106 protein-coding genes and 2 pseudogenes (2 of these 108 only partly in view) are annotated in these 112814 nt (G+C 70.9%); 60 read left to right on the plus strand and 48 right to left on the minus strand.

Features of this window, described 5'->3' with window-relative positions; translation table 11 throughout:
* The 6 genes from BLV39_RS15355 to BLV39_RS15380 all read left to right on the plus strand — a co-directional run.
* Window positions 1-722, plus strand: the final stretch of a protein-coding gene (locus BLV39_RS15355) for an ABC transporter ATP-binding protein (RefSeq protein WP_308442679.1). Its footprint begins 781 nt before the window's first position; 722 of the gene's 1503 nt are visible here — the last part of the coding sequence; the start codon falls outside the window, past its left edge; its stop codon occupies window positions 720-722.
* Window positions 715-2007, plus strand: coding sequence for an ABC transporter permease (locus BLV39_RS15360; protein WP_090792105.1), 1293 nt, complete (start codon window positions 715-717; stop codon window positions 2005-2007). Before BLV39_RS15355 ends, BLV39_RS15360 begins: the two co-directional genes overlap by 8 nt.
* 4 nt (window positions 2008-2011) lie before the next feature.
* Window positions 2012-3292, plus strand: a complete 1281-nt coding sequence (locus BLV39_RS15365; RefSeq protein ID WP_090792109.1) for an ABC transporter permease — start codon at window positions 2012-2014, stop codon at window positions 3290-3292.
* 9 nt (window positions 3293-3301) lie between these two features.
* A complete protein-coding gene (locus tag BLV39_RS15370; RefSeq protein WP_090792112.1) occupies window positions 3302-3994 on the plus strand; it encodes a cytidine deaminase in 693 nt (230 codons plus the stop codon).
* Window positions 3991-5268: a thymidine phosphorylase gene (locus BLV39_RS15375; RefSeq protein ID WP_090792114.1), complete on the plus strand. Its 1278-nt coding sequence runs from the start codon at window positions 3991-3993 to the stop codon at window positions 5266-5268. Before BLV39_RS15370 ends, BLV39_RS15375 begins: the two co-directional genes overlap by 4 nt.
* Window positions 5269-5340: 72 nt before the next feature.
* Window positions 5341-6021 (plus strand): DUF4272 domain-containing protein, encoded by a 681-nt coding sequence (locus tag BLV39_RS15380; RefSeq protein WP_089247315.1) that lies wholly within the window; start codon window positions 5341-5343, stop codon window positions 6019-6021.
* Here the strand turns inward: BLV39_RS15380 and BLV39_RS15385 are convergent.
* Entirely contained in the window at window positions 6014-6823 is an 810-nt protein-coding gene (locus BLV39_RS15385; protein ID WP_090792117.1) for a putative RNA methyltransferase, read from the minus strand. The genes BLV39_RS15380 and BLV39_RS15385 overlap by 8 nt on opposite strands.
* Before the next feature lie 26 nt (window positions 6824-6849).
* On the opposite strand from BLV39_RS15385, the gene BLV39_RS15390 reads away from it, so the two are divergent.
* The 5 genes from BLV39_RS15390 to BLV39_RS15410 all read left to right on the plus strand — a co-directional run bounded on the left by BLV39_RS15390 (window position 6850) and on the right by BLV39_RS15410 (window position 13460).
* A complete protein-coding gene (locus BLV39_RS15390; protein ID WP_090792120.1) occupies window positions 6850-7923 on the plus strand; it encodes an adenosine deaminase in 1074 nt (357 codons plus the stop codon).
* A 375-nt stretch (window positions 7924-8298) separates the two neighbouring features.
* Window positions 8299-11997, plus strand: a complete 3699-nt coding sequence (locus BLV39_RS15395) for a sensor histidine kinase (protein ID WP_090792122.1) — start codon at window positions 8299-8301, stop codon at window positions 11995-11997.
* Window positions 11994-12398: a roadblock/LC7 domain-containing protein gene (locus BLV39_RS15400; RefSeq protein WP_089247307.1), complete on the plus strand. Its 405-nt coding sequence runs from the start codon at window positions 11994-11996 to the stop codon at window positions 12396-12398. The genes BLV39_RS15395 and BLV39_RS15400 overlap by 4 nt, the downstream gene beginning before the upstream one ends.
* A gap of 98 nt (window positions 12399-12496) precedes the next feature.
* Complete coding sequence (locus tag BLV39_RS15405; protein WP_089247557.1) at window positions 12497-12874, plus strand: DUF742 domain-containing protein; 378 nt, start codon at window positions 12497-12499, stop codon at window positions 12872-12874.
* Window positions 12855-13460, plus strand: coding sequence for a GTP-binding protein (locus BLV39_RS15410; protein WP_176984933.1), 606 nt, complete (start codon window positions 12855-12857; stop codon window positions 13458-13460). Before BLV39_RS15405 ends, BLV39_RS15410 begins: the two co-directional genes overlap by 20 nt.
* A gap of 82 nt (window positions 13461-13542) precedes the next feature.
* Here the strand turns inward: BLV39_RS15410 and BLV39_RS15415 are convergent, their stop codons facing one another.
* The 3 genes from BLV39_RS15415 to BLV39_RS15425 all read right to left on the minus strand — a co-directional run bounded on the left by BLV39_RS15415 (window position 13543) and on the right by BLV39_RS15425 (window position 18914).
* A complete protein-coding gene (locus BLV39_RS15415) occupies window positions 13543-14751 on the minus strand; it encodes an ABC transporter substrate-binding protein (RefSeq protein ID WP_090792128.1) in 1209 nt (402 codons plus the stop codon).
* Window positions 14752-14859: 108 nt separating this feature from the next.
* Entirely contained in the window at window positions 14860-17796 is a 2937-nt protein-coding gene (locus BLV39_RS44985) for a transposase (protein ID WP_143049772.1), read from the minus strand.
* A 62-nt stretch (window positions 17797-17858) separates the two neighbouring features.
* Complete coding sequence (locus BLV39_RS15425) at window positions 17859-18914, minus strand: DNA primase (protein WP_239083628.1); 1056 nt, start codon at window positions 18912-18914, stop codon at window positions 17859-17861.
* Window positions 18915-19058: 144 nt separating this feature from the next.
* Here BLV39_RS15425 and BLV39_RS15430 point away from each other — a divergent pair, with 144 nt between their 5' ends.
* Complete coding sequence (locus tag BLV39_RS15430; RefSeq protein WP_090792135.1) at window positions 19059-19385, plus strand: PadR family transcriptional regulator; 327 nt, start codon at window positions 19059-19061, stop codon at window positions 19383-19385.
* On the opposite strand, the gene BLV39_RS15435 is transcribed toward BLV39_RS15430, so the two are convergent.
* The 7 genes and pseudogenes from BLV39_RS15435 to BLV39_RS15465 all read right to left on the minus strand — a co-directional run.
* The gene (locus BLV39_RS15435) at window positions 19354-20037 is read right to left on the minus strand and encodes a permease prefix domain 1-containing protein (RefSeq protein WP_090792138.1); all 684 of its coding nucleotides are present in this window, start codon (window positions 20035-20037) and stop codon (window positions 19354-19356) included. The two genes, BLV39_RS15430 and BLV39_RS15435, sit on opposite strands and share 32 nt — an antisense overlap.
* A 50-nt stretch (window positions 20038-20087) precedes the next feature.
* Window positions 20088-21764 carry a thiol reductant ABC exporter subunit CydC gene (cydC, locus tag BLV39_RS15440; RefSeq protein WP_239083627.1) on the minus strand — a complete coding sequence of 559 codons (1677 nt, stop codon included), beginning with the start codon at window positions 21762-21764 and terminating at the stop codon, window positions 20088-20090.
* A gap of 1 nt (window position 21765) precedes the next feature.
* The gene (gene cydD / locus BLV39_RS15445; RefSeq protein WP_239083626.1) at window positions 21766-23442 is read right to left on the minus strand and encodes a thiol reductant ABC exporter subunit CydD; all 1677 of its coding nucleotides are present in this window, start codon (window positions 23440-23442) and stop codon (window positions 21766-21768) included.
* Window positions 23439-24437: a cytochrome d ubiquinol oxidase subunit II gene (locus BLV39_RS15450; RefSeq protein ID WP_090792146.1), complete on the minus strand. Its 999-nt coding sequence runs from the start codon at window positions 24435-24437 to the stop codon at window positions 23439-23441. Before BLV39_RS15450 ends, cydD begins: the two co-directional genes overlap by 4 nt.
* Window positions 24438-24445: 8 nt before the next feature.
* Entirely contained in the window at window positions 24446-25708 is a 1263-nt protein-coding gene (locus BLV39_RS15455; RefSeq protein WP_090792148.1) for a cytochrome ubiquinol oxidase subunit I, read from the minus strand.
* Window positions 25709-25839: 131 nt separating this feature from the next.
* The gene (locus tag BLV39_RS15460; protein ID WP_090792151.1) at window positions 25840-26745 is read right to left on the minus strand and encodes a M56 family metallopeptidase; all 906 of its coding nucleotides are present in this window, start codon (window positions 26743-26745) and stop codon (window positions 25840-25842) included.
* A gap of 21 nt (window positions 26746-26766) precedes the next feature.
* Window positions 26767-27102 (minus strand): annotated as a pseudogene (locus BLV39_RS15465) (BlaI/MecI/CopY family transcriptional regulator); the annotation flags it as partial.
* Between the two features lie 91 nt (window positions 27103-27193).
* On the opposite strand from BLV39_RS15465, the gene BLV39_RS15470 reads away from it, so the two are divergent.
* Complete coding sequence (locus BLV39_RS15470; protein ID WP_090792157.1) at window positions 27194-28894, plus strand: Hsp70 family protein; 1701 nt, start codon at window positions 27194-27196, stop codon at window positions 28892-28894.
* On the opposite strand, the gene BLV39_RS15475 is transcribed toward BLV39_RS15470, so the two are convergent.
* Together BLV39_RS15475 and BLV39_RS15480 are read right to left on the minus strand one after the other, a co-directional pair.
* Window positions 28867-29433 carry a hypothetical protein gene (locus BLV39_RS15475; protein WP_090792161.1) on the minus strand — a complete coding sequence of 189 codons (567 nt, stop codon included), beginning with the start codon at window positions 29431-29433 and terminating at the stop codon, window positions 28867-28869. The genes BLV39_RS15470 and BLV39_RS15475 overlap by 28 nt on opposite strands.
* A 33-nt stretch (window positions 29434-29466) precedes the next feature.
* A complete protein-coding gene (locus tag BLV39_RS15480; RefSeq protein WP_143049773.1) occupies window positions 29467-30219 on the minus strand; it encodes a Rossmann-fold NAD(P)-binding domain-containing protein in 753 nt (250 codons plus the stop codon).
* A gap of 47 nt (window positions 30220-30266) precedes the next feature.
* Between BLV39_RS15480 and BLV39_RS15485 the strand changes: the two genes are divergently transcribed.
* Window positions 30267-30644: a winged helix-turn-helix transcriptional regulator gene (locus BLV39_RS15485; RefSeq protein ID WP_090792166.1), complete on the plus strand. Its 378-nt coding sequence runs from the start codon at window positions 30267-30269 to the stop codon at window positions 30642-30644.
* A gap of 276 nt (window positions 30645-30920) precedes the next feature.
* Here BLV39_RS15485 and BLV39_RS15490 read toward each other — a convergent pair whose 3' ends face one another.
* Genes BLV39_RS15490 through deoC form a run of 3 tightly spaced genes read right to left on the minus strand, consistent with a single transcriptional unit; the run spans window position 30921 to window position 34118 of the window.
* A complete protein-coding gene (locus tag BLV39_RS15490; protein WP_090792168.1) occupies window positions 30921-31742 on the minus strand; it encodes an aldehyde dehydrogenase family protein in 822 nt (273 codons plus the stop codon).
* Window positions 31735-33165 (minus strand): aldehyde dehydrogenase family protein, encoded by a 1431-nt coding sequence (locus tag BLV39_RS15495; RefSeq protein WP_090792170.1) that lies wholly within the window; start codon window positions 33163-33165, stop codon window positions 31735-31737. The genes BLV39_RS15490 and BLV39_RS15495 overlap by 8 nt, the downstream gene beginning before the upstream one ends.
* 2 nt (window positions 33166-33167) lie before the next feature.
* The gene (gene deoC, locus BLV39_RS15500) at window positions 33168-34118 is read right to left on the minus strand and encodes a deoxyribose-phosphate aldolase (RefSeq protein WP_090792174.1); all 951 of its coding nucleotides are present in this window, start codon (window positions 34116-34118) and stop codon (window positions 33168-33170) included.
* Between the two features lie 106 nt (window positions 34119-34224).
* Here deoC and upp point away from each other — a divergent pair, with 106 nt between their 5' ends.
* From upp to BLV39_RS15515, 3 genes are all read left to right on the plus strand, one after another.
* Window positions 34225-34857, plus strand: a complete 633-nt coding sequence (upp, locus tag BLV39_RS15505; RefSeq protein WP_090792176.1) for a uracil phosphoribosyltransferase — start codon at window positions 34225-34227, stop codon at window positions 34855-34857.
* Between the two features lie 55 nt (window positions 34858-34912).
* Complete coding sequence (locus BLV39_RS15510; protein ID WP_090792178.1) at window positions 34913-35602, plus strand: GOLPH3/VPS74 family protein; 690 nt, start codon at window positions 34913-34915, stop codon at window positions 35600-35602.
* A gap of 85 nt (window positions 35603-35687) precedes the next feature.
* Window positions 35688-37496: a glycosyltransferase family protein gene (locus BLV39_RS15515; RefSeq protein WP_143049774.1), complete on the plus strand. Its 1809-nt coding sequence runs from the start codon at window positions 35688-35690 to the stop codon at window positions 37494-37496.
* Between the two features lie 4 nt (window positions 37497-37500).
* On the opposite strand, the gene BLV39_RS15520 is transcribed toward BLV39_RS15515, so the two are convergent.
* Both BLV39_RS15520 and BLV39_RS15525 read right to left on the minus strand, forming a co-directional pair.
* A complete protein-coding gene (locus tag BLV39_RS15520; protein WP_090792184.1) occupies window positions 37501-39147 on the minus strand; it encodes a phospho-sugar mutase in 1647 nt (548 codons plus the stop codon).
* Between the two features lie 43 nt (window positions 39148-39190).
* Entirely contained in the window at window positions 39191-41035 is a 1845-nt protein-coding gene (locus BLV39_RS15525; protein WP_275414258.1) for a serine/threonine-protein kinase, read from the minus strand.
* A gap of 180 nt (window positions 41036-41215) precedes the next feature.
* On the opposite strand from BLV39_RS15525, the gene BLV39_RS15530 reads away from it, so the two are divergent.
* Together BLV39_RS15530 and BLV39_RS15535 are read left to right on the plus strand one after the other, a co-directional pair.
* Entirely contained in the window at window positions 41216-42796 is a 1581-nt protein-coding gene (locus tag BLV39_RS15530; protein ID WP_090792191.1) for an acyl-CoA mutase large subunit family protein, read from the plus strand.
* Window positions 42797-43039: 243 nt separating this feature from the next.
* Window positions 43040-44479: an amidohydrolase gene (locus tag BLV39_RS15535; RefSeq protein WP_373315282.1), complete on the plus strand. Its 1440-nt coding sequence runs from the start codon at window positions 43040-43042 to the stop codon at window positions 44477-44479.
* Here the strand turns inward: BLV39_RS15535 and BLV39_RS15540 are convergent.
* The gene (locus BLV39_RS15540) at window positions 44476-45462 is read right to left on the minus strand and encodes a DUF4349 domain-containing protein (RefSeq protein ID WP_090792198.1); all 987 of its coding nucleotides are present in this window, start codon (window positions 45460-45462) and stop codon (window positions 44476-44478) included. The genes BLV39_RS15535 and BLV39_RS15540 overlap by 4 nt on opposite strands.
* 141 nt (window positions 45463-45603) lie before the next feature.
* Here BLV39_RS15540 and BLV39_RS15545 point away from each other — a divergent pair, with 141 nt between their 5' ends.
* From BLV39_RS15545 to BLV39_RS15560, 4 genes are read left to right on the plus strand one after another with little or no spacing between them, the layout of a single operon-like run.
* A complete protein-coding gene (locus BLV39_RS15545; RefSeq protein WP_090792201.1) occupies window positions 45604-46236 on the plus strand; it encodes an MBL fold metallo-hydrolase in 633 nt (210 codons plus the stop codon).
* Window positions 46229-47095, plus strand: a complete 867-nt coding sequence (locus tag BLV39_RS15550) for a hypothetical protein (RefSeq protein ID WP_090792204.1) — start codon at window positions 46229-46231, stop codon at window positions 47093-47095. The genes BLV39_RS15545 and BLV39_RS15550 overlap by 8 nt, the downstream gene beginning before the upstream one ends.
* Window positions 47092-47880, plus strand: coding sequence for an SCO6745 family protein (locus BLV39_RS15555; protein ID WP_239083625.1), 789 nt, complete (start codon window positions 47092-47094; stop codon window positions 47878-47880). The genes BLV39_RS15550 and BLV39_RS15555 overlap by 4 nt, the downstream gene beginning before the upstream one ends.
* A 41-nt stretch (window positions 47881-47921) precedes the next feature.
* Entirely contained in the window at window positions 47922-48878 is a 957-nt protein-coding gene (locus BLV39_RS15560) for a GNAT family N-acetyltransferase (RefSeq protein WP_239083624.1), read from the plus strand.
* A gap of 56 nt (window positions 48879-48934) precedes the next feature.
* On the opposite strand, the gene BLV39_RS15565 is transcribed toward BLV39_RS15560, so the two are convergent.
* The gene (locus BLV39_RS15565) at window positions 48935-49396 is read right to left on the minus strand and encodes a gamma-glutamylcyclotransferase family protein (RefSeq protein ID WP_089247245.1); all 462 of its coding nucleotides are present in this window, start codon (window positions 49394-49396) and stop codon (window positions 48935-48937) included.
* 45 nt (window positions 49397-49441) lie between these two features.
* Between BLV39_RS15565 and BLV39_RS15570 the strand changes: the two genes are divergently transcribed.
* Complete coding sequence (locus BLV39_RS15570; protein ID WP_090792206.1) at window positions 49442-50845, plus strand: NAD(P)H-quinone dehydrogenase; 1404 nt, start codon at window positions 49442-49444, stop codon at window positions 50843-50845.
* On the opposite strand, the gene BLV39_RS15575 is transcribed toward BLV39_RS15570, so the two are convergent.
* On the minus strand, window positions 50802-51518 hold the full coding sequence (locus BLV39_RS15575) for a DedA family protein (RefSeq protein ID WP_090792209.1): 717 nt from the start codon (window positions 51516-51518) through the stop codon (window positions 50802-50804). The genes BLV39_RS15570 and BLV39_RS15575 overlap by 44 nt on opposite strands.
* A gap of 270 nt (window positions 51519-51788) precedes the next feature.
* Between BLV39_RS15575 and BLV39_RS15580 the strand changes: the two genes are divergently transcribed.
* Genes BLV39_RS15580 through BLV39_RS15590 form a run of 3 tightly spaced genes read left to right on the plus strand, consistent with a single transcriptional unit; the run spans window position 51789 to window position 55137 of the window.
* Complete coding sequence (locus BLV39_RS15580; protein ID WP_090792212.1) at window positions 51789-53357, plus strand: circularly permuted type 2 ATP-grasp protein; 1569 nt, start codon at window positions 51789-51791, stop codon at window positions 53355-53357.
* Window positions 53351-54292, plus strand: coding sequence for an alpha-E domain-containing protein (locus BLV39_RS15585; RefSeq protein ID WP_090792215.1), 942 nt, complete (start codon window positions 53351-53353; stop codon window positions 54290-54292). Before BLV39_RS15580 ends, BLV39_RS15585 begins: the two co-directional genes overlap by 7 nt.
* On the plus strand, window positions 54289-55137 hold the full coding sequence (locus BLV39_RS15590) for a transglutaminase family protein (RefSeq protein WP_090792219.1): 849 nt from the start codon (window positions 54289-54291) through the stop codon (window positions 55135-55137). Before BLV39_RS15585 ends, BLV39_RS15590 begins: the two co-directional genes overlap by 4 nt.
* On the opposite strand, the gene BLV39_RS15595 is transcribed toward BLV39_RS15590, so the two are convergent.
* Window positions 55134-56063: a diacylglycerol/lipid kinase family protein gene (locus tag BLV39_RS15595; RefSeq protein ID WP_090792222.1), complete on the minus strand. Its 930-nt coding sequence runs from the start codon at window positions 56061-56063 to the stop codon at window positions 55134-55136. The two genes, BLV39_RS15590 and BLV39_RS15595, sit on opposite strands and share 4 nt — an antisense overlap.
* 208 nt (window positions 56064-56271) lie before the next feature.
* On the opposite strand from BLV39_RS15595, the gene thrS reads away from it, so the two are divergent.
* Window positions 56272-57480: a threonine--tRNA ligase gene (gene thrS / locus BLV39_RS15600; RefSeq protein WP_090792225.1), complete on the plus strand. Its 1209-nt coding sequence runs from the start codon at window positions 56272-56274 to the stop codon at window positions 57478-57480.
* A gap of 37 nt (window positions 57481-57517) precedes the next feature.
* On the opposite strand, the gene nhaA is transcribed toward thrS, so the two are convergent.
* Window positions 57518-58819: a Na+/H+ antiporter NhaA gene (gene nhaA, locus BLV39_RS15605; RefSeq protein WP_090792227.1), complete on the minus strand. Its 1302-nt coding sequence runs from the start codon at window positions 58817-58819 to the stop codon at window positions 57518-57520.
* A 148-nt stretch (window positions 58820-58967) separates the two neighbouring features.
* On the opposite strand from nhaA, the gene BLV39_RS15610 reads away from it, so the two are divergent.
* Window positions 58968-59414, plus strand: a complete 447-nt coding sequence (locus BLV39_RS15610; RefSeq protein ID WP_090792230.1) for a hypothetical protein — start codon at window positions 58968-58970, stop codon at window positions 59412-59414.
* Between the two features lie 150 nt (window positions 59415-59564).
* On the opposite strand, the gene BLV39_RS15615 is transcribed toward BLV39_RS15610, so the two are convergent.
* Window positions 59565-60011, minus strand: a complete 447-nt coding sequence (locus BLV39_RS15615; protein ID WP_090792233.1) for a DoxX family protein — start codon at window positions 60009-60011, stop codon at window positions 59565-59567.
* 69 nt (window positions 60012-60080) lie between these two features.
* Between BLV39_RS15615 and BLV39_RS15620 the strand changes: the two genes are divergently transcribed.
* Window positions 60081-60659: a TetR/AcrR family transcriptional regulator gene (locus BLV39_RS15620; protein WP_090792236.1), complete on the plus strand. Its 579-nt coding sequence runs from the start codon at window positions 60081-60083 to the stop codon at window positions 60657-60659.
* 18 nt (window positions 60660-60677) lie between these two features.
* Here BLV39_RS15620 and BLV39_RS15625 read toward each other — a convergent pair whose 3' ends face one another.
* Both BLV39_RS15625 and BLV39_RS15630 read right to left on the minus strand, forming a co-directional pair.
* Window positions 60678-62117 carry a GuaB1 family IMP dehydrogenase-related protein gene (locus BLV39_RS15625; protein WP_090792238.1) on the minus strand — a complete coding sequence of 480 codons (1440 nt, stop codon included), beginning with the start codon at window positions 62115-62117 and terminating at the stop codon, window positions 60678-60680.
* Window positions 62118-62149: 32 nt separating this feature from the next.
* Window positions 62150-63904, minus strand: coding sequence for an acetyl/propionyl/methylcrotonyl-CoA carboxylase subunit alpha (locus tag BLV39_RS15630; RefSeq protein ID WP_090792240.1), 1755 nt, complete (start codon window positions 63902-63904; stop codon window positions 62150-62152).
* 85 nt (window positions 63905-63989) lie between these two features.
* Between BLV39_RS15630 and BLV39_RS15635 the strand changes: the two genes are divergently transcribed.
* The 4 genes from BLV39_RS15635 (at window position 63990) to BLV39_RS15650 (ending at window position 67701) form a co-directional block, all read left to right on the plus strand.
* A complete protein-coding gene (locus tag BLV39_RS15635; RefSeq protein WP_090792243.1) occupies window positions 63990-64592 on the plus strand; it encodes a PadR family transcriptional regulator in 603 nt (200 codons plus the stop codon).
* Between the two features lie 62 nt (window positions 64593-64654).
* Window positions 64655-65614 carry an ATP-binding cassette domain-containing protein gene (locus tag BLV39_RS15640; RefSeq protein ID WP_090797355.1) on the plus strand — a complete coding sequence of 320 codons (960 nt, stop codon included), beginning with the start codon at window positions 64655-64657 and terminating at the stop codon, window positions 65612-65614.
* 5 nt (window positions 65615-65619) lie between these two features.
* Window positions 65620-66384: an ABC transporter permease gene (locus tag BLV39_RS15645; protein ID WP_090792245.1), complete on the plus strand. Its 765-nt coding sequence runs from the start codon at window positions 65620-65622 to the stop codon at window positions 66382-66384.
* Window positions 66385-66501: 117 nt separating this feature from the next.
* Window positions 66502-67701 (plus strand): MFS transporter, encoded by a 1200-nt coding sequence (locus BLV39_RS15650; protein ID WP_090792248.1) that lies wholly within the window; start codon window positions 66502-66504, stop codon window positions 67699-67701.
* On the opposite strand, the gene BLV39_RS15655 is transcribed toward BLV39_RS15650, so the two are convergent.
* The 4 genes from BLV39_RS15655 to BLV39_RS15670 form a co-directional block, all read right to left on the minus strand.
* On the minus strand, window positions 67645-68277 hold the full coding sequence (locus tag BLV39_RS15655) for a Maf family protein (protein ID WP_090792252.1): 633 nt from the start codon (window positions 68275-68277) through the stop codon (window positions 67645-67647). The two genes, BLV39_RS15650 and BLV39_RS15655, sit on opposite strands and share 57 nt — an antisense overlap.
* 6 nt (window positions 68278-68283) lie before the next feature.
* Window positions 68284-69336: a S8 family serine peptidase gene (locus BLV39_RS15660; protein ID WP_143049775.1), complete on the minus strand. Its 1053-nt coding sequence runs from the start codon at window positions 69334-69336 to the stop codon at window positions 68284-68286.
* Window positions 69337-70590: 1254 nt separating this feature from the next.
* On the minus strand, window positions 70591-71013 hold the full coding sequence (locus BLV39_RS15665; RefSeq protein ID WP_090792259.1) for a hypothetical protein: 423 nt from the start codon (window positions 71011-71013) through the stop codon (window positions 70591-70593).
* An 87-nt stretch (window positions 71014-71100) separates the two neighbouring features.
* Window positions 71101-71304 (minus strand): acyl-CoA carboxylase subunit epsilon, encoded by a 204-nt coding sequence (locus BLV39_RS15670; protein WP_090792265.1) that lies wholly within the window; start codon window positions 71302-71304, stop codon window positions 71101-71103.
* Window positions 71305-71387: 83 nt separating this feature from the next.
* Here BLV39_RS15670 and BLV39_RS15675 point away from each other — a divergent pair, with 83 nt between their 5' ends.
* The 5 genes from BLV39_RS15675 (at window position 71388) to BLV39_RS15695 (ending at window position 75896) form a co-directional block, all read left to right on the plus strand.
* Complete coding sequence (locus tag BLV39_RS15675) at window positions 71388-73436, plus strand: serine/threonine-protein kinase (RefSeq protein WP_090792268.1); 2049 nt, start codon at window positions 71388-71390, stop codon at window positions 73434-73436.
* A gap of 62 nt (window positions 73437-73498) precedes the next feature.
* A complete protein-coding gene (locus BLV39_RS15680) occupies window positions 73499-73708 on the plus strand; it encodes a hypothetical protein (RefSeq protein WP_090792272.1) in 210 nt (69 codons plus the stop codon).
* A 14-nt stretch (window positions 73709-73722) separates the two neighbouring features.
* Entirely contained in the window at window positions 73723-74463 is a 741-nt protein-coding gene (locus tag BLV39_RS15685) for a M50 family metallopeptidase (protein WP_090792275.1), read from the plus strand.
* Window positions 74464-74491: 28 nt separating this feature from the next.
* A complete protein-coding gene (locus BLV39_RS15690; protein WP_090797359.1) occupies window positions 74492-74995 on the plus strand; it encodes a SigE family RNA polymerase sigma factor in 504 nt (167 codons plus the stop codon).
* A complete protein-coding gene (locus tag BLV39_RS15695; protein ID WP_090792278.1) occupies window positions 74988-75896 on the plus strand; it encodes a hypothetical protein in 909 nt (302 codons plus the stop codon). Before BLV39_RS15690 ends, BLV39_RS15695 begins: the two co-directional genes overlap by 8 nt.
* 3 nt (window positions 75897-75899) lie before the next feature.
* On the opposite strand, the gene BLV39_RS15700 is transcribed toward BLV39_RS15695, so the two are convergent.
* Window positions 75900-76406 (minus strand): MarR family winged helix-turn-helix transcriptional regulator, encoded by a 507-nt coding sequence (locus BLV39_RS15700; RefSeq protein WP_090792281.1) that lies wholly within the window; start codon window positions 76404-76406, stop codon window positions 75900-75902.
* Between the two features lie 83 nt (window positions 76407-76489).
* Between BLV39_RS15700 and BLV39_RS15705 the strand changes: the two genes are divergently transcribed.
* The gene (locus BLV39_RS15705) at window positions 76490-78112 is read left to right on the plus strand and encodes an LLM class flavin-dependent oxidoreductase (protein ID WP_090792284.1); all 1623 of its coding nucleotides are present in this window, start codon (window positions 76490-76492) and stop codon (window positions 78110-78112) included.
* Window positions 78113-78175: 63 nt separating this feature from the next.
* On the opposite strand, the gene BLV39_RS15710 is transcribed toward BLV39_RS15705, so the two are convergent.
* Window positions 78176-79765, minus strand: a complete 1590-nt coding sequence (locus tag BLV39_RS15710; protein WP_090792287.1) for an acyl-CoA carboxylase subunit beta — start codon at window positions 79763-79765, stop codon at window positions 78176-78178.
* A 102-nt stretch (window positions 79766-79867) separates the two neighbouring features.
* Here BLV39_RS15710 and BLV39_RS15715 point away from each other — a divergent pair, with 102 nt between their 5' ends.
* From BLV39_RS15715 to BLV39_RS15725, 3 genes are all read left to right on the plus strand, one after another.
* Complete coding sequence (locus BLV39_RS15715) at window positions 79868-80488, plus strand: hypothetical protein (RefSeq protein WP_090792289.1); 621 nt, start codon at window positions 79868-79870, stop codon at window positions 80486-80488.
* Window positions 80489-80510: 22 nt separating this feature from the next.
* The gene (locus tag BLV39_RS15720; protein WP_090792293.1) at window positions 80511-81392 is read left to right on the plus strand and encodes a biotin--[acetyl-CoA-carboxylase] ligase; all 882 of its coding nucleotides are present in this window, start codon (window positions 80511-80513) and stop codon (window positions 81390-81392) included.
* An 80-nt stretch (window positions 81393-81472) separates the two neighbouring features.
* Window positions 81473-82033 (plus strand): PH domain-containing protein, encoded by a 561-nt coding sequence (locus BLV39_RS15725; RefSeq protein ID WP_090792298.1) that lies wholly within the window; start codon window positions 81473-81475, stop codon window positions 82031-82033.
* Here the strand turns inward: BLV39_RS15725 and BLV39_RS15730 are convergent.
* The 4 genes and pseudogenes from BLV39_RS15730 to BLV39_RS15745 all read right to left on the minus strand — a co-directional run bounded on the left by BLV39_RS15730 (window position 82030) and on the right by BLV39_RS15745 (window position 85305).
* A complete protein-coding gene (locus BLV39_RS15730) occupies window positions 82030-83211 on the minus strand; it encodes a GNAT family N-acetyltransferase (protein WP_090792301.1) in 1182 nt (393 codons plus the stop codon). The genes BLV39_RS15725 and BLV39_RS15730 overlap by 4 nt on opposite strands.
* Before the next feature lie 20 nt (window positions 83212-83231).
* Window positions 83232-83801 (minus strand): annotated as a pseudogene (locus BLV39_RS15735) (GtrA family protein); the annotation flags it as partial.
* Between the two features lie 70 nt (window positions 83802-83871).
* Window positions 83872-84423: a GtrA family protein gene (locus BLV39_RS15740; RefSeq protein ID WP_090792308.1), complete on the minus strand. Its 552-nt coding sequence runs from the start codon at window positions 84421-84423 to the stop codon at window positions 83872-83874.
* Between the two features lie 123 nt (window positions 84424-84546).
* The gene (locus tag BLV39_RS15745; RefSeq protein ID WP_090792311.1) at window positions 84547-85305 is read right to left on the minus strand and encodes an RNA polymerase sigma factor; all 759 of its coding nucleotides are present in this window, start codon (window positions 85303-85305) and stop codon (window positions 84547-84549) included.
* 403 nt (window positions 85306-85708) lie between these two features.
* On the opposite strand from BLV39_RS15745, the gene BLV39_RS15750 reads away from it, so the two are divergent.
* The 5 genes from BLV39_RS15750 to BLV39_RS15770 all read left to right on the plus strand — a co-directional run bounded on the left by BLV39_RS15750 (window position 85709) and on the right by BLV39_RS15770 (window position 90997).
* The gene (locus BLV39_RS15750) at window positions 85709-87538 is read left to right on the plus strand and encodes a phosphoenolpyruvate carboxykinase (GTP) (RefSeq protein WP_090792314.1); all 1830 of its coding nucleotides are present in this window, start codon (window positions 85709-85711) and stop codon (window positions 87536-87538) included.
* 53 nt (window positions 87539-87591) lie between these two features.
* Window positions 87592-88449, plus strand: a complete 858-nt coding sequence (locus tag BLV39_RS15755) for a hypothetical protein (RefSeq protein WP_239083622.1) — start codon at window positions 87592-87594, stop codon at window positions 88447-88449.
* Complete coding sequence (locus BLV39_RS15760) at window positions 88449-89603, plus strand: geranylgeranyl reductase family protein (RefSeq protein ID WP_090792317.1); 1155 nt, start codon at window positions 88449-88451, stop codon at window positions 89601-89603. The genes BLV39_RS15755 and BLV39_RS15760 overlap by 1 nt, the downstream gene beginning before the upstream one ends.
* 10 nt (window positions 89604-89613) lie before the next feature.
* Window positions 89614-90384, plus strand: a complete 771-nt coding sequence (locus tag BLV39_RS15765) for an isoprenyl transferase (protein WP_090792320.1) — start codon at window positions 89614-89616, stop codon at window positions 90382-90384.
* A gap of 142 nt (window positions 90385-90526) precedes the next feature.
* Window positions 90527-90997: an RAD23 family protein gene (locus tag BLV39_RS15770; RefSeq protein ID WP_090792323.1), complete on the plus strand. Its 471-nt coding sequence runs from the start codon at window positions 90527-90529 to the stop codon at window positions 90995-90997.
* Between the two features lie 62 nt (window positions 90998-91059).
* Here the strand turns inward: BLV39_RS15770 and otsB are convergent, their stop codons facing one another.
* From otsB to BLV39_RS15785, 3 genes are all read right to left on the minus strand, one after another.
* Window positions 91060-91881, minus strand: a complete 822-nt coding sequence (gene otsB, locus BLV39_RS15775; RefSeq protein ID WP_090792326.1) for a trehalose-phosphatase — start codon at window positions 91879-91881, stop codon at window positions 91060-91062.
* Between the two features lie 74 nt (window positions 91882-91955).
* Window positions 91956-92312, minus strand: a complete 357-nt coding sequence (locus BLV39_RS15780) for a hypothetical protein (RefSeq protein ID WP_090792330.1) — start codon at window positions 92310-92312, stop codon at window positions 91956-91958.
* Between the two features lie 181 nt (window positions 92313-92493).
* The gene (locus BLV39_RS15785; RefSeq protein ID WP_090792333.1) at window positions 92494-92934 is read right to left on the minus strand and encodes an XRE family transcriptional regulator; all 441 of its coding nucleotides are present in this window, start codon (window positions 92932-92934) and stop codon (window positions 92494-92496) included.
* Window positions 92935-93204: 270 nt separating this feature from the next.
* On the opposite strand from BLV39_RS15785, the gene BLV39_RS15790 reads away from it, so the two are divergent.
* From BLV39_RS15790 to phoH2, 3 genes are all read left to right on the plus strand, one after another.
* Complete coding sequence (locus tag BLV39_RS15790) at window positions 93205-93561, plus strand: hypothetical protein (protein WP_090792336.1); 357 nt, start codon at window positions 93205-93207, stop codon at window positions 93559-93561.
* A 16-nt stretch (window positions 93562-93577) separates the two neighbouring features.
* The gene (locus tag BLV39_RS15795) at window positions 93578-93910 is read left to right on the plus strand and encodes a hypothetical protein (RefSeq protein WP_090792340.1); all 333 of its coding nucleotides are present in this window, start codon (window positions 93578-93580) and stop codon (window positions 93908-93910) included.
* A 396-nt stretch (window positions 93911-94306) separates the two neighbouring features.
* Window positions 94307-95695: an RNA 5'-3' helicase PhoH2 gene (gene phoH2, locus BLV39_RS15800; RefSeq protein ID WP_176984934.1), complete on the plus strand. Its 1389-nt coding sequence runs from the start codon at window positions 94307-94309 to the stop codon at window positions 95693-95695.
* 44 nt (window positions 95696-95739) lie between these two features.
* On the opposite strand, the gene BLV39_RS15805 is transcribed toward phoH2, so the two are convergent.
* Window positions 95740-96330, minus strand: coding sequence for a dihydrofolate reductase family protein (locus BLV39_RS15805; RefSeq protein ID WP_090792348.1), 591 nt, complete (start codon window positions 96328-96330; stop codon window positions 95740-95742).
* A gap of 250 nt (window positions 96331-96580) precedes the next feature.
* On the opposite strand from BLV39_RS15805, the gene BLV39_RS15810 reads away from it, so the two are divergent.
* The 4 genes from BLV39_RS15810 (at window position 96581) to BLV39_RS15825 (ending at window position 99826) form a co-directional block, all read left to right on the plus strand.
* Complete coding sequence (locus tag BLV39_RS15810; RefSeq protein ID WP_090797362.1) at window positions 96581-97255, plus strand: aggregation-promoting factor C-terminal-like domain-containing protein; 675 nt, start codon at window positions 96581-96583, stop codon at window positions 97253-97255.
* 111 nt (window positions 97256-97366) lie between these two features.
* The gene (locus BLV39_RS15815; RefSeq protein WP_239083621.1) at window positions 97367-98137 is read left to right on the plus strand and encodes a S1 family peptidase; all 771 of its coding nucleotides are present in this window, start codon (window positions 97367-97369) and stop codon (window positions 98135-98137) included.
* Window positions 98138-98164: 27 nt separating this feature from the next.
* Window positions 98165-98767 carry a rhomboid family intramembrane serine protease gene (locus tag BLV39_RS15820; RefSeq protein ID WP_239083620.1) on the plus strand — a complete coding sequence of 201 codons (603 nt, stop codon included), beginning with the start codon at window positions 98165-98167 and terminating at the stop codon, window positions 98765-98767.
* A gap of 90 nt (window positions 98768-98857) precedes the next feature.
* Window positions 98858-99826: an NAD(P)/FAD-dependent oxidoreductase gene (locus BLV39_RS15825; RefSeq protein WP_090792354.1), complete on the plus strand. Its 969-nt coding sequence runs from the start codon at window positions 98858-98860 to the stop codon at window positions 99824-99826.
* A gap of 437 nt (window positions 99827-100263) precedes the next feature.
* Here the strand turns inward: BLV39_RS15825 and glpX are convergent, their stop codons facing one another.
* Window positions 100264-101286, minus strand: coding sequence for a class II fructose-bisphosphatase (gene glpX, locus BLV39_RS15830; protein ID WP_090792357.1), 1023 nt, complete (start codon window positions 101284-101286; stop codon window positions 100264-100266).
* Window positions 101287-101431: 145 nt separating this feature from the next.
* Between glpX and BLV39_RS15835 the strand changes: the two genes are divergently transcribed.
* Window positions 101432-101983, plus strand: coding sequence for a DUF4245 domain-containing protein (locus BLV39_RS15835; protein WP_090792360.1), 552 nt, complete (start codon window positions 101432-101434; stop codon window positions 101981-101983).
* An 80-nt stretch (window positions 101984-102063) separates the two neighbouring features.
* Window positions 102064-102822 carry a hypothetical protein gene (locus BLV39_RS15840; RefSeq protein ID WP_090792362.1) on the plus strand — a complete coding sequence of 253 codons (759 nt, stop codon included), beginning with the start codon at window positions 102064-102066 and terminating at the stop codon, window positions 102820-102822.
* A gap of 45 nt (window positions 102823-102867) precedes the next feature.
* Here the strand turns inward: BLV39_RS15840 and BLV39_RS15845 are convergent, their stop codons facing one another.
* Window positions 102868-103074, minus strand: coding sequence for an exodeoxyribonuclease VII small subunit (locus tag BLV39_RS15845; RefSeq protein WP_089247144.1), 207 nt, complete (start codon window positions 103072-103074; stop codon window positions 102868-102870).
* Window positions 103071-104318, minus strand: coding sequence for an exodeoxyribonuclease VII large subunit (gene xseA / locus BLV39_RS15850; protein WP_090792365.1), 1248 nt, complete (start codon window positions 104316-104318; stop codon window positions 103071-103073). Before xseA ends, BLV39_RS15845 begins: the two co-directional genes overlap by 4 nt.
* A gap of 102 nt (window positions 104319-104420) precedes the next feature.
* Between xseA and BLV39_RS15855 the strand changes: the two genes are divergently transcribed.
* Window positions 104421-105407, plus strand: coding sequence for a 4-hydroxy-3-methylbut-2-enyl diphosphate reductase (locus BLV39_RS15855; RefSeq protein WP_176985033.1), 987 nt, complete (start codon window positions 104421-104423; stop codon window positions 105405-105407).
* Here BLV39_RS15855 and BLV39_RS15860 read toward each other — a convergent pair.
* From BLV39_RS15860 to BLV39_RS15870, 3 genes are read right to left on the minus strand one after another with little or no spacing between them, the layout of a single operon-like run.
* Window positions 105396-105983, minus strand: a complete 588-nt coding sequence (locus BLV39_RS15860) for a hypothetical protein (protein ID WP_090792367.1) — start codon at window positions 105981-105983, stop codon at window positions 105396-105398. The two genes, BLV39_RS15855 and BLV39_RS15860, sit on opposite strands and share 12 nt — an antisense overlap.
* A gap of 29 nt (window positions 105984-106012) precedes the next feature.
* Entirely contained in the window at window positions 106013-106444 is a 432-nt protein-coding gene (locus BLV39_RS43005; protein ID WP_176984935.1) for a hypothetical protein, read from the minus strand.
* Between the two features lie 54 nt (window positions 106445-106498).
* On the minus strand, window positions 106499-107632 hold the full coding sequence (locus BLV39_RS15870) for a DNA recombination protein RmuC (protein ID WP_090792373.1): 1134 nt from the start codon (window positions 107630-107632) through the stop codon (window positions 106499-106501).
* Window positions 107633-107685: 53 nt separating this feature from the next.
* On the opposite strand from BLV39_RS15870, the gene BLV39_RS15875 reads away from it, so the two are divergent.
* Window positions 107686-108495 carry a hypothetical protein gene (locus BLV39_RS15875; protein ID WP_090792375.1) on the plus strand — a complete coding sequence of 270 codons (810 nt, stop codon included), beginning with the start codon at window positions 107686-107688 and terminating at the stop codon, window positions 108493-108495.
* A 77-nt stretch (window positions 108496-108572) separates the two neighbouring features.
* Complete coding sequence (locus BLV39_RS15880; RefSeq protein ID WP_090792378.1) at window positions 108573-109229, plus strand: hypothetical protein; 657 nt, start codon at window positions 108573-108575, stop codon at window positions 109227-109229.
* On the opposite strand, the gene valS is transcribed toward BLV39_RS15880, so the two are convergent.
* Together valS and BLV39_RS15890 are read right to left on the minus strand one after the other, a co-directional pair.
* On the minus strand, window positions 109226-111766 hold the full coding sequence (valS, locus tag BLV39_RS15885) for a valine--tRNA ligase (protein WP_090792380.1): 2541 nt from the start codon (window positions 111764-111766) through the stop codon (window positions 109226-109228). The two genes, BLV39_RS15880 and valS, sit on opposite strands and share 4 nt — an antisense overlap.
* Window positions 111729-112814, minus strand: the 3' portion of a protein-coding gene (locus BLV39_RS15890; protein ID WP_090792383.1) for a transglycosylase domain-containing protein. 1077 nt of this gene lie beyond the right edge of the window; 1086 of the gene's 2163 nt are visible here — the last part of the coding sequence; its start codon lies off the right edge, out of view; the stop codon is at window positions 111729-111731. The genes valS and BLV39_RS15890 overlap by 38 nt, the downstream gene beginning before the upstream one ends.

A 112814-nucleotide genomic window follows, 5' to 3' on the forward strand; every position in this document is an offset into this window, starting at 1 on the left:
TCGACCTGACCGTGCACGCCGGCGAGGTGCTCGGCATCGCGGGCGTTCAGGGCAACGGCCAGACCGAGCTGATCGAGGCGATCATGGGCCTGCGCCCGGTGGTCGCCGGCAGCACCACGCTCGAGGGCCGTCCGACGCTGGGACTCTCGACCCGCGACATCCTCCGGGCCGGTGTCGGCTACGTGCCCGAGGACCGCAGTGTCGACGGCCTGGTCAAGGACTTCACCGTCGCGGAGAACCTGGTCCTCGACATCTACAACACCGAGCCCTTCGGCACCCGCTGGGTGATCCGCCCGGACGCGATCGCCGAGTCCGCGCGGGCGCGGGTCGAGCAGTTCGACGTGCGCACCGACGCGTCCGGCCAAGCGGCCGTCGGCACGCTCTCCGGTGGCAACCAGCAGAAGGTGATCGTCGCCCGGGAGTTCTCCCGGCCGCTCAAGCTGTTCATCGCCTCCCAGCCGACCCGCGGCGTCGACGTCGGGTCGATCGAGTTCATCCACCGGCAGATCGTCCACGAGCGCACGGAAGGCACCGCGGTGCTGCTGGTCTCCAGCGAGCTCGACGAGGTGCTGGCGCTCGCCGACCGGATCGCCGTGATGTACCGGGGGCGGGTGATCGCCGTGGTGTCGCCGGACACCCCGCGCGAGGAGATCGGTCTGCTGATGGCGGGCGTCACGACGGAAGCCGCCGGCACCGCGAAGGACGGGCAATCCGATGACTGAGCAGACGACGGCGACCGCGGAGGACCTCGCCGCGGCCGGTGCCGACCAGCTCCCGCCGCCGAAGACGTTCGCCGGGCGCTACCTGCGCAACTTGTGGACCGCGAACACGTTCACCGTGACCGTGCTGGCCGTGCTGCTGGCGCTGGTCATCGGCGGCATCCTGATCGCGATCTCCGACGAGAACGTCCGGGCCACCACCTCCTACTTCTTCAGCCGGCCGGGCGACTTCTTCAGCCTGTCGTGGGACAAGGTCAGCGACGCGTACGCCCAGTTGTTCAAGGGCTCGATCGTCGACCCCACCGCGGTGCAGGCGGCGGCCAACGGCACCGGCAAGTGGGAGCGGGTGTTCTTCCCGATCTCGGAGACGCTGACCTACGCGGCGCCGCTGGCGCTGACCGGTCTCGCGTTCGCGCTGGCGTTCCGCGGCGGCCTGTTCAACATCGGTGTGCAGGGTCAGGCGATCATGGGCGCTGTCGGCGCCGCGCTCGCCGGCTTCCTGCTGCCGCTGCCGGTCGGCATCCACCTGGTCGTCGCGCTGATCGTCGGTGCCGCGTTCGGTGGCGCCTGGGGCTTCGTGCCCGGCATCCTCAAGGCCCGCACCGGCGCGCACGAGGTCATCACGACCATCATGCTCAACTACGTCGCGCTGTTCTTCCTGGGCTGGCTGATCGTCCAGAAGGGCGTCCAGGACCCGGAGCGCAGCGACGCGATCAGCAAGCCGGTCGACGACTCGGCCCAGCTCACCCACCTGCTCGGCTTCGTCGGCCCCAGCCTGCGGGTCAACCTCGGCATCGTGGTCGCGATCCTGGTGGTCGCCGCGGTCGCCTGGCTGCTGCGCCGCTCGACGTTCGGCTTCGAGCTGCGCGCGGTCGGCCTCAACCCCGAGGCGTCGCGCACCGCCGGCATCGGCGTCGGCTCGACGTACGCCCTGGTGATGACCGTGGCCGGCGCGCTGGCCGGGTTGGGTGGCGCGACCATCGTGATGGGCACCGCGGTCAGCCTGACCGGGGCCGTGATCGGCAGCGTCGGCTTCGACGGCCTGCTGGTCGGCCTGCTCGGCCGGGCCAAGCCGTGGGGCGTGTTCTTCGCGGCGCTGCTCTTCGGCGCGCTCCAGGCCGGCGGCAACCGCATGCAGTCGTTCTCCGGGATCTCGCTCGAGCTGGTCGGCGTGATCCAGGCGCTGATCGTGATCTTCGTAGCCGCGCCCGCGCTGGTGAAGACCGTGTTCCGGCTCAAGCCGGCCAAGGTCAGCGGGCTCGGCACCGGCATGTCCAAGGGATGGTGAGACCGTGACGGCCAGCACCGTCGAGGCGGCCCGGGCGGTCGCCGAACCGGCCCACTACTGGACCCGGCAACGCAAGATCGGCGTGGGCCTGTCGGCCGTCGGCCTGTTGGCCGCCGTGCTGTTCGGCGCGCTCGCGTCCGCGCGCACTGCCGAGTTCACGCTGGCCGAGACGATCAGCGGAAGCGCGGTCGGGATCAACGGCCGGGTCGGCGCGATCGTGTTCGGTGTGATCGCCGCGCTCGCCGGCGCCGCCATGCTCGTCGCCGCGCGCCGCTGGTTCAACTGGCTGCTCGGGCTCGGCATCGTCGCCACGCTGGTCTCGTTCCTCTGCTGGCAGCTCTCGCAGGCGCCGGAGAACCTCAACACGATCCCGCTCGGCAGCGTCGCACGAAGCTCCGTGACGCTGGCGTTGCCGCTGGTCCTCGGTGCGCTGGCCGGGGTGCTCTGCGAGCGCTCCGCGGTGATCAACGTGGCCATCGAGGGTCAGTTCCTGATGGGCGCGTTCGCCGCGGCGATGTTCGCGACGCTGGCCGGCAGCGTGTGGATCGGCATCCTGGCCGCCGGCGTCGGTGGCCTGATCATCGGTCTGCTGCTGGCCGTGCTCGCCATCCGCTTCCTGGTCGACCAGGTCGTGCTCGGTGTCGTGCTCAACGTGTTCGCGCTGGGCCTGACCGGCTTCCTCTACGAACAGCTCATGGCCAAGGACCAGACCCGGTTCAACCAGCCGACGTTCGTGCCGGAGTGGGACATCCCGGGGCTGTCCAAGATCCCCCTGCTCGGCCCGGCGCTGTTCAAGGGCAACATCTTCCTGTACGGCGCGATCGTGCTGGTGATCCTGATCCACGTCGGGCTCTTCTACACCCGGTGGGGCTTGCGCACCCGGGCCGTCGGCGAGCACCCGGCGGCGGCCGACACGCTCGGCGTGAAGGTCCTCGCCCTGCGCTACCGCAACGTGCTGATCGGCGGCATCGTGGCCGGGTTCGGCGGCGCGTACTTCACGCTGCTGTCCACCACGAACTTCAACAAGAACATGACGTCCGGACTCGGCTTCGTGGCGCTGGCCGCGCTGATCTTCGGCCGGTGGAGTCCGATCGGCTCGATGCTGGCGGCGCTGTTCTTCGGTTTCTGCAGTGCGCTGGCGGTCAGTCTCGGCTCGATCAACAGCCCGATCCCGAGCGCCTTCCTCAACATGCTGCCCTACATCGCCACGATCATCGCGGTCGCCGGTCTGGTCGGCCGGGTGCGCGCGCCCGCCGCGGACGGGACGCCGTACATCAAGGGTTAGGGTCTGCTCATGGAGATCGACTGGGTGGTGCTGCGAGCCGCCGCCGTCGAGGTGATGGGCAACGCGTACGCGCCGTACTCGGACTTTCCGGTCGGCGTCGCGGGTCTCGTCGACGACGGCCGGATCGTGGTCGGCTGCAACGTGGAGAACGCGTCCTACGGGGTGACCCTGTGCGCCGAGTGCGGCATGGTCTCGGCCCTGCACGCCTCCGGTGGGGGCCGGCTGGTCGCGGTCTCGTGCGTCGACGGCGCGGGCCAGCCCCTGATGCCCTGCGGCCGCTGTCGCCAGCTCCTCTTCGAGCACGGCGGTCCGGACTGCCTCGTCGAGGCCCTGCCCGAGCCCTTGCGGGTCGGCGACCTGCTGCCGCACGCGTTCGGCCCGGCCAACCTCGACCGTGGCCGCGGCGTGATCCCCGAGGTCCCTGAGCGGCTGGCCCGGTGGCGCGGCCGGGGCACCGTCTTCGTGCACACCGACAGCGCCGGCGGCACGCTGGTCTGGACCGGCTACTGGGAGCGGTCGGCCGGCGAGGGCGAGGAGAAGGGCATCCTCGAAGAAGCCCCGACCTGGTCCGCCGCCCGCGACGGCATCGCGTGGGCCCGCGCGCGTACGGCCCGCATCGTGGTCGTCGACGAGGCCGGCGACACCTGGTGGGCCGGCGAGGGCGAGCCGCCCTCCGAGATCGGGAAGCGGTGGGAGGCATGACCTTCGCCGCGGTCGACGTTATCCGGACCAAGCGCGACGGCGGGGTGCTCTCCGACGCCGCGATCGACTGGGTGGTCGACGCCTACACCAAGGGCGTGGTCGCCGACGAGCAGATGTCGGCGCTCGCGATGGCCATCCTGTTGCGCGGCATGACGCCTGCCGAGATCGCCCGGTGGACCGCCGCGATGATCGCCAGCGGCGAGCGGCTCGACCTCTCCGCGGTTGACCGCCCGACGGCGGACAAGCACAGCACCGGCGGTGTCGGCGACAAGATCACGCTGCCGCTCACCCCGTTGGTCGCCGCCTGCGGCGTCGCCGTGCCGCAGCTCTCCGGCCGCGGCCTCGGGCACACCGGCGGCACCCTCGACAAGCTGGAGTCGATCCCCGGCTGGCGGGCCAGCCTCGACAACGCCGAGTTCATCGCGCAGCTACGCGACGTCGGCGCGGTGATCTGCGCGGCCGGCGACGGCCTCGCACCCGCGGACCGCAAGCTGTACGCGCTGCGCGACGTCACCGGCACGGTCGAGGCCATCCCGCTGATCGCCAGCTCCATCATGAGCAAGAAGATCGCCGAGGGCACCGGCGCGCTGGTGCTCGACGTCAAGGTCGGCTCGGGCGCCTTCATGAAGTCCCTCGACGATGCGCGCGAACTGGCCCGCACGATGGTCGACCTGGGCACCGCCCACGGGGTGCGCACGGTCGCGCTGCTCACCGACATGTCCACCCCGCTCGGTCTCGCCGTAGGCAACGCCGTCGAGGTCACCGAATCGGTCGAGGTGCTGGCCGGCGGCGGTCCGTCCGACGTGGTCGAGCTGACCCTGGCGCTTGCCCGCGAGATGCTCGACGCGGCGGGCCGGCCGGACGCCGACCCGGCCGCGGCGCTCGCCGACGGCCGCGCGATGGACGCTTGGCGGTCGATGATCCGGGCGCAGGGCGGGGATCCCGACGCGGCCCTGCCGACCGCGCGCGAGACGCACACGGTCACCGCCGAGTCCGACGGTTTCGTCTCCTCGGTCGACGCGTACGCGATCGGCATCGCGGCCTGGCGGCTCGGTGCCGGACGGGCGCGCAAGGAAGACCCGGTCTCCGCCGCGGCGGGCGTGCTGCTGCACCGCCGCCCGGGCGATCCGGTGCGCGCCGGTGAGCCGCTCTACGAGCTGCGCGCCGACGATCCGAGCCGGTTCGAGGCGGCGCTCTCGGCCGCCGCCGGGGCGGTGTCGATCTCGGCTGAAGCGCCGGCGCCGGTGCCGCTGGTGATCGATCGTCTCGCCTGACATTCCGCTGGGCGCCCGGAACGGCTATCCTCGCTGGCCAGGGGGATCACCGACGCCAGAGGAACGAACGCCGTGTCCGTGTCTGCTCCCGACCCTCGACCCATCAGGGCCGCCAGCGTCGATGAGCTGCGCCGACTCCGGCTGCCGACGCCGCCGGCCGGCTTCCCGTTGGTGTGGGAACCCGGCGACGAGGTCGAGTTGCGGCACACCGGTGACATCGAGGCGCGCACCGCGATCCTGCACCTCGTGCTGGCTCGCTGCTTCGGCATGCCGCCCCAGGCGGCGATGAGCTGGCTGCTCACCTCACACCTGGTCGAGCTGGTCACGCCCCCGGAATGGCAGTTCGTGGTGGCCGAACGCGGTGACCGCCGGTCGTTCGTGCTGCACCACGACGCGATTTTCGCGCTCGCCTGGCTGCTCGGGATGAGCAAGCACCTGGATCCGACGGCGCCGACCGACGAGCGGCTGATGGATGCGTTGCCGCACCTACCGGAAGGCGAGACATTCCGGGCATGGCGCTCGCGGATCCTGGCCGCGCCCCGGGACGCCGCCGAGGCCGCCGCGATGCTCGACTTCTACTACTGCCTCGACTGGAGCTATCTGGAGGCGGAGCGCCGCGGGATCGACCTGCCCGGCGTGATCGACGCCAACGCGATCGGGCAGCGGCGCTGGGCACTGGAGTGGGCGGTGGTCTTCCGCGGCCCGTACCACGACCCACCGGGCGGCTGGGAAGAAGTAGATCTCTCTACCTAGGTGTCCACTCGTCCAGTCTGATCGCGGCGGTCACGTCGACCGGGGTCGGAAGGTCGATCGTGGCCGCGTCCCGGTGCCAGGCACTCGGTCCCATGCCCACCACCGTGGCGACCTCGTCCCGGTCCAGCCGCAGGGTCGAGCGCAGCGAGCGTCGCCGGGTCAGCGTGAAATGCGCGTCCAGGCTGGCCGCCAGCCGCTCCTCCTTGGCCGGGTCGACGCTCAGCAGGCCGAGCGCGGTGACGAGCTCGGCCAGGTGGTCCGGCTCCGGCGTGACCACCAGCAGCCGGCCGTCCGGCCGCAGGACCCGATGGAACTCCGCGCCGTTGCGCGGCGCGAACACGTCCAGCAGCACGGCGGTGTCGTGGTCGGCCAGCGGCAGCCGGCCCCAGGCGTCGGTGCGGACGGCCCCCGCCCGCTCGTGCACCCGGGCCGCCCGGCGCAGCGCCGGCTTCGACGCGTCCAGCACCAGACCGTGCAGGGCGGGGTTGGCGTCGAGGACGGTCTTCAGATGCTGCCCGGTGCCCCCGCCGACGTCCACGGCGATCCCGGCGGCCCCGCCGGCCGCCTCGGCGAGCGCGGCTGAGACGAACGCGTAGTGCCCGCTCGCGAGGAACGCGTCGCGCGCGGCGACCATCTCCGGCGTGTCACCGGTGTGCGGTGAGCGGCCGGCGCTCAGGTCCGCGTACCCCTGCCGCGCCAGGTCGAAGCTGTGCCCCCGTGGGCAGCGCAGCGTCCGCTCCCGCACGTGCAGTGGTTCGCGGCACACCGGGCAACGCAGGTAGGCCACAACGTCGCGGTTCATCCATCCTCAGCCACTAAAGTCTTTCCATGGTCCCAATCGGCATGGAAGAGATTGTCAAGGCCCCCAAGGCGCTGCTGCACGACCACCTCGACGGCGGGCTGCGCCCGGCGACGATCGTGGAGCTGGCCGCCGAGGTCGACCACACCCTGCCGACCACCGATCCCGGGGAGCTCGGCCGGTGGTTCGTCGAGTCGGCCGACTCCGGATCGCTCGAACGTTACCTGGAGACGTTCGACCACACGGTCGCCGTGATGCAGACCGCCGCGTCGTTGCACCGGGTCGCCGCCGAGTGCGCGCTCGACCTGGCCGCCGACGGTGTGGTCTACGCCGAGGTCCGGTTCGCGCCCGAACAGCATCTCGAGCGCGGTCTGACGCTCGACGGGGTGGTCGAGGCGGTGCTCGCCGGTTTCGCCGCCGGCACCGAGCAGGCGGCGGCCAAGGGCCAGCAGATCCGGGTGGGCACGCTGCTCACCGCGATGCGGCACGCCGCGCGGTCGCAGGAGATCGCCGAGCTCGCCGTTCGCTACCGCGACACCGGGGTGGTCGGCTTCGACATCGCCGGCGCCGAGGCGGGCTTCCCGCCCACCCGGCACCTCGACGCGTTCGAATACCTCCAGCGGGAGAACTTCCACTTCACCATCCACGCCGGCGAGGCGTTCGGGTTGCCGTCGATCTGGCAGGCGATCCAGTGGTGCGGTGCCGACCGGCTGGGGCACGGCGTGCGCCTGGTCGACGACATCACCCCCGGTGGGGATCCGGTGCTCGGCCGGCTGTCCGCCTATGTGCGCGACAAGCGGATCCCGCTGGAGCTGTGTCCGTCGTCCAACGTGCAGACCGGCGCGGCGCCGTCGATCGCGCAGCACCCCATCGGGTTGCTCCGCGACCTGCGCTTCCGGGTCACTGTCAACACCGACAACCGGCTGATGAGCGGCACGTCCATGTCGCGCGAGATGGCGCTGCTGGTCGACGCGTTCGGTTACGGCTGGAGCGAGCTGCAGTGGTTCACCATCAACGCGATGAAGAGTGCCTTCATTCCGTTCGACGAACGGCTCAGCATCATCAATGAGGTGATCAAGCCCGCGTACGCCAAATTGGCGTGACGGCCGTCTTCGCCACGTGCGTATTCGGGCGTTTCGGAAGTCCAATCCAGACTTAACGGCTTTTTCTCATCGTCCCTTCGTACTAATCCACCGTGCGCTTCCCCTATAAGGGGCATTGCGCCGCCGTCGAACTGGCGCCCGTGCACCGGAAGAAGTACGGACGGTCGGAGATCGACGCTCACCTAGGGTGACGCGGGGTGAACGCGTTGCTGACAAACGGACTGAACATCGCATCAGTACGGCGATCACGGACAGGGTGGGCTTTCTCTTTCCCCGGCGGACGTGATGGAATGCCGGGGGTCCGACCCGCCCGGGTCGGCCGATCGGCGGTGCCCGTGCGCAATTTCCTGCGGCGCCGAACCGGAGGGCGGTGACGTGAGCAAGCGGCCGAAGACGGCGAATTCCTTCATGTCGCGTCTCCGCCGGCCCACCAGCCGGCTTCGTGATCTGCCGATCTGGTCGAAGCTCGGCCTCATCATGATCGTCCCGACCCTGGCGACGATCGTGGTTGGCACCAACGGCTTGATCGACCACATCGACACGTCGGAGAACGCGGACCAGGCACGTGACCTCGCCGTAGTGGTGGAGGCGTCTGGGGACCTCGTCCAGAATCTGCAGAACGAGCGGGCCGCGGCGGCGATGCTGCTCGGTGCCGAGGGCAAGGGCGCCATCACCAAGTACAAGACGGCGTTCGAGAGCTCGCAGCAGGCGGTCGACCGAGTGGTCAACAGCTACTCGACGCAGCGCGCCTCGCTCAACGACCTGCCGACCAACTTCAACACCACGCTCGCGCAGATCGACGACGGTCTCCAGGGCCTGCCGGGCGTGCGCAGCCAGGTGACGAGCAACAAGTTCGCGTTCACGGACGCGGCCCGGGCCTACAACGCCCTTGTCGACAACCTGCTCAACCTCCGCGACGGCGCCGCTCAGCTGGCCGCCAACACCTCGCTGAGTGAGCGGATGCGTGCGGTCGCGGCCGTCGCACGGCAGAAGGAGTTCCTCTCGCAGGAGCGCCTCGTCGTGTTGCAGGCCTACAGCGCCGGCAGCATGAACCAGAACCTCAAGAAAGAGTTCATCGCCTCGCAGACCGGCCAGCTACAGGCCGCCGAGACGTTCATCTCGGTCGCGACGGTGACCGAGGAAGAGCAGTACAACCAGACCGTGGCCGGCTCGGACCTGCGGTCGTCGACCGCGTTCGCGGGCTGGATCACCGGCGTCATGCCCGAGAGCGGCGATCTCAGTCAGGCGCCGTTCAAGATTGACCCGTGGGACAGCGCGCTGCTGGGTCACAGCCGGTTGATCCGCAGCGTCGAGCGCCGCCTGGACAACACCGTGGTCGACACCGCCACGACCCTGCGCGACGACGTGCAGCGTCAGGTCCTCATCGAGACCGGCCTGCTGCTCGCCATGCTGCTGCTGGCCATCCTCTTCGCGTGGTTGGTCGCCCGGTCCATGGCGCGGTCGCTGCGCGAGCTGCGGCACGGCGCCCTCGCGGTCGCGCAATACGGCCTGCCGCAGGCGGTGGCCCGACTACGTGACCCGGCGCTGTCCACCCAGATGTCACCGGCCCAGTTGGCCAACCAGATCGCCGAGCCGCTGCCGGTCCGGAGCAAGGACGAGTTCGGCCAGGTGACCGAGGCGTTCAACGCGGTCCACCTGGAAGCCGTCCGCACCGCGGCCGAGCAGGCCGCCCTGCGTGCCTCCGTCGCGACGATGTTCGTCAACCTCGCCCGCCGTTCGCAGATCCTGGTCGACCGGCTGATCGGTCACCTGGACCGGCTCGAGCGCGGTGAGGAAGACCCGGACCGCCTGGCCGAGCTGTTCCAGCTCGACCACCTGGCCACCCGGATGCGCCGCAACGACGAAAACCTCCTGGTGCTGGCCGGCGCCGACTCGACGCGTATTCAGCGTGAGCCGGCCGCCCTGATCGACGTGCTGCGCGCCGCGCAGTCCGAGGTCGAGCACTACACCCGGATCGAGTTCGGCGTCATCGACCGGGACATCGAGGTCGCCGCGCACGCGGTCAACGACCTCGTCCACCTGGTCGCCGAGCTGTTCGACAACGCGACCGCGTTCTCCCCGCCCGACTCGAGTGTCATGGTCGAGGCCCGGCGGATCGGCGAGCACTCCGTGCTCTATGTCGAGGACCGCGGCATCGGCATCACCGCCGACCAGCTCAACGACCTCAACGAGCGGCTCGCCACACCTCCCATGGTGGACGTGGCGGTCTCCCGGATGATGGGTCTGGTCGTGGTCGCGCGGCTGGCCGCGCGGCACGGCGTCAAGGTCGAGCTGCGTCCGGCTTCCGACCGCGGCACTGTCGCGGACGTCGCCCTGCCCACCTCGGTGCTCGTGCCTCGTGGACTGACGGGCCGTGGTGGGTACGAGCTGCCACCGCAGCACCCTGCCGCGCAGCCGCAGCCGCAGCAGCCCGCGCGTTCGCCGTTCCCGGCGCCGCTGGCGCTGGAGAGCGGGCCGATGACGCGGTCCGACCGGGAGCTCGCCGGCGCGAGTGGCGGTCTCGCCAGCGCGTTCGGTGGCCGCCCCGGCGACGCGCCGTCCAACGGTTTCAACGGAGCCAACGGCAACGGCAATGGCAACGGCCGCCCCGGCGCGATGCCGGCCTGGTCCGACCTCACCGGTGCCGGTCCGCAGGGCGGGCGTCCCAACGACCCGTTCGGCGGCCCGCGCGACGAGTCGCTGCCGAATCGCCGTGCGACCGACGGCTGGGCGATGGAGGGTGAGGTGACCGCGGGTCCGCAGTCGCCCGCTATCCCGCGCCAGACGCCGCGCGACAACGGCGGCACGTCTCCGGTGTTCTCGGCCCCGCCGATGATCTCGGTGCCGCCGGTCATCTCCGTGCCCCCGTCGTCTCCCGGGCCGGCGGGCGCACCGCGCCAGCCCGAGCCCTGGGAGCAGGGTGGCCCGACGCTGCCGCCGAGCGCGCCGGCCGGCCCGCCGATCGCCATGCCGGACAGCCCGGTCGTCCCTGGTCGGTCCAGCGGCCTGCCGGGGCGTCCGACCGGTCAGCCGGAGAGCCCGAGCGTCCCGTTCGCCCAGCCGCCGGCGGCTTATCCGTCGCCCGCTGCGACACCGCAGCCGACGGCGTTTGCCGGAGGCAGTGGCTTCGCGGGCATGCCGTCGGGTGGTCAGGCGCCGCCGGCCTGGCCGCCGGTCGCGGCCGAGCCGCAGCCGGCCGTCGACCACCTCGCGGCCGCCGTCGACATGACCGCCGAGTTGCCCCGGGTCGAGCGCCCGGCGGCGGCTCCGCAGCAGCCCGCCGTCCCGCCGATCATCCCGGCCGCCAACAAGGCCCGGTTCGCCGACGAGACGATGGAACTGCCGATCTTCCGTGAGCTCGAGTCGGCGTGGTTCCGCACCCGTCGGGCCGCGGCGGAAGAGAGTTCGCTGACAGCCTCGACTCCGAGCACCGCGGAAGCTGCCCCCGCAGCCACTGCGGCGCCGGCGACCGCCGATGCCCGGATGGGCAGCGGCGCCACTGCGGCACCTACGCAGCAGTTCGCCACCGTCGAGGCCACCCAGCGGCTCACCAGCTCGCCGCAGTCGCGGATGGCTCCGGCCGGGGGCAGCCCCCTCGCCGGTGCGGCAGGCAGCGGCCTGCCGACCCGTCCGTCGACTCCGAGCCCGAGCGGGCCTACGCCGCAGCAGCCGCGCTCCAACGGCCTCTCCGACGCCACCAACGGCAACGGCAACGGCAACGGTGCTGCCCGTAGGCCGGAGCAGCAGGAGTCGTGGCAGACGGCTGCCGACGACGGATGGCGGGCAGCTTCCGCCATCTCGGAGATGGAAGTGAACGAAACCACGACGGCCGGCCTGCCCAAGCGGGTTCCGATGGCGCAGCTTGTGCCGGGCGGGGTCGACAAGTCGGCCACCTCGGTCAAGCAGCGCTCGCCGGAAGCTGTTCGCGGGCTGCTCTCGGCATACCACCGAGGTGTGCAGCGCGGTCGCACCCAGCCCAAGGACGAAACTTCGGATACGACTCCGGCCGGGCAGCCCTCCCAAGCTGGCCACGGTCCGGGTGCCGGGAGCGGTCAGAAGGAGCACGAACGATGACAACCACGCAAGATCTCGGGTGGCTGCTCGCCAACTTCGCCGACCGCGTGCCGGGTGTCGCACACGCGATCGCGGTTTCCGCCGACGGTCTGCTCCTCGCCTCGTCGCGGGATCTTCCGCGCGACCGGGCCGACCAGTTGGCCGCGATCTCGTCCGGCCTGGTCAGCTTGACCCAGGGCGCGGCGCGCTGCTTCGAAGGCGGTGCGGTGCTGCAGAACGTGGTCGAGATGGACAACGGGTTCCTCTTCCTGATGTCGATCTCCGACGGCTCCTCGTTCGCGGTTCTGGCCGCTCGCAGTTGCGACGTCGGTCAGGTCGGCTACGAGATGGCGTTGCTGGTCGACCGGGTCGGTGACGCACTGACCCCGGCGCCTCGCACCGCCGCGGGAATGCTCGGCTAGTCGTTCCGGCAACGGAACGGTGCACGACAACAACACACAGATCCGACAGGCTCCGAACGATCGGGCCTGCGGCACGGATGCGAAGGGGGTGAATGGCGATGACCGACCGGGATGAGCCAACCGGCGCGCTGGTACGGCCGTACGCCGTCACCCGCGGACGCACCAGGCCGAGGCTAGAGATCGCCCTCGAGGCTCTCGTCGAAACAACGGTCCGCGGCCGAACCGCCAACTCCACCAAGGGTGGGGGAGGCCGCGAGCACCAATACATCGCCGCGTTGTGCGACGGCCGGTTGCAGTCGCTCGCGGAGATCGCGGCTCGGATGCAGCTCCCATTGGGTGTTGCCCGGGTCCTGATCGCCGACATGGCCGCCGACGGACTCGTCGCGGTCTACGAACCGACCTCACTGGAAGACACGAACGATGCGGTGGGCACTGAACTGCTGGAGAGGGTGCTGAGTGGACTTCGCAGGCTCTGACGTGACGCACCGCCCGAGCGCTGGCCGTGTGACGTCGGCGAAGATTGTCATCGCCGGCGGGTTCGGCGTCGGCAAGACCACGCTGGTCGGGTCGGTGTCGGAGATCACGCCGCTGACGACCGAGGCAATCATGACCTCGGCCGGCGTCGGCGTCGACGACACCCGGCAGGTGCCGGGCAAGACGACGACCGTCGCCATGGACTTCGGCCGGATCACGATCGACCGTGACCTGATCCTCTATCTGTTCGGAACACCTGGCCAGACGCGGTTCTGGTTCATGTGGGACGAGCTGGTGCGAGGTGCGATCGGGGCGATCGTGCTGGTCGACACACGCCGACTAGCCGACTGCTTCGCGGCGATCGACTTCTTCGAGCATCGCCGGCTGCCGTACCTGGTGGCCATCAACTGCTTCGACGGGGTGCAGTACCACGACCCCCAGGACGTTCGCGACGCCTTGGCGATCTCCAGCGACGTCCCGGTCGTGGCCTGCGACGCCCGCAACCGTGACTCGACCAAGCACGTTCTGATCAGCCTGGTCGAGTACGTGCTCAGCATGCGCCGGTCCCGCGCGGTCGCCCCGGCCTGATCGGGCCGGTCCCGCACCCACCCACAGCAGCAGAAAGCCCCACCGCTTCGGCGGTGGGGCTTTCTAGCGTCGGTCGGGAGGATCAGCTGATGCGGATCCAGGCGCCGCTGGTGACCTCGAAGACGGCCAGCGAGTCGGCCGCCATGCCGCCGTGCGCAATCGGCGTGAACTCGTACGAGCCGGCGATGCCCTCGGCGGTGAGGTTCTCCAGGTAGACCCGGATGCGACCGCGGTCGACGCTTCGGCCCAGCCGGGCGGCGTTGGCGAGCAGACGCACCGCGTCGGAGCTGTAGGGCGCGAAGCCGCGGAACGCGCCGTGCTTCTGGATGTAGCGGTAGATGAAGTCGCGCCGGTCGAGGTCAGCCATCGTCGTGTCGGTCAGTGACGTGCCGGCCAGGGACGCGGGGTGCACAGCCAGCGCACCCGAGGCCTGGGCCTGCTTGTCTTTGTCGGCAAGCGTGTCGTCGGCGACGCCGCCCGGGTCGAAGATGATCTGTCCGCCGTAGCTCGCACCGCGGAGGGCCGCCAGGGCCGCGCCGGAGTCAGGCGCTTGTGCCCAGATGATGACGGCTTCCGGGTTCTTCTCGACGATCTTTTCGGCGGCCGAGCTGAAGTTGCTGCCCGTGTTAGGAAGCTCGGACTCCACCTTGATGATGCTGCGGAGCTTGCTGCGCAGGGCACCGACGCCGGTTTTGCCGTACTCGCCGCCGGAGTAGATGACGCCGACCGTGTTGTGCTTGCGGGCGAGGAGCAGGTCGCTCATCATCTCGACGACGTCTTTGGCGTTGGGCTGCAGTTTGTAGATGTAGGTGCGGGCGGTGAGCGGCGTGACGATGTTGTCGGCCGACCCGAGGGAGATGAACGGCACCTGCTCGGTCTGAGCCACCGTCAGCATCGCCAGCGAGGTCTCGGCCAGCACGCCGCCGAGCATCGCGTGGACGCCCTCTTTCTGGATGAGCTCGGTCGCCTGCTGCTCGGCGGTCTCGGGACGGCTGCCGTTGTCGCGGTAGATCATCTTGATCTTGCGGCGCAGGTTGCCGACCGGCACGCCCTCTTCGTTGAGCGTGTCGACGGTGATCCGCAGCGCCCGCTCCTGCAGCACGCCGTGCGCGGCGCCGGGGCCCGTCAGCTCAAGGCTGGCGCCGATGATGAGCTCTTCGGAGCCTCTGGTGGTGGGGCCGGGACTGTTGGTCTCGTCGGATCCGCAGGCGGCGGTCAAGAGGGTCCCAGCGGTGGCGACGAGGACTCCTCGCCGCGTCAGCTGGGTCCGGCCGATCGCCGGCTTCGCCATCTGGTGCCGCCTTTCAACAGGCCGGCGACGCCCGTCGCCAGATACCACGCGGGTATGCTCCCGGGCCAATAGGCCCGCAGTCAAATCACAGTCATCCCTGTCGGGAAGTCACGACCGGGCCGACCGGTACTCGTACTCCTGGCTTTCGTCGCGTCCACCGTGGTCACGGCTGAAGTCCCAGCCACCGGCCGCCTCACGACCCGGGCGACCGCCGACCGCGTAGCCGCCGATCTCCTGGCCGCGGCGCCAGCCACGGAAGTAGCCGGTGGTGTGCGCCGCGATGCTGGCGGCGTCCCGGACGATCCGCAGTGGCCGCTCGTCGCGCAACGGCGAGCCGGGCACCAGGTTGGCCTGCGGCACCCGCTTCGGCAGGCCCGACTGCGTCTCGAGGCCGATCGACGGCGAGGAGGCCTTCTCGGCCGCACGCCAGCCGTTGTCGGCGACCGACGCCCAGGCGAGGTCTTCGCTCTCGTCGGGGTGACCGGTGAACCACGCGGACCGGGCCGCCGCGAAGATCAGCAGGCCTTCGTCGCCCTCGTCGTTGGAGACCGGCGGTGCGCTGATGCCGATCGGGAGCTGCGGGTGGCTCCCGGTGTCGGTCGCGGTCTCCACCAGACGCAACGGAGGCGTCTCGTAGCGCGCGGCATAGTCGTCGCGGTTGCGCCGGTCGTCGCGACCGCGCGACCGGTTCTCTCGCGAGCTGTCATCGCGCAGCGCGCGGTCGGCCAGCGGCGGGGGCTCGACCAAGCGCAGGATCGGCGGCTCCGGCGGCATGTCGTCGGCCAGCCACGGCGGCGGCACCCGGTCGTCGCCGATGGACGAGTAGGTGGGCCGGTCGAGCTCGCTCGGCGGCAGGTCGCTCAGGTCCGGGAAGCCGTTGGCCCGCTCGTCCGTGGTGTTGTCGACGAGCGGCCAGTTGGCCCGCGCGCCCGGCTCAGGGCGCGGTGCGGGCACCGGAACGCTGAGGTCGGTGGCCTGGAACCCGGTGACCGGCGGCTCGGGCGGAGGCGGCGGTGTGGCGGCCGGGCGGCCGTTGGCCCGCGGCGGGATCACGGTCGGGCGCTTGCGCTCGGCGCGGGCCGAGTTGATCGCCGCGTTGGTCAGCGTCGCCCGGAACGGCTCGCCGGCCTCGGCCGGCGGCACGGTGGGCCGCTGCGCCGGGATCGGCGTCATGCCGGGCGGCGGTGGCGGCGCGGAGATGGGCTTGTTGACCGGGCTGGCCGACACCGGACGGCCGGGCAGCGGCACCCTGGTCGCGGCCGGCGAAAGCGGCGCGGCCGGCAGATGCGGAGCCGGCGGCAGGTGCGGAGCCGGCGGCAGGTGCGTCTCCGGCAGGTGCGGCGTGCCGGGCAGGCGCGGGGCACTGGGGAAGCGAGACGCGGCCGGCGACAGCGGTGCGGCAGGCGACAGCGGCGCGGCCGGCGACGGCAGGTGCGGCGTGCTCGGGAAGCGGGACGCGGCCGACGAGCCCTCTGCCGCGGTCGACCCGGTGCGCAAACGTGCCGCGGCCGGCACGTGCGGCGCGGCCGGTGACGACGGCGCGGCCGGCATGGGCGCCGGCGGCTGGAAGGTGGCCGGGGTCGGCGGGTCCGATAGCTGCGGCAAAGCGGTTTCGCCGGTGGGCTGGTAGAGGCTGGTGCCGTCGAAGCCGGTGGACCAGGCATGGCCGGGGTTGCGCGAGGGCATCGGAGTGCCACCGGCCGGCGTGGGCGCGTTGAGCGCCGCCGCGGGCGGCTCCGCCGAACGGGCGGCACTGCGGGACTCGGCCGAACGAGCCGGTGTGCGTGGCTCGCCCGAGCGGCTCGTGGTGCGCGGAGAGGCCGGGTGGCGCGGCGCGTTCGGCGGCCGCGACGGGCTGGCCGCGCGCTGCGGCTCGGCCGGTTGCGACGGCTCGGCGAACGGCGCGGAGGCCGTCGTGGACAGCGGAGTCGGTGCGGTCGGCGGCGGCGCCACGGGAGCGGGAGCGACCGGCGGGGTAGTCAGCGCGCGCGGCGTGGTGGTCGCCGCGGCGGGCTCCGGGCGATGCCGGCGGCCGGTGGTGCCGCGCTCGGGCAGCGGCAGCGGCAGCGCGTGCAGCCCGGCGGGTGTCGTCGTGGCCGGCTCGTTCGGCTCGTCCACCGCGGCACGGCGCATCGTCCGGCGCGGCACAGCGGTGAGCGGGGTCGTGCGGGCGGCCAGCGTGGCCACCAACGCCGCGCAGCCTTCGTCACACGAACGCACGGCGGCGACGGCCTGCCGCACGGCATCGGCGGAGGCGCTGGCGAGGCTCTTGTTGACGGTGCCGCGGCGCGGTGTCTCGGCGATGGCGACCCGCAGCGCGGTGATCGCCTCGGCGACGGTCGTCGCGTCGCCGACACCCTCGGCGGTCAGCCGTTTGGCGACGGCCTCGGCGGCCGGCGGCAGGTCACGGCCACGGGCTGCGGTGCCGGAGACCAGGCCGGGCTCGGGCAGCGCGTCGAGGACCGCGAGGGTCAGCGGCGCGGCCGGGTCGGAATAGGCGCGCAGGGCGGCGGGATAAAGCTCGCGGAGCACCTCCCGCAGGGTCGCCGCGGCGGAGTGCCGGCCGCCGGCGAGCGCGGAGTGCGCGGCCAGGATCGGCCGGTAGGGGACGAGGTCACGGGACACCGGAAGGCCGACGGCGAAGATGGCACCCGCCTGCAGCGCACGGGCCAGCCCGACCGCGCGACGCTCGGCCGCGGAGGACTCCATCTCCTCTATCGACTCGTCGTCGGCGAACCGCTCGGCGAAGTCGTCGACCGCGTCGTCGTCGGCGATGGCCAGGGGGCGACCGGCCGCGCTGAGCAGCGAAGTCACCTCGTGGTCGTCGCTGTCGGCGGCGATCGCGGCGGAGCCTGGGCCGTTGGCCCGCTCGGCGAGCAAGGCGCCAAGCTGGGCGTAACCCGCCGGGTCGTCGGTGATCTCGCAGACGTCGAGCAACCGCCCGGCGTCGTCAACAACAGCAGCCGTCAGGCCGGTCCCGGCAACAGCCGGCCGACCCGTCGATTCCGCCGATGCGAGACCGCAGTACACCCGCACGAGCGCCACGTTGTCGTCCTCCTCCCCGGGCACATCTCGTGTGCCAAGGACTGATGGTCCCTGGTTAGGGGTCAGTCGCGCCAGTCCACAGCGGCAGAGATCTTGCCGATAATCGTGCGCCAGCCCAAACTTGCGGTTTGTGCCCCGATTTTCCGGAGTCGTCGGCGTGCCATGAAGCCGCTGATTCCGCCGTTGACCACGCCACGCAGTGCTTCGTCGAGGTCGTCGAGGCTGTTACCAGGTGACAGCATGTCGAGTACCGAGGGCAGGCGCAACGCGTACGACAGGTCGCGCGCGACCTCGCCGGCCTCGATGATGAGCGGCGGGTCCCAACTGTCGTGGCCGCCACGCAGGTTCTCCACCACGAGGTCGAGCTCGTAGGAGTCCTCGTCGAGCGGGGCGATGTTGACCGGCTCGACCCGTTCGGCCAGGGTCGCCCAGTTGTCGACCTGAGCGAGGTCGTGCGGCGCGCCGGAACGGATGAAGCTGACCAGGCCCTCGGCGCTGCGGAACAGCAGGAGCTTGCCGCGGTGGGTGAGGAAGACGGGGACCTCTTCGGACTCCTCTTCTTCCTCTTCCTCCTCGACTGCCTCGTCCTCGGCGTCAGCGTCGGCCTCGGCGGTCTCGTCCGCGTCCTCGTCGGCCGCGTCGTCGTCCTCGTCGCGGGCCTTGCGGCGCTCTTCCTTGCCGGCCGCCTCGGCCTGCTCGGCAAGCTCCTCGTCGGTGAAGAGGTCGGCGTCGTCTTCCTCTTCGTCCTGACGGGCGCGCGCGGCGAAAAGGTCGTCCTCTTCGCGGTCCGACGTGTCGGTCGGCGTCAGCTCGGTGGACATCCGGTACGCGCGCAGCGTGAAGCCGGTGCCCGCGGGCAGCGCGATCTCGACGGGGTCGATCCGCAGCTCATCCCAGAATGCGCGCTGGTCCTCGGGGTCGACGCCGTCGTCGGCTTCGTCCGCCTCATCGGCGTCTTCGGTGTCGATCGGCTCGTCGATCGCCTCGACCGGCTCGGTCGTCGCAGCCGGCTCGGGCGCCGCGGGCGCGTCGCCTTCGGCGGTGGTCGCCTCGACCTCGGCCGCTGGCTCGTCCTGGGACGGCGACTTGGCCTTGGACCGGTTGGACTGGCGCGCCACGCTGACCTCCGGGAGTGGTGTGTTTCGGGCGTGCGATGGTGACTTCGCGCACGAACACCTTAGTGTGCGCCCGTCGGGTCCGGCGCCCGCACCCCGGGTGGTGATCCTGGCGTCGCCGCGTCCTTACGAGTAGCCTTCCTACCTATGAAGGCGCAGGCGCTGCACGGCCATCTCGACGCGCTGCTGCTCTCGGTGCTCGAGGGCGGTCCCTTGCACGGCTACGCCGTGATCGAGGCGCTCAAGGCCCGCAGCGGCGGCTCGCTCAACCTGCCCACCGGGACCGTCTATCCGGCGCTGCGCAGGCTGGAGCGGGCCGGTTTCGTCGACAGCACCTGGAGCACGGTCAACGGTCGCGAGCGCCGCACCTACGAGCTCACCGGCTCGGGCCGCGGCGCGCTGGCCGGCGAGCGGGCCAGTTGGACCGAGTTCAGCTCGACGGTCAGCCGATTCCTCGGCGCGGAACCGACCTGACGGCCGTCGCGGCCGCCCGGGCGATCCAGCCGGCCGCGACCGTCATCACGACGCCGCCGACGATCATCGGTGGCCAGGTGAGCGCGCCGGTCCACATGTCCGCGGACCAGCCGAACAGCGCCAGCGCGCCGGCCCCGAGCAGGGTGAGCACCGCGACCAGGCCGGCCATCGCACCGCGGAGCAGGCGGGCCGGCACCGCGTGGCCGCGGCGGGTGGCCAACCACAGTGCGACGCTGCCGAGCACGGCGACGCCGATCGCGACCCGAGCGAGCCAGTCGACACTGTCCGACAGCAGGAGGTAGGCCGCCGGTGGCCGCGGGCCCGACCAGGGCGCGCCCTGCCACATCAGGTCGCTGCAGAAGGCCGACACGGCGAACACGGCGATGACGCGCAACCCGAACACGCGAGCGGCCGAGGCGGCGAGCTCCGCCTGGAACGCGGGCGCCACCTCGTCGACCCCGCCGAACTCGGCGATCGCCTGGCGTTGCGCCGCGGCCGCCGGCTGGCCGGCCGCCCGCAGGTCCCGCACCGCGTCGTCGAGCCCGTCGCGGGCCTCGGCCAGCATCCGCCGCTTGAGGCCGCGTGGCCCGGAAAGGGCGCCGTCGAGCCGCCGGATGTGCTCGTCGACGAGGTTGGCGTAGCCGGACTGCATGGCACCCACCCTCGCACCAGGCCGCCCCGAAACGCCTCCGGTGGTTGCCCCTAAGTGGCGATCGCGAGGTAGCCCTGCTGGGTCGACCACTGGTCCCGGTACCAGCCCGGCCGGGCGACCAGGTCCGCGTGGCGACCGCGTTGCACCACCCGCCCGGCGTCCAGCACCAGGATCTCGTCGAAGCCGTCGAGCCCGTTGAGTCGATGGGTGACGAGGACGATCGCGCCCGGGGTGGCGGCGAGCACGGCGGCCAGCACCGCGTCGGCGGCGCCGGGGTCGAGCCCTTCGGTCGGCTCGTCGAGCACCAGCACCTCGGGGCGCAGCAGGAGCGCCCGGGTCAGCGCGAGCCGCTGCCGTTGGCCGCCGGAGAGCTGACCGCCATCCTCGCCGACCTCTGTCTCCCAGCCGACCGGCTGGTTCTGGACCCAGTCGAGGAAGCCGGCGGCGGCGGCCGCCGCCGCGAGGTCGTCGTCGCTCGCGTCGGGCCGGGCGAGCAGCAGGTTGTCGCGCACCGGGGCGTGGAACACGTGCGCGTCCGCGAACAGGCCGCCCACCCGGTGCGGGTCACCCGCACCGACCACCGTGCCGCTGTCGGGCCGGACCGCGCCGGCCAGCACGGCCAGCAACGTGCTCTTGCCCGCACCGCTCGGCCCGACGACGGCCACCCGCCGCCCGGCCGGCAGCCGCAGCGTGACGTCGCGCAGCGCGGGCGCCGCGCCGGACCGGTAGGTGACCGACACGGCGTCGAGACCGGGCGTCCCGGTGACGGCCGCGACGCCGGCGTCAGGGGACGGGTCGGCCAGCAGAACGGAGACCCGGGACAGGGCGGTGCCGAGCTGGGTCCGCTGGCGGGCGGCGCCGACGAGCGCCAGGGCCGACTCGACCGCGGCGATGGTGCCGACGGCGAGCACGCCAACCAGCGTTCCGGACGTGCCGGCGTGCAGCGCGGTGAGCACCACCGCGGCCGCGGTGGCGCCGGCGAGCAGCACCCCGGCCCCGTCGACGGCCCAGCCGACCAACGCCAGCCGCCGCTCCAGCCGGGCGAGCTCGGCGGCCCGCCCCGCGGCCTTGGCCAGCGCCGCGTCGGTCGCGCCGAACGCGGCCAGGTCGGCCGCGCCGGCGGTCAGGTCGACCGCGTCGACGGCCAGTGCGCCACGCAGCGGCGCCACCTCGGCGGCCGTGCGTCGCGTCAGCGCCGACGCCAGCCACGGCAGGAGCACACCGGCGAGCAGCAGCCCGGCGGCCAGCGGCAGGGCGGCCGGCGGGCTGAGCAGCCCGGCGCCGAGCACCGCCAGCGCCGCGACCAGGCCGGCGGCGGCACCCGGGACGAGCACCCGGAGCAGCAGGTCCTGCACCGCGTCGACATCGGACACCAGCCGGCTGAGCGCGTCGCCGGAGCGGTCGGTGGCCCGCGTGGGGCGGCTGGACAGGGTTGCGAAGATTCGGGCCCGGACCTCGGTGATGATCCGGAGAACCGCGTCGTGGCCGGCCAGCCGTTCGGTGTAGCGCAGCACGCCGCGCGCGATCGCGAGCGTCCGGACCGCCACGATCGCCACGGTCAGCGCGGCGACCGGTGGTTGTCCGGCGGCCGTGATCAGCAGCCAGGTGGCGGTGGCCATCAGGGCCAGCCCGGCCAACTCGGTGCCCGCGGCCAGCAGCCCGGCACCGACCAGCCGGCTCAGCCAGGGCCGGGCGATGCGGAGTACGACGCGTTCGGCGGCGGTCACGTCAACCACCGACCCCGGTCGGCAGGGCGGGCGCCGGGCGTAGAAGCTCGGTCACCACGCCGTCCTCGACCCGCAGCACCCGGTCGGCGACCGCGAGCAGCGCCGGCCGGTGCGCCACGAAGACGCCGGTGCGCCCGGCGAGCAGGTTGATCGTCGCCTCGACCACGGCCGCCTCGGACGCCGCGTCGAGCCGTGCGGTCGGCTCGTCGAGGAGCACCAACGACGCCTGGTCCCGCAGGAACGCCCGGGCCAGCGCGATCCGCTGCCGTTGGCCGCTCGACAGCCCGTACCCCCGCTCGCCCAGCGTGGTCTGCCAGCCCTCGGGCAGCGCGTCGACCACCTCGTCGAGCGCCGCGGCGGCGGCCGCCCGGGCGAGGTCGGCGTCGGCCGGTGCGCCGAGCCGGACGTTGTCGGCCACGGTCCCCGCGAACAGGTGCGCGCGTTGCGGCACCCAGGCCACGGTCCGGCGCCAGGCGTCGAGGTCGGCGGCGGCCAGGTCGACGCCGGACACCAGCACCTGGCCGGTGGTCGGGCGCACGAAGCCGAGCAGCAGGCCGAGCAGCGTGCTCTTGCCCGCGCCGGACGGACCGACGATGGCCACCCGCTCGCCCGGCGCGATGGTCAAGGTGACGTCGCGCAGAGCGGTCGTCCGCTCGTACTCGACGGTCACGCCGGACAACACGATCGGCCCGGGCCGCGCCACCGCCGTGCCCACTACCGGCGCCGGCTCGGGAGGAAGCGCGGAGAGCGCCTCGTCCAGGGCGGTCAGCCCTTCGAGGCTCGCGTGGAACTTGCTGCCGGCGGCGCGCAGCGGCAGGTACGCCTCCGGGGTCAGCAGCAGCACGAGGAGCGCGACCTCCAGCGTCATGCCGCCGGACAGCAGCCGCAGCCCCACCGGCACCGCGACCAGGGCCACCGAGATGGTCGCCACCAGCTCCAGCACCAGGGCGGACAGGAACGCGATGCGCAGCGTCCGCATGGTGGCCGCCCGGTGTGCGTCGGCCATCCGGCGGACCACGTCGACCTGCGCCTGGGCCCGGCCGAACGCGCGCAGCGTGGGCAGCCCGCTGAGCATGTCGAGGAAGTGGCCGCCGAGCCGGGACAGGCGCCGCCACTGTCGCTCGGTGGCGACCTGGGCCTGCCAGCCGACCAGCGCGCCGAAGATCGGGATCAGCGGGATGGTCACCGCGACGATCAACGCCGAGGTCCAGTCGGCGAACACCAGCCGGGCGAGGACGGCGATCGGGATCGTGACGCCGAGCACGAGTTGCGGCAGGTAGCCGGTGAAGTAGGCGTCCAGCCCGTCGAGGCCACGGCCGGCCAGCGTCGCGAGCGAGCCACCGCGCTGGCTGGCGAGCCAGGCCGGGTCGCGGCGAGTGACCGAGCCGAGCAGCTCGACCCGCAGCGCCTGCTTGACCGCGGCGGCGCTCCAGGCGGTGACCGCCCCCTGTGCCCAGGCGAGACCGGCGCGGGCGGCGACCAGGCCGACGAAGAGACCGAGCGCGGTGCGGTCGAGCTGGCCACCGGCGGCCGCGGCGAGCACCGCCGCCAACGCGGTGGCCTGGAGCACGACGACGACCGCGGTCGCCACACCGCACAATCCGAGCACGGCGAAGTGGCGCCGGGTGGCAGGCACCCGTCGCAACAGTCGCGGGTCGAACGGTCGGCGGCGGCTCACCAGTAGACCGGGGCCTTGCCGTCGATCCGCCCGCGGAAAACCCACCAGGACATCGCCTGGAAGCCTATAAGCACCGGAACGAACGGCACCGCCACCCAGGCGAGGAGCCGCAACGTCGCAGGTGCGGCGGCTGCCTCGGCCACGGTCAGCGTCGCCGCGGGGTCGACCGTCGACACCAGCGCGGCCGGGTAGCGACCCATCCCGACCAGCAGCACCGGTGCCAGCAGGGCCACCGAGCTCGCGACGAATGCCCAGCCTGCCCGACGCGGTGCCAGGAGACGCGCCGCGAGCAGGGCAAAGGCCATGAGCAGCAGGGGTACGAGCACGCGCGGGTGCACCGCCGCCCGGACCTCCGCCGACAGCGATCCGAGCAGCGTGGCGAGCCCGACGGCGCCGAGCGCGACCGGCACGAGCCGCCGCACGAGGTCGGCCCGGGCCGTTGCCTGCCCCGCCGGCATCCGCAGCGACAGGAAAGTGGCGCCCTGCACTGCGACGAGGGTCACCAGTGTGATCGCGGTCGCGGCGACGAACGGGGTCGCGAGATGGCCGATGCCGGCGACGTGCCCGGAGGCGTCCAGCGGCAGTCCCTGGAGCAGCCCGCCGAGCACCGCACCCCAGCCGAGGGCGGCGAGTGCGCTGCCGGCCACCACCACCCGGTCCCACCGCGCCCGGGACGCCGGCTCTGCCGGGCGGCCGCGTAGCTGCACGCCGACGGTCACCAGGAGCACGCCGACCAGCGCCGCGACCACCGCCGGGTAGTAGCCGGACAGCAGCTCACCCTCCAGCCGAGGGAACGCGCCGAACAGGATGCCGAGGGACGCGACCAGCCAGACCTCGTTGCCGAGGAAGAACGGGCCAACCGCCGTGAGCGCGGCCCGCCGCTGCGCGTCGCCCCGGATGCCGGACAGCAACAGCCCGACGCCGTAGTCGTAGCCGCCGAGCACCAGGTAACCGGCGAAGACCAGCCCGAGGGCCGCGTACCAGGCGAGTTCCATCCCATCTCCTATCGGGCCAGGGCCGGCTCGGGCCGGCGCTCGTCGTCTTCGGCGGTGACGTCGGCCAGGGAGCGGCCGAGTGCGGGGTCGGCGGTGCCTCGGGCGGCCCGCTTGGCGATCAGCACCCAGTTGGTGACGGCGAGGGTCAGCAGCAGTGCGGTGAAGCCGAGGAAGGACGCCAGCACCACACCGCCGCTGATCGGGCTGACGGCGTCTTCGACCTTGAGCAGCCCGTACGCCGCCCAGGGTTGCCGGCCGCCCTCGCGGGTGAGCCAGCCGAGGATCGCGGCGACGAACGGCAGCGGCAGACAGAGGCCGACGATGACGAGCGGGAACTTCAGCCGGACGATCCAGTCGCGGTAGAAGAGCGGCAGCATCACGAAGGACCAGGCCAGCGTGAAGCCGATCAGGATCATGAAGCCGAGGCTGACGTTGGCGTACGCCGGTGGCAGGTAGTCGCCCGGTCCGAACCGCGCGGTGAAGTCGGCGACCGCCTGCGCCTTGGCCGCGTCGTCGCCGAACTTGGTCGGCTGCACCGGGCCGACGGCGCCGAACTGCGCGAAGCCGAAGCCCATCAGCGGTACGCCGGCGACGGTCACCGTGACGAGGCCGATCCACAGCGACTTGCGCAGCAGCTCGTAGTCGGGGCTGCGGCGCAGCATGAGCCAGGCGCTGATGCTCGCGAGCACCATCCCGCCCGTCAGCAGCGCGGCGGACGTCACGTGGCCGAGCGCCATCGTGAAGGTCGGGTTGGTCAGCAGCGCGGTGAAGTCGGTGAGGTGGGCGATCCCGTCGCGGACCTCGTAGCCGACCGGGTGCTGCAGCCAGGCGTTGGCGGCCATGATGAAGAACGCCGAGAGGTACGCCGTGATCGCCACGCCGTAGAGCAGTGCCAGGTGCGCGCCGCGGCGCAGCCGGTGCCAGCCGAAGATCCACATGCCGAGCAGGGTCGACTCGAGGAAGAACGCGAGCAGGGTCTCCAGCGCGATCGGCGCGCCGAACACGTTGCCGGTGTAGCGCGACAGACCGCTCCAGTTCAGGCCGAACTGGAACTCCATCACGATGCCGGTCGCGATGCCGAGCACGTAGTTGATCAAGTAGATGGTGCCCCAGAAGCGGACCATCCGCTCGTAGACGGGCTTGCGGGTGATGAACGCGGCGGTCTGGAGGTAGACCAGCAGCGTCACCAGCCCGAGCGTCACGAGGACGAACAGGAAGTGGATCGAGGTCGTCGTGGCGAACTGCAGACGGGCGAGCGGCAAGGGGTCCATGACCAAGCCCCTCCGAGGGGATAGTGAGGTTCGCTTGTTATAGCGACTCTACACGTAGCATCCCTACCTATTAGTCCTACGGCTTGTAGTAGTCATGGATATGACTCTACTACAAGCGGTCGTAGACGTGCTCAGGAGAGGAAGAGCGCGACCGGCAGCGCGGCCAGTGCGGTGGTGCTCGCCAGGGCGACCAGGGCCGCCAGCGGCGTGGGGCCGAGCGGTGCGCGGAGCCGGCGTACCCGGGCGACGATGTCGTGATCGGCGGCGGCGAGCATGCCCGCGGGGGTGACCCGCGACGGCGCGGTCGCGAACCGGGCCAGCGCGGCCGCCAGCAACTCGTCGGTGTGCAGGCGGCGGGCCCGGTCGTCGGCGCGCATCTCGACCAGCAGCGCGACGGCGGCCATGGCGCGGACCATCCAGCTCACCCCGGGCAGCGCGCGGACCAGCGCGGAGAACGGGAGCAGGACGAGGTCGTGCCGCTCCTTGGCGTGTGCGTGCTCGTGGCTGAGCACCGCCGCGAGCTCGTCGCGGGGGAGCAGGCTGAGCGCGCCGGCACTGATCACGACGCGCGGGCGCAGCCCAGGCACGCAGTAGGCCGCGGCGCTCGGGTGGTCGAGCACCAGCGCGCCGGGTGCGGCCGGATCGGCGCGGGCGACCAGGGCGAGCAGGTCACGCTGGCGCTGGCGGGCCTTGGCGGCGTGCCGGAGGCTGGCGCCGGTCGACCAGAACAGCACGACGCCGATGCCGAGCCCGACGCTGATCAGCGCGAGGTGGCCGACGCCGAGCTCGGCTGGGAGTCGGCCGCCGGCGAGGTCGTTCACCAGGATCCGGAAGGCGGTGCCCGGCGGACGGCCGTAGGGAGCCAGGCCCAAGGAGATCGGGATGCCGATCGCGGACAGGCCGACCGCCAGACCGATGCCCTGCCAGCAGAGGATCGCGACCGTCGGACTGGTCGCCGGCCAGCGGGACTTGAGCATCACCCAGGCCACCAGATAGCAGCCCAGCACCGCCGCGCCGAAGTGTGCGGTGTAGAACATCGGTCAAGCCTTGTCTTTGTCCAGAGCGGCGCGGAGCACCTCGGCCTCGTCGCCGGTCACCGACCGGGCGAACCGCACGAGCGCCGCGTCTTTCTCCCCGGCCATCTCGAGAGCATCGAGCATGAGCTGCGCGATGTACGCGTCGCGACCGGCGACCGGCTGGTAGCTCCAGGCCCGGCCGGTGCGCTCACGCCCGACCATGCCCTTGCCGGCGAGCCGGTCGAGCACCGTCATTACGGTGGTGTACGCCAGGTCACGCCCGTCGAGCGCATCGACGACTTCGCGAACCGTGGCCGGGCCGGACCGATCCCAGAGGACGTCCATCACCGCCCGCTCGAGATCTCCCAACCGCGTCACGCGTCGATCCTACCCTGTGTAGTAGCCCACCGTGATGGTGCGGCGGTCACGTCGGAGATCATCGATCGCACCGATCAACTACGTTGTCCCCGTGGCTGGCGACGGCGTGCGGTTGGGCATCGACTACGGCACGTCCAACACCGTCGCGGTGTTGGTCCAGGCGGGCCGGGAGCCACGGACCGTGCTGTTCGACGGTTCGCCGCTGCTGCCCAGCGGAGTCTGCGTGGACGGCACGGGCCGGCTGCTGGTCGGCCGGGACGCGTGGCACACCGCGTTGTCGGTGCCGGCCGCGTTCGAGCCCTTTCCCAAACAGCGCATCGGTGACGGAGCCGTCCTGCTCGGCGACCGGGAGGTGCCGGTCGGGGAGCTGATCGCCGCCACGCTGTCGCGGGTGGGCCAGGAGGCGTCCCGGATCGCGGGCTCGCCGGTTACCTCGGTGACGCTGAGCTTCCCGGCGGCTTGGGGCACGCAGCGGCGGCGCGTGCTGTCGGAGGCCGCGGAACAGGTGTTCCCGGTGGTCGAGCTGGTCGCGGAGCCGGTGGCGGCGGCCAAGTTGTTCGCGGGTGTGGCCGGCCAGGCGGTGCCGGTCGGGCGGTCCGCGGTCGTCTACGACTTCGGCGCCGGAACGTTCGACGTGTCCGTGGTCCGCCGTGGGCCGGCCGGTTTCGAGGTCCTGGCCAGCGAGGGGCGCGCCGACTGCGGCGGGCTGGATCTCGACGCCGCCATCGTGCGCCGGCTGGGTTCGACCGTCGGGCTGTTGTCCCCGGAGATCTGGTCGCGGCTGGTCGACCCGTCGTCGACCGCCGACCGCCGGGCCAGTCGGCAGCTATGGGAGAACGCGCGTACGGCCAAGGAGATGTTGTCGCGGGCCACGTCCGCACTTCTGCACGTGCCGTTGCTCGACACCGACGTGACGCTCGGCCGGGAAGAGCTCGACGAGCTGACCGCGCCGCTGCTGGCCTCGACCGTCGAGGCGACCCACGCGGCGATCTCTTCGGCCGGGATCGTCGCGGCGGATCTGGCGGCCATCTATCTCACCGGCGGGTCCAGCCGGATGCCGGCGGTCAGCACGGCGCTGCACCGAGCCTTCGCGGTCGTGCCTCTCCTGGTGGAGCAGCCGGAACTGGTGGTGGCCGAGGGCAGCGTGCGCGCGATCGAGGCTGCCCCTGCTGTCCCGTCGGTGGTCGTGCGCGCGCCGTCGCGTACCCGCCGGGTCGCTTTGCTTTCCGGCCTGGTGGTGTTGATGGCCGCGGGGGCGGTCGCCGTGGTGCCGTTGTTGGGCTCGGGCGGTGCTGGCTCCGACCGCACCGTCGGGGCGCCATCGCCGTCGCCGTCCCTCTCGGCTTCGCCGGTGCGGTCGACTTCACCCACGCCGGCCGCACTGGTCGACCCGTGTGTGGTGGGCCGTTGGCGGTCAACCAGCGGCAAGCGAACCTTGAAGATCGACGGCAGCTCGACGATCTTCAGCGGCGGGACCGGTGTCGTCATGACGTACAGGCCGGACGGGCGCCTGACGGTCGTCTGGAAGAACGCGACCTGGACGGCGACCGTCAAAGGTACGAAGTGGACGGAGCGCATCAACGGCACGGTGACCGCCAACGTGTATCACGCGGGCCGGCAGGAATACGTCACTGGCAGCGACGGCAAGGGCGAGGTCGTGCTCTACCGGGGCGGCAGCCGGAACAGCTCCGTCGACCTGGACCTGGTCCCCGGACACGACCCGTACCTCTGCGTCGGCAACTCCCTGCGCTTCGTCGGCGACGACTACTCCTCGGAGTGGGTCAGGCTCTGATCGTCCGTGGGCGGGTCGAAGGTCTCGACCGTCTGCCGGTAGTCGGCGTGCCCACTCTCGGGGTTGATCAGCACCACGAAGTCCGGCAGCGCGCCCATTTTCGGGGCACCGTCGTCGTCCTGCTGACCCGGTTCGGCCGTCCAGTCGATGAGTGCGACGGTCGCCTGCCAGCGGCCCGGTTCCAGCGAGATGCGCAGACCGATGTCCGGATCGTCGCCGACGTGCTCGATCCCGCTGATGACAGCGCCCGCCGTGGCGACGAACAGATAGGGCTCCGACGTGACGATGAGGTACTTGCGCTCGCGCTCGGTCAACTCCGCCGGCGCGGACATGGAACCGACCCGGGCGACGAACTGGTAGGCACCGTCGCCGCCGATATTGATCGGGACGAACGCCCCGATGGCGATGTGCCGGACGATGTCCTCGTCCTCCAGCAGCGCGGCCTCCCAGGTCTCGTAGTCCACGACGTCGTGGAACGACGTCGGTGACCACAGCCCGAACAGACCCGCGTCGGTGGCCAGGGCCTCGGTGATATCCACGTGTTTTCCGCCTTCCGGGTAGCGCCCCGGAAGCTACACCCGGGCGGCCAGGTCCGTGAGGACGGCCTCGAGGCGTTCTGCGGTGCCGGGATCGAACTCGCTGCGGTCCAGGGACACCGGCTTCCCGCGGCGCAGCGCGGTCAGGGGCGCATCCGGCGGATCGGCGAGCAGGCCGGCCAGCGGTTCGGCGGCATTGTCCACTGTGGTCCCGAACGTCGCCGCGGCGGCGCCCACCAGCGTGCGCAGCGGTTGTCTGAGCTGCCGGTGCATGCCGCTGTTGACGAGCAGCGGGTTGTAGAGGACGTAACGGATGCGACTTTCCCGGGCCGCGAAGGCGACGCCGAGCAGGTCGTTGGCCCGTGCGCCCTGCATGGTCGCCTTGAACATCGTGTAGCCGTGTCTGAGTTGAAGGTCGTCCCAGTGGATCCGGCCGGCCCTGATCCCGCCTGTACCGCTCAGGTTGAGCACCACCGGGGTCGATGCCGCCTTTGCCAACGCGGGCCGCAGCCCTTCGGTCAGCAGGTAGCGGCTCAGCACGCCGATCGCGAACGTCTGCTCCAGGCCTTCGGCCGTGACCACGCGCCGCTGGTCGAAGCGGCCGGCCGCGAGCACCAGCGCGTCGATCCGATCGGGCAGCCGGCTGATCAGCTCCGTTGTCTGGCGTACTGATGTCAGGTCGGCGTCTTCGCTGCCGAGCGCGAGGACCTGGTCGCCCGCCTGTCGTAGCCGGGCCGCGAGAGCCCCGCCGATGCCACGTGTCCCGCCCGCGATAACCACTGTGCGCATACTCGATCCTGGGCATCATCCGGGGTCGTCGGAAAGAAGGCACATTGATGTCACCGCTACTGCCGCTCCCCGTGACCGACTCCGACCGCACCACCTGCGCCGCGACGGATGTGCTGCGCCGGGTAGGGGAGAAATGGAGCGTGCTGGTCCTGGCTTTGCTGCGCGAGCGCCCGTACGGCTTCAACGAGCTAGATCGCGCCATCCACGGCCTGAGCCGGCGAATCCTGACCCGCACACTGCGGACCTTGGAGAGCGACGGCCTGGTGAGCCGCAGCGAGACTCCGCAACGGGTGGAGTACGCCCTGACCGACCTCGGCCGATCGTTGTTGCCCCTGGTGATCGCGATCGGCGAGTGGGCGGTGACCCACGCCCCCGAGATCAACGCCGCCCGCGCACGCGCGGTTTCTGTCGGTGGCAGCCGGTAGTTTCCGCCTGACCCGGGAGGTGGTTGTGGTGGGAGCCAAGGACTGGATCGTCTTCTACGCGGACGTCGAGGTGGCGCCGCCTCTTGTCAGGCTTCGACTACGCCGCCTACGAACCAGACGGCGACCACGACCAGCCGGCCACCGCGCGGGCAGGCTGCCGCCCGAAGCGCCGCAATAGTGGGCCGCCGTGGTGCGGCGGCCTGAAGAGCAAACGCGTCCGGGTGCGGCGGCCCTGTTCGTCGGGCCGCCGCACCCGGACGCGGCGATGCGGACCGGTCAGATGCCCTTCGGGTGCCAGACGGTCTTGGTTTCCAGGAAGGCCGTCATGCGGGTCAGGCCTGGGTCGTCGGACCAGTTGGGGGTCGACGCGGCCGGGCGGATGACGCGCTTGAGGTTGCCTGCGGCGGCTTCTTCCAGCGACGTGGCCAGGGTCTGGTCGGTGACGCCGGCCAGGTCGATGGCGTTTACATCCATGTGGGCGGCCAGCCACGGCGCGGTTTCGGCCGGGTCGCCCGTCAGGATGTTGACGACGCCGCCGGGTAGGTCGGAGGTGGCCAGGACCTCGGCGAGCGTCACCGCGGCCAAGGGGGCGTCGTGCGCGGTCAGGGCGACCACCGTGTTGCCGGTGACGATGGCCGGGGCGATGACGCTGACCAGGCCGAGGAACGACGGCGGGGTGACCAGGCCGACCACGCCGGTCGGCTCGGGCGACGACAGGTTGAAGTAGGGGCCGGCGACCGGGTTGGCGCCGCCGTAGACCTGGCTGATCTTGTCGGACCAGCCCGCGTACCAGACCCAGCGGTCGATCGCCTCGTCGACCTCGGCGGCGGGCAGGCCCAGGCCGATGAACTGGTCGCGGCGGCCTTCGAGCATCTCGGCCACGCGGTAGAGGATCTGGCCGCGGTTGTAGGCGGTCGCGCCCGACCAGCCCTTCACCGCGGCACGGGCGGCGACGACCGCGTCGCGGACGTCCTTGCGGGAGGCCAGGGCCACGTTGGCGTCCTGTGCGATGTAGGAGCGGCCGGACTCGCTGCGCGGGAACTTGCCGCCGATGAACAGTTTGTAGGTCTTGCGGACCGCCACGCGTGCGTCAGACATCGAGGTATGCCTCCAGCCCGTGGCGGCCGCCTTCGCGACCGTAGCCGGACTCCTTGTAGCCGCCGAACGGCGAAGTCGGGTCGAACTTGTTGAACGTGTTGGCCCAGACCACGCCGGCGCGCAGCCGGTCGGCCATCCAGAGGATCCGGGAGCCCTTGTCGGTCCAGACACCCGCGGACAGGCCGTAAGGCGTGTTGTTGGCCTTCTCGACCGCCTCAGCCGGCGTGCGGAAGGTCAGCACCGACAGCACCGGACCGAAGATCTCCTCGCGGGCGATGCGGTGGGCCTGGGTGACGCCGGTGAAGATGGTCGGCGCGAACCAGAAGCCGTTCTCGGGCAGGTCGCACGGCGGCGACCAGCGCTCGGCGCCCTCTTCGCCGCCGATGTCGGACAGCGTGCGGATCCGCTCGAGCTGCGCGGCCGAGTTGATCGCGCCGATGTCGGTGTTCTTGTCGAGCGGGTCACCGACCCGCAGCCGGGCCATCCGCCGCTTGAGCGAGGCGAGCACGGGCTCGTAGACCGACTCCTGGACCAGCAGCCGTGAACCCGCACAGCACACGTGGCCCTGGTTGAAGAAGATGCCGTTGACGATGCCCTCGACGGCCTGGTCGATGGGCGCGTCTTCGAAGACCACGTTGGCGGCCTTGCCGCCGAGCTCGAGCGTGACCTTCTTTCGCGAGCCGGCCACCGAACGGGCGATCGCCTTGCCGACGTCGGTCGAGCCGGTGAACGCGATCTTGTCGACGCCGGCGTGCTCGACCAGCGCGCGGCCGGTCTCGCCGGCGCCGGTGACGATGTTGACCACGCCCGGCGGCAGGTCGGCCTGCTGGCAGATCTCGGCGAAGAGCAGCGCGGTCAGCGGCGTGGTCTCCGCCGGCTTGAGGACCACGGTGTTGCCGGCCGCGAGCGCCGGCGCGATCTTCCACGCGAGCATGAGCAGCGGGAAGTTCCACGGGATGACCTGGGCGGCGACGCCCAGCGGGCGCGGCGCCGGGCCGAACCCGGCGTGCGACAGCTTGTCGGCCCAGCCGGCGTAGTAGAAGAAATGCGCCGCGACCAGCGGGATGTCGACGTCACGGGACTCGCGGATCGGCTTGCCGTTGTCGAGCGACTCCAGGACGGCCAGCTCGCGGCCGCGCTCCTGGATGATGCGGGCGATCCGGTAGAGGTATTTGGCGCGGTCGCGACCCGGCATCCGGGACCAGACCTTGTCGTAGGCCTTCCGGGCCGCCGCGACCGCACGGTCGACGTCGGCGGGACCGGCCTCGGCGACCTCCGAGAGCACCTCTTCGGAGGCGGGGTTGATCGTCTTGAAGTACGCACCGTCGGCGGGGTCGACGAAGGCGCCGTCGACAAACAGGCCGTAGGACGGCTTGATGTCGACGACCGCGCGGGATTCGGGGGCGGGGGCGTATTCGAACATCGTCAGTCCAGCGTGAAGTAGTCGGGACCGGCGTAGACACCGGTCGTGAGCTTGGTGCGCTGCATCAGCAGGTCGTTGAGCAGCGTCGAGGCGCCGAAGCGGAACCAGTCGGGATCGAGCCAGTCGTCACCGGCCGTCTCGTTGACCAGCACCAGGTATTTGATCGCGTCCTTGGTGGTGCGGATGCCGCCGGCGGGCTTGACCCCGACCTGACGCCCGGTCAGGTCACGGAAGTCGCGCACCGCCTCGATCATCACCAGCGTCACGGGCAGCGTCGCCGCGACCGGGACCTTGCCGGTCGAGGTCTTGATGAAGTCGCCACCGGCCAACATGCCGATCCAGGAGGCGCGGCGGACGTTGTCGTAGGTCGACAGCTCGCCGGTCTCCAGGATGACCTTGAGGTGGGCCGGGCCGCAGGCCTGCTTGACCGCGGCGATCTCCTCGTAGACCTCGAGGTAGCGACCCGACAGGAAGGCACCCCGGTTGATCACCATGTCGATCTCGTCGGCACCGGCCGCGACGGCGGCCCGGGTGTCGGCGAGCTTGATCTCGAGCGGCGCCTGGCCGGACGGGAAGGCCGTCGCGACGCTCGCCGTGTGGACGCCGGAACCGGCCAGCGCCTCGGTGGCCACCGGGACCATCGCCGGGTAGACGCAGATCGCGGCCACCGACGGGCAGGTCGGGTCGGCCGGGTCGGGCCGCCGGGCCTTCGCGCAGAGCGCGCGCACCTTGCCGGGGGTATCGGCGCCTTCGAGCGTGGTCAGGTCGACCATGCGGATCGCCAGATCGATCGCCCATGCCTTGGCGGTCGTCTTGATCGACCGGGTGCCGAGCATGGCGGCGCGTTGTTCCGCGCCAACCTGGTCGACCCCGGGCAGACCGTGCAAAAATGCCCGAAGGGCCGCGTCGGAGCTTGTTACCGAGGACAGGTCCGACGCCGTCGTCGCTGTCATGCGGACGAGTGTACGGGTGCCGTGCGGGGTCGATTAGTTATCCACAGGTGGGGCGCTGTCCACAGGCCTGCCCACAGATCACGACCGACCGGTACCTTGACCAACCGTGGACGTACAAGTTGTGAATCATCCCCTCGCGCAGAGCCGCCTGACGGCGATGCGGGAAGTGGGCACCGAACCCGGCAGCTTCCGGGCAGCACTGCACGAGCTCACCACCATGCTGGTGTACGAGGCCGCGCGCGCCTTCCCGATCGAGCAGTACCCCATCGAGACCCCGGTCGCCCCGACCCACGGCACCCGGCTGGCCAACCCGCCGCTGCTGGTGCCGGTCCTGCGCGCCGGGTTGGGCATGGCCGACTCCGCCCTGGCGCTGCTACCCGAGTCGTCGATGGGCTTCGTCGGCCTGGCCCGCGACGAGGAGACCTTCGAGCCCCGGGCCTACCTCGAGTCGCTGCCGGCCGACCTGAGCGGCATCCCGGTGCTGGTGCTCGACCCGATGCTGGCCACGGGAGGCTCGCTGGAGCACTGCTGCCGGCTCCTGGCCGACCGCGGCTGCACCGACATCACCGTGATCTGTGTCCTCGCCGCCCCGGAGGGCGTCGCCCGGCTGGAGCGCTCCGGGCTGCCGCTGCGCCTGGTCACGGCATCGATCGACGACGAGCTCAACAACAAGAAGTACATCGTTCCCGGCCTAGGTGACGCGGGTGACCGCCAGTTCGGCGGAATGCCCCGTTTTTGACGCATGGGCGACCGGTGAGTGCGACGCGGGCGCGGAGCGGCTACCGTTCCGGGCCATGACCACTGTTCCGATCGCCGAGGAGCTTCTGCTGCTCGCCTACGACAACGAGTCCGGGAAGGCGACCGGTTCGCGCATCGGGCTCGACCTCGGCATGGCCGCGGCAGTGTTGGTGGAGTTGGCCCTCGCCGGCCGGATCGCGTACGCGGACGGCAACATCGTGGTGGTCGACGCGACACCGACGGGCGTGCCCGTGGCCGACGAAGTGCTTGCCAAGATCGAGTCGAACGTGCCGCACACCCCGGCCTCCTGGGTCCAGCGGCTCCGCCACGGGCTGCGCGACCGCGTCCTCTCGGACCTGGTCGGCCGCGGCGTGATCCGCGACGTCGACGAGGTCGAGCTCGAGTTCATCCACGTCCACCGCTACCCCTCGGTGGACGCGACGGTCGAGGACGAGACCCGCGGTCGCCTTGCCGCCGCCCTGGCCGGCGAGGGCGCCCCCGACGAGCGCACCGCCGCCCTGGCGACGCTGATCGTCGCGAGCCGCATGGAGGCCGCCCTGGGCCTGACCGGCGACGCGGCCGCGACCGCACACGAGAAGCTCGAGCGCATCGCCAGCGGCGCCGGCTTCTCCGGCGGCGTCAGCCTCGACCAGTCGACGGTCCGCCCGTCGGTCGCCCTGGTCGTCATCGCCCTGGGCAAGGCCATCCAGGCCGCCCTGGGCACCCCGCGCCCGGTCACCCACTAGCCCCCGGTCCGGGCCGGGGGCTTCGGTGTCGTGGCGCGGCCGAAGATGACCTCGGAGCGCGATCGCGCCACTACGCTGTGAAAGCGTGGCCTCTGCCGTCAGCGATCAAACAGGACCGCCGGCCGGGGCAGAGCGGCTCGCACGGCCCACGTGGGTCGGGCCGGTCAGCACCGTCGCCGTGGCCCTGCTCTACCTCGGCGCCGCCTTCGCCGTCACCGGGCGTCTGTGGGTCGATCTGAGCACCGCCACCCCCGCCGTCAACCCGCAGGACCACGTCTTCTTCCAGTGGGTGCTGGCGCACGGTGCGCAGGTGGCCGAGCACGGGATCTACCCCTTCACCACCAAGTCGCTCAACATGCCCGACGGCGTCAACCTCATGGCCAACACGTCGGTGCTCGGGCTGGGCATCCCCATGTCGCCGATCACCCTGCTCTGGGGACCGCAGACGGCGTTCGCGGTGCTTCTGGTGATCGGGCTCGCCGGCACGGCCTTCGGCTGGTACTGGGTGTTCAGTCGCCATCTGGTCGACAACCGCCTGGTGGCGTTCGCCGCCGGTGCCCTCTGCGGCTTCGCTCCGGGGCTCATCAGCCACGCCCAGGGCCACGTCAACTGGACCGCCCAGTTCGTCGTCCCCTGGCTCGTCGTCGCGGTCATCAGGCTCGCGAGACCGGGCCGGGCGATCCGGCGGGGGATCTGGCTCGGCCTCCTCGTCACGTACCAGGCCTTCGTCAACGAGGAGGTCCTGCTCTACACCGCCCTCGGTCTGTTCGTCTTCGTCCTCTGCTACGTCGTCTTCAACCCCCGCGAGAGCAAGACCAAGATCCCGAGCTTCCTCGGCGGACTGGCCATCGCCATCGCAACAGCCGGAGCCCTGCTGGCCTACCCGCTCTGGGTGCAGTTCTACGGGCCGCAGAGCTACGAGGGCGTGCCCACCGCGGTCAAAGACGTCAGCACGGACCTCGCCGCCTACCCCGCCTTCGCCCGGCTCTCGATCGCCGGCAGCACCGAAACGGCCGAGCGGCTCACCCAGGGCCCGGCCGAGGAGAACAGCTTCCTCGGCTGGCCCCTGCTGATCGCCTGTGTGATCGGCATCGGGCTCACCTGGAAAAGCAGGACGACCTGGGCGCTGGTCGTCACCGCGTTCGTCTTCGGCGCCCTCTCGCTCGGGCCGGAGATCATGATCGACCAGGACGGCACCGGCGTCGAAGGCCCATGGCGCTGGCTGGAGAACCTGCCCGTCTTCAACTCGGTCGTCCCGACCAGGCTCTCGCTGATCGTGGTGCCCGTCGCGGCCGCGCTGCTTGCCCTCGGCGCCGACCAGGCACTCAAAATGGCCCGAAGAACGAGGAACGAGAAGCTGAGGATCGCCATCAGGACCGTGACGGCCGCGGCCGTCCTGGGTGCGCTGGTCCCGCTGGCACCGCAACAGCTCCCGACCGTCGACGTCCCCAAAACCCCGGCGTTCGTCACCCAGGGCCTCTGGCGCGACTACGCGAGCGACGGCCAGAGCCTGGTGTTCGTGCCGGTCACCGACAACATCTACCTCGACGGGATGCGCTGGGCCGCCCAGGCGCAGATCGGCTTCGCCATCGCCGGCGGGTACTTCCTCGGCCCGGCCACCGAGGGCGCCGACAACCGGGCCATCTTCAACGCGCCGACCCGGTTCACCGGCGCCCTGTTCGACCAGACCAGTCGCACCGGCGACCTGCCACCGGTCACCGACGAGACCCGCGCCAAGTTCGCCGACGACCTGGCCTTCTGGCGCGCGGACGCGCTGATCCTGCCGCAGACGGAGACGAACGCCGGCCAGCTCCGCTTCCTGGTGATCGAGCTGACCGGCGAGATCCCCGACGAGGTCGGCGGCGCCTGGGTCTGGCGAACAAAGACCAGCTAACGGCTCACCAGATCCCGAGCGACGCCGCCGTCTCCGTGCGCAGGGCCCGGACCGAGGCCGAAGCCCGCTCGCGCGCCGCCGCCACGTCGCCGTCCACGACGGGTTCGACCACTTCCAGGTACGCCTTCAGCTTGGGCTCCGTGCCGGACGGCCGGACCACCACCCGCGCCGACTCGGTGCGCAGGATGAGCACGTCGTTCTCCGGCGCCAGGTCCTCGACCGAGATCACCGGGTCGTCGAGCAGCGAGCCGGGCGTCTTGGTGCGGATGTAGGCCATCGCCGTGTCGATCTCCGACAGGTCGTCGACGCGGACCGAGAGCTGGTCGGTGGCGTAGACGCCGAACTCGGCGGCGATCTCGTCCAAGCGGTCGCCAATAGTGCGCAGCGAGGCCTTCAACCCCGCGGCGAGCTCGGCCACCAGCAGCGCCGCGGTGATGCCGTCCTTGTCCCGCACCATCGAGGGCGCCACGCAGTAACCCAGCGCTTCCTCGTACCCGAAAGCCAGGTCTGATCCTGCCCGCACGATCCACTTGAAGCCGGTCAGCGTCGCACCATAAGCGACCCCACGCCGCGCGCAGAGCTGCGACAGCAGTGAGGACGAGACGATCGTGGTGGCGAAGCGCCCGGTCACCCCGCGCCGTTGCAGGTGGTCGGCGAGCAGCACGCCCACCTCGTCGCCGCGCAGCATCCGCCAACCGTTCGGGCCGGGGATCGCGACCGCGCACCGGTCGGCGTCGGGGTCGTTGGCGATCGCGATGTCCGCGCCGGTCACCTTCGCGAGCTCGATCACCCGGTCGATCGCGCCGGGCTCCTCCGGGTTGGGGAACGCCACGGTCGGAAAGAGCGGGTCGGGCTCGGCCTGCTCGGCGACCTCGTGCGGCCGCGCGAACCCGGCCCGCGCGAACGCCGCCGCCAGCACGCGAGCGCCGACGCCGTGCAGCGGCGTATAGGCCACCGCCAGGTCGCGCGGCCCGTCCGGATCGACGACCCGCGTCGCCTCCTCCACATAGGACTCGACGATGTCCTCGTCGAGGACCACCCCGATGGAGCCCAGCGGTACGGAGGACAGCGCGCCGACCGAGGCGATGGCGGCCGAGATCTCGACGTCGGCGGGCGGCACGATCTGCGCACCCGCGCCGAGCGACCCGCCAAGGCCGGCTCCCAGGTAGACCTTGTAGCCGTTGTCCTGCGGCGGGTTGTGGCTCGCGGTCACCATTACGCCGGCCGCGGCGGCCAGCTTGCGGACCGCGTACGCCAGCACCGGCGTCGGCAGGGGATGCGGCAGCAGCAGCGCCTCCCGCCCGGCACCGGTCGCGACCCGGGCGGTCCGCTCGGCGAACTCCCGCGAGCCGTGCCGCGCGTCGTACCCGATGACCAGCGGACCGGCCGCATCGCGGGCGGCGAGCCAGCCGACCAGGCCGGCCGCCGCCTGGGTGACCACGGCGAGGTTCATTCCGTTCGGTCCGGCCCGCAGCGGGCCGCGGAGCCCGGCGGTGCCGAAGGTCAGCGGCCCGGCGAACCGGTCGGCCAGATCGTCGGCGGTGTCGGGCAGCCCGTCGAGCACCCGGGCCAGTTCGGCCCGGCTCGCCTCGTCAGGGTCGTCGGCCAGCCACGCCCGCGCACGGGCCTCCAGGTCGTCGAGCTCAGTCATCCCGTTTTGATAGCACGTGTCGCGCCGGGCGGCGTCGACGGGATCAGCTGAGCTGGAACGACCGGACCATCTCGTCGAAGATCGGCTTGCTGTCGGCGAACCGGTCCTCGGTGCTGGTCAGGAAGAACGAGTACGCCTTCCCGTCCTTGACCACCGCACCCCAGACGCCGTGCCGGTCCGACTCGCCGCCGCAGGTGTACTCCAGCTCACTGGAGATCCGGCCGTCGATCTCGCCGTCGCGCAGGTCGACCCGGCTGTAGGGCTTCGGGCAGGACTTGCCGTTGCCCTTGAGCCCGCGCTCCGCGGCCTGGAGGAAGCCGGTCGGCGTGGCCTTCGTGCTGACCGATTCGACGAGGATGCGCACCTTTCGGCCCGAGTCGTCCGGATCGATGTAGTCGAAGTAGACGGACTTCCCGCCGCCGGCCTTCTTCCAGCCCTTGGGAACGTTGACGGAGACCCCGCGCTCGGAGTGCTTCTGCGTGGGGAAGTCCGCCGCGGCGGGCGCGCCGGACGGCCCGCCGGCCTGGACCGGCGTGTTGTTGCCGGTCGGCTCGTCGCCGCCACCGTTGAACGCGAAGAACCCGATCAGGATCAGCACGACCGCGAGGCCGCCGGCGACACCGAGCTGGAGCCGGCGCGGCCAGCCCTTGATCGTGTCGACCAGGTCGCCGCCGCGTTGCTTGAGCCCACCCAGCGACCCGCCGGACGGCGGTGCCGGTGGCGGACCCCAGCTCGGCGTGGGCATCTGGCCGGTCGGGGCCTGGAGCGAGCTGTGTGCCGGCGGGATCGGCCCGGTCGGCGCGGTGCCGAGCCGGTCCGTCAGCGACTCGCCCGGCGCCAGCATCGCCCGGCCACCGATCTGCCCGCTCGGGCGTTGTTCCGGCTGCGGCGCGGGCGCCTGCCAGGGTGAACGCTGAGCCGGCACGACCGCGTACGGGTCGGTCATCATGTGCACCGGCGCCTTGCTGACCAACGGGCCGGCCAGCAGCTCGCGCAGCATGGCGCGGGAGGTGTTCGCGTCGAACCGGCGGGCCGGGTCCTTTTCCAGGAGGCCCATCAGCACGTCGTTGAGCACGCCCGCGCGGCTGGTCGGTGCCGGCGGGTCCTCGACGACCGCGTGCATCGTCTCGATCGGGTCGCCCCGGTCGAACGGCGGTCGCCCCTCGATGGCGGTGTAGAGCGTCACGCCCAGCGAGAACAGGTCGCTGGGTGGGCCGAAGTCCTGGCCCATGGCGCGCTCGGGCGAGATGAAGTGCGGCGAGCCGAGCACCATGCCCGGTGTCGTGAGCTGCACGTCGGTGGGCATCCGCGCGACGCCGAAGTCGGTGAGCACACAGCGGCCGTCGGAGCAGATGAGCACGTTGGCCGGCTTGACGTCACGGTGCAGCACGCCGTTGGCGTGGGCGATCTCCAGCGCGCCGAGCAGCGCGATGCCGATCTTCGCGACCGCACGCGGTGCGACCGGGCCGTCCTCGATCACCATGTCGGCGAGGCTGCGGGCGTCGAGCAGCTCCATGACGATCCACGGTCGACCGTTCTCCTGAACGACGTCGTAGACCTGCACGACCGACGGGTGCTGGAGCGCTGCCGCGGCGCGCGCCTCGCGCATCGTCCGCTCGTACATGGAGTCGCGGTCGCTGGGTGCGAGACCCGGCGGGAGCACGACCTCCTTGACCGCGACGTCGCGGCGCAGCAGCACGTCGTTGGCCCGCCAGACGGTGCCCATGCCGCCGTGGCCGACCGCGGCGCGGAGGGAGTAGCGACCGCCGATCATCGCGCCGGGGGCGGCGCGGCTGCCGGAGACAGCCGTACCCCCGGGGGCGCTGCCCGGTGCCGAGTTGTTGGATCCGGAGGTGGCGGAGCCGCTCCACGTCGGAATCTGAGTCACTGAAAAGCCGCCGGGGGGTCGAGGGCCAGTTACCAACCTCCCTATCTTGGGGGAGGCGGCCCGATAAGGGAAACCGCATCACCTGTTGTGATGGATCATCGACGTTGGGTGCTAAAGACCCGAACCGTCTGTGCCCAATGCCTCACGGTGGCGGGGGTCGGCGAGCCTTAGGATCCGTTAATGGCGCAGCGAAAGACGGAGTCGGGTTTTCCGGTCAAGCCGGTCTACGACCAGTCAGACCTTCCCGGCGATATCGACAAGCGGTCGGGCCGTCCGGGCGAATACCCGTACACCCGTGGTGTCTATCCGACGATGTACACCTCGCGCCCGTGGACGATGCGCCAGTACGCGGGTTTCGGCACCGCGACCGAGTCCAACGCTCGCTATCACCAGCTCCTCGAGCACGGCACGATGGGCCTGTCGGTGGCGTTCGACCTGCCGACCCAGATGGGCTACGACTCCGACAACCCGATCGCGCACGGCGAGGTCGGCAAGGTGGGCGTGGCGATCGACTCGCTGGCCGACATGAAGACCCTGTTCGACGGCATCCCGCTCGACAAGGTCTCGACGTCGATGACGATCAACGCTCCGGGTTCGGTGCTGCTGCTGCTCTACCAGCTCGTCGCGGAAGAGGCCGGCATCCCGGCCAGTGCGCTCAACGGCACGATCCAGAACGACATCCTGAAGGAATACATCGCGCGGGGTACGTACATCTTCCCGCCGAAGCCGTCGTTGCGGCTGGTCGCTGACACCTTCGCGTACTGCCGTGCCGAGGTGCCGAAGTGGAACACCATCTCCATCTCCGGCTACCACATGGCGGAGGCCGGCGCGACGCCCACACAGGAGATCGCGTTCACGCTGGCCAACGGCATCGACTACGTACGCGCCGCGATCGCCGCCGGGCTCGCCGTCGACGACTTCGCGCCCCGGTTGTCGTTCTTCTTCGTCGCGCGCACCACGCTGCTCGAAGAGGTCGCGAAGTTCCGTGCGGCCCGGCGGATCTGGGCCCGGCTGATGCGCGAGGAGTTCGGCGCGCAGGACCCGAAGTCGATGATGCTGCGGTTCCACACCCAGACGGCCGGCGTGCAGCTCACCGCCCAGCAGCCCGAGGTCAACCTGGTCCGGGTGGCGGTGCAGGGCCTCGGCGCGGTGCTGGGCGGCACGCAGTCGCTGCACACCAACTCGTACGACGAGGCCATCGCGCTGCCGACCGAGAAGGCGGCCCGGCTGGCCCTGCGCACCCAGCAGGTGCTCGCCTACGAGACGGACCTGACCGCCACCGTCGACCCGTTCGCCGGCTCGTACGTCGTCGAGGCGATGACCGACGAGATCGAGGCCGGGGCGCTGGCCCTGATGGAGCGCGTCGCGTCCTACGGCTCCTCGGTCGACGCGATCGAGGCCGGCTTCCAGAAGAACGAGATCGAGACCTCCGCGTACCGGGTCGCACAGGAGATCGACAGCGGCGAGCGGGTGGTGGTCGGGCTCAACCGCTTCAAGATCGCGGAGGAGGAGCCGTACGAGCCGCTGCGGGTCGACCCGGCGATCGAGGCTGCTCAGGCCAAGCGGCTGGCCGCGATCCGGGAGTCCCGGGACGGCGCCGCGGTCGAGGCGGCGTTGGCCGAGGTCAAGCGCGCGGCGCAGGGCACCGACAACGTGCTTTACCCGATGCGGGACGCGTTGCGCGCGTACGCCACAGTGGGGGAGGTTTGCGACGCCCTTCGCGAGGTATGGGGGGTCTACCGCCCGGTCGAGCGGTTCTGACCCGAAGCCTTGTTACGGTGCGTTAACCTCGCAGGGACAGCGAACGGTTACGCTCAGCAATGAAGATCTGGCGCACCCGCTGTGCGGCTTTGAGTCCCGGGAACGTGTCAGCGTAAGTCGCCTCACCCGGCAAGGTGACCACTCGCCGGGTAGATTGACGTTAGATAACCGGATTTCCTGAGCGATCCAGCGGCGTGGCCGTGTCCGCCGCCACCATCACGCGTTGTAGGAGGTGTGGGACAGTTGGCAGGTTTCAAGTCGACCGCCGACCCATCCCCGCCGCTCGACGAGGGCTCCTACCAGGGCATTCGTGACCCTGCGCGATCTGATCATCACCATAATGATGTTGCGCAGCGTCACCGTCGGAGGTCTAGGCTAGCCAAGTCCCATTCCGCCCAGAGTGATCGAGATTTTCACGTGACGAGTGCGTTGACGCTGCCTTCCAACAGCAGCCCGATGGCGTCCTCATGGCCTGAGACACCGCCTGGCGCCGACCCCCTCCCAGGTCAGCTAGACCGCTGGCTGGCTGCCCGGGGCGCCGAGCTCGTAGCCGTACGTCGTCACATCCACGCCCACCCGGAGCTCTCCCACCAGGAGTTCGAGACCGCGTCCCTGGTCGCCCGGGAGCTGGCCGTCGCCGGCCTGACGCCGCGTCTCCTGCCCAAGGGCAACGGCGTGATCTGCGACGTGGGCGAGGGTGACCGGGTGATCGCGCTGCGCGCCGACCTCGACGCGCTGCCGCTGCCGGACGGCAAGGATGTGCCCTACCGGTCCACCGTCGACGGCGTCGCGCATGCCTGCGGCCACGACGTGCACACCACGATCCTGCTGGGCACCGGCCTGGCGCTCGCCCAGCTCGCCGAGCGCGACGAGCTGCCCGGCCGGGTCCGGCTGCTGTTCCAGCCCGGCGAGGAGTGCATCCCGTCGGGTGCGCCCGAGGTGATCTCGGCCGGTGGGCTCAAGGACGTCGCGGCGATCTACGCGTTGCACTGCGCCCCGCAGCTACCGGTCGGCCTGGTCGGGGTGCGCTCCGGTCCGTTCACCGCGGCCGCCGACACGATCGAGGTCAACCTGCGCGGCCTGGGTGGCCACACCGCTCGCCCGCACCTGACCACCGACCTGGTGCACGCGATGGGCCGAGTGATCGTCGACGTGCCGTCGCTGCTCGACCGCCGGGTGGACGCCCGCGCGGGCGTCTCGATGGTCTGGGGCCGGGCACACGCCGGCGAGGCCTACAACGCGATTCCCGCCACGGCCAACCTCAAGGGCACCGTCCGGATCCTCAACCGCGAGGCCTGGCGCGAGGCGCCCGAGCTGATCACGAAGCTGATCCACGACGTGGTCGCCGCGACCGGCGCCGAGGTCGAGGTGAAATACACCCGTGGCGTGCCGCCGGTGATCAACGACCGGATGGCGACCGCCGTGGTGGCCGGAGCGGCCGGCGCCGCGCTCGGCCCCGACCGGGTGGTCGAGGCCGAGATCAGCATGGGTGGCGAAGACTTCGCCTTCTATCTCGAGCAGGTGCCCGGCGCGATGATCCGGCTCGGCACCACGCCGCAGGGCGCGGAGGTCAAGCCCGACATCCACCAGTCGACCTTCGACGTCGACGAGAAGGCGATCGGGTACGGCGTGCGCGTCATGGTGCACACCGCCCTGGCCGCCCTCGCCGCCGGCACCTTCTAGACCTTTTCCGTTTCGTCGGCCGCGACCGGCTGGGTCGGTATCGCCGGCCCGGCCAGTGCCGCCGCCGGCCGGGGGCGCCGGCGTCGCACGTAGACGAACACCAGCAGGCCCAGCCCGACCAGGACCAGCCACGGCACCAGCGCGCCGAGCACGGTCAGTGCGACACCCAGGGTGGCGGTGAAGGCGTTCCAGCCGCCCCGTAGGCCGGTCAGGAAGCCGGTGTTGTCGTCGTCCGGCGGCGGTGGTGGCGCCTGCGCGTCCGGGCCGAGCAGGGTCGCCGTGATCGTCGACAGCGCGGTCAGGTCGGCCAGCCGGCGCTTCTTGCCCTCCAGCGACGCCAGGTCAGCTTCGCGCCGGCCCAGCTCGTTCTCCAGCGAGACCAGGTCGTTGATCGTCTTGGCCTGGCCCAGCAGCCGCCGGGCGCTCTCCACCCGGGCGCGCTGGGTGATGATCCGGGCGTCGAGGTCGACCACGTCCTCCGTGACGTCCTGGGTGCTGATCTCGCGCCGGTCGTCCGTGCCCTTGCCGGCGATCTCGTCGACGACCGAGGTGAACCGGTTGGCCGGCACCCGCAGGGTCAGCACCGCCTCGGAACGGCCGCCGTCGTCGGTGCGCTTGTCGCCACCGATGAACCCGCCCGCGCCGGCGACCAGCGAGGTGATCTCGGCAGCCGTGCGCTCCACGTTCTCCACGCGGACCATGATCGAACCGGTGTAGATGATCTGGCGCTGGTCGACGACGAGATCCACATCGCCGGCGCCGCCCTGGGCCTGAGTCTGATTGGGTGCGCCCTCGGCCGCCTTGGCCTGGTCCGGTGCGCTGGCGTCGCCGCCGGCGTTCGTCTGTTCCCTGGCGACCGAACCGCCACCCTCGGCGGCCGCGGGTGCGACCGCGTCGCCGCTGCTCCCCGAATCGTTCGCGCTGGCGCCGCAACCGGCCAACGCCAACCCGGCCGCGAGACCACCGGCCGCCAGAGCGGCCATTGCCCGCCCCCGTCGTACGCTGCCCATATCTGTCCCCTCCGAATCGTGTGCGAGTTCGTCGGTCAGACGCGCAGCGTGCGCGCGCCGGTTCCGGCAGACTCGCCAGGGGACATCACGATTCGGCACCCAGGGGGTCACGAGATGCGACTGACCAAATTTGGCCATTCCTGTGTACGCATCGAGCAGGACGGCGCCGTTCTGGTCATCGATCCGGGAGGCTTCAGCGAACGGGCGGCGCTCGACGGTGTCGACGCCGTGCTGATCACGCACGAGCATCCCGACCATCTCGACGTCGACGCGGTCTCCGATGCCCTCGCCAAGCGTCCGAACGCGACCATCCACACCAACGCCGACGTCGCCGGCAAGCTCGCCGCGCTCGGTGACATGGTGACCGCCGTCGAGACTGGACAGTCCTTCTCGGCCGCCGGTGTGCCGGTGCGCGCGTTCGGTGGCATCCACGCCGAGATCCACCCGGACGTCCCGCGGATCGCCAACCTCGGCTTCCTGGTCAACGAGTCCGTCTACCACCCGGGCGACTCGTTCGACGTGCCCGAGGGTGCCCGGGTCGAGACGCTCTTCGTGCCGGTGTCGGCGCCCTGGCTCAAGATCAGCGAGTCGGTCGACTTCGTCCGGGCGGTCGCACCGCGCCACGCGTACGCGCTGCACGACGGGATCGTCAACGAGGCGGGCGGCAAGCTCGTCGACGGTGTTCTCGGGCGTCTGCTCAAGGTCGACTACCAGCGCCTGGCCCCGGGTACGAGCGTCGATGCCTGACCCGGTCGCCGAGCTCTACACCGCACCACCGGACGGGTTCGTCGCCGCCCGTGCCGAACTGGTCGCCGCGGCCAAGGCCGCGGGACAGACCGACCGCGCCAAGCAGTTGGGCAAGTTGCGCAAGCCCACCGTCGCCGCGTGGGTGGTCAACCTCCTCGCGCTCCGCCGGCCGGAGCTAGTCGACCAGCTCGTCGAGCTGTCCGCCGCGTTGCGCTCGGCGCAGCGCCAGCTCAAGGGCGACGCGCTGCGGGAGCTGACCAAGCAGCGCCGCGAGGCCGTCGGCGCGCTCGTCAAGGAGGCGGTGGCGCTGGCCACCAAGGCCGACCCCGGCAACCGCGGCAAGCTGCCGGTGGCCGAGGTCGAGGCGACCTTGACCGCCGCCGTGTCCGACGCCGAGGTCGCCGAGCAGGTCCGCTCGGGCCGCCTGGTCCGGGCCGCCAGCTACGCCGGGTTCGGCGAGGTGCCGCGCCCCAACCTGCGCCTGGTCACCGACGAACAGCCCGAGCCCCTGGACGCGGCCGATGACGGTGACGGTGACGGCGCCGGCTCGAAGCGGGCGGCCGAGGCCGAGCGAGCGGCGCGCCGGCGGGCGGTCGAGCGGGAGCTGACCACGGCCCTGGCCGCGCAGAAGAGCACCGCGAAGGACCTGGACAAGGCCGGCAAGGCGGAGACCGACGGTGAGGCCGTGGTCGAGCGGGCCGAAGCCGCACTGCAGGAGGCGGAGCGCGCCCGCGCCGACGCGGACGCCGCGCTCGGCCGGCTACGAGCGGCCCGCAAGGCCGCCGAACGCGCAGCCGCACAGGCCCGCCGCCGCGTCGGCGAGGTAGAGGCGGCCCTAGAGGCGATGGACGAAGAATGACTCCGGAGCAGACCGCGCAGGCGTCCCGCGACGCGGTGTTGGAGCTGGGTGGGGCGTACGCCGAATGCCCGCGGACCCTGCGCCGGGCGCGCCAGCTCGGCCTTTCCGGCTGGGCCTTCTACGTGGCCGGCCGGGGCGGTGCGCTCGGCGACGTGCGGTCCGACACGGTCGCGGCGGCACTCGGCTTCATCGCGCCCGAGGCGGTCGCCGACGGCTGGGACGGTGCCCGCAGGGTGCTGCCGCCCACCGAGGTGGCGGCCGTGCACCTGGCCGAGTGCTGCCGGTGGGGTGTCGAGCAGCTCGGCGGCTTCCCTCGGGTGGAACGGCTGGTCGACCTGACCCAACGGGTGGTGCTCGCCGCCGACGCGTCCGCGCTGCCACTGTTCGCCGCCTGGCGGGCCATGCCCGTGCCGGACGACGACCTGGGCGCGCAGGCCGCCGTGCTGTTGCACCTGCTGCGCGAGCACCGTGCCGGAGCGCACCTGCTCGCGGTGCGGGCCAGTGGGCTCAGCCCGGTGGAAGCGATCATCTCCGGGCCCGAGGGCGAGGCGGGCGCGGTGGCCTGGGGCTGGCAGCCGCCGTACCCGGGTGTCGGCCCGCTGCTCCGGCGCCGGGTCTGGGCCGAGGCGGTGACCGACCGGATCACCTCGTCGGCGTACGCGGTGCTGGCCATCGACGAACGGATCGAGCTGCTCGGGCTGCTGGACAGCGCGCGCAAAGGTCTGCGCCCGCCCGGCAGCGAACCGAACCGGAGCCCGGATCCCGACGGCGCCGCCCGGGGCTAATTCGTTGGCATCGCTGCCGCTGGGTGTGAGACAAACGTCGGGTGGCGTTCCCTGATGGCTGGACCACGCGCCGGCCTACCCTCGACGACCTGCCGGCGATCCTCGACCTGATGCGGGCGAGTGACATCGCCGCCACAGGGGAGCCGGAGACCAGTGCCGACGACATCAAGGCGGCGCTCACCTCGCCGCATGTCGACCCGGCGCGCGACTGCTGGCTGGCCTATCAGCCCGACGGGCGGCTCGGCGGCTGGGCCTACATCGACAACGAGAACGGCGGCGACAACGAGTTCGTCGAGGTCTACGTGCACCCCGACGGCGGTGCGCCGAGCCGGGCACCGTTGATCGACCTGCTGGTGCGCCGGGTCGCCGAGCGGGCCACCGAGCGCGGCTTCGCCGAGGTGACCGCCAAGGCCGGCGCGCTGCCCGCCGAGACCGACTACATCGCCGAGATCCAGGCGGCCGGTTTCCAGTTCGTCAAGCGCTTTGCCCGCATGCGGCGCGCGCTCGACGACGTCACCCCGACGCCACTGCCGCCGGGCGTGACGATCCGGCTGGTCCGGCCGGACGACGACGAAGACCTGCGGCTGTTCCACCGGATCTACGACACGGGCTTCCGCGACGCGTACGACTACCAGCCGCGCGACTACGACTCCTGGCGCACCTACGTCGCCGGGCTGACCACGGTCTCGTGGGACGAGTGGTTCGTGGCCGAGGTCGACGGCGTGCCCGCGGGCGTGCTCATGTCGGCCGACCAGCAGCTCGAGCAGAACGAGGGCTGGATCAAGAACCTCGCGGTGCTGCGCGAGTTCCGCAAGCGTGGGGTCGGCGGCGCCCTGCTGCGGCACGCGTTCACCGTCTACGCGGCCAAGGGACGCACGCAGGCCGGCCTCGGCGTCGACCTGTCCAGCCCGACCGGCGCCGCCAACGTCTACCTCGCCGCGGGGATGACCGCGATCTACGAGGCGGACATCTTCGAGCAGCAGATCAAGGCGGCCTAGGCCGCCGTGATCGGCAGGACAGTGGCCTAGGCCGCCATGATCGGCAGGACAGTGGCTTAGACCTCGGGCGACGAGGTCTTCGTCGGGCGGCCGCGTAGCTCTGTCACGTAGTCGTCCGGGGCGCCGGCCTTCTCGGCCGCGTTGGCGATCTCCGAGAGATACCACGCGGTCGGCAGGCCGCCCTCGTAGCCGTTGAAGATGTACACCCAGACGGTCTCCTCGCCGTCCAGGGTGACCGCCCGCATGTGCAGCTTGCGGTAGGTCTCCCCGGTGACTCCCTCGACCTCGTCGAGCTGGGAGGCATCCCACGGGTGCACGTCGTAGAGCGCGACGAAGACCCGATCGCCCGGTGATTCGACGATCGTGGTGACCGCGCCCTCCCAGCCGATGACATCTTCGCCCGCGAAGGTGAGTCGCCAGCCTTCCAGCCAGCCGGTGCCCACCATCGGCGAATGCGGACAGTAAGCACGCATTCGGGCGGGATCAAGGTTTGAGCCGTACGCGGCGTAATGACGCACGGCGATGACGATAGCCCGGTTGGCGGGTCGTGGAGAATACGACACGTGACACGAATCGTTATCGTGGGTGGCGGCCCGGCTGGTTACGAAGCAGCACTGGTCGCCGCGCAGCTCGACGCCGACGTGACGGTGGTCGAGGCGGACGGCGCCGGCGGCGCCTGTGTGCTGTCGGACTGCGTACCCTCAAAGACCTTTATTGCCAGCTCAGACGTGGTGACCGGCTACCGGGACACGGACCGCTTCGGCGTCCACTCCGGCGGTCTGGAGGCGGTCACCGTCGATGCCAGGGCCGTCAACGAGCGGGTGAAGAATCTCGCACAGGCCCAGTCGAATGACATCCACAACAAGCTCCTCAAGGCCGGCGTCACCTTCGTGGCAGGCACCGCTCGGCTCGGTGCTGACACGTTGGGTCACACCCACCAGGTCGAGATCACCCCGGCGAGCGGTGACACGCCGTACTCGGTCGATGCGAGCACTGTGCTGATCGCCACTGGGGCGACCCCCCGGGTGCTGCCCAGCGCCGTGCCGGACGGCGAGCGGATCCTCGACTGGCGGCAGCTCTACGACCTGCCGGAGCTGCCGGAGCACCTGATCGTGATCGGCTCGGGGGTGACCGGCGCCGAGTTCGCCAGCGCGTACCTGGCGATGGGCGTGCGGGTGACCCTGGTCTCCAGCCGTGACCGGGTGATGCCGCACGAGGACGCCGACGCCGCCCAGGCGATCGAGCGGGTGTTCCGCTCGCGGGGCATGACCATACTCAACAACGCCCGGGGCAACGCGGTCCGCCGCACCGCCGACGGCGTCGAGGTCGAGCTCAGCGGCGGCGGCACGGTCACCGGCTCACACGCCCTGATCGCGGTCGGCTCGGTGCCGAACACCGCGGGCCTGGGCCTCGAGGAATACGGGGTGGCGGTCGCGAAGGGCGGCTACGTCACCGTCGACCGGGTCAGCCGCACCAACGTCCCCGGGATCTACGCGGCCGGCGACTGCACGGGCGTGCTGGCGCTGGCCAGCGTCGCGGCGATGCAGGGCCGGATCGCGATGTGGCACGCGCTCGGCGAGGCCGTCCAGCCGCTGCGGTTGCGCACGGTGGCCGCCAACGCGTTCACCGATCCGGAGCTCGCGACCGTCGGGGTCAGCCAGAACGACGTCGACGCCGGCGTGGTGCCGGCCCGCGAGGTGATGTTGACGCTCGCCGGCAACGCCCGCGCGAAGATGGCCGACCTGGGCGACGGCTTCGTCAAGCTGTTCTGCCGACCGGCCAGTGGTCAGGTCGTGGGCGGTGTCGTGGTGTCGCCGAAGGCGTCGGAGCTGATCCTGCCGATCACCCTGGCGGTGGAGAACAACATGACCGTCGACCAGCTCGCGCACACGATCACGATCTATCCCTCGCTGTCGGGATCGATCACTGAGGCGGCGCGTCAGCTGATGCTGCACGAACCGGAGTGACCTCGATCGGCGCCGGCTCGGTCGGGCCGGCGCCGCGGAGCGCGGCGGGACCCCACATGGCCAGGCCCCAGCCGGCGCCGGCGAACACCGCCGCCGCGATGACGGCCACCACGATCAGGCGCCAGCCCGACGAGGTGAGCGCCGCGCCGCCGAGGTGGCCGACCAGCGTGCCGTAGGTGGCCCAGCCCACCGCGGCCAGCGCCTGGTAGAGCAGGAAGTGCTTGTAGGGATAGCGGGCGCGGCCGGCGGAGAAGCAGGCGGCCATCCGCCCACCCGGGACGAACCGGCAGATCAGGATGACCAGCGGGCCGGGCTCGCGCAGGCCGCGGGTCAGCCGGCGGGCCGCCTGCCGGGCACGACCGGTGCGGGCCGCCGCCTTCGCGACGTCGTCGGTCTGCACGCCGCAGCGCCTGCGCAACCGGGCGATGGGTCCGGTGCGGTGGTGGGTCGAGCGGCCCAGCAGGTAGCACGCCCAGTCGCCGACGATCACGCCCAAAGTGCCGACCACGATGGTGGTCGGTAAACTCAGATGGCCGTAGGCGGTCAATGCGCCGCCCGTGATCATGATGGCCTGAGTGGGTATGACAGGCACGAAGGCGTCGACGATCAGCAGGCCAAGGAGCAGCAGGTAGGCGGACACGGGTGATGTCACCGTGCCTAGCACGTCGGCCATCCGCGCCAACCTCCATCCCCGCCGGGCTCAGGATAGTTTCCGCAAAGCCCTGATGGGGGACACTTCGGCGGCGGCCCCCAACCGCTGTCCGGCATTCGACCCTACAGACGTCAAGGGGCTGGCGGCGTACCGTAGAAATGTGCGGTCCGGCACGTCGGGTCCCCCGTTCTCGGTGTGCCGGGCCGTCGCCTCTGGGCCGTCGGCAGGTCCCGTGCCGACGGCCCCCGCACGTGTTACGAGACCGCAACGAGTGCGGCGTAGCGTGCGCCCATGGCGGACCTGTTCGAGGACTATCGGCTGGGCCCGGGCTGGGACGAGATGTTCGCGGCGGCGGGCATGCCGCGGGAGACCTACGAGACCCTGCACGCCACTCTTCAGCCACTTTCCAGCGCGGACCTCGGCGTCCGGGCCGACGTGCTGGCGCGGGCCTTCCTCGACCAGGGCATCACCTTCGCACTCAAGGGCATCGAACGGCCGTTCCCGCTCGACATCGTGCCGCGGATCATCGCCGCCGGGGAGTGGGCGGTGGTCGAGGCCGGTGTCGCGCAACGGATCCGGGCGCTGGAGGCCTTTCTCGCCGATGTGTACGGAGCCGGCGAAGTGCTCGCGGCCGGTGTGGTGCCACGTTCGGTGGTGGTGACCAGCGCTCACTTCCATCGCGAGGCAGCCGGGATCGTCCCGCACAACGGCGTCCGCGTGCACGTCGCCGGAGTCGACCTCGTCCGTGACGAAGCGGGCACCTTCCGGGTGCTCGAGGACAACGTGCGGGTGCCGTCCGGGGTCAGCTACGTCATGGAGAACCGGCGGGCGATGAGCCACGTGCTGCCCGAGGTGTTCGCCTCGACCCGGATCCGCCCGGTCGAGTCGTACCCCAGCCAGCTCCTGCGCGCCCTGCGGGCCGCCGCCCCGGGCGGGGCGACCGGCGAGCCGACTGTGGTGGTGCTCACCCCGGGCGTCCACAACTCGGCCTACTTCGAGCACGCGCTGCTCGCCCGCGAGATGGGTGTCGAACTCGTCGAAGGGCGGGACCTGATCTGTGCGGGCAACCGCGTCGCCATGCGGACCACCGCCGGCGAGCAGCGGGTCGACGTGATCTACCGGCGGATCGACGACGAGTTCCTCGACCCGGTGCAGTTCCGGACCGACTCGATCCTCGGCGTGGCCGGGCTGCTCAACGCCGCGCGGGCCGGGCAGGTGACGATCGCCAACGCGGTCGGCAACGGGGTCGCCGACGACAAGCTGCTCTACACGTACGTCCCGGACCTGATCCGCTTCTATCTCGGCGAGGATCCGGTGTTGCCCAACGTCGAGACCTACCGGCTGGCCGACCGCGACGTGCTGGCACACGTCCTGGACCGGCTGGACACCCTGGTGGTCAAGCCGGTCGACGGCTCGGGCGGTGCCGGCATCGTGATCGGCTCGCAGGCCACCGACGCCGAGTTGGCCGAGGTGCGGGCCCGGCTGACCCGCGACCCGCGCGGCTGGATCGCACAGCGCGAGGTGAAACTGTCGATGGTGCCCACGCTGATCGGCAACCGGCTCCGACCGCGGCACGTCGACCTGCGGCCGTTCGCCGTCAACGACGGCACCCAGATCTCCGTGCTGCCCGGCGGGCTCACCCGGGTAGCGCTGCCGGAGGGCGCGCTGGTCGTCAACTCGAGCCAGGGCGGCGGCTCGAAGGACACCTGGGTGCTGGCCGCACCGCTGGGGCCGGCCGAGCCGGTGCCGGTGCGCCGGCCCGCGCCGCAGGCCGACCCGGCGCCACGCCCGGACCCCGGCCCGGGTGTCACGTCGGCGCAGGAACAGCAACAGCAGCAGCAGGGTGGTGCGTCATGCTGAGCCGGATCGCCGAGTCGCTCTACTGGATCGGCCGCTACGTGGAGCGGGCCGAGGACACGGCCCGCATCCTCGACGTGCACCTGCACCAGATGCTCGCCGACCCGTGGGTGGCCGAGGATGCCGCCTGCCGCGCGCTGCTCTCGGTGATGGGCACGCCCAGCGACGACGTCACCCCGTTGTCCGCCGCCCGGGTCGTCACGTTGCTCGGACTCGACATCGCCAACCCGAGCTCGGTGGTCGGCGCGCTGGCCGCCGCGCGGGAGAACGCCCGCGGTGCCCGCGAGACGGTGTCGTCGGAGATGTGGGAGTGCCTCAACGCCACCTGGCTCGGCCTGCCGGACGCCCAGGCGCGGGTCGAGCAGCAGGGCGTGCACGCGTTCTTCGGCTGGGTGCGGGAACGTTGCGCGGTCCTGGCCGGCCTGGCCGACGCCACGATGAGCCGCGACGAGGGCTGGCATTTCCTGGTGTTGGGGCGCAGCGTCGAACGCGTCGACATGTCGGCCCGGCTGCTGTCCACCCACGCCCGGGCCGGCGGTTCGATCCCGTCGTGGCTCACCCTGCTGCGCTCGTGCGGCGCCTGGGAGACGTTCCTGCGCACGTACCGTGGCTCCCTGGACGACCGGCACGCGGCGGAGTTCCTGCTGCTCGACCGGCTCTTCCCGCGCTCGGTGTTCGCGGCGCTGTCGATCGCCGAGTCGTGCCTGTCCGAGCTGGCACCGGGGCCGGGGCGGGCCGGCGTCGCGACCGACGCCCAACGGATCCTCGGCCGCTCCCGCACCAACCTCGAGTTCCGGGGCGCCGACGAGTTGCTCGACGACCTGGCCGGCGTCCTCGACGGGCTGGAACGCACGTGCTCACAGGTCAACGAAGCGGTGTCGCGACGCTACTTCCGGCAGACCTCCGCGGTGACCTGGGTTTCGGAGGCGGTCGCGTGAACAGTTGGCGGCTGGAGATCTCACACGAGACCGGGTTCAGCTACGACGGGCGGGTCGGCGCGTCCTACAACGAGGCCCGGATGACCCCCCGGGACGAGCCGCACCAAGCGGTGCTCGACGCGCGGGTCACGGTGCGGCCGGCCGCCAGCACCCATCGGTACGTCGACTACTGGGGCACCGTCGTGACGGTGTTCGACGTGCACACCCCGCACGAGCGACTGGCGGTGACCGCCTCGGCGACGGTGGAGACGCTGCCGCCGGGCGACCTGCTGGCCAACGCGTCCTGGGCCGACCTCGCCGAGCCGGACACCGTCGACCGCTGGCACGAGCTGCTGCTGCCGACCCCGCGTACCGCGCTCGACGAGGAGCTGACGGCGCTGGCCGAGGGGCTCCGCGGTGATCATCGCACCCCGCACGCCGCCGCCCTCGCGGCCTGTGAACAGGTCCGCGCCGAGGTCGCCTACGTGACTGGTTCGACCGGAGTGCAGACCGACGCCGTGCAGGCCTGGCGCCAGCGCAGCGGGGTCTGCCAGGACCTCAGCCATCTGAGCGTCGGGCTGCTACGGGCGATGGGCGTGCCGGCGCGGTACGTCTCCGGCTACCTGCATCCGACGCCGGACGCGCCGGTCGGCGAGACCGTGGTCGGCCAGAGCCACGCCTGGGTCGAGTGGTGGGCCGGCCGGTGGGTCGGGTTCGACCCGACCAATGGCGTGCCGATCGGCGAGCGCCACGTCAGCGTCGGGCGCGGCCGGGAGTACGGCGACGTGCCGCCGCTCAAGGGCGTCTACGCCGGCCCGCCGAACACCGGCCAGGGCGTCGAGGTCAAGATCACCCGGCGGCGTTAGCGGTCGATCGCATCCAGCGCCGCCATCACCCGCAACGCGTTGGGCGCCAAGCCGATCCGCAGCGGTGTGTAGCCCCGCGGCTCGCCGTCGACCTCGACCGGCACCGGCCGGTCAGTCTCCAGCCAGATCTCGTCGGTGGCCAGGAACGGCTCCTCGCCGTGGGACCGCAGATGGCCGGTCGCCGCGTTGCGCGCCGTCTCCCGCAACAGCCGCACCCGGTTGGCGTCGCCGACGGGGTACGCCACCAGCAGCCGATCGTCGGCGTCGGAATCCGCGGTGATCGGGCGGCCGGCGTGGAACCCGCCGTTGGCGACGTAGAGCTGGTGCGTCACGTACTCGTGCGAGCGCCCGTCCGCCCGCACGGTGACCCGCATCGGCCGGTGCCGGGTCAGCAGTGCCAGCGCGGTCGCCGGATAGGCGAACCGGCCGACCACCTTCTTCAACCGGGGCGGTGCGGTCGCGAAGATCTCCGCGGACATACCCACACCGACGTGGTTGGCGAACGGCATCTCGCCCGCCAGCCCGAGGTCGACGTCGATCACCTTGCCGCCGGTCAGGATCGCCACCGACGCGTCCAGGTCGAGCGGGATGCCGAGCGTACGGGCGAAGTTGTTGGTCGTGCCGAGCGGCAGCAGCCCGAGCGCGACGTCCCGGTGCGCCAGATGCCGGGCGGCGGCGCCGATCGTGCCGTCGCCGCCACCGACGATCAGCACGTCGGGGCCGAGCTCGGTGGCCGACTCGAGGCTGCCGCGCAGTTCGCGGGGGTCCTCGACGGGGAACCGGCCGAGCAGGTCGAAACCGGCCGCCTCGATGCGGCGCAGCACCTCCGGATAGAGCCGCCGGCCGCGGCGGGAGTGGGCGTTGACCAGCAGCACGGCCCGGCGTCCCTCGCGGATCGCCGCGGTCAGCTCCGGCTTCGTACGCATGGAAAGTCCTCGGGGTCTTATTGGAGTGCGGCCGGGGCGGCGTCCTCGCTAGCCTGGCGGCATGGTTGGGCCTGCACGCACGACGACGCCGGGATGTCCCGGCGTGCTGCGCTGACCCTACCGTCATCGATCCAGCCCCGGGCGACTCCGCTCGGGGCTTTCCGCTGCTCGCCGATGGGGTCGCCGCCCTATCTGTCAGGAGCAGACAATGATCGACCATCGCAAGCTCGGGCGTGAGCTCGGGATCTTCCACTCGGACCCGCGGTCCGGTGCGGGCCTGCCGATCTGGCTGCCCGCCGGCGCCACCGCCCGGCACGCCGTCGAGGAATACCTGCGTGACCTGGAACGGTGCAACGGATACCAGCATGTCTACTCACCACCGTTGGGCCGGCGCGAGCTGTTCGAGCTGTCCGGGCACCTGGACCACTTCGAGGACGACATGTTCCCGCCGATGCGCGTCTCCGAGGACGACGAGCTCTTACTGCGGCCGGCGCTGTGTCCACATCACTGTCTGGTCTATCTCGCGCGCGGGCGTTCGTACCGTGAGCTGCCGTTGCGGGTCGCCGAGATCGGTGGCATGTACCGCAGCGAGCGGTCGGGGGTGCTGGGCGGCCTGAGCCGGGTACGCGCGATCCATCTCAACGACTCACACATCTTCTGCGCTCTGGCCGACGTGGGTGCCGAGGTGGCGTCGGTGCTCCGCCTGGTCGACGTGGCCCATGCCGCGCTCGGCGTGCGGGTCAGCGGCCTGCGGTTGGCGCTGCGCGGGCCGGGGGAGAAGTACGTGGGCTCGGACTCGTCGTGGGACCTGGCCGAGTCCCTGCTGCGGGAGGCGCTCGGCGACCGGTCCTATGTCGAGGCACCCGGCGAGGCGGCGTTCTACGGTCCGAAGATCGACATCCAGGTGGCGGACGCGGCCGGGCGGGAATGGACCCTGTCGACCGTGCAGCTCGACTTCGACAAGCCGGCCCGGTTCGACCTGTCTTATGTGGACGCCGGCGGTGCTCGGGAACGTCCGGTACTCATCCACCGCAGCCTGGTCGGCAGTATGGAGCGGCTCTTCGGCTACCTGATCGAGGCGCACGAGGGCGCGTTCCCGGTCTGGTACGCGCCACTGCAACTGCGGGTGCTGCCGGTGTCGGCCGACGCCGCCGCGGCGGCTTCGTCCTTCGCGGCCGCCGCCGTCGAGGCCGGGCTGCGCGCCGACGTCGCGGTCGAGGGCGGTTCGCTGGGCGCCCGCGTACGCGATGCCGCCGCGCTGCGGGTCCCGTACGTGGCGGTGATCGGCGCACGGGAGGCTTTGTCGGGCGAGGTGGCCCTGCGCGAGCGCGGCGGCCGCGAGCTCCCGCCGATGCCGGCAGCCGACGCGCTGCGCCTGATCACCGCCGCCGTAACCGAAGGAAGGGGCCCTTGTTAACGCTTTCCGCATAGGAAGGGTCCCTTGTTAACGCCGGTCAGTCCCCGCGCTGGTAGACGTCGGGGATGCCGTCGGCGTCGTCGTCGCGGCGTTCTTCCTCGACGAGTTCGCGGTAGTGGCGGTTGCGCGCCCGCAGCAGGACGGTCGCCGCCGCCGCGGCGAGCACCGAGCCGACCAGGATGCCGAGTTTGGCGTCGGCATCCCGGTCGGTGCCGGCGCCGAAGGCGAGCTCGCCGATCAGCAACGAGACGGTGAAGCCGACCCCGGCCAGCATGGCCAGCCCGAGCACGTCCCACCAGGAGAGCCCTTTCGCGAGCTCGGCCCGGGTGAAGCGCTGCACGAGCCAGGTCGACCCGAGCACCCCGATCGTCTTGCCGGCGACCAGACCCGCGACGACGCCGATGGTGACGGGTGCCCAGAGCTCGGCGTCGGCCACGGTGACACCGGCGGCGAAGAAGGCGAACAGCGGGACGGCGATGCCCGCCGACACCGGGCGCCACCGGTGCTCGAAGTGCTCGGCCAGGCCGGGTCCGTCGTCACCCGGCTCGCGGCGGCGCACGGGCACGGTGAAGGCGAGCAGCACACCGGCGACGGTCGCGTGCACGCCGGACGCGTGCACCAGCGCCCAGGCGGTGAGGGCGAGGGGAAGCAGCAGCCACCAGGAACGTACGCGGCGCTGCACCAGGACCCCGAAAGCCGCGACGGGCAGCAACGCCAGCAACAGCGGCAGCAGGTGCAGGGCGCTGGTGTAGAACACGGCGATGATCGTGATGGCCAGCAGGTCGTCGACCACGGCCAAGGTGAGCAGGAAGGTACGTAACGCGGCCGGCAGGTGAGTGTTGATCAGCCCGAGCACGGCGAGCGCGAAGGCGATGTCGGTGGCGGTCGGTATCGCCCAACCGCTCGGCGCGCCGTCGGCCATGGTGGCGTTGACCGCGACGTAGATGACCGCCGGCACGATCATCCCACCGACCGCGGCCGCCACCGGCAGAGCGGCCCGGCGCGGATCACGCAGGTCACCGGCGACGAACTCGCGCTTGAGCTCGAGCCCCGCGACGAAGAAGAAGATCGCCAACAGCCCGTCGGCGGCCCATTGCGCCACGGACAGGTCAAGGTGCAGCGCAGCCGGCCCGAAGCTGGCGTCGGAGATCGTCTCGTAAGCGCTGGACCAGGGCGAGTTGGCCCAAACAAGGGCGACCACCGCGGCGCCGACGAGCAACAGACCGCCAGCGGTCTCGGTGCGCAGAATCTCGGCGATGCGGGTGGTCTCGACCAAGCTGCCGCGGCCGAAGAGCTTGTTCTTGTCGGCCACGGGCGGCACCTCCGGGACGGACGACATCGGCCGCCGACCAGTCTTCCCGGCACACCCTGAAAACCCACTCTACCGGCGGGTTCGCTCCGTACAGGGCACGGCAACGATTGCCCCATCCGGCGTGACAAGATCGGCAACGCATTTCCCCCGACACGCATGGGACTGGACGGACGCGATGTCGAATCAGCTAGCGCACTCTCTCCTCGCCACGCTGCACGCCTGCCACTTCGAGGTGGAGGATCACGCCATCTGGCTGGGGATGGCCTACGACTTCGGTGGCGAGAGCCAGCAACGCACCTATCTCGAGACGAGCCGGGTCGATGACGAACTCCGCGCGGAGATCCGAAGCACGCTGGAGGTGGATCACGGCTCGGGAGTGGACCAGGCCTTCAGCATCCGGCTGCTGCTCTACTTCGATCCGGCCAACGCGCGGGTCGAGTCGTTCATCGAAGCGCACCTCGGCGTGGCTATCGGTGACTACCAGCCCGGGACGCACGTCCTCTATCAACATCGGACCGAGAACCTCGATCCCGAGGGCGCGCTCCGCGCGGCTCGGGAGCACGTGCAGGCCCTGGTCGAGATCGACGACTACCCGGAGACGCTCGGCCTGAGTCGGCGTTGAACCGAGTTGCCCCGGCCCTGAGCTGCGGGTAGGTAGTTCGAACCGGCGAAGCCAGCCCGGTCAGCTCCACCGGCTTTGCTCTGCACCCATATACGCACCACCCCCGTCGCGAGGTTGGTGCGTATATGGGTGCAGAGCAAGGGGAGATCATCAAGCGGCGAACGCAACGGCGGCCGCCAGGCCGACCCAGAGCAGCTGGAGGGCTGTGCGGGGTCCGATCGGCGGGACCGGGCGACCACCCAGGGACAGCTTGCGCCGGGCCGCCGAGACGTTGGCCGGGAACATCGCGATCATCAGCAGGGCCAGGGCCCCCGCGGCCAGTCGGGCGGTCGCCGGGATCAGCAGGCCGATCGCGCCGGCGAGTTCCAACACGCCCGTCGCGGTGACCAGCAGGTCGGGACGGGGCAGCCGGGGCGGGACCATCGCGATCATGTCGGCCCGCATCCGAGGCGCGAAGTGGGCCAGGCCGGTGACCACGAACATGAGGGCGAGTCCGACCCGCAGCGCGGGCTGCCACCCGTCGAGGGCGTCAACTCCGGCGAGGCCGGTGAGGCGGGCGAGGACGAAACCGACGACGAGGAAAACGAGAGGCATCATGGCGGCGCTCCAATCTTGTCGGTGTCAAGTTAGCAGCGAAACTTGTCAGTGGCAAGTTAGAGTGGACCTATGAGAGACACGCGGCCGTATCACCACGGCGATCTACGACGGACCCTGCTGGCCGCGGCGGCTGAGGCGATCACCGAGAGCGGGCCGGCCGCGCTGAGCCTGCGTGACCTGGCTCGGCGGGCCGGTGTTTCGCACGCCGCGCCGGCACACCATTTCGGCGACAAGGCGGGGCTGCTCACCGCGCTCGCGGCCGAGGGCTTCGGGCTGCTCGCCGACGAGCTCGACAGCACCCGTGCGGCCGGCGGCGGCGTGTTGGACGCGGGCGTGGGCTACGTGCGGTTCGCCGTCGGGCACCGCGCGCACTTCTCCGTGATGTTCCAGCCCGAGCTGCTCAACGACACCGACCCGGAGCTGCGGGCGGCGAAGGACCGAGCCTCGGATGCGCTGGCCGACGCCGTCGCGAGCGTCCAGGAGCCGCAGCGGCGCGGCGCCGACACCCGGATCGCCGGCCTGTCCGCCTGGTCGATCGTGCACGGCTTCGCGACCCTGTGGGTCAGCGGGGCGCTGCCGGAGGACCTGGGCACCGACCCGGAGGCGGCGGCCCGCCAGGTGATCCGCCCACTGTTCGCGCCCGGCTAGGCACGACGGAAGAGGCCGCTACCAGCTCGTCGGCAGGGGCTTGCCCTCGGCGTAGCCGGCCGTTGACTGGACGCCGACGACCGCTCGCTCGTGGAACTCGGGGATCGAGGCCGCACCGGCGTACGTGAACGCGCTCCGCACACCCGCCACGATCTCGTCGATCAGGTCCTCGACGCCGGGCCGTTGCGGGTCCAGGTACATCCGGGCCGAGGAGATGCCCTCCTCGAACACCGCCTTGCGGGCCCGGTCGAACGGGCTGTCGTCGGCCGTGCGGGCGCTGACCGCGCGGGCCGACGCCATGCCGAAGCTCTCCTTGTAGCGCCGCCCGTCCGGGTCGGTGTAGAGGTCTCCGGGCGACTCGTAGGTGCCCGCGAACCACGACCCGATCATCACGTTGGCGGCGCCCGCGGCCAGCGCCAGCGCCACGTCACGAGGATGGCGTACGCCGCCGTCGGCCCAGACGTGTCGGCCCAGTGAACGGGCCGCGGTCGCGCAGTCGAGCACCGCCGAGAACTGCGGCCGGCCGACCCCGGTCATCATCCGGGTGGTGCACATCGCGCCCGGTCCGACGCCGACCTTGATGATGTCGGCGCCCGCGTCGACCAGGTCCCGCACGCCCGCCGCGGTCACCACGTTTCCGGCGACGATCGGGACGCCCGGGTCCAGCGCGCGGACAGATCGCAACGCGGTCAGCATCCGCTCCTGGTGCCCGTGTGCCGTGTCCACCACCAGCGTGTCGACCCCGGCCTCCAGCAGCGCCGCCGCCTTGCCGGCCACGTCGCCGTTGATGCCGATCGCGGCCGCGATCCGCAGGCGGCCCTTGGCGTCGAGCGCCGGTCGGTAGAGGGTTGCGCGCAGCGCCGCGGCCCGCGTCAGCACTCCGACCAGGCGTCCCTCGACGTCGACCACCGGTGCGATCCGGCGCCGGTTGGCGTGGAGGGCGTCGAAACCGCGTCGCGGGTCGGCCTCGGCCGGCACGGTCAGCAGTTCGGTGGACATCACGTGCCGCACCTGCGCGAAGCGATCGACTCCGATCAGGTCGGCCTCGGTGACCACGCCGACCGGCCGCTGCTCGTCGTCGACCACCACGACCGCGCCATGTGCCCGCTTGGGCAGCAGGTGGATGGCGTCACCGACGGTGTCGGTCGGGCCGAGCGTGATCGCGGTGTCGTGCACCAGGTGCCGCCGCTTGACCCAGGCCACCACGTCGGCGATCACGTCGATCGGGATGTCCTGCGGAATCACCACCATGCCGCCGCGCCGTGACACCGTCTCGGCCATCCGGCGGCCGGCGACCGCGGTCATGTTGGCCACCACGAGCGGAATCGTGGTGCCGCTGCCGTCGGTCGTCGACAGATCGACGTCGAGCCGGGACACCAGCTCCGACCGGTTGGGCGTCATGAAGACGTCGCTGTACGTCAGGTCGTGGCTGGGCACGTTGCCGTCGAGAAATCTCACCCGAACATCTTTCCTGCTGGTACGTGGGGTCGCTAAGCGATCGTGCAGATCGGGGCGCCGGCGGTCACCGTCGCGCCGACCGTCGCCTCGAGCCCCGACACCGTACCCGCCTTGTGCGCATTGATCGGCTGCTCCATCTTCATCGCCTCGAGCACCACGATCAGGTCGCCCTCGGCCACCTCGTCACCGTCAGCGACCGCGACCTTGACGATCGTGCCCTGCATCGGAGAGTTCAGGCTGTCGCCACCGGCCGCGCCGGCGCCGCTGCGGGTCGCCGCCCGCCGACCCGAGCGCACATTTGGAGCGCTGCCCGAGTTGGCGGTCGTACCCTGGGAAAAGCCCGCGGGAAGGGTGATTTCGAGCCGCTTTCCGCCCACCTCGACCACGACGGTCTCGCGTTCCGCCTCCGGCCTAGCCGCCTCGGCGGCGCCGTATGGCTCCACGGTGTTGGACCATTCGGTCTCGATCCACCGCGTGTGCACGCGGAACGGCTCCTCGGTGAACGCGGAATCGCGCACCACCAGGCGATGGAACGGCAGCGCGGTGGCCATCCCGTCGACCACCATCTCGTCGAGCGCGCGCCGGGCCCGTTCGAGCGCCTCGGTGCGGGTCTCGCCGGTGACGATGACCTTGGCGAGCAGTGAGTCGAAGTTGCCGCCGATGACGTCACCCTCGGTGATGCCCGCGTCGACCCGGACGCCCGGGCCGCTCGGCAGCCGCAGCTTGCTCACCACGCCCGGGGCGGGCAGGAAGTTGCGGCCCGGGTCCTCGCCGTTGATCCGGAACTCGAACGAATGGCCGCGCGGGGTCGGGTCCTCGGTGTGTCGCAGCGGCTCGCCGGCCGCGATCCGGAACTGCTCGCGGACCAGGTCGATGCCGGAGGTCTCCTCGGACACCGGGTGCTCGACCTGGAGGCGGGTGTTGACCTCGAGGAACGAGATCGTGCCGTCGGCGCCGACGAGGTATTCCACGGTGCCGGCACCCTCGTACGCGGCCTCGCGGCAGATCGCCTTGGCACTCTCGTGGATCTGCTTGCGCTGGTCGTCGGTCAGGAACGGCGCGGGCGCCTCCTCGACCAGCTTCTGGTGGCGACGCTGAAGAGAGCAGTCCCGGGTGCCGACGACGACCACGTTGCCGTGCCGGTCGGCGAGCACCTGCGCCTCGACGTGCCGGGGGTGGTCCAGGTAGCGCTCGACGAAGCACTCGCCCCGGCCGAACGCCGCGACGGCCTCGCGCGTGGCGCTCTCGAACAGCGCCGGGATCTCCTCGATCGTGCGGGCGACCTTGAGGCCTCTTCCTCCGCCGCCGAAGGCTGCCTTGATCGCTACCGGGAGGCCGTTCTTGTTGGCGAAGTCGACGATCTCGTCGGGGCCCTTGACCGGGTCGGGGGTGCCGGGGACGAGCGGGGCGCCGGCGCGCTGGGCGATGTGCCGCGCGGTGACCTTGTCACCAAGGTCGCGGATCGCCTGCGGGGAGGGGCCGATCCAGGTCAGGCCCGCTTCGGTCACCGCGGTCGCGAAATCCGCGTTTTCCGACAAGAAGCCATAGCCGGGGTGTACGGCGTCCGCGCCGGCTTGTTTCGCTATGTCGATCAGCTTGTCGATGCGCAGGTAGGTGTCCGCGGCCGTCTCGCCGTTGAGTGCGTAGGCCTCGTCTGCGAGCACCGCGTGCGGAGCTTCCCGGTCGGAGTCGGCGTAGACGGCCACGCTGCCCAGCCCGGCGTCCCGGCAGGCGCGGATGACCCGCACCGCGATCTCCCCGCGGTTGGCGATCAGAACCTTGCGCATATTCGGGAGTGTATCGGCGCGGATGATCAACTTACCTAAGAGTAGCTGTGGGATGTGCAACGCTTGTCACGTGTCGGCAACCCGGATGATGATCCTCGGCGCGGTGCGCTTGATGCAGCCCGTTCACGGCTACGACGTGCGGCGTGAGCTGCTGAGTTGGGGTGCCGACCGCTGGGCGAACGTACAACCTGGATCGATCTATCACGGCCTGCGCAAGCTGACCGAGGAAGAGATGCTGCGCGAGGTCGGCACCGACCAGGTCGGCGGGCGACCGGCCCGCACGTCGTACGAGATCACGGCGAAGGGCTCGGCTGAGTTCGAGACGCTGTTGCGAGATTTGTGGTGGAACGCGGCGCCGCCGACCGACCCCTTCTTCGCGGCCCTCTCCTTCCTTCCTTCTCTGCCGCGTTCCGAGGCCTCGTCCGCGTTGCGGCACCGGGCGACCATGCTGCGGGCGACGGTCGACGGCATGAAGGCCTCGCTGGAGTCCCGGTGGATCAGTGAGCTCAAGCCGACGCACGTCGCGTGGATGTTCGAGCTCAGCATCGCGCGGATGGCGGGAGAGATCGACTGGTGTGAGCGCATCGCCGACTTGATCGACTCAGGAGTGTCATACACCCCCGATACCCTCCGTGAGTCTCCCGAGTTCGCTGAATATCTCGAAAGGTCAAGCAATACTCAACGTTGACCAGTCGAGTTATATCGCGTTAGAGTCCCGGGTGACATCAGTCGATCCGGGGGTGCTTCGTGATCATCGAGACCAGCGGGCTGCGGAAGTCGTTCCGCTCCCGCCAGGGCAGAGAGAAGAAAACGGTCGAGGCCGTGCGCGGCGTCGACCTACGCGTCGACGAGGGCGAGATCTTCGGGTTCCTCGGCCCCAACGGCGCCGGCAAGACCACCACGCTGCGCATGCTCGCCACGCTGATCGTCCCCGACGGCGGCGCGGCCACGGTCGCGGGCGTCGACCTCATGCGCGACCCGGGCGAGGTGCGCCGTCGCATCGGCTACGTCGCACAGGGCGGCAGCACGTGGGACGACTCGACGGCGCGTGAGGAGCTGGTGCTCCAGGCGCGGCTCTACGGCATCGGGAAATCGGTGGCTCTGGAGCGTGCCGCTCGTGCGTTGGACGCCTTCCAGCTATCCGAATACGCGGACCGCAAGTGCAAGACCTACTCGGGCGGCCAGCGGCGCCGGGTCGACATCGCGTTGGGCATCATCCACGAGCCGCGCGTCGTCTTCCTCGACGAGCCGACCACCGGCCTCGACCCGCAGAGCCGGGCACACATGTGGGACGAGATCCGCCGGCTGCGCACCGAGGGCATGACGGTCTTCATCACCACCCACTACCTCGAAGAGGCCGACGCGCTCTGCGACCGCATCGCGATCATGGACAACGGCGAGGTGGTCGCCGAGGGCACTCCGGCCGCGCTCAAGCGCGAGATCTCCCACGACGTGATCACCATCGGGCTCAACGGAGCGACCGCCGAGGCCGCCACGCTGCTCGACTCGGTCGCGTTCGTGTCCCGGCTGGAAAAGCTCGACACCGGCGACGGCCTGCGGCTCTTCGTCGACGACGGTGCCACCGCCATGCCGCAGGTGCTGCGCGAGCTGGAGCGCAACGGCGTCACCCTCAAGTCGATCGAGCTGCATCGTCCGAGCCTCGACGACGTCTTCCTGACCAAGACCGGCCGTTCGCTGCGGGAGAAGTGATTCTCATGAAATTCTTCCGAGACACTTGGCTGATCTTCGCGCGGCAGATGCAACTGCTGCTCCGCAACCCGGTGTGGGTGTTCGTCGGCGTCTTCCAACCGGTGATGTACCTATTGCTTTTCGCCCCCTTGTTGAAGCCGGCGCTGTCCCCGCTCGGCGTGACCAGCGACGCCGAGGCCTACCAGGTGTTCGTGCCGGGTCTGTTGGTCCTGCTGGCGATCTTCGGTGGGCTGTTCCAGGGCTTCGGCCTGATCGCCGAGCTACGGGCGGGCGTGATCGAGCGGTCCCGGGTGACCCCGGTCAGCCGCTTCGCGCTGCTGCTCGGCCGGTCGCTGCGCGACGTGGTGTCGCTGATCGCCCAGGCCGGCATCATCACGATCCTGGCGCTCTTCTTCGACCTGCGGGTGTTCATCGGCGACCTGCTGCTGGCCTACCTGATGCTGGCACTGATCGCGCTGATGACCTCGTCGGTCTCCTACGGCGTGGCGCTCGCGGTCAAGAGCGAAGACGCCCTGGCGCCGCTGATGAACACGGTCGCCCAGCCGGTGCTGCTGCTATCGGGCATCCTGCTACCCCTGCAGTTCGCACCGGGCTGGCTCGAAGACGTCGCCAAGTGGAACCCCTTCTCCTGGGCGGTCGACGGCACCCGCGCCCTGTTCGCGGGAGACATCGGCAACGACCGCGTCTGGCAGGGCCTGTTGATCGTCTCGGTCCTGACCGTGCTGTCGGTCTGGTGGGCCGCGCGCGAGTTCGCCCGCAGCGTCCGCTGAGTTTCTGGGGGGTGCCCGCGGACCACGGGGTCGCGGGCACCCTTCTCGGGTTGAGACGTAGGCCACCCCCGATTTCCGGCGATCTGTGAGAGCGCATTCTCCGCGTAACGTGAGGCCGTGCCGCGTCTCGTCCACGACCGCCTGACCCTCCTGCTCTATGCGCAGCTAGGCGTCTGGGGCTTTTTCCTCTATGGCTTCGGCCCGGTCGTGCCGCTGCTCCGCGACGAGCAGGGGGTCAGCGCCGCGCTGGCCAGCCTGCACGGCACGGGCCTCGCGGTCGGCGTCCTGATCGCGGGCTTCGTCTTCTCGCCGTTGTCCCGCCGAATCGGCCGCGGCCCCACCATCTGGACGGGCCTCGTGGGCGTGGCCTTGGTGATCGGCGTCCTGTGGCTGGCCCGCCCACTGCCCCTGACGATCGGGGCCGCCGTGCTGGCCTCGATCTTCGGCTCGTTCATCGTCAACGGCGTCAACGCCGCGCTCTCGGACCACCAGGGCGCCGCCGCACCAGCGGCCCTGAGCGAGGCGAACGCGGCCGCCGCCTTCACCGGCGTCGTGTCACCGCTGGTGGTGGGCGCCTTCGTCGCGGCGGGCCTGGGCTGGCGCCCGGCCCTGTCGCTGGTGGTCCTACTCATCCTGGGCGTCCTGCTGCTAACGGCGTTCTGGCGGGTGCCGATCCCGGTGCGCCCTAGCGTCACGTCGTCCGCCCCTGTCGCCGGGCGCCTGCCCCGGCCGTACTGGATCACCCTGATCCTGCTCGCCGCCACCTCGTCGATCGAGGTCTGCTTCTCGCTGTGGGCGGTCGACGTACTTCGCACCCACGCCGGCATGAGCTCGGGCCCGGCCGCGGCCGGCTTCGCCGCGGTTCTGGCCGGCATGTTCGCGGGCCGCCTGGCCGCGGGCCGGATAGCACTGCACGTGCCGACGATCCGCCTGCTGTTGCTGTCGCTGGGCGTCACCCTGGCGGGCTTCGCGCTGTTCTGGGTGGGAACCGCGCCCTGGCTGGCGGTATTCGGCCTGTTCGTGGTGGGCCTGGGCATAGCGGTCCAGTACCCGCTGGTGATCTCGCTGGCCCTGGCCGCGGCCCCAGGCCAGGCCGACCGAGCGGCGGGCCTGACGAGCTACCCGGTAGCCCTGGGCTTCGGCGTAGCCCCGGTTCTCCTGGGCGCGCTGGCCGACCGCTCAGGAACCCACGAGGCGTTCCTGGTACTGCCGGCCTTCATAGCGGCCGCGGTGGTCCTGACGGTGTGGCTGGCCAGGTCGCTAGCTCTTCCAAAGGTCGGTGAGCCGCACACCGAGATCGTCGAGCAGGTGGCGTAGCAGCGGAAGCGAAAGCCCCACGACATTCCCGTGGTCACCCTCGATGCGCTCGACAAACGGCCCACCAAGCCCGTCGATGGTGAACGCCCCGGCCACGTGGAGCGGCTCGCCGGTCCCGACGTAAGCGGCGATCTCCTCGTCAGTGAGCTCAGCAAACTCGACCTTGGTAGACCCAACGGCGCCGACGGTCACCCCAGCGAGATCGATCAGGTAGTGCCCGGTGTGCAACACACCGGTCCGCCCCCGCATGCTCTGCCAACGCCGAACCGCGTCATCGGCATCGGTCGGCTTCCCGAGCACCTGCCCGTCGAACTCAAGGACGGAGTCGCACCCAAGCACCAGAAGCCGCCCACCAGGGCTGACCACGATGCCCTCGGCCCCGAGCCGCCTCGCGACCTCGGTCGCCTTGAGTCTCGCAAGGGTCAGGCAGAGCTCCTCCGCAGTCGGCTCCTGTACTGCCGATTCGTCGACCCCGCTGACCACCACTTCCACGTCAATCCCAGCCGAGTTGAGCAAAGCCCGCCGGGCTGGGCTCGCCGACGCCAACACCAAGGTTGTAGATCCAGCCGTCCGCACGGGGAGCTACGGTACCGGTCGCCTTCCCACGCGATGCCGACGGGCAAGCACGATGAGTATGAAGACACCGATAACAACCCCAGCCCCAACCAAAGCCGCAATCCAGATGGCCGACCCGTCCGCTCGATGGCCATCGACGGGCGGCAGCGCGTCGCCCGCGGAGCTGGGCGTGGCGGCGGAAGCCGAGGGGGAGAGCGGCGGAACGTCAGCGGTAAGCGCGGCCACGATGTTGAGCACGCCGAAGCCGTACTCATCATCCCGCCCAGGGGAGCCCCTGTCGGTTGCGGTCGCGGTTAGTCGGTGCACCACCTCCTCTGCCGGAAGCTCCGGAAAGCGGCTTCGCACCAACGCGACAGCCCCAGAAACGATGGCAGCGGCATCCGATGTCCCGTCGGCGCGTTGGTACTGGTCGCGACGACTTGTTGAGTGAATGTCGACACCCGGCGCGGTCAGCACGACCCCTTGCCCTGTGACGGATATGTCCGCTATGGACCCACTCTTGTCGACCGCGCCGACGGCGAGAACCCCGGGATACATCGCAGGAAATTCCACGCCCCTAGACGGACGGTTTCCCACTGCTGCTACGACGACGATATCTTCCTCGATCGCTCTTTCGACCGCCTCGCGGAGGCTGGACGAAGGGCCTCCGCTGTACGAGAGATTGATGACCTCAACGTGTCGAGTGGTTGCCCATTCGATGCCGGCCGCCGCGACATCGGGACTTACCGGTTCCCCAGAAGAACTGATGGTCACAGGAACTATTTGGGATCTCGGTGCGATGCCGAGCGCCCCGTCCGGGCCTCGACCGTGCGCGGCAATCAATCCGGCCATTGCGGTGCCGTGCCCGTCGCTGTCAGTCCTCCCATCGCCAGTGGGCGATCTTGGATCAACAACCGCGCCAGGGCGCAGGTTGTTGTCTAAATCGCGGTGAGGGTCAACGCCTGTGTCAACGATGGCCACCTCGACGCCATCGCCTTTGGAGACTTGTTGGGCCGCCTCGACGTTGAGGAAGCGAAGGTGCCATTGGCTACTGCGCACTGTGTCCGCGTCTTGGCGCATGCCAAAGACCACGGTAGTCAGCAGCGCTGCGAGGCTTATCGCTCTGTAGTAAGGCGTCAATGGTCTATACCGATCGCCGGACCGGGGTCGTGCGTCGATATGGCGGTCGATGGTGCGATGACCGGTGGCACCCCTACGGCCATGATCCACGATTCCTGGAGAACGGACTGAGTGGAGGGGTTATCCGCCGCGTGCCTTCGTGATGGGTGACCAGAGACCGCTCCGGGACTGCCGGCGGATGAATTGGGCGGTGGTGCGCTGATGACGCCACCCGTGGGATTGATGATCGGTCCGGATCTTGCACCGGACTGTCCTGGCGTAGTCGGCGGGCCGATGATCCCACCGGTCGGCATGGCCGGCGTTACATGGCCGACGACAGCGGCGGCAACAGCACCTGTAGAGCGCCCGGAAGTTCCAAGACCAACGGCGTTCGATCGACGCGACTCAACCTCGTTGCTCGAACGTTTGGGGAGCCCCTCCGCCGTTAGCGATCTTGGAAGGATCGAAGTCGGGCCGCCGGCTGGCGCCGCAGGTGCGGGATAAGGCGTGGCCCGGAAGCCACCTGACGATCCGTCTAGGGCGGGGCTCGGAGGAGTAGGCGCAGCGATCATCGCTCGGATCGTTGGCTTGTTTCCCCGTGATCCATAAATGGTAGTTGGATCGTCGCGGTGTCCCACGGGTGCGTAGGGCGCGGGACGTTGAAGTCGGGTCTGAGCCTCGACCAAGGCGCTGCTGAGACCCGACATTGCTAAACGAGCGCGGAGATTGATCCGTTCTAGGTCGGCGCTGGTTGCCGGCGGAGGGCCGATGGTAGTGCCAGGAAGTTGGCTGGCTCGTTCGGTTTGGGCCAGATTTTCGTAGGTCCTCAGAGCTTGAAGCTTTGCCTGGTACTCGGCGTGGATCTTCTCCATGTCGCTGCGGGTGGCTTGTACGGCTGCCGTGGCAGTGGACACGGTGCTGTAGTTGGCCGCGGCTACTTGATGGGTGCCGCGCACGTGCTCGATCAGATAGTCCAGACGGGAGATGAATGCCTGCGAGGCCTTGCTCCGCTCTGGCGGCCAAGCCTCCGCGAGACCATCTCGGTACCGCTGGAGTCGGCCAAGGTGGGTGGCGGTCAGCTCCGCCATTCTTCGTAGGCCGGACACGTGGCGCCAATGGGCGTCGGTTTGTTGCGGTTCGATCATTCGCCACATCGACGGGGTGTCGTGCGCCTGCCAGTTCGTTGTCGACTCGCGCTGTGGGATGCCGTCGTTGTCACGCATCTGGGGGTCTCCACCCAGCCTCGGGCGTGGCGGCGGACGTCGCGTTCAAAGCCTCTTTGACGTCGCTCACCCGTGCGGTGGCGAATGCGTCCGCGTCTCGGTACTGGGCACTGACGGTTCCTGCCGCGGTTGCGAACGCCCCGGTGGCTTCGCGGTAGAAATAGATCAGGTCGGCGGTGTCCAGGGCCGAGGCCTGGTGCGCGTCCACAAATGACGCTAGCTCGGGGAAGTCGGTGTAGACCTCAGGTAGGTCAACTGACATGTCGTCATAAATGCGGGCGACGTGGGGCGTGAAGTTGTCGCGGACCTCGGCGTCTAGCTTCGCGGCGAACTCTTCCATTCGCCCTATGTCCGCCTCGATCGTGGCGTAGTCGCGGAGCCAGGCCGGTGGGAGGTCCTCGTTGGACAGAGCCACACGCCACCCCTCCTCGTGGTCACCGAGTCGTTGCTGACCGTGAGGCTAGCGCCGCTGCGCCAAAGGGCGCAGCCCTGATTGTGCGATTTAGTGGGGCAAGCCTGAGGCTCGCCAGGCGCCTGGGCCGGCAGCCAGAAAACCAGGGCGGGCTGATCGGGTCCAATGTGATGAAACGGGCGTCGGGACCGCAGTGGCCGGGCGGAGGCGGACGGACAGCACGCCGACCAGCGCGGCCAGCTCTTCGGCTGTTGGCGCTCCGCGGGTGACCTTGAACAGGGGTTCCTCCGACATCCCACCAGCGTACGGCCGGTGTACGTCACACGAGTAACTGCCGCCCGTGTGGCTGTCGGGGGGCACAGGTACGGTTTTGGGTGATGTCGATGACTCAGCCCCAGCTCGTCGCCGACCGGTATCGGCTTCTCGAACCGCTCGGTCAAGGCGGCATGGGCCGGGTTTGGCGGGCCCTCGACGAGGTGTTGCACCGCGAGGTGGCGATCAAGGAACTTGTCCCGCCGCCGGGGCTCACCGACGACGAGCGTCGGGAGATGCGCGAGCGGTCGTTGCGCGAGGCCCGCGCGATCGCCCGGCTCAACCACATCAACGTGGTACGTATCTTCGACGTCCTGCGCACCGACGGTGATCCGTGGATCGTCATGGAATACGTGGCGTCCCGGTCGCTCCAGGACGTGATCGCCAACGACGGGCCGCTTCCGGTTGTTCGGGTCGCGGAGATCGGGCTCGGCATGCTGGCCGCCCTCCGCACCGCGCACCGGGCCGGGGTCGTGCACCGCGACGTCAAGCCCGCCAACGTGTTACTGGCCGACGACGGCCGGGTCGTGCTCACCGACTGGGGGTTGGCCACCATTCCGGGTGACCCCACGGTCACCCGCACGGGGCTGGTGCTGGGCTCTCCTGCTTACATCGCGCCCGAGCGGGCCCGCGACGGCACCTCCGGTCCCCGCACCGACATGTGGTCGTTCGGCGCCACGCTCTACGCCGCGGTCGAAGGGCAGTCGCCGTTCGCCCGGCCGTCCGCGCTGGCCACCCTGGCCGCTCTCGCCACCGAGCCCCCGGCACCTGCCCGCCGGGCCGGCGCGCTCCGGCCCGTCCTCAGTGGACTGTTGCGCAAGGAAGCCGCCGACCGGATCGACCCCGACGAGGCCGACCGACTATTGCGCCGCGCGTCCGGCCGCAAGAACGTCGCGCGTCGCCCGCTTCTGGACGGGGTACGCCGGACCACCGCGCTCCGCGACCGCCAAGGCTTCCCACCCCTCCCCGCCGCCCCCGCCTCGCCGGCCGGCCCGGCCCCGGTAAGCCCAGCCGCTCCCCAGAGCCCAGCGCCGCCGCAGAGCCAAGCGGCGTCGCAAAGCCCGGCCGCACCGGCGAACCCGACACCGCGCCAGCGCACCCCGCACAACCCGCCCGGCGCCGGCGTCTGGCCGATCTCGCCCGCCGCTCCCACCGCCGCACCGACCAGCCCGGCGGCACCCGTCCCACCCGACGCCGACGCCGTGGGCGCCGCCTCGGCCCCGGCACCGACCTCGCCCGCCCCGCCGGCGGACGAAACCCGCCCGGTCGTCGTCCCGGGCGGCCCGACCGCCCGCCCGATCTCACCGGCGGCGCGCCCGGTCTCGCCCAGCGGCCCCACCGCCCGCCCGGTCTCCCCGGCCGGCCGCGCCTCGGTCCCGCCGCCACCACCCGTCAACCAGGGCCGGATCCACCAGGGCGGCGCCAACCCTCCACGCCGGACAGACCGGCGGACCAGGTCCCTCGCCGTCGTGGCCGCGGGGCTCGCAGCCGTCGTACTCCTGATGGCCGTCGTCCTGCTCCTCCTCCGCGACGATCCGGACAGTAAGAAGGCCGCGAACCCGCCCGGCCCCAACCAGGCCCAGCCGGCGACCACCGACGCGGCCACAAAGCCGGCGCCGACGACCAAGCCACCGGCGCCGACCGCGACCCCGACGCCGCAGGGCTTCACGCTCCCGGCCGGTTGGCGGATGCGCGACAACGGCAGCGGGTTCCAGGTGCCTGTGCCGGAAGGCTGGACGTACCGCAACGACGGCGGCGGCCGCGCCCGCTGGACCGAGCCCAACGGCAACCGGTTCCTGCTGATCGACCAGACCCGCAACCCGAAGCCCAACCCGCGCCAGGACTGGCTCAACAACGAGGCGGCGCGGAAGAGCGGCTACGGGAACTACCAGCGGGTTCAGATCAAGACCGTCAAGTACTGGCGTGCGGCGGCCGACTGGGAGTTCATCTACACCACCGACAGCGGCAACAGGCAGCACGTGCTCAACCGCGGCTTCGTCACCGCACGCGATCAGGCCTACTCGATCTACTGGAGTACGCCCGACAGCCAGTGGGCGGCCAGCAAGCCGATGCTCGACATCATCATCGAAGGATTCAAGCCGGCCCGGCGATAAAAGCCGGATTGCCTCCGGTCCCGTTGGGTAATGACACCCGCGGAACGGAAGGAGGTGACGAGATGGTTCACCGGCGACACGGCTCGATTCCGAGTTACCTGCTCTGGGCGTTGGTCGCGATCGGCGACCTCATGCTCGTCGTGATCAACGCGGGACTCACCGTGCTGATCACCCTCCTGTGCGTAGCGACCGGCGGGGCGATGTTCGGCTGCGCTACGCGGATGCGGCGTGCGCACGCCACCGCGGCCGTGCCTGTTGAGCGCGACGCGTAGTACTGTCGCGGGCCATGCAGCTAGACGAGGTGACGGACATCTGGGATCGCCTGTTCGGCGCCCAACCTGACCCACCTTCCTGGCTGGTCGTGGTGACCGCCCTGTTGGCGCTCGCGGTGGTCGCCGTGCGCGGCCCGTGGCGGGTGGCGCGCAACGCGGTCACCATTGCCCACGAGGGCGGCCACGCCCTGGCCGCGCTGCTCACCGGACGAAGGCTGCGCGGTGTGCGGCTGCACTCCGACACGTCGGGGCTGACCTTGTCGGCCGGGCGGCCGACCGGTCCGGGCATGGCGATAACCCTGTTCAGCGGGTACGTGGCACCGTCGCTGCTGGGGTTGGGCGGTGCGCTGCTGCTCGGCGGCAACCACATCACGCTGCTGCTCTGGGTCACCGTCGTGTTGCTGCTGGCGATGCTGATGCTGATCCGCAACCCGTACGGCGTCTTCTCGGTCGTGCTTACCGGCGCCGTGGTGTTCGCGGTCTCCTGGTTCGGCTCGCCACAGGTGCAGGCGATCTTCGCGTACCTCGCGGTCTGGTTCCTGTTGATCGGTGGCGTGCGCCCGGTCGGCGAGCTCCAGACGTTGCGCAGCCGGGGCCGGATGCCCGACTCGGACGCCGACCAACTCGCCCGGGTCACCCATGTGCCGGCGCTGCTCTGGGTCACGCTGTTCGGCGCGGTCGCGCTCGTCGCCCTGCTGGTCGGCGGCTACCTGCTCGCCGAGCCGGTCATCAGAGCTGCGGGAATCGCCACTTAGCGGCAACCAACCGCGCCGCCCGTGCGTGTTGCCTTTCGTGGACGGCACGGACTTCGACGAGTTCTACCGGGCCAGCCGGCAGCGGCTGCTCGGTTTCGTCTATGTGCTGACCGGCGACCTGTCCGAGGCACAGGACGCGGTGCAGGAGGCCTACATCAAGGCCTGGCAGCGCTGGTCGACGGTGCGTGACTACGACGACCCCGAGGCGTGGATGCGGGTGGTGGCCGCCCGGATCGCGGTCAGTCGCTGGCGGAGCCTGCGCAGCCGGGCCCGCGCCTACCTGCGGCACGGCGCGGTCGAGTCGGTGCCGCCGCCGAACACCGACACGGTCGAGGTGGTCGCGGCGCTGCGCCGGCTGCCGGAGGAGCAGCGCACCGCGATCGCGCTCTACTACCTGATGGGCATGCCGGTGGCCGAGGTCGCCCGGGAGACCGGGGCGCCGGAGGGCACGGTGAAGGCCCGGCTCGCACGGGGCCGGGTCGCGCTGGCCGGGCTGCTCGCCGTCGAGCTGGGGGAGGTGGCGGATGCGTGACCCGGACCTGACCCATCGCCTGGCCTCCGAGCTCGGCCGGGTCGAGTGGCCCGAGGGCGAGGAGCTGCGCGGGATCGCCCGCCGCCGCACCCGCCGGTCCGCCCTGGCCGCATCGCTGTCCGTACTCCTGCTGCTCTCCGGTGTGTGGGTGGTGTCCTCGCGGCCGTTCCAGCCGCGGCCCGAGCAGGCCGACCTCTTCGGCGCCGCAGCGGCCCCGCCCCTCGCCATGACCGTGGCGCCGGTGCCGGCGCCGACCACCATCGGCCCGCACGACCCGGCCTGGATTCCGCCCGAGGCGTTGCTGAGCCCCGAGGACGTCGGCCCCGGGCTGGTGGCGGCCCGGGTCTCGGTCGACGAGAACCGGCCCGTCGGCAACTGGGCGTTCACCCTCGCGCCCTGCCCGGAGTACCCGAAGGTGCGCAGGTACCAAGGCGACTACCAGTTCCGCCGGCAGCAGACGGTGGAGTACCCGCCGAAGATCGAGGGGCGTCCCGAGACCGCGGTGGCGGTGCTGCACCAGACGGTGATGCGGCTGCCCGGCACGGGTGCACGGCAGCTCGTGGACGAGGCCGAACAAGCCGCTCAGGCATGCCCGAAATACCTCGCCTCAGTCGGTGACGAGGCGGCCAAGCGGACCAAGGTCCGCACCTCACACGTGTGGGTGCTGATCGACCGGGACTTCGCGGGCGACGACTCCCTGCTGTTCGAGCACCGGATGACCGCCTTGACCGGCACGCAGGACACCGACCTCAGCGCGTCGGCGGTGCTGGTGGTCCGGGTCGGAGACCTGGTCGCGACCGTCGAGGAGGTCGACGTCTCCAAGGCCGATCCCGCCGCCACCCGCAAGCTCGGCACCCGGGCCGCAGCCTGGCTGTGCGCCGCCGCGACACCGCCCTGCTGAGCCTCAGACGCCGCGCGCCAACTCCGCGACCGCGCGCCGGTGCGGGTCGTCCTGGGCCAGCCGCGCCAGCACGGCGCCGCTGATCTCCGTGAGCGCGTCGAGCTGCTCGGGGGTGAGCAGGTCGAGCAGGTACGTCCGGACGGCGGCGACCCGGTCGTCGGTGGCGGCCTCGACCGCAGCGCGGCCGGCCTCGGTGAGCCGGAACACGGCGCCGCGGGAGTCCTCGAGGCAGTCCTCCCGCAACACCAGCCCGCGGGTCTGCATTCGGCCGAGGTGGTGGGAGAGCCGGCTCTTCTCCCACTGCACCTCACAGCGCAGCGCCATCCCACGCAGGCGGTGGTCCGGGGCGGTGAGCAGCGCGGACAGGATCGCGTAGTCCGCGTCGGAGAGCCCAGTCTCCTGGATCAACTGGCGGTTGAGCTGGCTGGAGAGCAGTGACTGCATCCGGCGGTAGCCGTCCCAGGCACGCTCCTCGCGCGCGGTGAGGGCCTGGGTCGCGTTGATGGCCATCCTGTGACGATAGCCATTGGTTGACGTATCAGCCAGTTGCGTTATGGTTGACGCGTCAACCGTGTCTTCCGGAGGTACCCCCAGTGGCCGACTACGGGCATGAGCTCTTGTTCGGAACGTTCGTCACCCCGCGCGCCGACGCGCCCGAGCGGGTCGTCGCGCTTGCCCAGATCGCCGACCAGGCCGGCCTCGACCTGGTGACCGCGCAGGACCACCCGTACCAGGCCGGGTTCCTGGACACCTGGACGCTGCTGTCGATGATCGTCGGCCGCACCGAGCGGATCCGGGTCTCGCCCAACGTCGCCAACCTGCCGCTGCGCCCGCCGGCCGTGCTGGCCCGCTCCGCCGCGAGCCTTGACCTGCTCAGCGGCGGCCGGGTCGAGCTGGGCCTCGGTGCCGGCGCGTTCTGGGACGCGATCGCCGCCAACGGCGGCCCGCGCCGCACCCCGGCCGAGTCGGTCGAGGCGCTCGAAGAGGGCATCGCGGTGATCCGCGGGATCTGGGGCCAGGCCGGGCCGTCGGTACGCGTCGACGGCAAGCACTACCAGGTGCGCGGGGCCAAGGTCGGTCCGGAACCGGCGCACGACATCGGCATCTGGGTCGGCGCCTACAAGCCGCGGATGCTGCGCCTGATCGGCCGGCTCGCGGACGGCTGGCTGCCGACGCTCGGCTACGTCCAGACCGACCAGTTGCCGGAGATGAACAAGCTGATCGACGACGCGGCGGTCAAGGCCGGCCGCGCGCCCGAGGCGATCCGTCGGCTGGCCAACTTCAGCGGCGTGTTCGGCCAGGCGGCCGGTGGCGGCGGGTTCGGCGGTGGTGGCGGCGCGATCTCCGGCTCGTCGGCCGACTGGGCCGAGCAGCTCGCCGAGTTGGCGCTGACCCACGGCCTGAGCACGTTCCTCCTGGCCACCGACGACGCCACGCAGACGCAGCGGTTCGCGGTCGAGGTCGCGCCGGCGGTACGCGAGCTGGTCGCGGCGGAACGCGCTCGTCCCGAGAAGCCGGCCCACGACCCGGCACCGACCCAGGAGACAGTGCCGGCCCAGGAGACAGTGCCGACCCAGGAGACAGTGCCGGCCCGGATCGTGGTGTCCGGCGAGATCCCAGGTCTGGGCCTGACACCGACTCCCGACGACGGCACGCGGCTCTCCGACCGCGCGCTCTGGGACGAGAGTGAGCGCCCGGTCGCGCCGCGGATCGACGAGGAACGCAAGTACAGCCGGCACGAGCGGGCCAGGGGCCAGCAGCTCATCGACATCCACGACCACCTCCGGCAGGAGCTGGCCCAGGTGCGCGACCTGATCGACCAGGTCGAGGCCGGCATGCTCGGGATCGGCGAGGCCCGCTCGGCGATCAACGAGATGACGTTGCGGCAGAACAACTGGACGCTCGGCACCTACTGCGAGTCGTACTGCCGGTTGGTCACCACGCACCACACCATCGAGGACGCCTCGATGCTGCCCAAGCTGCGGCAGAGCGACGCCCGGCTGGCTCCGGTGACCCTCCGCCTCGAAGAGGAGCACAAGGTCATCCACGAGGTGATCGAGAACGTCGACCGGGCGCTGGTCGCGCTGGTCGCCGGCGAAGGCGACCTCAAGGGCCTGCGCTCCGAGGTCGACCTGCTGACCGACACGCTACTGAGCCATCTGTCCTATGAGGAGCGCTCGCTGGTCGAGCCGCTCGCCGCCTACGGCATGCACTAACGCATGTTAGGAAGGGTCCCTTGCAATCGGAATCCGATTGCAAGGGACCCTTCCTAACACAACTCAGAGCGGGATGTTGCCGTGCTTCTTCGGCGGCAACGTCTCGCGCTTGGTGCGCAACGCCCGCAGCCCACGGACGATCGCAACGCGGGTCTCGTGCGGCGGGATGACCGCGTCGACATAACCGCGCTCCGCCGCGACGTACGGGTTGGCCAGCGTGTCCTCGTACTCCTGGATCTTCGCGGCGCGCAGCGCGGCCGGGTCCTCGGCCTCGGCGAGCTCGCCCCGGTACAGGATGTTGACCGCGCCCTGCGCACCCATCACGGCGATCTGCGCGGTCGGCCAGGCGAAGTTGAGATCCGCGCCGAGGTGCTTCGAGCCCATCACGTCGTACGCGCCGCCGTAGGCCTTGCGGGTGATGACCGTGAGCTTCGGGACGGTCGCCTCGGCGTACGCGTAGATGAGCTTGGCACCGCGCCGGATGATGCCGTCCCACTCCTGGCCGGTGCCGGGCAGGAACCCGGGAACGTCCACAAAGGTCAGCACCGGGATGTTGAACGCGTCGCAGGTGCGCACGAACCGGGCGGCCTTCTCGGACGCGGCGATGTCGAGCGTGCCGGCGAAGTGCTGCGGCTGGTTGGCGACCACGCCGACCGGCCGGCCCTCGACCCGGCCGTAGCCGACCACGATGTTCTGCGCGTAGAGCGGCATCACCTCGAGGAACTCGCCGTCGTCGAGCACGTGGGCGATGACGGTCTGCATGTCGTAGGGCTGGTTCGCGGAATCCGGCACCAGTGTGTCGAGCTCGCGGTCCTCGTCGGTGACGGACAGCGTCGCGGGATTCGGGACGACCGGCGGCTCGTCGAAGTTGTTCGACGGCAGGTAGGACAGCAGGGCCTTGACGTAGTCGATCGCGTCGTCCTCGTCGGTGGCGAGGTAGTGGGCGTTGCCGCTGCGGGTGTTGTGGGTGCGCGCCCCGCCCAGCTCCTCCATACCTACGTCCTCGCCGGTGACGGTCTTGATCACGTCGGGACCGGTGATGAACATGTGCGAGGTCTGGTCGACCATGACGGTGAAGTCGGTGACCGCGGGCGAGTAGACCGCGCCACCCGCGCAGGGACCCATGACCAGGGAGATCTGGGGTACGACGCCGGACGCCCGGACGTTGCGGAAGAAGATCTCGCCGTACAGGCCGAGGGAGACCACGCCCTCCTGGATCCGCGCGCCGCCCGAGTCGTTGATGCCGATCACCGGGCAGCCGGTCTTCATCGCGAGGTCCATCACCTTGACGATCTTCTGGCCGAAGACCTCGCCGAGCGAGCCGCCGAAGACGGTGAAGTCCTGTGCGAAGACGCAGACCGGGCGGCCGTCGACGGTGCCGTAACCGGTGATCACGCCGTCGCCGTACGGGCGGGTCCGCTCGAGTCCGAACGCGACCGACCGATGCCGCGCCAGCTCGTCCAGCTCCACGAAGCTGCCCTCGTCGAGCAGCATCTCGATCCGTTCGCGAGCGGTCTTCTTGCCGCGCGCGTGCTGCTTCTCGACCGCGCGCGCCGAACCCGCGTGGGTGGCGTCATCGCTCCTGGCCGCGAGGTCAGCGAGCCGACCGGCGGTGGTGTGGATGTCGACCTCGGCGCTGCGTTGATCTGTCACGGCCCGATCGTAACGACGGTTCAGGTGGTCGGGGTTGTGCGGTTGGTCTCGACACAGCCGTAGCGTTTCGCGACGAATGCCCCATTCGTTATAGCTCACGTGATGATGGTCGTCGGGCTGTTCTTCCTGATCGGAGGCGTCGGCGTCCTCCTCACGATGAACCGGCTGCTGTGGCCGCTCTCCGAGAGCGCCCCGGCCGGTGGCCCGGGTCAGCCCGGGCGTACGCCGGTGGCGGGCGGCCGGCCGGGGTCGGCCCGCCACCCGCGCGAACGCGCCGCGACCCGGTCGTCGACCGACCGGCCGCAACGACAGGCGCAGCCGACCGAACCAGCGCCGCCGCCATCGGGCCAACGTGCCCGCAAGGCGGACCGGCGCACCACACCACCGCCGCCCGCACGCCGCGCCCGCGCCGCGGAGCCCGAACACAAGACGCCCCCGCCGGGCCGCCGTGCCAGCGCGGCGGAGGCCGAGCTCAGGACGCCCCCGCCGGGTCGCCGCGCCCGCGCCGCGGAGGTCGAACGCACTACGCCACCCCCGGGACGCCGCCGCCGCGCGGCCGAACCCGAACGCGCCGTCACCCCACCCCCGACCAAGCAGCAACGCGGCGCACCGGCCCAGCAGCCCCCGTCCCGGGCTCGGGTCCGGGTGGTCACCGTGCCCGACCCGGCACCGGCCCGAGGCGCCGCCGGCGGACGGGTCTACGGCGGCGACCGGCGCGCGTGATCGCGGGTCGTAGGCTTGCCGGGTGCCCCGCTCGCCGTACACCGACCTGGACCGCCCGCCCCTCAACGCGCGGGCGCTCGAACGGGCGTTGATCGGGCCTGGCGAGCTGTGGACCAGCCTGGACGTGCGCACGGAGACCGCGTCCACCAACGCCGACGTGGTCGAGGCCGCCCGGGCCGGAGCCCCCGAAGGGCTGGTCGAGGTCGCCGAGCGGCAGACCGCCGGCCGGGGCCGACTGGGCCGTGCGTGGCAGTCCCCGCCGCGCGCCGGGATCGCCGTGAGCGTGCTGCTGCGTCCGGGTGCCGCGGACCCCGAGCGGGGTTGGCAGCCGTTGCCGCCGAAGGCGTACGCCTGGTTGCCGCTGCTGGCCGGTGTCGCGGTCGCCGAGGCGGTGATCCGCCTGGCCGAGCTTCCGGACGGCGTGCTGCCCGCCCTCAAATGGCCCAACGACCTGCTGGTCGGTGACGCGAAGTGCGCCGGCATCCTGGCCGAGGGCGTGCCGGACGGCGGCGGCGGCCCGGCGGTCGTGGTCGGCATCGGGCTCAACGTGACACTGCGCGCCGACGAGCTTCCCGAGCGGCCGAGCGGCCTGCCGGCCACCTCGCTGCGGTTGGCCGGCGCCGAGGTGACCGACCGCGACCCCCTGCTGCGGGCCACGCTGCGCGGGCTGGCGACCTGGTACGAGCGTTGGCGCGAGGCGGGCGGCGACGCGTCGGCCAGCGGGCTGCGCGGCGCCTATCTCAGCCGCTGCGCCACGGTGGGCCGCGAGGTGCGGGTGCTGCTGCCGGGCGGAGCCGAGTTCACCGGCGAGGCGACCGGCGTCGACGACAGCGGCCGGTTGATCGTGCGTACCCCGGAAGGCGACCGGACCGTCGCCGCGGGTGACGTGCTGCATCTGCGCTGACACCCGACACATCCGGGACTACGCCGCCCCGCGGCGAGGCAGTAGGTTCACCCCGACAAAAGTGTGCGCGGAGGTGTGCCGTGGCTTTTCCCGACGATGTGTTGACCAGTGAGGAACGCGTGGTGCTGCACGTGCACCCGCACTGGAAGACGCTCGCCCGCCCGATCCTGCTGGCCATCCTGGTGATCGCCGCGGCCGTGGTCGCGCTGATCTTCGTGCCGAGCGGCATCGGACAGATCATCATCGGCGCCGCCGCGCTGGTCGTGTTGGTCTGGTTGCTGCTGCGCCCGGTGCTGGTCCGGCAGACCACCCACTACGTGTTCACCGACCAGCGGATCCTGCTCCAGGTCGGCATCTTCAACCGCGACCGGCACGACATCCCGCTGAGCCGGGTCAACGACCACTCCATGAACCAGCACTTCGTCGAGCGCCTGCTCGGCACCGGCACGCTGGTCATCGAGTCGGCGGGGGAGCGCGGTCAGCAGGTGCTGCACGACATCCCGCACGTGGAGAAGGTGCAGACGCTGCTCTACGAGCTCGTCGAGGCCGACCACGACAAGGGCACCCTCGACGAGGGCGAGATGCGGGAGATCATGAAGGAACACCGCGAAGCCACGGCCGACGGCGCCGAGACGGTCTAGAACTCCGCGCAGACGTACGGCGGCAAGACGGGGAACAGGTCCCGCAGCGCCTCGGCGGCTTCCAGCGGGATGGTGCCGAGGCCGCGCAGGCCGATCTCGACCGGGTCGAGCACGCCGTAGACCAGCGCCGACAGTCCCGCCGCGGACAGCGAGGCGGCGGCCGGCGCGTCGGTGCGGTCGACCAGCAGCGTCCCGCCGGTGCCGTCCAGGTGATAGCGGCCGGCCAGCAGCGCGTCGTCGACCACGTCGACGGTGATCGCCACCGGGCCGGCCGCGATGCCCTCGAGGCCCTCCAGCGAGAGCACCCGGGCCATCGGGGCGTGCGCGCCGACGCTCCGCACGTCGGCCGTGGTCTCGACCTTCAGGTCGTCGGCCCACAGCTCGGGCGTGTCGCCGGGCAGCAGCGCGAGCTTGATCCGGTCGACCTGGTCGGCGTGCCGGGCCAGGAAGCTGAGCAGCAGCGCCCGGCCGTGCGGGCCGGTGTGCAGCAGCGTGTCCGCCGACAGCTCACCGAGGTGCTCCTCGATCCGGTACGGCAGCGAGCCCACCACCTCGCCGTCGACGTGCGCGGTGACCACCCACTTGGTGTCGTCGCGCAGGGAGACCGCCCGGTAGTCGGGGAACGTCGCGAACCCATGGAGCTGATCTCGCAGCCGCAGGGTCAGCGCCCGGTGGTCCTCGTAACCGTCGGCGATCCGCCGCCAGCGCAGCTCGCCCGGCAGGTCGGCGCGCAGGAGGCTGCCGAGGCCGTCGGGGGAGAACGTGGCGGTGCGGTGCTGCGGCAGGGTCACGTAGCCGAACCGGGCGTAGAACGACGGCCGGAACGGGTAGAGCGTGGAGACCGGGTTGCCGTCGTCGCGCATCTCTTCGAGAAGCTGGTTGAGCAGCGTGCGGACGAGACCACGGCGGCGGGCCAGCGGGTGCGTCGCGATGCTGGCGACACCGGCCATGGGCACGACCGCGCCGCGTACGTTCTGCTGCATCGGAATCGCCGCGACGGTCGCCAGGGTGGCGCCGTCCTCCTCAGCGACCAGGGTGTGGTTGCCCGAGTGGTACGGCAGGAAGTCCCGGTAGTGCTGGGAGACGGCGTGCTCGGTCGGCGACTTGTCGAAGGCGTACGACTGGAGCGGGAACGACGTGGTCAGCCGCTCGTCGCCGCTGATTCGGCGGATTCTCAACGGTGGCGGCGCGCGGAACCGGCGGACTCGAACTCTTCGACCACTTCGGCGAGCTCGGCCACCGGGTCGAAGGTCGCGATCACGTCGCCGTCGAGGTGGTGGCCGTTCTGCCTGACCGGCGCGACCGCGGTGGGCTGGGCCGGCTCGGCGGCCTCGGGCGCGGGCCGGAAGACGAAGGTCCGGTAGGTGTAGAACCGGAAGATCGTGGCCAGGCCGAGGCCGAGGAACTTGAAGACGTTGAGCCACAGCAGGCTGTGCATGTCCAGGCCGTACTTGGCGATGCCCAGCACGCCGAGCTCGATCACCAGGCCGGTCGCATTGAAGATCACGAACAGCGTCGTTTCGCGCCGGATGGCCGACTTCGGGCGATCACGATAGGTCCAGTGCCGGTTCATGAAGTACGACGTGATCGTCGCGAAAACCGTCGCGATCACGTTCGCCTTGAGCTGCCCGTTATGGAAGATCGTGAGCGCGAGGGCGTTGAACACCACGAAGTTGATCACGGTGTTGATGCCACCGACGATGCCGAACTTCAGCGCCTCGCGGAGAAGCTTGTTCCACCGCTCGGGCATGATTCGGTCCGCGCGCATTGGGCCACCTTACGGGAGACGGGTGATTCAGTTCGTGCCATCGGCGGGCGCTGGGTGCGAAGTCACTCCCTCAGTCACCCTTGGTCACCGGGACCGACGCGGACGGTGTTCGTGCTGGTGCCGCCGCATCGACGAAAACGAACCGCCGGTAGGACCAGAAACGGAAAAACGTGCCGAAGGCGGTGCCGATGAACTGGCCGGAAATGTTGTCGGCCAGTGTGGTCTGGAAGACGGCCGGCCAGATACTGCCCAGTGCGTAATGGCTGATACCCAGGCAGGCCAGTCCTATGCCGAGACCGACGGCGTTGAAGAAGAAATAGAGCAGGTATTCGCGGCGCAGGCCGTTGCGCTCACGAGCTCGCCAGGTCCAGAAGCGGTTGCCGACGAATGCGAGCGTCGCCGCGATCACCGTGGAGATCGTCTTCGCCAGCAGCGGCGGGGTGCCGTCCCCGGAGATCAGCAGGTTGAAGATCAGCAGATCGAAGAGGAACGCGATGCCGCCGACCGTGCCGAACTTGCCCAGCTCTTTGACCAGATGGCCGAAGCGGTCGCGCAACCTTGCCACCGTCCCCGAAGGGGCGGCCGAAGAAGACGACTCGTCGTCGGCAACGGTTGCGGACACGGGCCGAGACTACCGTCTGTGTGCACGCCCCGTTCGCGACGTCCGAAACGTGTAACCAGACGGTGATCGTCCCGAGGCTTGCCGGCGCGGTCGGTGACCACGCCGGCATCGCCCGTGATTATCTCAGCCCGCGGCTGGCAGATCCGCCAGTTCGTCGAGCGCCGCCCGGCAGTCCGCGCACGTGGCCAGGTGGCCGTCGACCGTGCTGCGGGCTCGCCGGGCCAGCCGCCCGCGCAGGTAACCGGCCAGCCGTGCGGCGACCTGGCGGCAGGCCGGCGCGTCGGCGGGTGTCACGTGCTCCTGCAGATAGATCTGCCGCAGGCGCTCCCGGGCCCGGAAGGCCAGCGCGGCGACCCCGCCCGGGGTCAGGCCGAGCCGGCCGGCCACCTGGGCCGGCGACTCACCCTGCACCGCCGTGTGCCAGAGCACGGCCCGCCAGCGCTCGGGTAGCCGGGCGAAGGCGCGGGCGGCGTAGAGCCGGTCGAGTTGGGCCACTGTGGGATCGGCGAACGGCACGCCGGCCTCGTAGCGGCTGAGGTCGTCGGTGAACTCCACGCGCTGCTCCGACCGGAGCCGGTCGTACCGCAGGTGCTTGAGCGTCGTGTAGAGGTAGGGCCGGAAGGCTCGGGCCGGGCCGCGGCCCGCACGGAGCGTGGCGAGCACCTTCGCGAACGTCTCGGCGACGAGATCGTCCGCGTCGGCGCGGTCCCGGGTGAGCGTGCCGGCGAGGCGGCGGGCCCCTCCGGCATGTCGGACATACAGGGTGCCGTACGCCCCGGTGTCTCCGGAGCGGACGGCCTCGACGAGATCCGCGTCGGACGGCTCGTCGTCGCCGTCAGCGGGTTCCGGTCGCTGGTCGGTGGTGGTCGTCGGGCTGGTCATGCCGCCTCCAGGGGGAGGAATGGGGCGGAAATGCCTATTAGGAACGTGAGGGAGAAAACCCTCGTTATGAGGAAAAGCGTAGGTCACTCCGTAGCGTGAGGGAAGAGGCGTTTTGGCAGCCCGGGGCGCCGATGGGTGGGTCTGCGTCCTGCCGAGCGCCCAGGTGTCACCGACCCGGAAGAGGGATGTCGATGGACGAGGTGCGCGAATCTGCGCGGGAGAGCGTGACATCCATCGGGGAAAGCCAAACCCACCGTCCCTTGTGCAGATTTTCACAACCGGCCGCGCTGCCCTTAACGCTCATTCGGTTTAGTCTGAGTTGAACCCCGAGATGCACTGGCGTGGCGTGAGCCCGCCCTGGTTTGTGCACCCATAGGTCAGCGTCGACCGCGAGGAGTTCACAATGACTGCAAGTCCGGCCACCCTTCCCGGCGCCGATGAAGCGCCGACTTCACATCCCAGACTTCTTGCCTGGGTCAACGAGGTTGCCGAGCTCACCGCACCCGACCGCGTGGTGTGGGTCGACGGTTCCGATGAGGAATGGACCCGCCTGACCGACGACCTCGTCGCGGCCGGCACGCTCGTGCGTCTCAACGACTCGAAGCGCCCGAACTCCTTCTGGGCGCGCACCGACCCGACGGACGTCGCGCGGGTCGAGGAGCGCACCTTCATCTGCTCGGTCGACGAGGCCGACGCCGGGCCGACCAACAACTGGATGGCCCCCGCCGAGATGAAGCGGGAGATGACCGAGCTCTACCGCGGGTCGATGCGCGGCCGGACGATGTACGTCATCCCGTTCTGCATGGGCCCGATCGAGGCCGAGAACCCGATGTTCGGTGTCGAGCTCACCGACAGCGCGTACGTGGTCGCCTCGATGCGCATCATGACCCGGATGGGCACCACGGTGCTGGACGCGATGGGCGACGACGCCGACTTCGTGCCGGCGCTGCACTCGCTGGGCGCACCGCTGTCGTCGCATTCCGCCGACGTGCCCTGGCCGTGCAACGAGACGAAGTACATCTCGCACTTCCCGGAGACCCGGGAGATCTGGTCGTACGGCTCCGGCTACGGCGGCAATTCGCTGCTTGGCAAGAAGTGCTACTCGTTGCGCATCGCCAGCGTCATGGCCCGCGACGAGGGCTGGCTCGCCGAGCACATGCTCATCATGAAGCTGACCTCACCGGAGGGCGTGGTCAAGTACGTGGCCGGGGCGTTCCCGTCGGCCTGCGGCAAGACCAACCTCGCGATGCTGGAGCCGACCATCCCCGGCTGGAAGGTCGAGACGATCGGCGACGACATCGCCTGGATGCGGTTCGGCGAGGACGGTCGGCTGTACGCGGTCAACCCGGAGTTCGGCCTGTTCGGTGTCGCGCCGGGCACCGACTACCGGACCAACCCCAACGCGATGCGTACGCTCGCCCGAGGCAACTCGGTGTTCACCAACGTCGCGCTGACCGACGACGGCGACATCTGGTGGGAGGGCATGGGCGAGCCGCCCGCGCACCTCACCGACTGGAAGGGCCAGTCGTGGACCCCGGAGAGCGGCGAGCTGTCGTCGCACCCCAACAGCCGGTTCTGCACGCCGATCTCGCAGTGCCCGATCATCGCGCCGGAGTACACCGACCCGGCGGGCGTGCCGATCGACGCGATCCTGTTCGGCGGCCGGCGCAAGACGACGATCCCGCTGGTGACCGAGGCCCGCGACTGGGTGCACGGGGTCTACCTGGGCGCGACGCTGTCCTCGGAGACCACGGCCGCCGCGGCCGGCCAGGTCGGCGTGGTCCGTCGCGACCCGATGGCGATGCTGCCGTTCATCGGCTACAACGCCGGCGACTACTTCGCCCACTGGATCGAGATGGGCAAGGGCAACGGGGCCGACACGGCGCGGCTGCCGAAGATCTTCTACGTCAACTGGTTCCGGCGCGACGCCGACGGCGGCTTCCTCTGGCCGGGCTTCGGCGAGAACTCCCGGGTTCTCAAGTGGATCGTCGAGCGGCTCGACGGCCGGGGCGAAGCCGTGGAGACCGCGATCGGGCACGTGCCGACGCCGGACGCGCTCGACCTGACCGGGCTCGACGTCTCTCCGGAAGCGGTGGCGGCCGCCCTGCGCGTGGACGCCGACGAGTGGCGGGCGGAGCTCCCGCAGGTCACGGAGTGGTTCGAGAAGTTCGGCGACAAGCTGCCCGGCGTGCTCTGGGCCGAGCTAGACGCGCTCAAGGCCCGCCTGAGCTGACGTCGCATCGCTTCGGGAGGCCCGAGGGGACGGGCCTCCCTACACTCACGTTCATGCCCCCGACGGTCCGCGCGTTGGTCGCGCTCCTCTACGCGACGGCCGCCGCCACCGTCGTGGTCGAGCTAGTCAATTGGGCGTACGCGCCGGAGCACGGCTTCGGGCTGGCGGTGCGCACCGGCTGGGCGCTGGTCCGCTCGTTCGGCTTCCTGATCCTGGTCTGGCACGTGCGCCGGGGCCGGGCCGGCGCCAAGCCGCTCGGGCTGATCCTCGCCGTCACCACCGTCTTCGCCGTCGGCCGGCTGGTCGTGCCGCGCTCCGGCGTGCCGCCGCTGCCCGGCGCGATCGGCTTCGCAGTGCTCACCGCGCTCTGCCTGGCGGTGGTCGTGCTGCTCTACCGGGCGCCGACGGTAGGCACCCATCTCGTCCGGCACCCCAACCGGCTCGTTCTCGACCGACGCGGCATCGGCTGGCAGGAGGGCGTGCCGCGCCGGCCACCGGTCGCCGCCTGGACGCTGACCGCCCGGGTCGCCTCCTTCACCTTTCCGGCACTGATGGTGGTGCCGGCGTTGGTGGCGCTGGGTCAGGGCGAACTGAGCCGGCTGCCGCTGGTGCTCGGCTGGCTGCTGTTCGCGATCGTCGTCGGCAACGTTCTGCTGCCGATCGGCATCTTTCTGCTCCGCGACCAGGCCTGGGCACGCGTCTCGCTGGTCGTCGTCACGGTCGTGGTGCTGCTGGTCGACCTGCCGATGTGCTTCTACCTGCTCGGCCTCGACGGGCTCATCCGCGACGGCGGCCCGCTGCTCGCCGCCGCGGCGGTGACCCTCTGGGGCGTCGCCCGCTCGCGGACCACAACCGATGCCCGCGTGCCGAGGCCGCGCGCGGAGTCCCCTCTCCCGGATACGGTTCGGTGATGATCGATTACGACGTGCTCGTCGTCGGCGCCGGTCCCGCCGGTGCCACGGCGGCGGTGGCCGCGCGCCGGGCCGGCGCCAGCGTGCTGCTGCTCGACCGGTCCAGCTTCCCGCGCGACAAGACCTGCGGTGACGGCATCGCGCCGCACGTGCTCGATGTGCTGGCCGGGCTCGGCGTCCACGACATCGCGGCCGGCTATGAGCCCGTCCGTTCGCTGAGCCTGGAGACGCCCGACGGGGTCGCCGCCGGCGAGCTACGCCGACCCGACTACACCATTCCCCGGTACGTGCTGGACGCGCGCATCGTCGACGCGGCCGTCGGTGCCGGCGCGGAGCTGCGCCGGCACACGGTCAGGTCCGTGCGCGTGGAGGCCGACCGCGTCGTGGTCGACGACACGATCGCGGCCAAGGTGCTGATCGGTGCCGACGGCGCCGGCTCGGTGGTCCGCCGGTCGCTCGGGCACCGACCCAACCAGGGCCGGCACCTGGCCGTGGCGATGCGCGGTTACGTGCCCTTTCCCGGGCTGACCGATCAGCGGATCGTCACCTCGGGGCCGCGGTGGCCCGCGTACGCCTGGGCGTTCCCGATCGGCGACGGCACGGCGAACGTGGGCTACGGCGAGGTGATGCGGGGTCGGCCGCTCAGCCGTACGCACCTGCTCGACCGGATGGCCGATCTGCTGCCCGAGATCGATATCGCCGACGTCACCCGGCTGCGCGCCCATCACCTGCCGCTGTCGACCTCGCGCCCGCCGCTCGGTGCCGGACGGGTGGTGTTGGTGGGCGACGCCCACTCGCTGATCAACCCGTTCACCGGCGAGGGCATCTTCTACGCGGTGCTGTCCGGCTCGCTGGCCGGGCACGCGGCCGCGGTCACACCGGCCCACGCCGCGCGGGCGCACGCCACGGCGCTGCGCCGCCGGCTCGGCCGGCACCTGCGGCACAGCGCCGCCGCGGCCTGGCTGGCCCGCACACCAGCGGTGATCCAGGCCGCGGTCCGGGCAGCCGGGGCCGACCGCCGGGTCTTCGACTCGATCGTCGAACTCGGCCTCGGCGACGGTCTGTTACAGCCCCGTACGCTGGGGCGCATTGCTCGGGAGCTGACCGTTCGGCCAGAACAAGCTCGTCCGTTCGTCCATGGCGGGGGTCGCTAGTCTGCAAGTGATGAATCTGCGTGATCTCGTCTATTCGATCTACGAACGGCGGCTGAGTGCTCGGCTGACGGGCAAACCCGTGCCTCGCCACGTCGGTGTGATGTGCGACGGCAATCGCCGGTGGGCCAAGGAGATGGGATACGTCGATCCCAACGACGGCCATCGGGTCGGCGCGGCGAAGATCAAGCATCTGCTCGGCTGGTGTGACGAGGCGGGCGTCGAGCACGTGACGCTCTACCTGCTGGCCACCGACAACCTGCGTCGGCCGGCGGCCCAGCTCGACCCACTGCTCCAGATCATCGAAGACCTCGTGGTCGAGCTCGCCGAGGACGCCAACCCGTGGCGGCTGCGCATCGTCGGCGCGCTCGACCTGCTGCCGGCCCAGACAGCGGCCGCGCTCAAGGCGGCCCAGGAGCGCACCCGCGACCGGGTGGGCGGGGCCGAGGTCAACATCGCGGTCGGCTACGGCGGCCGGCGGGAGATCGCCGACGCGGTCCGCTCGCTGCTCCAGGAGCACGCGTCGCGCGGCGGCACCCTGGAGGAGCTGGCCGAGGTGCTCGACGTCGACCACATCGCCGAGCACCTATACACCCGCGGCCAGCCCGATCCCGACCTGGTCATCCGCACCAGCGGCGAGCAGCGGCTGTCGGGCTTCCTGCTCTGGCAGTCGGCGCACTCCGAGTTCTATTTCTGTGACGCCAACTGGCCCGACTTCCGACGGGTCGACTTCCTGCGGGCCCTGCGCTCCTACGCGAGCCGCCAACGCCGCTACGGCGCCTAGCCGCCCGTCCGATCGGCCCAGGTCCGGCGTTACGCCTCCTGCCGCTCGCGGCGGCCATGCCCCCGAAGGCCTGTTCCGCCGCCACTCGCCTGAGCACCTGGGCGGGTAGCGGCCATCGATGCCGCACGGCACACTTCGTGCCATGAGGCTGCATCGCGTCTTCCAGGTCGGGCTCGTGATCGCCGCCGGGGCGCTGGCCCTCGGCTGCACGTCGACGGTGGACCGCCAGGCGGCAGCCCCGCCGGCCTCGCCTGGCATGACGGCGGCGTCGCCGCAGGCCGCGCCGCCGAGCGCCTCGGTCGCGCCCAGCGCGACGAGCGTTCCTGGCACCGAGATGACCCCGCCGGCGGACCGAAACGTCTGTGGCCGGGTCCGGACCGCGACCACCGACTACTCGCGGTCCTATGACAACGCGGTGCAGACGGACAAGGAGATGATCGGCAAGAAATGGTCAGGCTTCATCCGTGAGCGCGCCAAAGAGGCGACCGACCCGAAGCTCAAGGGCGACCTGACGAAGGTGGCCGACGAGGTCGCCCGCTGGCGACCGGGCCAACCGGACCTACGCGCCTACACGAGCCTGCTCAACACGGCCTGCGCCCGCTGGGGAGTCTGACCGTCCGGCTGGGCCGGTCGGCGGCGTTCAGCCAACCGGGCCACCGCCTGGCCGATCGGAGGTCAGCGCACCGAGGCCGCGGCGTCGTCCAGGAAGTCGCCCAACGCTTCGGGGGAGTCGAAGGTCAGGTCGGCGGCGCCGGCTACGGCCTGGCCGGTTTCCGGGTTGGCTACCGCGACGCAGACTCCGAAGAAGGACGGGTCGCGTTCCTGGCGGTCGCGCAGTGCCGCGAAGGCTTTCAGGTCGGAGACGTCGTCACCGAAGTACCAGGCGCAGCCGGCCGAGGCGACCGCCTCGCCGATCACCAGGCCCTTGTCGCGGTCGACCGGCGGCTTGAGCTCGAGCACCATGCGGCCGGTCTGGGTCCGCAGGCCCAGCCGTTCGGCCTCGGCGTTGCCCCAGCGCTCGACCTCGCCGGCCAGCTCCGGCGCCGTGCGGTAGTGCAGGGCCACCGACAGGCGCTTGTATTCGACGAGGATCTCCGCCGGTAGCTCCGCCCGGGCGCGGTCGGCCAGGTCGGCCATCGCCGGCACCCAGGGCAGCGCCGCGGGTTCGGTGACCGTCGGGCCGGAGCCGTGGCTGTGTTCGAGGCCGTAGAGGCCGTAGAGGTCGACGTCGGCGGCGCCAAGGCGGTCCCGGAGGAAGTCGACCGGGCGGGCCGAGACGATCGCCACCCGTCGGACGACCCGGGCCAGCGCGTCGATCGCCGACAGGGCCCGGGGCACCGGGCGCACCGCGGTCGGATCGTCCGCCACCGGCGCCAAGGTGCCGTCGAAGTCGAAGAACAGCACGCACTCGTTGGCCCGATCCGCGGTCAAGCGCCATGCGCTCTCCGCGTTCAGCGGGCGGTCGTCGCGCCCGTGGCCGTGATCTGACCCCCGCACAGGGCAAAGCCTACCGGGTGTGAGCCGCCGCCGGACCCGACGGATCACCCGGTTGACAAGCCCCCGCTCGCCAATTAGCGATCTTGCTGCCGCCCTGTCCGCTGTGTGAACGGGACGATGGCGCCCGCTTCCTCGCCGTGGCTGAGCAGATAACCCTCGACGAATCCGGCGTTGCGGTCGCCGGTGTGCGCGTCGACCTCGTTCAGCCGCATGGCCACGAACTCGGCGAGCGCGGCGATCCTTCCGTTGACCCGGGCGTACATCTCGGCGAGCACCGCGACGACGGTGCCCACCGACGCCACCGCGACGGTCGCCATGTTGAACGCCGTTGGAACTTCGCTCGTGTCTAGCACCCCGACGATGATGTTGGCAGTCGTGAACAGCGTGACCGAGACGGCCGAGACGACGACCGCCCCCCATTTCAGGGCCATCGCAGACCCCTCCTTTGTTGTCCCGCAGGGCTTTGGCTGACCTCCGGTGCTCCCCACCCGACCCGAGCCCAAGCAGTACAAACGCGCACGCTACTGCGCTGCGTGGGCAAAGATCGTGCCATTCGCCACACGAGTTACAGCTTCTTTCGCCATTTGCGTAACGAGACCGCTACTTAGATGTTTAAACGGCTCTGCGACGCCTGGTCGGCCGGTCGGACGGCAACAACGGGCGGTACGCGAGATAGCGGATCGTCTCTCGAATGTGGAATTTCTCCGCATCGGACACATTGGGGTCCACGAGCCGGCGCAGCAGCGCCTCGACGTCGGGGTCCATCGGCGGAGCTGTCGGCGCGGGCCGTCCGGAGGTGGCCGCGTCCCAGCCGAGCACGCCGAACGCGGTGGACGGATTGAGGCCCAGGCCCGCGCAGAACGCGACCACCCGTTCGGCCTCGGGGTCGCTGGCCCAGTCGGCGCGTACCCAACGGTTGATCGTCTGTCGGGACACGCCCGTGCGACGGGACACCTCTGAACCGCTCCAGGCGCGGGTCGTCCGCGCGTCCTCGAGCGCCTTGCGAACGAATGCGGCGAACGCGATCTTGCGCCCGAGAGAGGTGTCCGGCACCGGCTGACGGTACGGCCAGTTCTCGATCTTCCCGGCTGATGTGCGCTGTGTGTATCGCGTGCGTGACGGGTCCGGGTGATCGCCGGTAAACGATCGAGCGGGCTGTTCGGGCAGCGTCACGAGGTCAGACTAGGCCGACGCAGGTTCCGCGCTAATCGCCCGAAAAGCCGATGCTGTCACGCACGTGATACGCCTTACGGTGTGTCACGTGAACGAGACGAACAGTGGCGAAACGCGTCACGGTTACGTGACATCAGGGGGTTCCGGGCGATGAGCGAGCTGGCCACCCGGGAGCAGGCGTTCGGGCTGATCGCGGCAGGAGTCGCGGCCGGCATCACCGCACCGTGGCGGCTCTACCTCGCCCGCGGTGCCAGATACGTATCGCTGCAAGTCGCTGACATGACCGAGTGGGACGCGTGGCGCCTGCACCTCGGCTGCCCCGACCTGCGGATCAAGGTCTACGACACCGGCGCCGAGCTGCGCCGGACCTCGGTCGCCGAGGTGGTCATCGACCAGTGCCGGGTCGCCGTGGAGCTGGTCGAGGAGGTAGGTGTGGACGACATCGACCACCTGCTCGCCGGCCATCCGCGGATCGACCGCGCACCGCGCTATCCGGACGAGCGGTGAGAGGCAGCGCGTACCGATGACCGTGTATTTCGCGATCTTTCTCGTCATGATGCTCGGCTCGTCCAGCTATGCGGCTGGACGGCTGCACGGGCGGGTCAGTTACCGGACCGGATACAGACAAGGCTTTTTCGATGGCGACCGGGGCGTAGGGCTTCGCCGGCGCCAGGGGGCGCGGGCGGTGGCGGAAACGGCCCGGGCGGAACCGCGGCAACGGTCCGCACCGGACGTCCCGACCACCTTGATCGGTTCGGGAACCACCTATCTGAGCGCCTCCTTCGTGGGGACCACAACCGACGGCGGACGGCACGCCGCGGAGGTTCGCGAGATCGCGAGCCAGCCCGTGGGGTGAGTGGTCACCCGCGAGCGCTGACCGCCCGGTGGCAGGGCGGTCGCGCGCACCAGGGATCGGGCCAGTCCGGTGGCTCCGATCCCGACGGCAGCGACGCGTGAGGGGCGCGCGTCGCCGCCGGTGGCCGGCCCGGCTAGCGCCAGCCGGGCCGGCCAACCCCAACCTCTGTAAGAAGAAATCGCGGTAAACGAGTCGGACTTACTTCGGCGTGTACTTCCCCCGGATGGCAGATGCCAGTTAGCGTCTAGCCATGGCGAGGGGTCATCCCACGCCAGCCGGCCGGCCTGGACCTGCGACGACATCGCCACGGGGCCCGCATCCGACCCCGTGCTCCCGGGCACCGGACGAGGCGGAAACACGCGGGCGGTCCGGGTGCACGCTCGCCGGAGCAGGCCTGTGACAACTGCGCGCACCACTTCCCGGGCCACCCAGGACACCACCGCGACCGGTCGCGCCCCGCGCGGGCGCAAGGCCGCCGCGAAGGAGGACGGGCCACCTAGGCCGGTCTACGTCCTGGACACCTCGGTCCTGCTGTCCGACCCTGCCGCATTTCGCCGCTTCGCCGAGCACGAGGTCGTGCTCCCGCTGGTGGTGATCACGGAACTGGAGGGCAAGCGTCACCATCCCGAGCTCGGCTGGTTCGCGCGGCAGTCGCTGCGCATGCTCGACGAGCTGCGGATCAAGCACGGTCGGCTGGACCAGCCGGTGCCCATCAACGACCTCGGCGGCACGCTGCGCGTCGAGCTCAACCACTCCGATGACGGTGTGCTGCCGCCCGGTTTCCGCAACGAGTCCAACGACGCGCGGATCCTGTCGGTAGCCCTCAACCTCGCCGGCGAAGGTCGTCAGGTCACGCTGGTCAGCAAGGACATGCCGCTGCGGGTCAAGGCCGCCGCGGTCGGGCTCGCCGCCGACGAATATCGGCACGGCCAGGCCAGCGACCCGACCTGGACCGGCATGGCCGAGATCGAGGTGGGCGACGACGAGGTCAACGAGTTGTACGGCGGTGCCGACCTGGCCCTGGACGCGGCGGCCGAGCTGCCCTGTCACACCGGCCTGGTGCTGCACTCGTCGCGCGGCTCGGCGCTGGCCCGGGTGCTGCCGGACAAGGTGGTCCGGCTGGTCCGGGGCGACCGTGAGGCGTTCGGCCTGCGTGGCCGGTCGGCCGAGCAGCGGATCGCACTCGACCTGCTGCTCGACGAGTCGATCGGGATCGTCTCGCTGGGCGGCCGGGCGGGCACCGGCAAGTCGGCGTTGGCGCTGTGCGCGGGGCTGGAGGCGGTCATGGAGCGCCGCCGGCACAAGAAGGTGATCGTGTTCCGCCCGCTCTACGCGGTCGGTGGCCAGGAGCTCGGCTACCTGCCGGGCAGCGAGACCGAGAAGATGTCGCCGTGGGCCCAGGCGGTCTTCGACACGCTCGGCGCGGTGGTGCACGAGAACGTCCGGGAAGAGGTGCTCGGCCGCGGCCTGCTCGAGGTGCTGCCCCTGACCCACATCCGCGGCCGGAGCCTGCACGACGCGTTCGTCATCGTCGACGAGGCACAGTCGCTGGAACGCGGGGTGCTGCTCACCGTGCTGTCCCGGATCGGCCAGGGCTCGCGGGTCGTGCTCACCCACGACGTCGCCCAGCGCGACAACCTGCGGGTGGGCCGGCACGACGGCGTCACGGCGGTCATCGAGGCACTCAAGGGGCATCCGCTGTTCGCGCACGTGACGCTGACCCGCTCGGAGCGCTCCGCCATCGCCGAGGTGGTCACCGACCTGCTGGAAGACATCCCCAACTGAGCAGCGAGGAAGGGGGCCCCGCGAACCGAGGCCCCCTTCCTCACTCACTTCCGCACGGCGTACCGCAGATGCGTCACGCGGTTGCCCTGGATCGTCTCCAACGGACCGTCCAGCAGGACCGGCCTGGTGCCCAGTTGGTCGAAGAACGGTGTGCCGCCGCCGAGCAGCACCGGCACGAGGTCGATCCAGACCTCGTCGACCAGTCCCGCGTCGAGGGCCTGACTCGCGATCCTCCCGGAGTTGAGCCCGACGCCCTTGCCGCCGGCGAGCTCGCCCGCCCGCGCGATCGCGGCCTCGATGCCGCCGGTCTCGAACGCGAACCACTTGTTGTCCTCGTACCCCGTGGGCGGGTTGTGGGTGAGCACCACGGTCGGTACCTCCATCGGGTGCATTCCGCCCCACCCGTTCGTGAAGTCGAACAGCTTGCGGCCGACGACCAGGGCACCGAGCTCGTCCAGCCAGCGCTCGTTGCGGTCGGCGCTGGCCCGCGTCATGTGCCAGGTCATCTCGGGGTTGCCGGTGGGCACCGTGACGTCTCCGTTGTCGTACCAGGCGAACAGATGCTCGAACCCGGTCTCGCCGGGGCCCGAGACGAAGCCGTCGATCGACATGCTGGCGCCAGTGCTGACCTTCATCGCTCGCTCCTCCTGAGGTTCTGACTCTGTCTGCCCATGCGTCGTCCGAGGGGGCCGCGGATCGACAGGTTACGGAAACCTTTTTTCTGGCGTGCCGCTTCGTCGGACTTACCCGCCTTTAACCCGTGACCCAGATCACACAATGGTCTCCCTATTTCCCTCCCGGCTCACTGTGCGCAATGGTGTCTGGCGAGCGAACGAGGCCCTGGACGCCGGGGCTGTCCTTGTCCCCGACGAAGGGAACGACTTCGTGACTCGGCTGTGGAGCCGGTTCGGGGTTCGGGCGTTGGCGGTCGGCATCCTCGTTATCGGGGTGGGCGGCGGCTACTACCTGGGCCACGACCGAAGGGTCCAAGAGCAGGGGATCGATACGCGGTTCGCCGCGGAGGCCCAGCAGGCGGAAAACGCGCTGCTCAAGGAGCACCATCTCGAGCACGAGTCGATGATGGCCCAGCGCCGGGACGCCGAGAAGGTCGCCGCGCAGCGCGCCCAGGTCGCGGCCAAGGCGGCTGCCGAGCGGGCCAAGCGGGCCGAGGAGGCCAGCCGCAAGAAGCGCGAAGCGGCCGAGGAGCCGGTGAAGGCCAAGCCGTACGACGGTCCGATCCCGGCGTCGTGCAACGAGTACAGCGGCAACCGCAAGATCGGCTGCGCGCTGCTGCTCGAAGAGGGCTTCAAGATCGACCAGATGCCGTGCCTCGACAAGCTCTGGACGCGCGAAAGCGGCTGGAACCCGAAGGCGCACAACTCGAGCTCCGGAGCGCACGGCATCCCCCAGGCCAAGCCCGGCAACAAGATGGCGACCGTCGGCGACGACTGGGAGACCGGCGCGGCCACCCAGATCAAGTGGGGCCTCGGCTACATCGAGGGCCGCTACGACGACCCCTGCGGTGCGTGGGCGCACTCGGAGGACGAGGGCTGGTACTGAACCACAAACATGAGGCAGAGGGTACGAACACTCGCGTTCGTACCCTCTGCCGCTTTTGTGGGCTCTAGTGTCTGATCCATGCGGGGGCGGCGCTTTCAAGGCGCGATACTAGTGACGGCACTGGCGGCGGTCCTGGGTCTGCTGACCGGGCCGGCCCAGGCGGACGACGGCGCCGGCCAGGAGCGGATCGTCGGCGGCAGCCGGGTCGACGAGGGCTCGTTCCCGTGGGTCGTGCGCCTCTCGGTCGGCTGCGGCGGCTCGCTGATCGCGCCCCAGGTCGTGCTCACCGCGGGCCACTGCGTCAAAGGCAGCGGCGCGGACACCTCGATCCGGGTCACCGGTGGTTCGGTCGACCTCCAGTCGAGCCGGGCCCGCACCGTCCGCTCCGCCTACGTCTACCGGTCACCCGGCTACTCCGACGCGGCCGCGGGCGACGACTGGGCGCTGATCCAGCTCGAGCGGGCCTTCGACCTGCCGACGCTGACCTTGGCCGCGGACGGAACGTACGACAAGGGTTTGTTCACGGTGATGGGTTGGGGCACGACGAAGGAAGGCTCGCTCACCCAACAGACCCGGCTGCGCTCCGCCGAGGTCGACTTCGTCTCCGACTCGTCGTGCGACCGCAAGTACGGCAAGATCGATATGGCGATCGTCGGCTCCGACATGATCTGCGCCGGCAAGGGCGGCAAGGACTCCTGCCAGGGCGACTCGGGCGGCCCGCTGGTGCGCCTCGACGTCAACGGATCCTGGCTCCAGATCGGCATCGTGAGCTGGGGCTACGGGTGTGCGCGGAAGGACTTCCCGGGCGTCTACAGCCAGGTGTCGGCCTTCGGGCCCGAGATCGCGGTCGGCCTCGCGGTGCTCCGGTCACGTCTGGCGTGAACGGTCCTCGCCTGGTACCCCTAGTGCGTGTCACAGGACTGGACGACCGAACCGGGACGGTTGCGCTTCGGCACCGAGCCGTTCTACGCCGCCGTCGGGCGGGCCTTCGTGGCGATGTGCGCGGTGGTCCCGGTGCTGTTCGCGATCGAGGCCCTCGACTACTGGCTGGGCCTGGGGCTCGACCCGCGCGGCGGGATCATCCCGCGCAGCGCGTACGGCCTCGACGGGATCATCTTCTCCCCGCTGCTGCACGACGGCTTCGACCACCTCTACGGCAACAGCGTCCCGCTGATCCTGCTCGGCACGTTCGTGCTGGCGGCGGGCTCCCGCCGATTCATCTGGTCGACGGCGCTGATCATGCTCGTCGGCGGCCTGGGAGTGTGGATCGTCGGCACACCCGGCACGGTGGTGGTCGGTGCCAGTGGGGTGATCTTCGGCTATTTCGGGCTCCTGTTGACCCGGGGGATCGTGGAACGCACGTGGTGGAACCTGGGCGTGGTGGTGCTGGTCGGGTTGTTGTACTGGTGGCAACTCTTCGGCATCCTGCCCTCCGACCCGCACGTGTCGTGGCAGGGCCATCTCTTCGGTTTCCTGGGCGGAGCGGTAGCCGCGATCGTGTTCCGTAGGTGACTGACCCGTGGCGATGCTTGCCGGGGTGGCATCGCTGTGCCTAACGTCGATGTCGACCGGGCCAGGTCGCCTGAAGGGCATTGGTGAGCCATGCGGGAAATCGACGTCGCCATCATCGGGGCGGGACCATCCGGACTGTTCGCGGCCTACTACGCGGGCTTCCGTGGGCTCTCGGTCGCGCTGATCGACAACCTGCCGGAGCCCGGCGGCCAGGTCACCGCGATGTACCCGGAAAAGCAGATCTACGACATCGGCGGCTTCCCGAGCATCAAGGGCCGCGAGTTGGTCGCCAACCTGGTCGAGCAGGCCGCGCCGTTCCACCCTTCATATCTGTTGGGAACCCGAGCCGACGCCCTGACCTACGCCGATGACCACCCGGTGCTGACCCTCTCCAGCGGCGAACAGGTGCGCTGCGGCGCCGTGATCATCACGGGCGGCATGGGCAGCTTCAAACCCCGCCCACTGCCGGCGGCCGAGGCTTTCACCGGCACGGGCATCGTCTTCTTCGTGCCACACCTCGCCGATCTAGCAGGCCGCGACGTACTGATCGTCGGCGGCGGCGACTCGGCCTTCGACTGGGCGCTGGCCCTGGAGCCCCTGGCCAAGTCGGTCACCCTGGTGCACCGCCGCGACCGTTTCCGGGCCCACGCCGCCACCGTGGCCCGCGTGCAGGACCTGAGCGTCCGCATCGTGGTCAACGCCGAAATCGCCAAGATCCATGGCGAGGAGGCGATCACGCACGCCGACATCGCCGTCAAAGGCGCCGAGACCGAGACCATTCCGGTCGACACGGTGGTCGCGGCGCTGGGCTTCACCGCCGACCTGGGCCCGCTGGCCGAGTGGGGCCTCGACCTGGACAAGCGCCACGTCAAGGTCGACAGCACGATGGCCACCAACCTGCCGAGAGTGTTCGCGGCCGGCGACATCACTGAATACCCGGGCAAGGTGCGGCTCATCGCCACGGGCTTCGGAGAGGCCGCGACCGCGGTCAACAACGCCGCGGTAGCCATCGACCCGGACGCCCACCTCTTCCCAGGCCACTCGAGCGACAACGGCTGACGCCTGCCCAGATTCAAGAGGCGGATTGCTCGGGTCCGCGGTGGGCACGACCGTTGCTCCCGCCAGAGACCGCTCCGCTTCGCTCCGCTGCCAGGCCCGCTGCGGCTTTCTGACGTCTTGGGTGGTGAGCGCTCACTTACCTCTTGGGTGGTGAGCGCTCACTAACCGCGTGGGTGGTGAGCGCTCGCTAACCGCGTGGGTGGTGAGCGCTCGCTAACCGCGTGGGTGGTGAGCGCTCGCTAACCGCGTGGGTGGTGAGCGCTCGCTAACCGCGTCGCCGCGCCGCCCGCAGTGCCAGCGCATCCACCGCCGAACTCCGGCGGACATGTCGGCGCCCGTCGTCGGCGCCTACATGCTCACGCATGTATCCACGCGCTCGAGCATGTAGGCGGTCCCGGCAACACCCCGGGTCCGTCGCGACGATAAGGACAGGTCGGCTAGCTCTGTTCGGCCAGCGGGCGGCCGTCGAAGTCGACCGACGAATACAGCGCCAGCTTTTCCAGTTGGTGGTAAGAGTCGATGATTCGGATCGTGCCGCTCTTCGAGCGCATCACGATCGACTGGGTGTACGCGCCGCCGGCTCGGTAGTGCACGCCTCGTAGTAGGTCGCCGCTGGTGACGCCGGTGGCTACGAAGAAGGCGTTGTCGCCCGAGACCAGGTCGTCCGTATGCAGCACGCGGTCCAGGTCGTGGCCCCCGGCCAGGGCCTTCTCCCGCTCGGCCTCGTCGCGCGGCCAGAGCTTGGCCTGCATCGCTCCGCCCATGCACTTGAGGGCGCAGGCCGCGGTGATGCCCTCCGGCGTACCCCCGATGCCCATCAGCACGTCGACCTCGGACGTGTCGCGGGCCGCGTAGATCGCGCCCGCGATGTCGCCGTCCGAGATGAACCTGATCATGGCGCCTGCCTGCCGCACCTCTTCGATCAAGCCCTCGTGCCGGGGGCGGTCGAGGATGCAGACCGTGACGTCGGAGACGCTCGACTTCTTGACCTTGGCGATCCGGCGCAGGTTCTCCGTCACGCCGGCGTTGATGTCGATCACGTCGGCGCAGTCCGGGCCGACGGCGAGCTTCTCCATGTAGAAGACCGCGCTCGGGTCGAACATCGCACCCCGCTCCGCGACCGCGAGTACGGCCAGCGCGTTCGGCATGCCCTTGCTCATCAGCGTGGTGCCGTCGATCGGGTCGACCGCCACGTCGACCTCCGGGCCGGTGCCGTCGCCGACCTCCTCGCCGTTGAACAGCATCGGGGCGTTGTCCTTCTCCCCCTCGCCGATCACGACGACACCGCGCATCTGGATCGAGTTGATCAGCTTGCGCATCGCATCGACGGCGGCGCCGTCGCCGCCCTCCTTGTCGCCCCGGCCCACCCATCGGCCGGCGGCCATGGCTGCCGCCTCGGTGACCCGGACCAGGTCGAGGGCCAGGTTGCGGTCGAGATCTTGCGGAATCTTGGCGCTCATCGGGCGGCCTCCTCGCGTCGCGACGCTGCAGTGTGAGGATCGGTCGTTACCTGAGATCCTGGCATGAACACCCGCTGAACGTCCGTTCGGGTCACGGTATCGACCCGGTGTGGCCGCGGCGGCCGATGCTCGGCACAATTGCCCCGTGGAGCAGGAGGCCAGCACCAAAGAGATCGTCGCATCGGCACAGCGCAGTGAGCGCCGGCCCCGCGACATGGTGATCTCCATGCTGGTGCTGCTCGTTCCGATTCTCCTGGCCTTCGGGGTCTACCGGGTGTTCTTCGACGGCAACGATCCCATCGCGGTCGACCCGGCCATGGCGCTCGACGACGCCCGGCACGCCAACGCGTTCCCAGTGCTCGTGCCGACCGGGCTGTCCGGCGAGTGGACCACGGTCACCGCCCGGTGGCAGCAGATCGACGGCGGCAAGGCGCTGCGCCTCGGGCTGGTCAGCCCCGATGGCAAGGGCGTCCAGGTCGTGCAGACCGACGCGGAGCCGACCAAGGTCATCCCGGCCGAGCTCACCGCGAAGGCGCGGCCGGAGGGCACCGTCGAGATCGCCGGCGCCTCGTGGCAGACCTACTCGACCCGGCCCGGCGAGCGTGCGCTGGTCAAGCTCGACCCGGACAGCACCGTGATCTTGATGGGCGAGGCCGGCGACGCCGATCTGCGTACGCTGGCCGGCTCGCTCAAATGATCTAGGCCCAACGGCCAGCCAACGCACATCTGGGTACGCTACGGCCTCTTCATTTCCAATCATCTATTTGGAGTAGTCCCTTGCGTACGCCCAAGCTGGCGGTCGCCGCCGCGGCCGTCCTGTTCGCCCTGGCCGGTTGCGGTCAAGCCTCCGACTCCGGCACCGGTTCGCCGGCCGCCGCCACCACCACCGCTCCCGCCGACCCCGCCGCGCAGATCGCGGCCGCCGGCAAGAAGGTCGACGAGAGCAGCTTCAAGTTCAGCTTCGAGACGGTCGGCATGAAGGCCGAGGGCGTCCGGCACCAGCCTTCGCAGAGCATGCAGATGGCCATGACCGGCGTGTCCGAAGGCCAGGAGATCAAGATCGAAGTGGTCGCGATCGCCCAGGACGTCTGGACGAAGATGGACCTCGGCATCGACCCGGGCGACGACCCCGCGATGCAGGGGCTTGCCGAGGGTCTCGGCAAGTGGAACAAGTCCACCGCCGACGAGGAGGACATGCCGTTCGCCGGGGCCGGCGCGCAGACCATGGGCAGTGGCATGACAAAGGGCCTGGCCGACCTCAAGGAGACGGCGCCCGGCACCTTCACCGGCACTGTCGACATCACGGTCAACAGCGACCTTGACCTCACCGAAGACGAGGCGACGCTCAAGGCGCTCGGCGCGAAGGCCAAGGCGCTCCCGATCACCTTCACGCTCGACAGCGAGGGTCGCTTCAGCTCCATCGTCGTCGAGATCCCCGCCACCGGCTCGGTCAAGGCGCAGAAGGGGACCGTCAAGTTCTTCGAATACGGCGACGTCCCGCAGCCAAAGGCGCCGCCGGCGGACCAGGTCGCGTAGCACCGCAGGCACCCACTAACGGGCGGTCGTCTCGGCGACCGCCCGTTACGCCTCGGCGCCGGCCTGCTGACGGGCGGCGTCGAGGCGCTCGCGGGCGCCGTCGAGCCAGTGCTGGCAGATGTCGGCCAGCCGCTCGCCGCGCTCCCAGAGCGCCAGCGACTCCTCCAGCGAGATGCCGCCCGCCTCGAGCTTCTCGACCACTGACGCCAACTCGGCGCGGGCCTGCTCGTAGCTCAACTTCTCGTCGGTCACCGGTTCTCCTCGCTTGCCTCGTCGACGGTCGTCGACAGCTCACCTCGGGCCAGTCGGACCCGCAGCACGTCGCCCTTGGTCACCTCGGTCGCCGCGCGTACGACGTGGCCCGCCCGGCTCTGGACGATGGCGTAGCCGCGGTCGAGGGTGGCGGCCGGCGACAGCGCACGCAGCCGGGCCACGGTATGCCGCAGGTCGGCGCCCGCCGCGCTGATCCGGTGGTCCAGCGACCGGGAGGCGCGCTCACGCAGCCCGGTCACGTCAACCGACCGCTGCTCGACCATCACGTGGGGCCGGGCCAGCACCGGGCGCGACCGGACCGCGTCGAGGCGGTGCTGCTCGCGGTCGAGCAGGCCGCGCACCGCGCGGTCGAGGCGCTGCCGGGCCTGCCCGATCACCCGGATCTCCTCACCCAGGTCGGGCACGATCCGCTTGGCGGCGTCGGTCGGGGTCGAGGCGCGCACGTCGGCGACGTAGTCGAGCAGCGGCGCGTCGGTCTCGTGGCCGATCGCGCTGACGACCGGGGTGCGGCAGGCGAACACCGCGCGGCAGAGCGCCTCGTCCGAGAACGGCAGCAGGTCTTCCACGCCGCCGCCGCCGCGCGCGATCACGATCACGTCGATCGACTCGTCGGCGTCGAGCACTTTGAGTGCGTCGATGATCTGTGGCACCGCGGTCGGCCCCTGCACGGCGACGTTGATCGTCCGGAAGTCCACCGACGGCCACCGCCGCCGGGCGTTGGTCAGCACGTCGCGCTCGGCCGCCGAGGCGCGCCCGGTGAGCAGCCCGATCCGGCTCGGTAGGAACGGCAGCCGCCGCTTGCGCCGCTGGTCGAAGAGCCCTTCGGCGGCCAGCATCTTCTTCAGCCGTTCGAGGCGGGCCAGCAACTCGCCGAGGCCGACCTGGCGGATCTCGTCGGCGCGCAGGCTGAGCGTGCCCCGAGCCGGGAAGAAGTCGGGCTTGGCGTGCAGGGTGACCCGGGCGCCCTCTTCGAGGTTGGGCGCACCCAGGTCGAGCACGTCGCGGTTGGTCGTGACGGTGAGACTCAGGTCAGCGGACGGGTCACGCAGGGTGAGGAAGACCGTGCTCGCGCCGGGCCGGCGGCTGATCTGCGCGACCTGGCCGTCGACCCACACCCAGCCCAGCTTGGCGATCCAGCTACTGATCTTCTGACTCACCACCCGCACCGGCCACGGCTCCTCCGCGGTGCTCTTGGGGACGCCGTTCGGCTCGGGGGTGGTCACGGCACCACCCTACGGTGGGCGACCCGCCGGCCGGTGTCGGTGCGCACTCCCGGCGCACGACATTCTGCCGAGGGCGGTCCCGCCACGTACCATTGGCGGGTGATTGAGGAACCCGTCCGTAAGCGTGTGCTCCTGGCCAACCCGCGCGGCTACTGCGCCGGGGTCGACCGTGCCGTGCAGACGGTGGAAGAGGCCCTCAACCTCTACGGCGCGCCCATCTACGTCCGCAAACAGATCGTGCACAACAAGCACGTGGTGGCCACGCTCGAACGCCGCGGGGCGATCTTCGTCGAGGAGAACGCGGAGGTGCCCGAGGGCGCCACGGTGGTCTTCTCGGCACACGGCGTCGCGCCCGAGGTGCACGAGCAGGCCAAGGCCCGCCAGCTCCGCGCGATCGACGCGACCTGCCCGCTGGTGACCAAGGTCCACCAGGAGGCCAAGCGGTTCGCGGCCGACGACTACGACATCCTGCTCATCGGCCATGAAGGTCACGAAGAGGTGATCGGCACCGCCGGCGAGGCGCCCGCGCACGTCCAGCTCGTCGACGGCCCGGACGGCGTCGACAAGGTGACGGTGCGCGACCCCGCCAAGGTGGTCTGGCTGTCGCAGACCACGCTGTCGGTCGACGAGACGCTGGAGACGGTCGAGCGGCTCAAGGTGCGCCTGCCGCTGCTCCAGTCGCCGCCGAGCGATGACATCTGCTACGCCACGCAAAACCGGCAGCAGGTGGTCAAGCAGATCGCGCCCGACTGCGACGTGTTGATCGTCGTCGGCTCGCGCAACTCGTCCAACTCGGTCCGCCTGGTCGAGGTCGCTCTCGACGCCGGCGCCCGGGCCTCCTACCTGGTCGACTACGCCAGCGAGATCGACGACGCCTGGCTGGCCGGTGCCGCCACGGTCGGCGTGACCTCCGGCGCGAGCGTGCCGGAGGACCTGGTCGACCAGCTCCTCGACCACCTGGTCGAGCGGGGCTTCGAAGACGTCTCCGAGGTGACCACGGTGGACGAGCGGCTGGCCTTCTCGCTGCCGCAGGAGCTCAAGCGCGACATGAAGGCCGCCGCCGCGGCCCGCGCCGCCTCAGCCGACTAGGACGAGGCTCGCGGCGGCCAGTTCCCTGGGTTCGTCGGCCCAGAAGTGCAGCTCGGTCAGTGGCCCACGGGGCAGGCCGACGTCGGTCGGTGCCGTGAGCACGAGCTCGACGTTGGTCTGCCCGAGCACCACGACCTTGCCGATCAGGCCATCGGCGGTCTCCTCGAACTGCACGCCCTTGCTCTTCTCCAGCGGCCGGTTGCGGGTGCGCACCTGCGCGACCGCCGACCAGGGCACGAAGGCGTCCACGGTGAACCCCGAGCGGATCCTGATGCCCTCCCGCTGGACCAGGTGCGGGTTCACCCGCACGGCGCCGAGCAGGCCGACCATCCAGAGCAGCCCCCAGATGCTCACCACGAACGCGATGATCTGCACCGTGCGCCAGGGCAGCAGGAAGTGCAGGATCGGGATCTCCACGATCGACACACCGATGAAGGCCAGGAGTACGGGCGTCGTCATGGCGCTGTAGCCGAAGCGGTCACCCGGGCCGGCCGGGTCGGGACGGCGGAAGACCCAGCGGAAAAGGCTGACCCAGACGCCGCGCTCGTACGTCATGGCGGTGCGAAGGAGGCTCACCCTTCGCAGTTTACATTACACTCGCAATGTCAAAGCCGCTGCGCCGACGTGATCATCGCCGGTGTGCCCTGCTGGCAGGTGCTGACCAGGTCGGGGCGCACCTCCAGGGTGGCCCGCACCCGCACGCCCTCGTAGACCAGGCTGGTCGGGGCATTGACCAACAGGTAGCCCTCCAGCAGCAGGCAACCCTCCTCGACGCCCGAGGTGACCGTGCCGCTGACGTTGACCACCTTCGGCGGCTTGGCCCCCGACGGCCGTGGGGTGGCCGGCGGCACCGGGTCGGGCGGGTTGACGGTCGCGGACGGCGCCGGAGGCACGGCGGGCACGGTAGACGCCGACGGAGCGGGGGCGTTCGACGACATCGAGGGCGCCGGAATCGGATCACTCTCGCGGGAGTTGGCCGAGCAGCCGGCGAGGGCCACCACCATCACTGCCACCAGCGGACCGGTCAACCTGCGCATGACGTCGAAGTGTGTCATTGGAATCTGACGCACGCCACCGCAGCCGCGGTTCCCTCAGATGAACTCGGGTGCCTGTAGCTGGCGCGGCATGCTCTCCACCTGGGGCGGCGCCACCAGGTCTTCGCCCGAGACGCCCAGGTCGGCCAGTTTGCGGGCGCTCACCAGGACCCGTGCTTCCAACGAGCCGACCGCGCGGTTGTACGAGGTGACCGCCGTGCCGAGCGCCGAGCCCAGCTTGCCCACGTGGTCGCCGACCGTCGACAGCCGGCCGTAGAGCTCGCGAGCGAGCTCGTGCACCGCGACCGCGTTGCGGGCCAGCGACTCCTGCCGCCACGAGTAGGCGATCGTGCGCAGCAACGCGACCAGCGTCGCCGGGGTGGCCAGCACGACGTTGCGGGCGAACGCGTGCTCCAGCAGCGTCGGGTCGCGCTGGAGTGCCACGTCGAGGAACGGGTCGGCCGGCACGAAGAGCACCACGAACTCGGGGGACTGGGCGAACGCCGACCAGTAGGACTTGGCCGCCAGCGCGTCGACGTGTCCGCGCAGCGCCCGGGCGTGCCCGTCGAGGTGCTGATCGCGGGTGCGCTCGTCGCGCGCCTCCATCGCGGTCAGGTAGGAGTCGAACGGCGCCTTGGCGTCGACCACCACCGAGCGCCCACCGTGGAGCCGGACCACCAGGTCGGGTCGTACGCCCTGGTGGTCGGTCGAGGCGGTCACCTGCTCGGAGAAGTCGCAATGCTCCAGCAGGCCGGCCGCCTCGACGATCCGCCGGAGCTGGTGCTCGCCCCAGCGGCCCCGCACCTGTGGCGCGCGCAGCGCGGCCACGAGCTGCTTGGTCTCGGTGCGCAGCTCGCCGGAGACGGTCGACATGGCCCGGACCTGCTCGCGCAGCTCGGCGTAGGCGTCGACCCGCTCCCGCTCCAGCTCGGCGACCCGGATCTCGTAGCGGCGCAGGGTCTCGTGCAGCGGCGCGACCGCCCGGGCGACCGCCTCCTGCGACTGCACGGTCGCCTCGAAGGACAACGCCCGCATCGACTGCTCCAGGCGCCCCTCGCCTTCTTGGTTCAACTCGATCATGGCCTCGAGTCGGGCAACCCGGGCTGCGGAGCGCGAAACCGCCGCAAACCACCCGGCCACCGACCCGATCGCCAAGCAGAGGACCACCACGGCCACCGTTGAAAGGTCCATCCGGTAAGACTGCCAAACAGGTGCGACATGACAAGGCGACGTACCGTCGTGTCATGGGTTGGTTGTGGTTGATCGCGCTGCTGGTGATCGTCATCGCGTTGGTGTTCTATTACCAGCGGTCCGTGGCCGGCCGGCGTGAACGGGAGTTGACCGACGCGCGCGCCGAGGCTCAGCGCTGGTACGAACGACTCGGCGGACAGGTGATGAACCTGCACGGTTCGGAGCCGGCGGTCCGTCAGGCGCTGTCCGACGCGGGTGAGCGCTACAACGCGGCCGGCAGCCAACTCGAGCAGGCCCGTTCTCCCCGCCAGTACGAGCTGGCCCGGGAGACCTCGCTGGAGGGCCTCACCTACATCCGGGCGGCCCGCACCGCGATGGGCATCGACCCGGGTCCGGAGCTCCCGCAGCTCGCCTCGGCCCGCGGCGCCGGCACGCTCACCAAGGAGCGCACGGTCGACGTGCAGGGCCAGCAGTTCACCGCCGGTCCGCAGCCGGGCAACAACACGCCCTACTACTACCCGGGCGGGCGCTACCAGGGCCGGCCCGTGCCGTCCGGCTGGTACTCCCAGCCGTGGTGGCGTCCGGCGCTCGGCGGCGCGGTGGGCGTGGTCGGCGGCCTGCTGATCGCCGACGCTCTGTTCTCACCCGCGTTCGCGGACCCGGGCTACGGCTACGACGCCGGCTACCAGGAGGGCTTCCAGGACGGTGGCGGTGGCGACGGTGGCGACGGTGGCGACGGCGGTGGCGACGGTGGAGACGGCGGCGGCTACGACGGCGGAGACGGCGGCGGCGGCGACTACGGCGGCGGGGACTTCGGTGGCGGCGACTTCGGTGGGGGCGATTTCGGCGGCGGCGACTTCTGATCCACCCGCCGGCCTGACCCGTTCGGGTAGGGCTAGCCGGATGGTGTCGGGGCGTCGCGATGGGCACAGTAGGTGACGTGACCGCGACCTACTCGCAGACCTCGACCCCGACCCCCACGCCGGGCCAGGCAACCGGGCGCGCCGCACCGTGGCTGGCCGGCGGCGGCATCGCCCTGCTGGCCTGCGCGTTGGTCAGCGGCCTCGCCCAGGCCGCGCACGACTTCCGCTGGTGGTCACTGTTCGTGGTGATCCCCACGTCGTTGATCGCCGCCGCCGGCACCGTCGCGCTCCGCCGTGGCGGCGGCATCCTCGCGTACGCCGTCGCGAACCTGGGCCTGATCGCGTTCGCGGTCGGCGTGATGTTGATGTTCGGTGACGTGCCCCGGTTCTGGCCCCTGCTCATCGTGCTGCCGGCCGCCGCGATCGCCGGCAGCTACTGGTGGCGTCCGCAGGACCCGCTGGGCCGGTCGTTCCACCGCACGCTCGCGATGCTGGCCACCGTCGCGGTCGTCCTCGGACTGGCGTTCCAGGCCCTGCGCTTCGACCTGTTCGACTTCGAACCGCGCTGGTGGGCCTGGTACATGGTGGCGGCGGGCCTGGTCGTCGTCGGCAACGGAGCCGAGTTGGTCCGGCATCGCATGGTCTACCGCGTCTCCGCGGCGGCCCTCGCCGCCGGACCAGGGATCATCACGATCCTGCTCGGCATCCGCTTCCTGCGCGGCTGGTGGTTCTAGAAGGCCGACGCCACGACGAGCTCGGTGGTGCGGTCGGGCAGGAAGTCGAGCTTGCCGATGTGGCCGGCCGCGCGCAGGTCGTCGGCGGCCAGGGCCAACGTCTCCAGCATCGCGGCCGGGCCGAGGACCTCGGCCAGCGGGACCGGGGTGCGCATCGAGACCTTGCGTTCCGACTTGGCCCGCCGCACCTGCGAGAGCGCGTCGCCGGCCAGCCGGAGCAGCTCGGGTGTCACGTCGCCGGCCAACTCGTGGACGGTGGGCCAGGGCGCTTTGTGCACCGAGCCATAACGCCACCACGACCAGACCTCTTCGGTGACGTACGGCAGGAACGGCGCGAACAACCGCAGTTGGACCGAGAGCGCGGTGGCCAGCGCCGCCCGGGCCGACCCGGACGCCGCCGTGTCGCCGTAGGCCCGCTCCTTGACCAGCTCGATGTAGTCGTCGCAGAACCGCCAGAAGAACGACTCGGCGGCCTGCAGCGCGGTCGTGTGGTCGTACGCCTCGAATGCCGTCGTCGCCGTGCCGACCACCTCGCGCAGGCCCGCGAGCATCGCCCGGTCGAGCGGCTCCGTCACGCCGCCGCCTGCCGCGCCGAAGCTGAGCGCGAACTTCGACGCGTTGAGCAGCTTGGTGGCCAGCCGCCGCCCGATCCGGATCTGCGCGGGGTCGAAGGCGAGGTCGGTGCCCGGCCGGCCGCTGGCCGCCCAGTAGCGCACGGCGTCGGAACCGTTGTCGACCAACAGGTTCATCGGCGTGACCACGTTGCCCTTGGACTTCGACATCTTCTTGCGGTCGGGGTCGAGGATCCAGCCGGAGAGCACCGCGTCGCGCCACGGCAGCGTGCCGTGCTCGAAGTGGGCGCGCACGACCGAGGCGAACAGCCAGGTGCGGATGATCTCCTGCCCCTGCGGGCGGAGGTCCATCGGGAACACCCGGGCGAACAGGTCGGGGTCGGTCTCCCAGCCGCCGACGATCTGCGGGCTCAGTGAGGAGGTGGCCCAGGTGTCGAGCACGTCAGGATCGCCGGCGAACCCGCCCGGCACGCCCCGCTGCTCCTCCGTGTAGCCCGCCGGCATGTCCGACGTCGGGTCGACCGGGAGCCGGTCCTCGGTGGGCACCAGCGGACGGTCGTAGTCGGGCCGGCCGTCGGCGTCCAGCGGATACCAGACAGGCACCGGCACGCCGAAGAACCGTTGCCGGCTGACCAGCCAGTCGCCGGTGAGCCCGCCCACCCAGTGCTCGTAGCGGTGCCGCATGTGGGTCGGCACCCAGTGCAGCTCGCGGCCCCGGTCGAGCAGCGTGGCCCGCAGGTCGGCGTCGCGGCCGCCGTTGCGCAGGTACCACTGGCGGGTGGAGACGATCTCCAGCGGTGAGTCGCCGCGCTCGTAGAACTTCACCGGATGGGTGACCGGGCGTGGCTCGCCGATCAGGTCGAGCGACTCCGAGAGCAGCCCCACGATCTCCCGCCGCGCCTGGTTGACGGTGCGGCCGGCCAGGGGCGCGTATTTCTCCGGATCGACGCCGTGCGGCGGCTCGGGCAACAGCCGCCCGTCGCGACCGATCACCACGCGGGTGTCCAGCCGCAGCTCGCGCCACCAGGTCACGTCGGCGAGATCGCCGAACGTGCAGACCATCGCGATGCCACTGCCCTTGTCCTTCTCCGCCTGCGGGTGCGCGTGCACCGGCACCTCGACACCGAAGACGGGGGTACGCACGGTGCCGCCGAACAGGTGCGCGTAGCGCTCGTCGTCGGGGTGGGCCACGAGCGCCACGCACGCCGGCAGCAACTCGGGCCGGGTCGTCTCGATGTAGACGGGCTCGTCGCCGGGCCCGTGGAAGCGCAGCCGGTGGTAGGCACCCGGCCGTTCCCGGTCTTCCAGCTCGGCCTGGGCGACCGCCGTGCCGAAACCGACGTCCCACAGCGTCGGCGCCTCGGCCGTGTAGGCCTCGCCCCGGGTCAGGTTGCGCAGGAACGCCCGCTGCGAGGTGGTGCGCGCGTGCCGGCCGATCGTCGTGTAGGTCAGCGACCAGTCGACCGAGAGCCCGAGCCGGCGCCAGAGCGCCTCGAACGCCCGCTCGTCCTCGGCCGTCAGCCGCTCGCACAGCTCGATGAAGTTGCGCCGGGAGATGGCCGTGGGGTTCTTCCGCGCGGCGTCGTCGACCGGTGCCGCGGGCGGCGTCCAGGCCGGGTCGTACGGCAGGGACGCGTCTCCGCGCACGCCGTAGACGTTCTGCACGCGGCGCTCGGTGGGCAGGCCGTTGTCGTCCCAGCCCATCGGGTAGAACACCATCTTGCCGCGCATGCGCTGGAACCGGGCCACGGTGTCGGTGTGGGTGTAGGAGAAGACGTGGCCCATGTGCAGCTCGCCGGATACGGTCGGCGGCGGCGTGTCGATGGCGTATACGTCAGACCGGGCCTTCGACCGGTCGAACGCGTACGTTCCCGCCTCCTGCCACCGGTGCGACCAGGACTCCTCGATGCCATCCAGGGACGGCTTCTCAGGGATCCCGGCGCGACCTTTCGCCGTATCCGTCATAGCGCCAGGGTACCGCCGGGTTCGAGCCATTTTCGAAGGCCAGGGCCTGGCTCGGCGGGGTGAATCCGCGTTCCGGCTGGCCCGTGACGGCCCGATCGAGCACGTTGGTGACGGCCTTGATGACATCGACCTGCACCGCGCCGCCGACCCCGTCGGACGGGTGCGCCGGGTTGGCGGCGATGCCGGCGGCCGCGACCTGCGGGGTGAAGCCGACGAACGACTCGGTGGCGTTGCCCTCGGCGCTGCCGGTCTTTCCGGCGACCGGCCGGCCATCGAGCATTGTGGACACCTGGGTGGCCGTGCCTCCGTCGCACTGCCCGTAGGCGCCGGCCTGGCCGACCGGGCAACGCGCGGCGTCCACCGCGGCGCGGGCGACGTCGGGCTCGAGGACCTTCTTGCACTCGGGTTGGCCCGCCCGCACCGGCTTTCCGGCGGCGTCGCTGATGCCCTTGACCGGCAACGGCTTGCAGTACGTGCCGTCGGCGGCGATCGTCGCGTACGCGTTGGCCAGGTCCAATGGTGTGGTGTCGGCGACGCCGAGGGTGAACGAGCCCCAGTCGCCGGCGTCGTTCTCGGCCCGCTCGGCGTCCGACTTCGCGCGGAACTGGATGCCGAGCCGCTGCGCCAGCTCCACCACCTTCTCGGCGCCGACCTGCTCCTCTAGGTGCACGAAGTAGGTGTTGACCGAGCGGCCGAAGCCGGTCCACATGTTGCGGTAGCCGTCCATCCACGATGGATTGTCGTTGGCCGGGCAGTAGAAGCCGTCGCAGGACGCCGGTCCGCTGTCCTGCCAGCCGGTCTTGAGCTGGCTCGGTGCGTCGAAGCCGGAATCCAGCGTGTAGCCGTTCTCCAGCGCGGCCAGCATCGTGAACAGCTTGAAGGTCGACCCGGCCTGGTAGCCGGTCACCGACGAGCCGCCCGCGACGAGCTGGTCGACGGTGTTCCCGGCGCCCTTCGCGACGCTGTAGTGCCGGTTGACGGCGAGCGCGAGCACCCGGCCGGTGCCGGGCTGCACGGCGGCGATCGGCAGGGCCTTCGGCGAGTCGTA

It is taken from the genome of Asanoa ishikariensis (genome assembly GCF_900107455.1).
GTDB lineage: Bacteria > Actinomycetota > Actinomycetes > Mycobacteriales > Micromonosporaceae > Asanoa > Asanoa ishikariensis.

Bases quoted from the DNA above. Each gene is read 5' to 3' on its own strand.
- BLV39_RS15360 (WP_090792105.1), top strand. From the start codon at position 715: ATGACTGAGCAGACGACGGCGACCGCGGAGGACCTCGCCGCGGCCGGT.
- BLV39_RS15370 (WP_090792112.1), top strand. From the start codon at position 3,302: ATGGAGATCGACTGGGTGGTGCTGCGAGCCGCCGCCGTCGAGGTGATG.
- BLV39_RS15375 (WP_090792114.1), top strand. From the start codon at position 3,991: ATGACCTTCGCCGCGGTCGACGTTATCCGGACCAAGCGCGACGGCGGG.
- BLV39_RS15385 (WP_090792117.1), bottom strand. From the start codon at position 6,823: ATGAACCGCGACGTTGTGGCCTACCTGCGTTGCCCGGTGTGCCGCGAA.
- BLV39_RS15390 (WP_090792120.1), top strand. From the start codon at position 6,850: ATGGTCCCAATCGGCATGGAAGAGATTGTCAAGGCCCCCAAGGCGCTG.
- BLV39_RS15400 (WP_089247307.1), top strand. From the start codon at position 11,994: ATGACAACCACGCAAGATCTCGGGTGGCTGCTCGCCAACTTCGCCGAC.
- BLV39_RS15405 (WP_089247557.1), top strand. From the start codon at position 12,497: ATGACCGACCGGGATGAGCCAACCGGCGCGCTGGTACGGCCGTACGCC.
- BLV39_RS15415 (WP_090792128.1), bottom strand. From the start codon at position 14,751: ATGGCGAAGCCGGCGATCGGCCGGACCCAGCTGACGCGGCGAGGAGTC.
- BLV39_RS15430 (WP_090792135.1), top strand. From the start codon at position 19,059: ATGAAGGCGCAGGCGCTGCACGGCCATCTCGACGCGCTGCTGCTCTCG.
- BLV39_RS15435 (WP_090792138.1), bottom strand. From the start codon at position 20,037: ATGCAGTCCGGCTACGCCAACCTCGTCGACGAGCACATCCGGCGGCTC.
- BLV39_RS15450 (WP_090792146.1), bottom strand. From the start codon at position 24,437: ATGGAACTCGCCTGGTACGCGGCCCTCGGGCTGGTCTTCGCCGGTTAC.
- BLV39_RS15455 (WP_090792148.1), bottom strand. From the start codon at position 25,708: ATGGACCCCTTGCCGCTCGCCCGTCTGCAGTTCGCCACGACGACCTCG.
- BLV39_RS15460 (WP_090792151.1), bottom strand. From the start codon at position 26,745: ATGTTCTACACCGCACACTTCGGCGCGGCGGTGCTGGGCTGCTATCTG.
- BLV39_RS15480 (WP_143049773.1), bottom strand. From the start codon at position 30,219: ATGCGCACAGTGGTTATCGCGGGCGGGACACGTGGCATCGGCGGGGCT.
- BLV39_RS15485 (WP_090792166.1), top strand. From the start codon at position 30,267: ATGTCACCGCTACTGCCGCTCCCCGTGACCGACTCCGACCGCACCACC.
- BLV39_RS15490 (WP_090792168.1), bottom strand. From the start codon at position 31,742: ATGTCTGACGCACGCGTGGCGGTCCGCAAGACCTACAAACTGTTCATC.
- BLV39_RS15495 (WP_090792170.1), bottom strand. From the start codon at position 33,165: ATGTTCGAATACGCCCCCGCCCCCGAATCCCGCGCGGTCGTCGACATC.
- deoC (WP_090792174.1), bottom strand. From the start codon at position 34,118: ATGACAGCGACGACGGCGTCGGACCTGTCCTCGGTAACAAGCTCCGAC.
- BLV39_RS15510 (WP_090792178.1), top strand. From the start codon at position 34,913: ATGACCACTGTTCCGATCGCCGAGGAGCTTCTGCTGCTCGCCTACGAC.
- BLV39_RS15520 (WP_090792184.1), bottom strand. From the start codon at position 39,147: ATGACTGAGCTCGACGACCTGGAGGCCCGTGCGCGGGCGTGGCTGGCC.
- BLV39_RS15530 (WP_090792191.1), top strand. From the start codon at position 41,216: ATGGCGCAGCGAAAGACGGAGTCGGGTTTTCCGGTCAAGCCGGTCTAC.
- BLV39_RS15540 (WP_090792198.1), bottom strand. From the start codon at position 45,462: ATGGCCGCTCTGGCGGCCGGTGGTCTCGCGGCCGGGTTGGCGTTGGCC.
- BLV39_RS15545 (WP_090792201.1), top strand. From the start codon at position 45,604: ATGCGACTGACCAAATTTGGCCATTCCTGTGTACGCATCGAGCAGGAC.
- BLV39_RS15550 (WP_090792204.1), top strand. From the start codon at position 46,229: ATGCCTGACCCGGTCGCCGAGCTCTACACCGCACCACCGGACGGGTTC.
- BLV39_RS15555 (WP_239083625.1), top strand. From the start codon at position 47,092: ATGACTCCGGAGCAGACCGCGCAGGCGTCCCGCGACGCGGTGTTGGAG.
- BLV39_RS15575 (WP_090792209.1), bottom strand. From the start codon at position 51,518: ATGGCCGACGTGCTAGGCACGGTGACATCACCCGTGTCCGCCTACCTG.
- BLV39_RS15580 (WP_090792212.1), top strand. From the start codon at position 51,789: ATGGCGGACCTGTTCGAGGACTATCGGCTGGGCCCGGGCTGGGACGAG.
- BLV39_RS15585 (WP_090792215.1), top strand. From the start codon at position 53,351: ATGCTGAGCCGGATCGCCGAGTCGCTCTACTGGATCGGCCGCTACGTG.
- BLV39_RS15595 (WP_090792222.1), bottom strand. From the start codon at position 56,063: ATGCGTACGAAGCCGGAGCTGACCGCGGCGATCCGCGAGGGACGCCGG.
- thrS (WP_090792225.1), top strand. From the start codon at position 56,272: ATGATCGACCATCGCAAGCTCGGGCGTGAGCTCGGGATCTTCCACTCG.
- nhaA (WP_090792227.1), bottom strand. From the start codon at position 58,819: ATGTCGTCCGTCCCGGAGGTGCCGCCCGTGGCCGACAAGAACAAGCTC.
- BLV39_RS15610 (WP_090792230.1), top strand. From the start codon at position 58,968: ATGTCGAATCAGCTAGCGCACTCTCTCCTCGCCACGCTGCACGCCTGC.
- BLV39_RS15615 (WP_090792233.1), bottom strand. From the start codon at position 60,011: ATGATGCCTCTCGTTTTCCTCGTCGTCGGTTTCGTCCTCGCCCGCCTC.
- BLV39_RS15620 (WP_090792236.1), top strand. From the start codon at position 60,081: ATGAGAGACACGCGGCCGTATCACCACGGCGATCTACGACGGACCCTG.
- BLV39_RS15630 (WP_090792240.1), bottom strand. From the start codon at position 63,904: ATGCGCAAGGTTCTGATCGCCAACCGCGGGGAGATCGCGGTGCGGGTC.
- BLV39_RS15635 (WP_090792243.1), top strand. From the start codon at position 63,990: ATGATGATCCTCGGCGCGGTGCGCTTGATGCAGCCCGTTCACGGCTAC.
- BLV39_RS15645 (WP_090792245.1), top strand. From the start codon at position 65,620: ATGAAATTCTTCCGAGACACTTGGCTGATCTTCGCGCGGCAGATGCAA.
- BLV39_RS15660 (WP_143049775.1), bottom strand. From the start codon at position 69,336: ATGCGCCAAGACGCGGACACAGTGCGCAGTAGCCAATGGCACCTTCGC.
- BLV39_RS15670 (WP_090792265.1), bottom strand. From the start codon at position 71,304: ATGTCGGAGGAACCCCTGTTCAAGGTCACCCGCGGAGCGCCAACAGCC.
- BLV39_RS15675 (WP_090792268.1), top strand. From the start codon at position 71,388: ATGTCGATGACTCAGCCCCAGCTCGTCGCCGACCGGTATCGGCTTCTC.
- BLV39_RS15680 (WP_090792272.1), top strand. From the start codon at position 73,499: ATGGTTCACCGGCGACACGGCTCGATTCCGAGTTACCTGCTCTGGGCG.
- BLV39_RS15685 (WP_090792275.1), top strand. From the start codon at position 73,723: ATGCAGCTAGACGAGGTGACGGACATCTGGGATCGCCTGTTCGGCGCC.
- BLV39_RS15695 (WP_090792278.1), top strand. From the start codon at position 74,988: ATGCGTGACCCGGACCTGACCCATCGCCTGGCCTCCGAGCTCGGCCGG.
- BLV39_RS15700 (WP_090792281.1), bottom strand. From the start codon at position 76,406: ATGGCCATCAACGCGACCCAGGCCCTCACCGCGCGCGAGGAGCGTGCC.
- BLV39_RS15715 (WP_090792289.1), top strand. From the start codon at position 79,868: ATGATGGTCGTCGGGCTGTTCTTCCTGATCGGAGGCGTCGGCGTCCTC.
- BLV39_RS15745 (WP_090792311.1), bottom strand. From the start codon at position 85,305: ATGACCAGCCCGACGACCACCACCGACCAGCGACCGGAACCCGCTGAC.
- BLV39_RS15750 (WP_090792314.1), top strand. From the start codon at position 85,709: ATGACTGCAAGTCCGGCCACCCTTCCCGGCGCCGATGAAGCGCCGACT.
- BLV39_RS15755 (WP_239083622.1), top strand. From the start codon at position 87,592: ATGCCCCCGACGGTCCGCGCGTTGGTCGCGCTCCTCTACGCGACGGCC.
- BLV39_RS15760 (WP_090792317.1), top strand. From the start codon at position 88,449: ATGATCGATTACGACGTGCTCGTCGTCGGCGCCGGTCCCGCCGGTGCC.
- BLV39_RS15765 (WP_090792320.1), top strand. From the start codon at position 89,614: ATGAATCTGCGTGATCTCGTCTATTCGATCTACGAACGGCGGCTGAGT.
- BLV39_RS15770 (WP_090792323.1), top strand. From the start codon at position 90,527: ATGAGGCTGCATCGCGTCTTCCAGGTCGGGCTCGTGATCGCCGCCGGG.
- BLV39_RS15780 (WP_090792330.1), bottom strand. From the start codon at position 92,312: ATGGCCCTGAAATGGGGGGCGGTCGTCGTCTCGGCCGTCTCGGTCACG.
- BLV39_RS15790 (WP_090792336.1), top strand. From the start codon at position 93,205: ATGAGCGAGCTGGCCACCCGGGAGCAGGCGTTCGGGCTGATCGCGGCA.
- BLV39_RS15795 (WP_090792340.1), top strand. From the start codon at position 93,578: ATGACCGTGTATTTCGCGATCTTTCTCGTCATGATGCTCGGCTCGTCC.
- BLV39_RS15805 (WP_090792348.1), bottom strand. From the start codon at position 96,330: ATGAAGGTCAGCACTGGCGCCAGCATGTCGATCGACGGCTTCGTCTCG.
- BLV39_RS15825 (WP_090792354.1), top strand. From the start codon at position 98,858: ATGCGGGAAATCGACGTCGCCATCATCGGGGCGGGACCATCCGGACTG.
- glpX (WP_090792357.1), bottom strand. From the start codon at position 101,286: ATGAGCGCCAAGATTCCGCAAGATCTCGACCGCAACCTGGCCCTCGAC.
- BLV39_RS43005 (WP_176984935.1), bottom strand. From the start codon at position 106,444: ATGCGCAGGTTGACCGGTCCGCTGGTGGCAGTGATGGTGGTGGCCCTC.
- BLV39_RS15870 (WP_090792373.1), bottom strand. From the start codon at position 107,632: ATGGACCTTTCAACGGTGGCCGTGGTGGTCCTCTGCTTGGCGATCGGG.
- BLV39_RS15875 (WP_090792375.1), top strand. From the start codon at position 107,686: ATGGGTTGGTTGTGGTTGATCGCGCTGCTGGTGATCGTCATCGCGTTG.
- valS (WP_090792380.1), bottom strand. From the start codon at position 111,766: ATGACGGATACGGCGAAAGGTCGCGCCGGGATCCCTGAGAAGCCGTCC.